111 protein-coding genes, 5 tRNA genes and 1 pseudogene (1 of these 117 cut by a window edge) are annotated in these 114139 nt (G+C 71.9%); 52 read left to right on the top strand and 65 right to left on the bottom strand.

Annotation, left to right across the window (positions count from 1 at the left end; all coding sequences use genetic code 11):
* Positions 1-351 precede the first annotated feature (351 nt).
* Entirely contained in the window at positions 352-1407 is a 1056-nt protein-coding gene (gene trpD / locus KK087_RS10150) for an anthranilate phosphoribosyltransferase (RefSeq protein WP_110891652.1), read from the bottom strand.
* Between the two features lie 70 nt (positions 1408-1477).
* Between trpD and ctaE the strand changes: the two genes are divergently transcribed.
* From ctaE to KK087_RS10175, 5 genes are all read left to right on the top strand, one after another.
* On the top strand, positions 1478-2116 hold the full coding sequence (gene ctaE / locus KK087_RS10155) for an aa3-type cytochrome oxidase subunit III (RefSeq protein WP_214530312.1): 639 nt from the start codon (positions 1478-1480) through the stop codon (positions 2114-2116).
* A gap of 21 nt (positions 2117-2137) precedes the next feature.
* Positions 2138-2947: a cytochrome bc1 complex diheme cytochrome c subunit gene (qcrC, locus tag KK087_RS10160; RefSeq protein WP_214530313.1), complete on the top strand. Its 810-nt coding sequence runs from the start codon at positions 2138-2140 to the stop codon at positions 2945-2947.
* Positions 2948-2980: 33 nt separating this feature from the next.
* On the top strand, positions 2981-4045 hold the full coding sequence (qcrA, locus tag KK087_RS10165; RefSeq protein WP_214530314.1) for a cytochrome bc1 complex Rieske iron-sulfur subunit: 1065 nt from the start codon (positions 2981-2983) through the stop codon (positions 4043-4045).
* Positions 4045-5733 (top strand): cytochrome bc1 complex cytochrome b subunit, encoded by a 1689-nt coding sequence (qcrB, locus tag KK087_RS10170; protein WP_214565023.1) that lies wholly within the window; start codon positions 4045-4047, stop codon positions 5731-5733. Before qcrA ends, qcrB begins: the two co-directional genes overlap by 1 nt.
* 184 nt (positions 5734-5917) lie before the next feature.
* Positions 5918-6877, top strand: a complete 960-nt coding sequence (locus KK087_RS10175; protein ID WP_214565024.1) for a phosphodiesterase — start codon at positions 5918-5920, stop codon at positions 6875-6877.
* Between the two features lie 427 nt (positions 6878-7304).
* On the opposite strand, the gene KK087_RS10180 is transcribed toward KK087_RS10175, so the two are convergent.
* The 4 genes from KK087_RS10180 to KK087_RS10195 all read right to left on the bottom strand — a co-directional run bounded on the left by KK087_RS10180 (position 7305) and on the right by KK087_RS10195 (position 11533).
* The gene (locus tag KK087_RS10180; protein WP_214565025.1) at positions 7305-8858 is read right to left on the bottom strand and encodes a stealth family protein; all 1554 of its coding nucleotides are present in this window, start codon (positions 8856-8858) and stop codon (positions 7305-7307) included.
* Positions 8859-8976: 118 nt separating this feature from the next.
* Complete coding sequence (locus KK087_RS10185) at positions 8977-9420, bottom strand: DUF6804 family protein (protein WP_214565026.1); 444 nt, start codon at positions 9418-9420, stop codon at positions 8977-8979.
* Positions 9420-10004 carry a GDSL-type esterase/lipase family protein gene (locus tag KK087_RS10190; protein WP_214565027.1) on the bottom strand — a complete coding sequence of 195 codons (585 nt, stop codon included), beginning with the start codon at positions 10002-10004 and terminating at the stop codon, positions 9420-9422. Before KK087_RS10190 ends, KK087_RS10185 begins: the two co-directional genes overlap by 1 nt.
* Positions 10001-11533 carry an SDR family oxidoreductase gene (locus KK087_RS10195; protein WP_250900998.1) on the bottom strand — a complete coding sequence of 511 codons (1533 nt, stop codon included), beginning with the start codon at positions 11531-11533 and terminating at the stop codon, positions 10001-10003. Before KK087_RS10195 ends, KK087_RS10190 begins: the two co-directional genes overlap by 4 nt.
* Before the next feature lie 43 nt (positions 11534-11576).
* On the opposite strand from KK087_RS10195, the gene deoC reads away from it, so the two are divergent.
* The 3 genes from deoC to KK087_RS10210 all read left to right on the top strand — a co-directional run bounded on the left by deoC (position 11577) and on the right by KK087_RS10210 (position 14261).
* Complete coding sequence (gene deoC, locus KK087_RS10200) at positions 11577-12308, top strand: deoxyribose-phosphate aldolase (protein ID WP_214530320.1); 732 nt, start codon at positions 11577-11579, stop codon at positions 12306-12308.
* 197 nt (positions 12309-12505) lie between these two features.
* Complete coding sequence (locus KK087_RS10205) at positions 12506-13459, top strand: ROK family protein (protein ID WP_214565028.1); 954 nt, start codon at positions 12506-12508, stop codon at positions 13457-13459.
* A gap of 202 nt (positions 13460-13661) precedes the next feature.
* On the top strand, positions 13662-14261 hold the full coding sequence (locus tag KK087_RS10210; protein ID WP_214530322.1) for a type IV toxin-antitoxin system AbiEi family antitoxin: 600 nt from the start codon (positions 13662-13664) through the stop codon (positions 14259-14261).
* Positions 14262-14568: 307 nt separating this feature from the next.
* Here KK087_RS10210 and KK087_RS10215 read toward each other — a convergent pair whose 3' ends face one another.
* The 17 genes from KK087_RS10215 to ybaK all read right to left on the bottom strand — a co-directional run bounded on the left by KK087_RS10215 (position 14569) and on the right by ybaK (position 33280).
* Positions 14569-16893 carry a RelA/SpoT family protein gene (locus KK087_RS10215; protein ID WP_228513657.1) on the bottom strand — a complete coding sequence of 775 codons (2325 nt, stop codon included), beginning with the start codon at positions 16891-16893 and terminating at the stop codon, positions 14569-14571.
* Positions 16894-16962: 69 nt separating this feature from the next.
* Positions 16963-17310 (bottom strand): rhodanese-like domain-containing protein, encoded by a 348-nt coding sequence (locus KK087_RS10220; protein WP_214565029.1) that lies wholly within the window; start codon positions 17308-17310, stop codon positions 16963-16965.
* Complete coding sequence (gene secF / locus KK087_RS10225; protein ID WP_214530324.1) at positions 17310-18314, bottom strand: protein translocase subunit SecF; 1005 nt, start codon at positions 18312-18314, stop codon at positions 17310-17312. The genes KK087_RS10220 and secF overlap by 1 nt, the downstream gene beginning before the upstream one ends.
* Positions 18314-20065, bottom strand: coding sequence for a protein translocase subunit SecD (gene secD, locus KK087_RS10230; RefSeq protein WP_214565030.1), 1752 nt, complete (start codon positions 20063-20065; stop codon positions 18314-18316). Before secD ends, secF begins: the two co-directional genes overlap by 1 nt.
* Positions 20066-20156: 91 nt before the next feature.
* Positions 20157-20558, bottom strand: a complete 402-nt coding sequence (locus KK087_RS10235) for a preprotein translocase subunit YajC (protein ID WP_214565031.1) — start codon at positions 20556-20558, stop codon at positions 20157-20159.
* Positions 20559-20647: 89 nt separating this feature from the next.
* The gene (ruvB, locus tag KK087_RS10240; protein ID WP_214530326.1) at positions 20648-21691 is read right to left on the bottom strand and encodes a Holliday junction branch migration DNA helicase RuvB; all 1044 of its coding nucleotides are present in this window, start codon (positions 21689-21691) and stop codon (positions 20648-20650) included.
* On the bottom strand, positions 21688-22308 hold the full coding sequence (gene ruvA / locus KK087_RS10245) for a Holliday junction branch migration protein RuvA (protein ID WP_214530327.1): 621 nt from the start codon (positions 22306-22308) through the stop codon (positions 21688-21690). The genes ruvB and ruvA overlap by 4 nt, the downstream gene beginning before the upstream one ends.
* Complete coding sequence (gene ruvC / locus KK087_RS10250; RefSeq protein WP_214544295.1) at positions 22305-22952, bottom strand: crossover junction endodeoxyribonuclease RuvC; 648 nt, start codon at positions 22950-22952, stop codon at positions 22305-22307. Before ruvC ends, ruvA begins: the two co-directional genes overlap by 4 nt.
* A 2-nt stretch (positions 22953-22954) precedes the next feature.
* Complete coding sequence (locus KK087_RS10255; protein ID WP_214544296.1) at positions 22955-23722, bottom strand: YebC/PmpR family DNA-binding transcriptional regulator; 768 nt, start codon at positions 23720-23722, stop codon at positions 22955-22957.
* Positions 23723-23841: 119 nt separating this feature from the next.
* Positions 23842-24453, bottom strand: coding sequence for a pyridoxal 5'-phosphate synthase glutaminase subunit PdxT (gene pdxT, locus KK087_RS10260; protein WP_214565032.1), 612 nt, complete (start codon positions 24451-24453; stop codon positions 23842-23844).
* Positions 24443-25363: a pyridoxal 5'-phosphate synthase lyase subunit PdxS gene (pdxS, locus tag KK087_RS10265; RefSeq protein ID WP_214530331.1), complete on the bottom strand. Its 921-nt coding sequence runs from the start codon at positions 25361-25363 to the stop codon at positions 24443-24445. Before pdxS ends, pdxT begins: the two co-directional genes overlap by 11 nt.
* 13 nt (positions 25364-25376) lie before the next feature.
* The gene (locus KK087_RS10270) at positions 25377-26090 is read right to left on the bottom strand and encodes an HIT family protein (RefSeq protein WP_439647692.1); all 714 of its coding nucleotides are present in this window, start codon (positions 26088-26090) and stop codon (positions 25377-25379) included.
* Positions 26090-28111 carry a threonine--tRNA ligase gene (thrS, locus tag KK087_RS10275; protein ID WP_214565033.1) on the bottom strand — a complete coding sequence of 674 codons (2022 nt, stop codon included), beginning with the start codon at positions 28109-28111 and terminating at the stop codon, positions 26090-26092. Before thrS ends, KK087_RS10270 begins: the two co-directional genes overlap by 1 nt.
* Positions 28112-28235: 124 nt before the next feature.
* Positions 28236-28778: an adenine phosphoribosyltransferase gene (locus tag KK087_RS10280; protein ID WP_017887364.1), complete on the bottom strand. Its 543-nt coding sequence runs from the start codon at positions 28776-28778 to the stop codon at positions 28236-28238.
* 253 nt (positions 28779-29031) lie between these two features.
* Positions 29032-29265 carry a hypothetical protein gene (locus tag KK087_RS10285; RefSeq protein ID WP_214565034.1) on the bottom strand — a complete coding sequence of 78 codons (234 nt, stop codon included), beginning with the start codon at positions 29263-29265 and terminating at the stop codon, positions 29032-29034.
* An 823-nt stretch (positions 29266-30088) separates the two neighbouring features.
* Positions 30089-32698, bottom strand: coding sequence for an ATP-dependent Clp protease ATP-binding subunit (locus KK087_RS10290; protein ID WP_214565035.1), 2610 nt, complete (start codon positions 32696-32698; stop codon positions 30089-30091).
* Positions 32699-32794: 96 nt separating this feature from the next.
* Complete coding sequence (ybaK, locus tag KK087_RS10295; RefSeq protein ID WP_214530334.1) at positions 32795-33280, bottom strand: Cys-tRNA(Pro) deacylase; 486 nt, start codon at positions 33278-33280, stop codon at positions 32795-32797.
* Positions 33281-33346: 66 nt separating this feature from the next.
* On the opposite strand from ybaK, the gene KK087_RS10300 reads away from it, so the two are divergent.
* Together KK087_RS10300 and KK087_RS10305 are read left to right on the top strand one after the other, a co-directional pair.
* Positions 33347-33640, top strand: coding sequence for a DUF6412 domain-containing protein (locus KK087_RS10300; RefSeq protein ID WP_214565036.1), 294 nt, complete (start codon positions 33347-33349; stop codon positions 33638-33640).
* A 61-nt stretch (positions 33641-33701) separates the two neighbouring features.
* Positions 33702-34439, top strand: coding sequence for a YidC/Oxa1 family membrane protein insertase (locus KK087_RS10305; protein ID WP_214565038.1), 738 nt, complete (start codon positions 33702-33704; stop codon positions 34437-34439).
* On the opposite strand, the gene KK087_RS10310 is transcribed toward KK087_RS10305, so the two are convergent.
* A complete protein-coding gene (locus tag KK087_RS10310; protein ID WP_214530337.1) occupies positions 34436-34651 on the bottom strand; it encodes a hypothetical protein in 216 nt (71 codons plus the stop codon). The two genes, KK087_RS10305 and KK087_RS10310, sit on opposite strands and share 4 nt — an antisense overlap.
* A 447-nt stretch (positions 34652-35098) precedes the next feature.
* Between KK087_RS10310 and KK087_RS10315 the strand changes: the two genes are divergently transcribed.
* The gene (locus KK087_RS10315) at positions 35099-35668 is read left to right on the top strand and encodes a hypothetical protein (protein WP_214565040.1); all 570 of its coding nucleotides are present in this window, start codon (positions 35099-35101) and stop codon (positions 35666-35668) included.
* Positions 35669-35897: 229 nt separating this feature from the next.
* Positions 35898-37259: an MFS transporter gene (locus tag KK087_RS10320; RefSeq protein ID WP_214565042.1), complete on the top strand. Its 1362-nt coding sequence runs from the start codon at positions 35898-35900 to the stop codon at positions 37257-37259.
* Positions 37260-37406: 147 nt separating this feature from the next.
* Here the strand turns inward: KK087_RS10320 and KK087_RS10325 are convergent, their stop codons facing one another.
* Positions 37407-37886, bottom strand: coding sequence for an NUDIX hydrolase (locus KK087_RS10325; RefSeq protein WP_307858355.1), 480 nt, complete (start codon positions 37884-37886; stop codon positions 37407-37409).
* A gap of 176 nt (positions 37887-38062) precedes the next feature.
* On the opposite strand from KK087_RS10325, the gene KK087_RS10330 reads away from it, so the two are divergent.
* The gene (locus KK087_RS10330; RefSeq protein ID WP_214565043.1) at positions 38063-38932 is read left to right on the top strand and encodes a universal stress protein; all 870 of its coding nucleotides are present in this window, start codon (positions 38063-38065) and stop codon (positions 38930-38932) included.
* On the opposite strand, the gene KK087_RS10335 is transcribed toward KK087_RS10330, so the two are convergent.
* From KK087_RS10335 to KK087_RS10345, 3 genes are all read right to left on the bottom strand, one after another.
* The gene (locus tag KK087_RS10335; RefSeq protein WP_214565045.1) at positions 38889-39845 is read right to left on the bottom strand and encodes an SGNH/GDSL hydrolase family protein; all 957 of its coding nucleotides are present in this window, start codon (positions 39843-39845) and stop codon (positions 38889-38891) included. The genes KK087_RS10330 and KK087_RS10335 overlap by 44 nt on opposite strands.
* Positions 39846-40020: 175 nt before the next feature.
* A complete protein-coding gene (locus KK087_RS10340) occupies positions 40021-40377 on the bottom strand; it encodes a PRC-barrel domain-containing protein (RefSeq protein ID WP_214565047.1) in 357 nt (118 codons plus the stop codon).
* Positions 40378-40427: 50 nt separating this feature from the next.
* A complete protein-coding gene (locus tag KK087_RS10345; protein WP_214565049.1) occupies positions 40428-41411 on the bottom strand; it encodes a glycosyltransferase family 9 protein in 984 nt (327 codons plus the stop codon).
* A gap of 100 nt (positions 41412-41511) precedes the next feature.
* Between KK087_RS10345 and KK087_RS10350 the strand changes: the two genes are divergently transcribed.
* From KK087_RS10350 to KK087_RS10380, 7 genes are all read left to right on the top strand, one after another.
* Complete coding sequence (locus tag KK087_RS10350; protein ID WP_214565052.1) at positions 41512-42069, top strand: D-glycero-alpha-D-manno-heptose-1,7-bisphosphate 7-phosphatase; 558 nt, start codon at positions 41512-41514, stop codon at positions 42067-42069.
* Positions 42066-43145, top strand: a complete 1080-nt coding sequence (locus tag KK087_RS10355; RefSeq protein ID WP_214565054.1) for a glycosyltransferase family 9 protein — start codon at positions 42066-42068, stop codon at positions 43143-43145. The genes KK087_RS10350 and KK087_RS10355 overlap by 4 nt, the downstream gene beginning before the upstream one ends.
* Positions 43146-43232: 87 nt before the next feature.
* Positions 43233-44234, top strand: coding sequence for a glycosyltransferase (locus KK087_RS10360; RefSeq protein ID WP_214544311.1), 1002 nt, complete (start codon positions 43233-43235; stop codon positions 44232-44234).
* Positions 44231-45559, top strand: a complete 1329-nt coding sequence (locus KK087_RS10365; protein WP_214565056.1) for a glycosyltransferase — start codon at positions 44231-44233, stop codon at positions 45557-45559. The genes KK087_RS10360 and KK087_RS10365 overlap by 4 nt, the downstream gene beginning before the upstream one ends.
* Positions 45556-46179 carry a D-sedoheptulose-7-phosphate isomerase gene (locus KK087_RS10370; RefSeq protein ID WP_214565058.1) on the top strand — a complete coding sequence of 208 codons (624 nt, stop codon included), beginning with the start codon at positions 45556-45558 and terminating at the stop codon, positions 46177-46179. Before KK087_RS10365 ends, KK087_RS10370 begins: the two co-directional genes overlap by 4 nt.
* A complete protein-coding gene (locus KK087_RS10375; protein WP_250900999.1) occupies positions 46176-47630 on the top strand; it encodes a PfkB family carbohydrate kinase in 1455 nt (484 codons plus the stop codon). Before KK087_RS10370 ends, KK087_RS10375 begins: the two co-directional genes overlap by 4 nt.
* Positions 47631-47692: 62 nt before the next feature.
* Positions 47693-48397 (top strand): SDR family oxidoreductase, encoded by a 705-nt coding sequence (locus tag KK087_RS10380; protein ID WP_214565060.1) that lies wholly within the window; start codon positions 47693-47695, stop codon positions 48395-48397.
* Between the two features lie 203 nt (positions 48398-48600).
* On the opposite strand, the gene KK087_RS10385 is transcribed toward KK087_RS10380, so the two are convergent.
* Positions 48601-49605, bottom strand: a complete 1005-nt coding sequence (locus tag KK087_RS10385; RefSeq protein ID WP_250901000.1) for a glycosyltransferase family 9 protein — start codon at positions 49603-49605, stop codon at positions 48601-48603.
* Between the two features lie 218 nt (positions 49606-49823).
* On the opposite strand from KK087_RS10385, the gene KK087_RS10390 reads away from it, so the two are divergent.
* From KK087_RS10390 to KK087_RS10415, 6 genes are all read left to right on the top strand, one after another.
* On the top strand, positions 49824-51353 hold the full coding sequence (locus KK087_RS10390) for an aldehyde dehydrogenase family protein (RefSeq protein WP_214565064.1): 1530 nt from the start codon (positions 49824-49826) through the stop codon (positions 51351-51353).
* On the top strand, positions 51350-52843 hold the full coding sequence (rfaE2, locus tag KK087_RS10395) for a D-glycero-beta-D-manno-heptose 1-phosphate adenylyltransferase (protein ID WP_214565072.1): 1494 nt from the start codon (positions 51350-51352) through the stop codon (positions 52841-52843). Before KK087_RS10390 ends, rfaE2 begins: the two co-directional genes overlap by 4 nt.
* On the top strand, positions 52840-53724 hold the full coding sequence (locus tag KK087_RS10400) for a glycosyltransferase family 2 protein (RefSeq protein WP_214565083.1): 885 nt from the start codon (positions 52840-52842) through the stop codon (positions 53722-53724). The genes rfaE2 and KK087_RS10400 overlap by 4 nt, the downstream gene beginning before the upstream one ends.
* Positions 53725-53817: 93 nt before the next feature.
* Positions 53818-54522, top strand: a complete 705-nt coding sequence (locus KK087_RS10405; protein WP_214565085.1) for a DedA family protein — start codon at positions 53818-53820, stop codon at positions 54520-54522.
* Complete coding sequence (locus tag KK087_RS17660; RefSeq protein ID WP_214565087.1) at positions 54519-55766, top strand: sensor histidine kinase; 1248 nt, start codon at positions 54519-54521, stop codon at positions 55764-55766. Before KK087_RS10405 ends, KK087_RS17660 begins: the two co-directional genes overlap by 4 nt.
* Positions 55763-56425 carry a response regulator gene (locus KK087_RS10415; protein WP_111057143.1) on the top strand — a complete coding sequence of 221 codons (663 nt, stop codon included), beginning with the start codon at positions 55763-55765 and terminating at the stop codon, positions 56423-56425. The genes KK087_RS17660 and KK087_RS10415 overlap by 4 nt, the downstream gene beginning before the upstream one ends.
* A gap of 90 nt (positions 56426-56515) precedes the next feature.
* Here KK087_RS10415 and KK087_RS10420 read toward each other — a convergent pair whose 3' ends face one another.
* From KK087_RS10420 to KK087_RS10455, 8 genes are all read right to left on the bottom strand, one after another.
* The gene (locus KK087_RS10420; protein ID WP_214530356.1) at positions 56516-57016 is read right to left on the bottom strand and encodes a Dps family protein; all 501 of its coding nucleotides are present in this window, start codon (positions 57014-57016) and stop codon (positions 56516-56518) included.
* A 121-nt stretch (positions 57017-57137) separates the two neighbouring features.
* Positions 57138-57560: an SIP domain-containing protein gene (locus tag KK087_RS10425; protein ID WP_214530357.1), complete on the bottom strand. Its 423-nt coding sequence runs from the start codon at positions 57558-57560 to the stop codon at positions 57138-57140.
* 29 nt (positions 57561-57589) lie between these two features.
* The gene (locus tag KK087_RS10430) at positions 57590-58237 is read right to left on the bottom strand and encodes a TetR/AcrR family transcriptional regulator (RefSeq protein ID WP_214530358.1); all 648 of its coding nucleotides are present in this window, start codon (positions 58235-58237) and stop codon (positions 57590-57592) included.
* Positions 58234-60330, bottom strand: a complete 2097-nt coding sequence (locus KK087_RS10435; protein WP_214565089.1) for a CocE/NonD family hydrolase — start codon at positions 60328-60330, stop codon at positions 58234-58236. The genes KK087_RS10430 and KK087_RS10435 overlap by 4 nt, the downstream gene beginning before the upstream one ends.
* Positions 60327-62114 carry a dipeptide ABC transporter ATP-binding protein gene (locus tag KK087_RS10440; RefSeq protein WP_214565091.1) on the bottom strand — a complete coding sequence of 596 codons (1788 nt, stop codon included), beginning with the start codon at positions 62112-62114 and terminating at the stop codon, positions 60327-60329. The genes KK087_RS10435 and KK087_RS10440 overlap by 4 nt, the downstream gene beginning before the upstream one ends.
* On the bottom strand, positions 62111-62995 hold the full coding sequence (locus tag KK087_RS10445) for an ABC transporter permease (RefSeq protein ID WP_214565093.1): 885 nt from the start codon (positions 62993-62995) through the stop codon (positions 62111-62113). The genes KK087_RS10440 and KK087_RS10445 overlap by 4 nt, the downstream gene beginning before the upstream one ends.
* Complete coding sequence (locus KK087_RS10450; protein ID WP_214565095.1) at positions 62992-64020, bottom strand: ABC transporter permease; 1029 nt, start codon at positions 64018-64020, stop codon at positions 62992-62994. The genes KK087_RS10445 and KK087_RS10450 overlap by 4 nt, the downstream gene beginning before the upstream one ends.
* The gene (locus KK087_RS10455; RefSeq protein WP_214565097.1) at positions 64017-65618 is read right to left on the bottom strand and encodes an ABC transporter substrate-binding protein; all 1602 of its coding nucleotides are present in this window, start codon (positions 65616-65618) and stop codon (positions 64017-64019) included. The genes KK087_RS10450 and KK087_RS10455 overlap by 4 nt, the downstream gene beginning before the upstream one ends.
* Before the next feature lie 235 nt (positions 65619-65853).
* Between KK087_RS10455 and KK087_RS10460 the strand changes: the two genes are divergently transcribed.
* From KK087_RS10460 to KK087_RS10470, 3 genes are read left to right on the top strand one after another with little or no spacing between them, the layout of a single operon-like run.
* Positions 65854-66447: a molybdopterin-dependent oxidoreductase gene (locus tag KK087_RS10460; RefSeq protein WP_214565099.1), complete on the top strand. Its 594-nt coding sequence runs from the start codon at positions 65854-65856 to the stop codon at positions 66445-66447.
* Positions 66444-67235, top strand: a complete 792-nt coding sequence (locus KK087_RS10465; RefSeq protein ID WP_214565101.1) for a ferredoxin reductase — start codon at positions 66444-66446, stop codon at positions 67233-67235. The genes KK087_RS10460 and KK087_RS10465 overlap by 4 nt, the downstream gene beginning before the upstream one ends.
* Positions 67235-67504 (top strand): DUF6510 family protein, encoded by a 270-nt coding sequence (locus KK087_RS10470; RefSeq protein ID WP_214565103.1) that lies wholly within the window; start codon positions 67235-67237, stop codon positions 67502-67504. The genes KK087_RS10465 and KK087_RS10470 overlap by 1 nt, the downstream gene beginning before the upstream one ends.
* A gap of 285 nt (positions 67505-67789) precedes the next feature.
* Here KK087_RS10470 and KK087_RS10475 read toward each other — a convergent pair.
* A tRNA-Gly gene (locus tag KK087_RS10475) sits at positions 67790-67861 on the bottom strand.
* Positions 67862-67994: 133 nt separating this feature from the next.
* Here KK087_RS10475 and KK087_RS10480 point away from each other — a divergent pair.
* Entirely contained in the window at positions 67995-68201 is a 207-nt protein-coding gene (locus KK087_RS10480) for a hypothetical protein (RefSeq protein WP_214565105.1), read from the top strand.
* 21 nt (positions 68202-68222) lie between these two features.
* Here the strand turns inward: KK087_RS10480 and KK087_RS10485 are convergent, their stop codons facing one another.
* Complete coding sequence (locus KK087_RS10485; RefSeq protein WP_214565107.1) at positions 68223-69602, bottom strand: hypothetical protein; 1380 nt, start codon at positions 69600-69602, stop codon at positions 68223-68225.
* Between the two features lie 137 nt (positions 69603-69739).
* Between KK087_RS10485 and KK087_RS10490 the strand changes: the two genes are divergently transcribed.
* On the top strand, positions 69740-70144 hold the full coding sequence (locus KK087_RS10490; RefSeq protein WP_214565109.1) for a hypothetical protein: 405 nt from the start codon (positions 69740-69742) through the stop codon (positions 70142-70144).
* Between the two features lie 52 nt (positions 70145-70196).
* On the opposite strand, the gene KK087_RS10495 is transcribed toward KK087_RS10490, so the two are convergent.
* A complete protein-coding gene (locus KK087_RS10495) occupies positions 70197-70487 on the bottom strand; it encodes a hypothetical protein (protein ID WP_214565111.1) in 291 nt (96 codons plus the stop codon).
* 292 nt (positions 70488-70779) lie between these two features.
* Here KK087_RS10495 and KK087_RS10500 point away from each other — a divergent pair, with 292 nt between their 5' ends.
* Both KK087_RS10500 and KK087_RS10505 read left to right on the top strand, forming a co-directional pair.
* Positions 70780-71532: an HpcH/HpaI aldolase family protein gene (locus tag KK087_RS10500; protein WP_214565119.1), complete on the top strand. Its 753-nt coding sequence runs from the start codon at positions 70780-70782 to the stop codon at positions 71530-71532.
* Between the two features lie 161 nt (positions 71533-71693).
* Positions 71694-73349, top strand: a complete 1656-nt coding sequence (locus tag KK087_RS10505; RefSeq protein WP_214565121.1) for a catalase — start codon at positions 71694-71696, stop codon at positions 73347-73349.
* Positions 73350-73588: 239 nt separating this feature from the next.
* Here the strand turns inward: KK087_RS10505 and KK087_RS10510 are convergent, their stop codons facing one another.
* Positions 73589-74506 (bottom strand): NAD(P)-dependent alcohol dehydrogenase, encoded by a 918-nt coding sequence (locus KK087_RS10510; protein WP_250901002.1) that lies wholly within the window; start codon positions 74504-74506, stop codon positions 73589-73591.
* 46 nt (positions 74507-74552) lie between these two features.
* On the opposite strand from KK087_RS10510, the gene KK087_RS10515 reads away from it, so the two are divergent.
* Positions 74553-75128, top strand: coding sequence for a TetR/AcrR family transcriptional regulator (locus KK087_RS10515; RefSeq protein ID WP_307860037.1), 576 nt, complete (start codon positions 74553-74555; stop codon positions 75126-75128).
* Positions 75129-75166: 38 nt separating this feature from the next.
* Here the strand turns inward: KK087_RS10515 and KK087_RS10520 are convergent, their stop codons facing one another.
* Positions 75167-76309 (bottom strand): epoxide hydrolase family protein, encoded by a 1143-nt coding sequence (locus KK087_RS10520; RefSeq protein WP_214544330.1) that lies wholly within the window; start codon positions 76307-76309, stop codon positions 75167-75169.
* A gap of 152 nt (positions 76310-76461) precedes the next feature.
* Here KK087_RS10520 and KK087_RS10525 point away from each other — a divergent pair, with 152 nt between their 5' ends.
* Complete coding sequence (locus KK087_RS10525; protein WP_214565122.1) at positions 76462-76752, top strand: hypothetical protein; 291 nt, start codon at positions 76462-76464, stop codon at positions 76750-76752.
* A 30-nt stretch (positions 76753-76782) separates the two neighbouring features.
* Entirely contained in the window at positions 76783-77283 is a 501-nt protein-coding gene (locus KK087_RS10530; protein ID WP_214565125.1) for a GNAT family N-acetyltransferase, read from the top strand.
* A 4-nt stretch (positions 77284-77287) separates the two neighbouring features.
* Here KK087_RS10530 and KK087_RS10535 read toward each other — a convergent pair whose 3' ends face one another.
* The 7 genes from KK087_RS10535 to KK087_RS10560 all read right to left on the bottom strand — a co-directional run bounded on the left by KK087_RS10535 (position 77288) and on the right by KK087_RS10560 (position 83027).
* A complete protein-coding gene (locus KK087_RS10535) occupies positions 77288-78340 on the bottom strand; it encodes a BLUF domain-containing protein (RefSeq protein ID WP_214565127.1) in 1053 nt (350 codons plus the stop codon).
* A gap of 246 nt (positions 78341-78586) precedes the next feature.
* On the bottom strand, positions 78587-79081 hold the full coding sequence (locus KK087_RS10540) for a hypothetical protein (RefSeq protein ID WP_214530377.1): 495 nt from the start codon (positions 79079-79081) through the stop codon (positions 78587-78589).
* A 41-nt stretch (positions 79082-79122) separates the two neighbouring features.
* On the bottom strand, positions 79123-79386 hold the full coding sequence (locus KK087_RS10545; protein ID WP_214530378.1) for a hypothetical protein: 264 nt from the start codon (positions 79384-79386) through the stop codon (positions 79123-79125).
* A 34-nt stretch (positions 79387-79420) separates the two neighbouring features.
* The gene (locus tag KK087_RS17665) at positions 79421-79549 is read right to left on the bottom strand and encodes a hypothetical protein (protein WP_284732968.1); all 129 of its coding nucleotides are present in this window, start codon (positions 79547-79549) and stop codon (positions 79421-79423) included.
* A 96-nt stretch (positions 79550-79645) separates the two neighbouring features.
* On the bottom strand, positions 79646-80830 hold the full coding sequence (locus KK087_RS10550; protein ID WP_214565129.1) for an MFS transporter: 1185 nt from the start codon (positions 80828-80830) through the stop codon (positions 79646-79648).
* 41 nt (positions 80831-80871) lie between these two features.
* A complete protein-coding gene (locus KK087_RS10555; protein WP_214565131.1) occupies positions 80872-81345 on the bottom strand; it encodes a hypothetical protein in 474 nt (157 codons plus the stop codon).
* A 344-nt stretch (positions 81346-81689) separates the two neighbouring features.
* Complete coding sequence (locus tag KK087_RS10560; protein WP_214565133.1) at positions 81690-83027, bottom strand: DUF2254 domain-containing protein; 1338 nt, start codon at positions 83025-83027, stop codon at positions 81690-81692.
* A gap of 174 nt (positions 83028-83201) precedes the next feature.
* Here KK087_RS10560 and KK087_RS10565 point away from each other — a divergent pair.
* Both KK087_RS10565 and KK087_RS10570 read left to right on the top strand, forming a co-directional pair.
* A pseudogene (locus KK087_RS10565) lies at positions 83202-83632 on the top strand (DUF6098 family protein).
* A gap of 76 nt (positions 83633-83708) precedes the next feature.
* On the top strand, positions 83709-83930 hold the full coding sequence (locus KK087_RS10570; protein WP_214565135.1) for a DUF2188 domain-containing protein: 222 nt from the start codon (positions 83709-83711) through the stop codon (positions 83928-83930).
* A gap of 47 nt (positions 83931-83977) precedes the next feature.
* Here the strand turns inward: KK087_RS10570 and KK087_RS10575 are convergent.
* The 3 genes from KK087_RS10575 to KK087_RS10585 form a co-directional block, all read right to left on the bottom strand.
* A tRNA-Val gene (locus KK087_RS10575) sits at positions 83978-84052 on the bottom strand.
* Positions 84053-84099: 47 nt separating this feature from the next.
* Positions 84100-84173 (bottom strand) — tRNA-Cys (locus KK087_RS10580).
* 82 nt (positions 84174-84255) lie between these two features.
* Positions 84256-84327: transfer RNA gene (locus KK087_RS10585), tRNA-Gly, on the bottom strand.
* A gap of 215 nt (positions 84328-84542) precedes the next feature.
* Between KK087_RS10585 and KK087_RS10590 the strand changes: the two genes are divergently transcribed.
* From KK087_RS10590 to KK087_RS10610, 5 genes are all read left to right on the top strand, one after another.
* Positions 84543-84615 (top strand) — tRNA-Val (locus KK087_RS10590).
* A 115-nt stretch (positions 84616-84730) separates the two neighbouring features.
* Positions 84731-86257: a DUF3375 family protein gene (locus tag KK087_RS10595; protein WP_214565137.1), complete on the top strand. Its 1527-nt coding sequence runs from the start codon at positions 84731-84733 to the stop codon at positions 86255-86257.
* Complete coding sequence (locus tag KK087_RS10600) at positions 86254-87033, top strand: DUF4194 domain-containing protein (protein ID WP_214565140.1); 780 nt, start codon at positions 86254-86256, stop codon at positions 87031-87033. Before KK087_RS10595 ends, KK087_RS10600 begins: the two co-directional genes overlap by 4 nt.
* Complete coding sequence (locus KK087_RS10605) at positions 87030-90401, top strand: ATP-binding protein (RefSeq protein ID WP_214565141.1); 3372 nt, start codon at positions 87030-87032, stop codon at positions 90399-90401. The genes KK087_RS10600 and KK087_RS10605 overlap by 4 nt, the downstream gene beginning before the upstream one ends.
* Positions 90402-90782: 381 nt before the next feature.
* On the top strand, positions 90783-91097 hold the full coding sequence (locus KK087_RS10610; protein WP_214565143.1) for a hypothetical protein: 315 nt from the start codon (positions 90783-90785) through the stop codon (positions 91095-91097).
* 167 nt (positions 91098-91264) lie between these two features.
* Here the strand turns inward: KK087_RS10610 and KK087_RS10615 are convergent, their stop codons facing one another.
* Entirely contained in the window at positions 91265-92731 is a 1467-nt protein-coding gene (locus tag KK087_RS10615; protein ID WP_214565150.1) for a peptide MFS transporter, read from the bottom strand.
* 198 nt (positions 92732-92929) lie between these two features.
* On the opposite strand from KK087_RS10615, the gene KK087_RS10620 reads away from it, so the two are divergent.
* The gene (locus KK087_RS10620) at positions 92930-95056 is read left to right on the top strand and encodes an acyl-CoA dehydrogenase family protein (protein WP_214565152.1); all 2127 of its coding nucleotides are present in this window, start codon (positions 92930-92932) and stop codon (positions 95054-95056) included.
* A gap of 68 nt (positions 95057-95124) precedes the next feature.
* Here the strand turns inward: KK087_RS10620 and csrA are convergent, their stop codons facing one another.
* The 13 genes from csrA to KK087_RS10685 form a co-directional block, all read right to left on the bottom strand.
* Entirely contained in the window at positions 95125-95400 is a 276-nt protein-coding gene (gene csrA, locus KK087_RS10625; protein ID WP_214531331.1) for a carbon storage regulator CsrA, read from the bottom strand.
* Between the two features lie 4 nt (positions 95401-95404).
* On the bottom strand, positions 95405-96352 hold the full coding sequence (locus KK087_RS10630; RefSeq protein ID WP_214565154.1) for a hypothetical protein: 948 nt from the start codon (positions 96350-96352) through the stop codon (positions 95405-95407).
* On the bottom strand, positions 96327-98381 hold the full coding sequence (locus KK087_RS10635; RefSeq protein ID WP_214531333.1) for a flagellar biosynthesis protein FlhA: 2055 nt from the start codon (positions 98379-98381) through the stop codon (positions 96327-96329). The genes KK087_RS10630 and KK087_RS10635 overlap by 26 nt, the downstream gene beginning before the upstream one ends.
* Positions 98378-99571 (bottom strand): EscU/YscU/HrcU family type III secretion system export apparatus switch protein, encoded by a 1194-nt coding sequence (locus KK087_RS10640; RefSeq protein WP_214565156.1) that lies wholly within the window; start codon positions 99569-99571, stop codon positions 98378-98380. Before KK087_RS10640 ends, KK087_RS10635 begins: the two co-directional genes overlap by 4 nt.
* Positions 99572-99575: 4 nt before the next feature.
* On the bottom strand, positions 99576-100334 hold the full coding sequence (locus KK087_RS10645; RefSeq protein WP_214531335.1) for a flagellar biosynthetic protein FliR: 759 nt from the start codon (positions 100332-100334) through the stop codon (positions 99576-99578).
* Positions 100334-100609, bottom strand: coding sequence for a flagellar biosynthesis protein FliQ (gene fliQ / locus KK087_RS10650; RefSeq protein ID WP_214531336.1), 276 nt, complete (start codon positions 100607-100609; stop codon positions 100334-100336). The genes KK087_RS10645 and fliQ overlap by 1 nt, the downstream gene beginning before the upstream one ends.
* A gap of 9 nt (positions 100610-100618) precedes the next feature.
* Complete coding sequence (gene fliP / locus KK087_RS10655) at positions 100619-101455, bottom strand: flagellar type III secretion system pore protein FliP (protein ID WP_214565159.1); 837 nt, start codon at positions 101453-101455, stop codon at positions 100619-100621.
* Positions 101452-102003 (bottom strand): FliO/MopB family protein, encoded by a 552-nt coding sequence (locus KK087_RS10660; RefSeq protein WP_214565163.1) that lies wholly within the window; start codon positions 102001-102003, stop codon positions 101452-101454. Before KK087_RS10660 ends, fliP begins: the two co-directional genes overlap by 4 nt.
* Positions 102004-102010: 7 nt before the next feature.
* A complete protein-coding gene (fliN, locus tag KK087_RS10665; RefSeq protein ID WP_214531339.1) occupies positions 102011-102715 on the bottom strand; it encodes a flagellar motor switch protein FliN in 705 nt (234 codons plus the stop codon).
* Positions 102715-103593, bottom strand: coding sequence for a flagellar motor switch protein FliM (locus KK087_RS10670; protein WP_214531340.1), 879 nt, complete (start codon positions 103591-103593; stop codon positions 102715-102717). The genes fliN and KK087_RS10670 overlap by 1 nt, the downstream gene beginning before the upstream one ends.
* Before the next feature lie 141 nt (positions 103594-103734).
* Complete coding sequence (locus KK087_RS10675) at positions 103735-104664, bottom strand: OmpA/MotB family protein (RefSeq protein WP_214565165.1); 930 nt, start codon at positions 104662-104664, stop codon at positions 103735-103737.
* Between the two features lie 2 nt (positions 104665-104666).
* Positions 104667-105512, bottom strand: a complete 846-nt coding sequence (locus KK087_RS10680) for a motility protein A (RefSeq protein ID WP_214531342.1) — start codon at positions 105510-105512, stop codon at positions 104667-104669.
* A gap of 1 nt (position 105513) precedes the next feature.
* Positions 105514-105816: a flagellar FlbD family protein gene (locus tag KK087_RS10685; protein WP_214544345.1), complete on the bottom strand. Its 303-nt coding sequence runs from the start codon at positions 105814-105816 to the stop codon at positions 105514-105516.
* 128 nt (positions 105817-105944) lie between these two features.
* Between KK087_RS10685 and KK087_RS10690 the strand changes: the two genes are divergently transcribed.
* From KK087_RS10690 to KK087_RS10725, 8 genes are all read left to right on the top strand, one after another.
* Positions 105945-107024 carry a hypothetical protein gene (locus KK087_RS10690; RefSeq protein WP_214531344.1) on the top strand — a complete coding sequence of 360 codons (1080 nt, stop codon included), beginning with the start codon at positions 105945-105947 and terminating at the stop codon, positions 107022-107024.
* Between the two features lie 109 nt (positions 107025-107133).
* Positions 107134-107973: a DUF4397 domain-containing protein gene (locus KK087_RS10695; protein WP_214531345.1), complete on the top strand. Its 840-nt coding sequence runs from the start codon at positions 107134-107136 to the stop codon at positions 107971-107973.
* Positions 107974-107987: 14 nt separating this feature from the next.
* On the top strand, positions 107988-108626 hold the full coding sequence (locus KK087_RS10700; RefSeq protein ID WP_214565174.1) for a class F sortase: 639 nt from the start codon (positions 107988-107990) through the stop codon (positions 108624-108626).
* Positions 108627-108694: 68 nt separating this feature from the next.
* A complete protein-coding gene (locus tag KK087_RS10705) occupies positions 108695-109240 on the top strand; it encodes an RNA polymerase sigma factor (RefSeq protein WP_214565176.1) in 546 nt (181 codons plus the stop codon).
* Positions 109237-110076 carry an anti-sigma factor gene (locus KK087_RS10710; RefSeq protein WP_214565178.1) on the top strand — a complete coding sequence of 280 codons (840 nt, stop codon included), beginning with the start codon at positions 109237-109239 and terminating at the stop codon, positions 110074-110076. Before KK087_RS10705 ends, KK087_RS10710 begins: the two co-directional genes overlap by 4 nt.
* Before the next feature lie 110 nt (positions 110077-110186).
* The gene (locus tag KK087_RS10715; RefSeq protein WP_214531349.1) at positions 110187-111755 is read left to right on the top strand and encodes a type II toxin-antitoxin system RelB family anti-toxin; all 1569 of its coding nucleotides are present in this window, start codon (positions 110187-110189) and stop codon (positions 111753-111755) included.
* Positions 111756-111959: 204 nt separating this feature from the next.
* A complete protein-coding gene (locus KK087_RS10720; RefSeq protein WP_214531350.1) occupies positions 111960-113093 on the top strand; it encodes a DUF475 domain-containing protein in 1134 nt (377 codons plus the stop codon).
* 116 nt (positions 113094-113209) lie between these two features.
* Positions 113210-114139 carry the 5' portion of a Na+/H+ antiporter gene (locus tag KK087_RS10725; RefSeq protein WP_307858353.1) on the top strand. The gene runs 672 nt beyond the window's last position, so 930 of the gene's 1602 nt are visible here — the first part of the coding sequence; it begins with the start codon at positions 113210-113212; its stop codon lies beyond the right edge, outside the window.

A 114139-nucleotide genomic window follows, 5' to 3' on the forward strand; every position in this document is an offset into this window, starting at 1 on the left:
GCCTCCAGTCGGGCACGGGGTTGCGGGTACGGCACGGTGCGGTGTTGGTCACCGGGTGCAGCGGTGACCGCCGGGTGCGCACTCGCATCGCAGCACCAGGCCGCCAGGCTCGCACCGAGTGGCGCACCGCGCACGGTGCGGGATCGCACAGACCGCGCACGGTGCGGACTGGAGGCGCGGCGCGGGGCCTGCCACGGGCCTCCAGTCGGGCACGGGGTTGCGGGTACGGCACGGTGCGGTGTTGGTCACCGGGTGCAGCGGTGACCGCCGGGTGAGCGCTCGCAGCGCAGCACCGGGCCGCCAGGCTCGCACCGAGTGACGCACCGCGCGCGGTGCGCGGGGCCGCGTGGACTACGCGGCGGGAGCTGCGCCGACCCAATCAGCCAGTTTGCGCGCACCGGCGCCCGAGTCGATCGCCTCGGCGGCGACGACGAGCTGTTCGCGGAAGCGCTGCAGGATGGGCCGGTCGGACTCGTTCGGGTCCTGCGCGAGCCGGAACGAGACGAGGCCGGCCGCGGCGTTCAGCAGGACGATGTCGCGGACGGGTCCGGTCTCCCCCGCGAGCACCCGGTGCACGACGGCGGCGTTGTGCTCGGGGTCGCCGCCGAGCAGGTCCTCGGTCCGCGCTCGGGCGATGCCGAGGTCCCGCGGGTCGAGGTCGTGTTCGGTCACGCGCCCCCCGGTGACCTCCCAGATGTGGCTGTGCCCGGTGGTGGTCAGCTCGTCCAGGCCGTCGTCCCCGCGGAACACGAGCGCCGTCGCGCCGCGCGTCTGGAACACGCCCGTGATGATCGGCACGAGGTCGAGCTGGGCGACGCCGACAGCGTTGGCCTCGCACCGTGCGGGGTTGACCAGCGGCCCGAGGAAGTTGAACACCGTCGGCACCCCGATCTCCCGGCGGACCGGGCCTGCGTGGGCGAAACCGGGGTGGAACGCGTTGGCGAACGCGAAGGTCAGCCCGACACGCCGGAAGGTGTCCGCGACACGCGCGGCGTCCATCGTGAGATCGAGTCCGAGGGCGGCGAGCACGTCGCTCGACCCGGACTTCGACGAGCTGGCCTTGTTGCCGTGCTTGACGACGGGGACCCCGGCTGCGGCGATCACGATGGCCGCCATCGTGGAGACGTTCACCGTGCCGACCACGTCGCCGCCCGTCCCGACGATGTCGAGCGCCATCGGGTCGACGTCGAGCGGGACGGCGGCGTCCAGGATCGCGTCGCGGAAGCCGACGACCTCGTCGACGGTCTCGCCCTTCGCGCGGAGGGTCACGGCGAAGGCGGCGATCTGCGCCTGGGTGGCTCGCCCGTGGACGATCTCCTCCATGGCCCATGTGGATTGCCTGATCGTCAGGTCCTCGCGCGCCATGAGCGCGCTGATCACCGCTGGCCAAGAAAGTGCATCAGGCATGGCTCGATCGTAGTGAATTCGAGAGACCCGCCAGTCTCCTGCGAAAACACTGTCGGGGGTTTCGGCCATAATGGTGGACGTGACTAGCACCTCTCTCTCCAGATCAGCCAGCGGTCCGGCCCTCAACAGGCCGAACGCCGTGGCCGTGGGGACGATCGTGTGGCTGGGCAGCGAGGTCATGTTCTTCGCCGGCCTGTTCGCGATCTACTTCACGCTCCGCAGCACGTCCCCTGAGCTCTGGGCGACCGAGACCGCGAAGCTCGAGGTGCCCTTCGCCTCCGTGAACACGATCATCCTGGTGCTGTCCAGCTTCGCCTGCCAGTTCGCGGTGTTCGCAGCGGAGCGCTTCCAGGTGCACCGGACGAGCTGGAACCCGCGCCACTGGGGCATGACGGAGTGGTTCTTCGTCACCTACGCGATGGGCGCGATCTTCGTGTGCGGCCAGATCTTCGAGTACGCCAACCTCTGGCACGAGGGCGTGACGCTCTCCTCCAGCGCGTACGGCTCGGCGTTCTACATGACCACCGGGTTCCACGGCCTGCACGTGACCGGCGGCCTCATCGCCTTCCTGCTGACGCTCGGCCGCGGTTTCGCCGCCAAGAACTTCGGCCACAAGGAAGCGACCACCGCCATCGTCGTGTCGTACTACTGGCACTTCGTCGACGTCGTGTGGATCTTCCTCTTCGCCGTCATCTACCTTCTCAAGTAGGAACTGGACACCCCCCAGCACATGTTCAACAGAACCAAGTCCAAGAAGGGCCGCCGTTCACCGATGGCGACCGTGTCGCTCATCGTCGTGGGTCTCATGACCACCGGTGGCGCGTACGCACTGTTCAGCTCCACGGCGAACGCCGACGACAGCACGAGCACCGTCGCCGCCTCGAGCCAGTCGCAGGTGAACGAGGGCGAGAAGCTCTTCGCATCGAACTGCGCCACCTGCCACGGTCTCTCCGCGCAGGGCACGAGCGAGGGCCCGTCCCTCATCGGTGTCGGCGCCGCGTCGGTCGACTTCCAGGTCGGCACCGGCCGCATGCCGATGGCGGCGCAGGGCCCGCAGGCCGAAGAGAAGCCCGCGCAGTTCACGGACGAGCAGGTCGACGCCCTGGCCCAGTACGTCGCCTCCCTCGGCCCCGGCCCGTCGGTCCCGTCCGCCGAGCTCACCAACGGTGAAGAAGGCGACGCCGCCGAAGGCGCCGAACTGTTCCGCATCAACTGCGCCATGTGCCACAACGTGGCCGGCGCTGGCGGTGCGCTGACGGAGGGCAAGTACGCCCCGAACCTCGAGACGGTCTCCGGCAAGCACATCTACGAGGCCATGCTCACCGGCCCGCAGAACATGCCGGTCTTCAACGACCTGAACCTGACGCCGGAGCAGAAGGCCGACATCATCACGTACCTGAAGTACGTGCAGGACAACAAGTCCCCCGGCGGCTTCGCACTCGGCTCCCTGGGGCCGGTCGCCGAGGGTCTGTTCATCTGGATCTTCGGACTCGGCGCGGTCGTCGCGATGACCGTCTGGCTGACCGCGAAGTCCAACTGATCGTCCGTGTCGAACGACACTGAAGGGAACACCATGGCAGAGCACGACGACGAGACGCTGAACTCGTCCTCGGCTGTCGAGAAGCACGGCACGACCACCTCCCCCGGGATCGCGGTCCTCCCCGCCGACCCGTTCGAGAACCCGGGCGAGCCGCCGCACCGCCCGCGTCGCACCGACGTCGACCCCAAGAAGCAGCGTCTGGCCGAGCGCCAGGTCGCCGCCTACTTCTACCTGTCGATCGTCGGCAGCGTCCTGTCGATCGCGGCGTACGTCGCCTTCCCGATCGACCCGAGCGACTTCGGGACGGTCCGCACCGCGAACCTCTTCCTGGGCCTGTCGATCGCCCTCGCGCTCCTCGCCCTCGGCCTCGGCGCCGTCTACTGGTCGAAGTCGCTCGTCGTCGATCGTGAGATCACCGAGCTCCGTCACGGCACCCGCGGCACCGACGAGACCCGCGCCAAGGCGGTCGAGGCGTTCCAGCTCGCCGACAAGGAGTCCGGCTTCAGCCGTCGCAAGCTGATCCGCAACTCGATGATCGGTGCCCTGGCCGCGTTCCCGCTCCCCGGCATCGTCCTGGTCCGTGACCTCGCTCCGGCCGAGGACCCCAACGAGCTGCTCCGTCACACCTTCTGGAAGCAGGGCCTGCGCCTGACGAAGGACCCGACGGGTCTGCCGATCAAGGCCTCCGACGTCACCATCGGGTCGGTGTTCCACGTCATCCCCGAGGGCATGCTCGAGTCCGAGCACATGCTGGAAGAGAAGGCGAAGGCCTCCGTCCTCCTGATGCGCCTGGACCCGAAGGACCTCAACCCGTCCAAGGGCCACGAGAACTGGGGCTACGACGGCATCGTCGCGTACTCCAAGATCTGCACCCACGTCGGCTGCCCCGTCGCGCTCTACGAACAGCAGACGCACCACCTGCTGTGCCCGTGCCACCAGTCCACCTTCGATGTCTCGAACAACTGCGAGGTCATCTTCGGTCCGGCAGCACGCCCCCTCCCCCAACTTCCGATCGCGATCGACGACGACGGCTACCTGGTTGCCCAGAGCGACTTCCACGAGCCGGTCGGACCGTCCTTCTGGGAGCGTGAACGCTGATGAGCAGCACCACCACCACCGCACCGAACACGTCGACGAACAAGCCGGCGCCGGAGCGCGGATCCCGCATCATCGGCGGGGTCGCCAACTACATCGACGAGCGCACCAGCATCTCGGGTCTCGTCAAGGAAGTCGGCCGCAAGATCTTCCCGGACCACTGGAGCTTCATGCTCGGCGAGGTGGCGCTGTACAGCTTCGTCGTCGTGCTGCTCTCCGGGACCTTCCTGACGTTCTTCTTCCAGGCGTCGATGACCGAGGTCGTCTACAACGGCTCGTACGTGCCACTCAAGGGCGTCGCGATGTCGACGGCCCTGCAGTCCACGCTCGACATCTCGTTCGACATCCGTGGCGGGCTCTTCGTCCGACAGATCCACCACTGGGCAGCCCTGCTGTTCGTGGCGTCGGTGATGCTGCACATGGCCCGCGTGTTCTTCACCGGTGCCTTCCGCAAGCCGCGTGAGCTCAACTGGGTCTTCGGATTCCTGCTCTGGGTCCTCGCCATGGCCGAGGGCTTCACCGGCTACTCGCTCCCCGACGACCTGCTCTCCGGCAACGGTCTCCGGATCATCGTCGGCATGATCGAGGGCGTCCCGGTCATCGGCGTCTGGATCGCCTACCTGCTCTTCGGTGGCGAGTTCCCCGGTACCGACATCGTCGGCCGCCTGTACACGCTGCACATCCTGCTGCTGCCGGCGATCCTCGTCGCTGTTCTGGGTGTCCACCTCGTCCTCGTCGTGATCAACAAGCACACGCAGTTCGCGGGTCCGGGCAAGACGAACGAGAACGTGGTCGGTGTCCCGATCCTCCCGGCGTTCGCCGCGAAGGCCGGTGGCTTCTTCTTCATCGTCGCGGGCATCCTCGCCCTCATCGCGTCGCTGTTCACGATCAACCCGATCTGGAACTACGGCCCGTACGACCCGTCCCCGGTGTCCGCCGGTACCCAGCCCGACTGGTACATCGGCTTCGCCGACGGTGCGCTCCGTCTGGTGCCGCCGCACTGGGAGGTCGTGTGGTTCGGCTACACGGTGTCGTTCAACATCCTCGTGCCGATCGCCGTCCTGGTCGCTCTCATCGTCGCCATCCTCATGTACCCGTTCCTCGAGTCGTGGGTGACCGGAGACAAGCGTGAGCACCACATCCTCGACCGCCCGCGCAACGCTCCGACGCGCACCGCGATCGGCGCCGCCGGCATCACGCTCTACCTGAGCCTGATGTTCGCCGCCTCGTCCGACATCATCGCGACGCACTTCATGGTGTCGATCGAACACGTGATCCACGTGATCCAGGCGACGACGGTCCTCGGCCCGTTCATCGCCTTCTGGATCACGAAGCGTGTCTGCCTCGCCCTCCAGAAGAAGGACCGCGAGATCGTCCTGCACGGCTACGAGTCGGGCCGTATCGTCCGACTCCCCCACGGCGAGTACATCGAGGTGCACGAGCAGCTCGACGAGTACGAGCGGTGGAAGCTGCTGCAGTTCAACGAGTACAAGCCGCTGATGATCCGCCCGAACGCCAAGGGCAAGATCACCGGTCTGCAGAAGGTCCGCGCTGGCGTCTCCCGCTTCTTCTTCGAGGACCGCATCGAGCCGGTCTCGAAGGCCGAGCTCGAGGCAGCGCACGCCGCGCACCACGGCCCGGACCTCGAGGGTAGCCACCAGGCACCCCAGGTCGGCCCCGGCGATCACTGACACTGCGACATTCCTCGGCAAGAAACAGGGAAACCCCTCGTCCACTTCGTGGGCGGGGGGTTTCCCCGTCTCGCCTCAACACGCCGCCCCCAGTTCACGGCTGGTTCACTCCGGCGTGCTGGACTCGTCCAGGACGGTGTGGCAACGTGTTGCACCACGCATCCGCCAACGGAATGAGACCCCGATGGACAGCCGGACGGCCGAACACCCCAGGCCGAACCACTTCCTGCTCCACCTCAGCGACACCCACCTCGTCTCCGGGGGTGGGAACCTGTACGGCGACGTCGACTCCGCCGCTCGCCTGACCGAGATCGTCGCCGACATCGAAGCTTCGGGCACGCGCCCGGAAGCGATCGTCGTCACCGGCGACGTCGCCGACAAGGGCGAGCCGGGTGCGTACGCCCGGGTGCGCGAGATCCTCGAGCCGGCCGCCGAGCGCATCGGTGCGCAGGTGATCTGGGCGATGGGGAACCACGACGAGCGCGGCGCCTTCCGCCAGGAGCTCTTCGGCCTGCAGCCCACCGATCGCCCGGTGGACTTCGTCTACGACGTCAACGGCCTGCGCGTGATCACCCTGGACACCAGCGTGCCCGGCCACCACCACGGTGAGGTCTCCCCCGAGCAGCTCGACTGGCTCGCCGAGGTCCTGTCCGAGGCGGCCCCGCACGGCACGATCCTCGCGATGCACCACCCGCCCGTGCCGAGCGTGCAGGACCTCACCGTCCTCGTCGAACTGCGCGACCAGCAGGCCCTGGCCGAGGTCGTCGAGGGCAGCGACGTCCTCGCCATCATCGCCGGGCACCTGCACTACTCGACCAGTGCGGTGTTCGCCGGCGTCCCGGTGTCCGTCGCCAGCGCCACCTGCTACACCCAGGACCTCACGGAGTACCAGGGCGGAACGCGTGGGCGGGACGGCGCGCAGTCGTTCAACCTCGTGCACGTCTACGGCCGCAACGTCGTCCACTCGGTGGTGCCGATCGGGCACTACGCGACCGTCGGGCAGCCGGTCTCGGCCGCCGAGACCGAGGCGAAGCTCGCGGCGCACGGTGTGACGATCCCCGCGGCGGTCGAGCCTGCTCCGGTCACCTCGAGCATCCCCGTGTTCACGCTGGACTCGGTGCCCGTCTCCCCCATCCACCGCTAGCGCCGCGCACTTCGAGTGCAGAAGAGGTCGGGTCCGTCATCCGGACCCGACCTCTTCTGCGCACCAAGCGGGACGGGTGTGTCCGGGGCGCGCACCGGGGCGGTGGACTACCCGCCGGACGGTCGGGAGGCCCGTGGCGGGGCCGACTCGCGCCTCCCGGCCGTCGAGGTGGTCGCGACACACCGCGGGTGCTGCGTCGCGTGGTCACGTTGTGTTGGTCGCGGGAGGCGGAGTCGGCGGTTTGCGACCGCTCGGCGTGGGGGTGGCGGTGTGTCGTGACCGGTGGAGCGGGCGGTGGAGCGTGCGGGTGCGTCTGAACCTCGTGGCTGGGTTCCGGCGCCGGGCTCGCAGGCTCGCCCGGAGCGCCCCAGCAGGCCGCTGGCGCGTCCTGAGCGCTGGGACGCTCCCAGCAGGCCGCTGGCGCGTCCTAGACGGTGGGGCGCTCCCACGGCGCGGGGAACGGGAAGTAGCGCTCGAGGAAGTCGGTAACGCGCTGCGTACGTTCCTCGTCGCTGACCTCCGGGAAGCTGCCGTCGTTGAGGCAGAAGAAGTCGGCGTTCCGCTTCTTCAGCAGCTCGTCGAGGGAGCGGAGCCCGGACTGCATCGTGGTGTCGATGTAGCGGACGTCGGCGGTCTCCTGCACGATCGCCCGACCGGTGAGGAGCGAGTAGTAGTGGTACAGCGAGTTCGTCACCGAGATGTTGTCCGCAGCACGGAAGCGCGAGGCTGCCGTCGACGCGAACTCGGCGGCGAACTCGTGCTCCATCTCGGTCATGATCGAGGCACGCAGTGGGGTCGGAGCGTGCTCGAGGTGCCGCGTCGTCACCGCGCCGAAGCGCTGCTGCAGCAGGCGACGGTTGACCCGGGCGGAGTTCTCGAAACCGCTGCGCGCCGGGTTGTTCGAACCGAGCCCGATGCGGGTGGTGGCGAGGATGAACTTCGTCACCGACCCCGGGCTGAAGAACATCGACGGGTCGGTCAGGCGCCCGAAGAACATGTCGTCGTTCGAGTAGATGAAGTGCTCGCTGATGCCCGGGATGTGGTGCAGCTGCGACTCGACGGCCTGCGAGTTGTGCGTCGGCAGGACGGACGGGTCGGCGAAGAACTCTTCGCTGCGGACGATCCGGACCTTCGGGTGCTCGGCGAGCCAGTGCGGCGCCGGGGAGTCCGTTGCGATGTAGATCTGACGGATCCACGGCGCGAAGGTGTGCACCGAACGGAGCGCGTACTTCAGTTCGTCGATCTGCCGGAACCGGGCGGGAGCGTCGTCGCCCTCACCCAGGACGGCGTTCGACTGCGCAGCCTGACGGGCCCGCTGGTACTCGACGGCGTTGCCGTCGACCCACGAGAAGACGATGTCGATCGGGAAGCGGATGTCCGAGACGTGGTCGTCGAACATGTGCTCGACGGTGCGCCAGGTTCGGCCGTACCGTTCGATGTCGACGAGCACGAACTCGTCGATCGGCAGGCTGCGGCGCATGAGGGCGTTCTCGACGGGAGCGAGGACCTCGGTGTCGGTGACCCGCCAGAACTCGAGCTGGACGCTCGTCTCAGCGCCGTAGCGCAGGCGTCCGAGGGGCTCGAGGCGGGGACGGAACACGCGCAGCACGGGTTCTTCGACGGAGCCGAGCCCGTCGTCCTGCACGAGCACGGCCGGCTTGCCCGGCGGCTTCGCGTAGAACGGCTCGTTGACGGCCGCGGACATCACGGCGCTCTCCGCACGCTGGCGGTCGCGCTCGTCGAGGGCGATCACCGGACGCTGGTCGTTGCCCCGGATGAGCAGGTGGTCGACATCAGCCGCGGTGAGCGCGTCGTCGAGGAACAGCAGGTCCTCGATCATCGACTGCTGCGGCGTGAGGTGTCCGTTGATCAGGGTCAGCCGCCCCTTGCGGACGACGACGTCGGATCGGTCGAGACCGCCGGAGGACGGTCGAGGGTTCAGCAGAGGACTCTCGGTCACCGGCTCGGTCTCGTCGTTCATCCATGCCCTTCGGGTCGTGCGGCCGGGTCCTGTACCCGACCTCCCGATCCTACCGTCCGCCCGCGCCCGACGGTGCTCGCAGGCGCGACGGCCGTGCGGGAGCGCTGCAGCAGGCCGGTCAGGAGGCCCGGGGTGCGTCCGTCTCGCGGGGCACCTTCACGACGATGCCCACCACGATGAACAGCGCGGCGGCCACCAGCTGCAGTCCCGCCCACACCTGGCCCGGGATCGGGACGGTGACGAGGGGATTCCAGCAGACCGCCACGGCCGCCATCAGGAGTGCGGCCCACCAGGTCCGGCCGCGGATCGCGAACACGAGCACGATCAGCGCGAGCACGGTGACACCCCAGCGCGCGAAGACGAAGCCCGACGAGTCGACGATGGCGACGCACGACAGCAGCACGATCGCCGCGATCAGCGACGGCGCCAGTGCCGGACGGGTGAACGGCGGTGTCTCGCGGGCACGGTCGGCCGGTGCGGCGGCGGCGGCCGGTCGTGGCGACCCCGCGGGCACGCCGTGCTGGGACGACCCCACCGGGGGCCGTCCCTTGCGAGCGGCCATCAGTTTGCGGAGCCGTCGAGGTCGATCGCCTGGATCGACCGCGACATCGGCGGCAGGTCGCGGACACGCTCGAGCGCCGGGACCAGTTCACCGACCAGTGCGCGGTAGCCCTCTTCGGTCAGGTGCAGGCCGTCCTCGGTGAAGCGGTCGTCCAGGTGGTCGCCGTCGGCCAGGGCGGGCCAGGCGTCGAGGTACTGCGCGTGGCAGGTGGCGACGAACTGGCGGAGGTGCCGGTTGGCCTGCTCGATCTTCGCGGCGTACTCGGCCTGCCGCGGCAGGATCGAGACGAGCAGGAGGCGGACGCCCGGCAGCTCACGGCGGAGCGTGACCAGGATGGTCTCCACGTTCCGGACGACGTGCTCGGCGCTCGCCCGGTGGTTGCCGAAGTCGTTCGTGCCGATGAGCAACACGATCACCTCGGGCTGCTCGGCGACCACGGCGTCGAGGCGCGTCAGCACGCCGTCGGTCGTGTCGCCGCCGATGCCCTGGTTCAGGGTCTGCTCGTCGGGGAGCCAGGTGTCCCAGTCGCCCTGTTCGGTGATGCTGTCCCCCAGGAAGAGGACGGGGCTGCGGTCGTCGGTCATGCTGCCTCCTCGTGCGCCGGCTCGGGGGTCCCGGTCTGCTGCGTGCGGTTGCGCTGCGTGGACTCGGTGTGGTCGGACTCCCGCTCGGCGGCGGCGGTGATGCGCTCGACCATACCGGGGAAGATGATCCCGTGGAACGGCAGGATGCCGTACCAGTACAGCCGACCGGCGAGTCCCTGCGGGAAGTAGATCGCCCGCTGGTGGTAGTCGCTGCCGCCGTCGGGGTTCGGTGTGACCGTCATCTCGAGCCAGGCGCGACCGGGTGACTTGAACTCGGCGCGGAGCCGCAGGTAGCGACCGCGCTCCAGGCGTTCGACGCGCCACCAGTCGAGGGCGTCGCCCTGCTCGAGCCGCTGCTGGTCACGGCGACCGCGGTTCAGGCCGACACCGCCGGCGATCTTGTCCATCCAGCCGCGGGCGACCCAGGCGAGCGGGAACGAGTACCAGCCGTTCTCGCCGCCGATCGACTCGATGACACGCCAGACGTCCTCGGCGGAGGCGTTGGAGTGCCGCTTCCGGTCGTCGACGTACACGGTGTGGCCCGCCCAGTCCGGATCGTTCGGCATCGGGTCCGCCGAGGCGCTCGAGAGCGTCGCGCTGCGCCAGCTCGTCTGCACCTGCCCGCTCCGCATCTTGTTCAGGGCGAGCCGGACGGCCCGGCGGTACGAGGTGAGCCCGCCCTCGGGCTGCGGCACCACGTCGTCGATGTCGTGCTCGCGCTGGACGCACTCGAACTGCAGCGACTCGATGATCGGGGTCGCGAGCTTGCGCGGGATCGGCGTGACGGCGTTGAACCAGTGCGCGGCGAGGCGCGGGGTGAGCACGGGCAGGACCGTGATCGGGCGCTGCGGGAGCTTCGCCTCGACCGCGTACCCGTTCAGCATCTGGCCGTAGCGCAGGACGTCGGGGCCGCCGATGTCGAAGGTGCGGTTGACGTCGGTGGGGACGTCGAGCGCGGCCACCAGGTAGTACAGGACGTCGCGGACCGCGATCGGCTGGATGCGGTTGCGGACCCAGCGGGGAGCGGGCATCCACGGCAGGACGTCGGTGAGGTGCCGGATCATCTCGAAGGAGGTGCTGCCCGAGCCGATGACGACCCCGGCCTGGTACGCCACGGTCGGCACACCGGAACCGATCAGGATGTCCCCCACCTCCTTGCGGCTGCGGAGGTGCTTGGAGAGGTCGCCGTCCGGGTGCAGCCCGCCCAGGTAGACGAACCGGCCCACACCCGCCGCCTTCGCCTCGCGTGCGATGGTCTGCGCGGCCTCGCGCTCGGCCGACTCGAAGTCGCCGTCGGCGCCCATCGCGTGCGCCAGGTAGTAGACCGCCTCGACCCCGTCGACGGCGCCGCGCACCGCATCGGCGTCCTGGAGGTCGCCTTCCGCGACGTCGACGTCGCTGCTCCAGGGGACGTCCTGGAGCTTCCGGGGGTTGCGGACGAACACGCGCACTGAGTGGCCGGCTTCGAGGAGACGAGGGACGAGACGACCACCGATGTAGCCGGTGGCGCCGGTGACGAGGACCTGCATGCCCTGCACGCTACGCGGCACGCCTGACGGGTAGGCTTGCCGGGTGGACAACGCAGCCTTCCCCGTCACCGCCGATGCCGTCCGCGGCCTCATCGACCACGCGATCCTGAAGCCCGAACTCACCCGCGCGGACGTCGACGCCCAGCTCGACGAAGCCGCCGCGTACCGCGTCTTCAGCGTCTGCGTCCGTCCGAGTGACGTCGCCCACGCCGTCGAGCGTCTCCACGGCACCGGCGTCGGCGTCGGGACCGTGATCGGCTTCCCGCACGGCACCACCTCGACCGCGGCCAAGGTCGCCGAGTCGCTGCAGGCCCTGGCCGACGGTGCGTTCGAGCTCGACATGGTGCAGAACATCGGCGCCGCGAAGTCCGGCGACTGGGAGCGCGTCGAGCAGGACGTCCGTGCGGTCGTCGACGCCGCCGGCGACACCGTCGTCAAGGTGATCCTCGAGACCGCGTTCCTGACCGACGACGAGATCGTCGCCGCATCGCGCGCGGCACAGACCGCCGGTGCCGCGTTCGTGAAGACCTCGACCGGGTTCGCCGGCGGCGGTGCGACGGCCGAGCACATCGCCCTGATGCGTCGCACGGTCGGCGCCGACACCGGCGTGAAGGCCTCCGGCGGCGTCCGCGGCCTCGACACCCTGCTCGAGATGGTCGAGGCGGGCGCGGACCGCATCGGCACGAGTGCCTCGGCTCGCATCCTCGACGACGTCGCGCACCGCGCCGAGACCGGCGCCGCGTCGACGCTCGGTGACGACACCTCGTCCTACTGAACCGACGCGACCGGGCCGACTCGGCCGGTCGAGACGACCGGACGACCGGGCCGAACCGGTCCGGCGAACCCGACCCGGCTGCACCACAGCCACCAGCCCACCCAGCAGCACCCACCACGACCAGGCCGGCGCCCACCGGACGCGACGACGCGTCGGTGACCCGCACCGGGCCTCCAGACCGCCGCATCGGAGCGCGCATGTCCAGCACCGCACCCCAGTCCCCCGCCCTCGCCCTGGCCGTCGACCTCGGCGGCACGAAGGTCGAGGCCGCACTCGTCACCGACCAGGGTGCCGTGCTCCCCGCGACCCGTTTCCGCAGTCCCACCGGACCGCAGCGCACGTCGGACGAGTTGCAGGCCGCCGTCGACGAGGTCGTCACGGCCGCGCTCGGCGCGCTGCCGGCCGACGCGACGCTCGTCGGTGTCGGGATCGGCTCGGCCGGACCGGTCGACGAGGAGCACGGCCTGGTCTCCCCGCTCAACATGCCGGTGTGGCGCGGCCACCCGCTGCGCGATCGGGTCGCGGCACTCGTGCCCGAGGGTGTCCCGGTGACGCTCCGCATGGACGGCCTGGCGATCACGCTCGCCGAGCACTGGGTCGGCGCGGCCCAGGGGTACGACCACGTGATGGGCATGATCGTCTCGACCGGTGTCGGTGGCGGGCTCATCCTGCACGGCCGCACCGTCAGCGGACCGACGGGCAACGCCGGGCACATCGGCCACGTCGAGTGCGGTGGCTACGACGACCCCTGCGCCTGCGGCGGCACCGGTTGCCTCGAGGCGATCGCCAGCGGCCCGAAGACCGTGGCCTGGGCGCGTCGCCAGGGCTTCGCGGGCACCACCGGCGAGGAGCTGTCCGCCGCGTACGCCGCCGGGGACGAGATCGCCGTCGCCGCTGTCCAGCGGAGCGGTCGGGCGCTCGGACAGGCGATCGCCGCCGCGACGAGCCTGGTCGACCTCGAGATCGTCGCCATCGGCGGCGGGTTCTCGCACGTCACCCCGGACCTGTTCGAGTACGCCCGGCAGGCCGTGGCGGAGCGCGTCGAGTTCGGGTTCGTCACGAAGGTGCAGATCGTCCCGACCGGGCTGTCGCAGGACGGTCCGCTCATCGGTGCCGCGGCGCTCGTGCACCGCGCTGACGTCCTGCGCTGAGCTTCCTGCGCTGAGCGCGCTGCGCTCCGTCTGGTCATCCGCCCCGCCCGCGGGTCCGTGCGTTGTCGACGCGGCCCATGCCGTGGTGGCGACCGGTTGACGGCCTGGAGGCGCGGTGCGGGCCCGCCACGAGCCTCCCGGCCCGTCCGTGGCTTGTCCACAGGCCTGTCGATGGCGTCCGCAGGTCGGGCAGGATGTGCGGGTGCCCCGCCCGCGACTGCTGACCAGTGACGACTGGCCGGAGCCCGAGTTGCGTGCGGCGGCCCTGGCCGGCGAGCTGGTCGCGGTCGGTCCCTGCTGGGCCTCCCCTGCCGAACCGCAGACGCCGTCGTTGCGCGCCGCCGCTGCCGCGTGGGTCCTCCGGGACGCGCGCCTGATCGCCTGCACGCTGACCGCCGCGTGGATCTGGGGTGCGGTGTCCCGGCCGCCCGCGCCGCTCGAGGCGTGCATCCCGCCGCAGGTCCGGGTCCACGTCGGGCCGGACGTCCGCCTGCGGGAGGTCCGGATCGACGCCGACGACGCCGTCGAGCTCTCGCGGCTGCGGGTCACACTGCCGGCGCGGACCGCGGTCGACCTGCTGCGGACGCCGGGCCCCTCGGCCGGTGCGTTCGGGGAGGCCGAGGCGACGGCCGTACACGGGCTGCTCGCGATCGGGGCGGTCACGGCTGCCGAGCTGCAGGCGCGCCTGACGTCCCTCGGGACGATCCCCATGGTGCGGCAGGCCGAGCGGCGGTTGTGGGGGCTGTCGGGGCTGCAGGGGCTGCAGGGGCTGCAGAACGGGGCTGGGGGCGCTGCCCGCTAGTGCGTCGAGCGGGCGTTCGCCGAGTGGTCACAACACCCCGCTCACGTTCGCCGAGTGGTCGCGGACCGTCGGTTCGCAGGGCCGCAGCCGACGGTCCGTGACCGGTCGACGGTGCCCGTGCGACGTGTCGTGACCGGTCGACGGGCGGGAGGCACGGGGCGGGGCTGCCACGGGCCTCCGGTCCGGCGCGTGCGCGCGGTCAGGACACCCCGCTCGCGTCCGCCGAGTGGTCACGGACTGTCGGTTGGCAGGGCCGCGGCCGACGGTTCCTGACCGGTCGACGGACGGGCCGCGCGGGGCCCTGCCGCTAGCCGGCGCTGACGCGGTAGACGTCGTAGACGGCGTCGATGCGTCGCACCGCGTTCAGCACGCGGTCGAGGTGGATGGTGTCGCCCATCTCGAACACGAACCGGCTGAGCGCGAGACGGTCGGACGAGGTCGACACCGTCGCGGACAGGATGTTCACGTGGTGATCGGTCAGCACCCGGGTGACGTCGCTGAGCAGGCCCGACCGATCGAGCGCCTCGATCTGGATCTGCACCAGGAACACCGACTTCGACGACGGGGCCCACTCGACCTCGATCATCCGGTCGGGCTCGTTCATGAGCGACTTCACGTTGGTGCACGACGACTGGTGCACCGAGACGCCCTGGCCGCGGGTGATGAAGCCCACGATCTGGTCGCCAGGCACCGGCGTGCAGCACTTCGCGAGCTTCACGAGGATGTCGGGCGCACCGCGGACCAGCACGCCGCTGTCGCTCGTGCGCAGCTGACGACTGGTGACCTGGCGCGGGAACGCGAGCTCGGGCTCGTCCGTCTCGGTCTCGGTCTGGACGTTGCCGAGGACCTTCTCGATCACGGACTGCGTCGAGACGTGACCCTCGCCGATCGCGGCGTACAGGGCGGAGACGTCCTCGTACCGCATCGAGGAGGCGACCTCGGCGATGCTGTCCTGGCTCATGATGCGCTGGAGCGGCAGGTTCTGCTTGCGCATCGCGCGGGCGATGGCGTCACGGCCCTGCTCGATCGCCTCTTCGCGGCGCTCCTTGGTGAACCACTGCTTGATCTTGTTGCGGGCGCGGGGACTGCGGACGAACTGCAGCCAGTCCTGCGAGGGGCCGGAGTCGGGGTTCTTCGACGTGAAGATCTCGACGACGTCGCCGCTGGACAGCTGGCTCTCGAGCGGGACCAGGCGACCGTTGACCTTCGCACCCATCGTGCGGTGCCCGATCTCGGTGTGCACGGCGTAGGCGAAGTCGACCGGGGTGGCGCCGGCGGGGAGACCGATGACCTTGCCCTGCGGCGTGAAGACGTAGGTCTCCTTGGCGCCGATCTCGTAGCGCAGGGAGTCGAGGAACTCACCAGGGTCGCTGGTCTCGGCCTGCCAGTCGGTGATGTGGGCGAGCCACGCCATGTCCTGGTCGTCCGTGGTCGACGAGGTGCCGGCGTCACGACCGGCAGCGCGCTGCTTGTACTTCCAGTGCGCCGCAACACCGAACTCGGCGCGCTGGTGCATCTCGTGCGTGCGGATCTGGATCTCGACCGCACGGCCCTGCGGCCCGAGCACGGTGGTGTGCAGCGACTGGTACAGGTTGAACTTCGGGGTCGCGATGTAGTCCTTGAAGCGACCGGGCAGCGGCGTCCACCGGGCGTGCACCGAGCCGAGCATGGCGTAGCAGTCGCGCACGGTCGGCACGAGCACGCGGATGCCGACGAGGTCGTAGATCTCGTCGAACTCGCGGCCTCGCACGATCATCTTCTGGTAGATCGAGTAGTACTGCTTCGGCCGCCCCATGACGTCGCCCCGGACCTTGGCGGCCTTGAGGTCCTTCTTCAGGGTGCCGATAACGTTCTGCACGAACTGCTCGCGCTTCGGCTGCCGTTCCTTGACGAGGCTGTCGATCTCGACGTAGAGCTTCGGGTGCAGGACCGCGAAGGACAGGTCCTCGAGCTCGAGCTTGATCATCTGGATGCCGAGCCGGTGCGCGAGGGGCGCGTAGATCTCGAGCGTCTCCTTCGCCTTGCGCGTGGCGGAGGTGGACTCCACGAAGCCCCAGGTGCGGGCGTTGTGCAGACGGTCGGCGAGCTTGATGACGAGGACGCGGATGTCCTTCGACATCGCGATGACCATCTTGCGGACCGTCTCGGCCTGCGCGCTGTCGCCGTACTTGACCTTGTCGAGCTTGGTGACGCCGTCGACGAGCATCGCGATCTCGTCGCCGAAGTCGGCCCGCAGCTGGTCGAGCTGGTAGTCGGTGTCCTCCACCGTGTCGTGCAGCAGCGCCGCCGCGATGGTGATCGTGCCGATGCCGAGGTCGGCGAGGATCTGTGCGACCGCCACCGGGTGCGTGATGTACGGCTCACCGGACTTGCGCTTCTGGCCGTCGTGCGCCCGCTCGGCGACCGAGTACGCGCGCTCGATGAGCGTCACGTCGGCCTTGGGGTGGTGCGAACGGACCGTGCGGATCAGCGTGTCCACCGCGCCGGCCGGCTGTGCGCGCGAGAACAGCCGCGGCAGCAGGGAGCGGAGGGAACCGAGGTTGCCGGTGGTGTTCGGACCGATCGGGCTCGAGGGCCGCGGGGCGGAGCCCGGGCGGCTCGGCGCGGACGGCTCTTCGCGGGTGTCCGTCATCGTGCGCCTCCCAGGACTCGGTCCGAGAGCTCGATCCGAGCTCGATCCGACAAGACTACGCGTCCGCGGTCAGTGCCCGTGACGCGGTTCGCCCTGGGCGTCGCGCTCCACCGGTGCCCCCGCCTGCTCCCAGGCGAGCATCCCGCCGGAGAGGTTGACGGCCGGGACACCCGACTGCTCGAGGGCTGCGACGATGCGCGAGGACCGGCCGCCGGAGTGGCAGACGATGATGGCCGGCTGGTCGCCGCCGTCGATCTCCTGCCAGCGGTCGACGAACTCGGACATCGGCACGAGCGTGGCCTGCGGAGCGTGGACCTCGTCCCACTCCCCCTGCTCGCGGACGTCGAACAGGCGGGCTCCGGCGTCGATGCGGCGCCGGGCCTCGGCGACGTCGATCTCCTGGATGTCGATGGGCATCAGACGCTCGCCTCTGCTGCGTCGACCTCACGCCGGCGCTTCTCGGCCGCCTGGGTCTTCTTGGCGTCCGACTCCTTGATCTTCGGCTCGCTCTCGCGCAGGTGTGCGTACATCGGCGATGCGATGAAGATCGTCGAGTAGGTGCCGACGATGATGCCGATGAACAGGGCGAGGGAGATGTCGCGCAGCGTGCCGGCACCGAGCACGTACGACCCGATGAAGAGGATCGCCGCGACCGGCAGCAGGGCCACGACCGAGGTGTTGATCGAACGGACGAGCGTCTGGTTGACCGCGAGGTTGACCGACTGCTTGAACGTGCGGATCGATTCCTGCGCGGTGTTCTCACGCACCTTGTCGAAGACCACCACGGTGTCGTAGAGCGAGTACCCGAGGATCGTCAGGAAGCCGATGACCGCCGCCGGCGTGACCTCGAGCCCGACGATGCCGTACACACCGGCGGTGATGAGCAGGTCGTGCAGCAGCGCGGCCATCGCGGACAGCGACATCTTCCAGGTGCGGAAGTACAGCGTCATGAAGACCGCGGCGAGGGCGAGGAAGATCACCAGACCGCGGATGGCCTGCGCGAGGACGTCGGCGCCCCACGTGGCCCCGATGAAGGTGCCGGCGACCTGGCTCTCGGGGACGTCGTAGGCCTTCGCCAGGGCGTCCTGCACCTCGCTCGTCTGCCGGTCGGTCAGCTGGCCGGTCTGCACCCGGATGCCGTGCGTGCCGAGCTGCGAGACGCGCGGGAACGACTCCGGGACGACGCCCTCGACGGTCTCGGTCGCGATGTTCTGGTCGAGCGTCTTGACGTCGGAGATCGTGAACTCCGAGCCGCCGGTGAACTCGATGCCGAGCTGGTACCCGCCGCGGAGCCACGGCGTGACGAGTGAGATCACGATCATCACGAGCGCGATGAGGTACCAGGTCTTCCGGCGCCCGATGATGTCGTACGACCGCTTCCCCGTGTAGAGGTCGCTGCCGAACTGGCTGAAGCTGGCCATCAGTCGTCCTTCCCGTCCGGCGTCGAGCCGTTGTCGCCGGAGGCCTGCTGGGCCTTCCGCTCCGCGATCGTCTGTCGGCGCTGCGCCTCACCGGCACTGCGCTGGCGCTTGCCGTCCACCACGGGTGCGCGGAACTGCGCACGCCCCCGGTAGACGGCGCCGAGTGCTGCCGGGTCGAGACCGCTGAATCGGTGCCCCTCGCCGAAGAACCGGCTGCGGGCGATGAGCTGCATCATCGGGTGGGTGAAGAGCGCGACCACCACGATGTCGATGAGGGTCGTGAGGAGCAGCGTGAACGCGAAGCCCTTCACGTCGGCGACCGCGAGCACGTACAGCGTGACGGCGGCGAGGAAGTTCACCGCGTCGGACGCCAGGATCGTGCGGAGGGCACGCTTCCAGCCGGACTCGACCGCGCTCTCGAGGGCACGGCCGTCACGGAGTTCGTCACGGATGCGCTCGAAGTAGACGATGAACGAGTCCGCCGTGATGCCGATGGCGACGATCAGACCCGCCACACCGGCCAACGAGAGACGGTAGTCGACGCGCCACGACATGATCGCGATCACCAGGTAGGTCAGGATCGCGGCGATCCCGAGCGACAGCACCGTGACGAACGCCAGGGCCCGGTACTGGATGACCGAGTAGATGATCACCAGGATCAGGCCGATCAGACCAGCGACGAGACCGCCGATGAGCTGCGCGGTGCCGAGCGTCGCCGAGATGTTCTCGTTCGACTGCACCTGGAAGTTGATCGGCAGCGCACCGTACTTGAGCTGGTCGGCGAGGGTCTTCGACGACTCGGCGGTGAAGTTGCCGGTGATCTGCGCCTTGCCGTTCGTGATCGCCGAGTTCGTGGTCGGCGCGGTGATGACCGATCCGTCGAGCACGATGGCGAACTGGTTCTGCGGCTGCTGGAGCGAGACGAGACGGTTCGTGACGGAGCGGAAGTCCTTCGAGCCCTCGCCGTTGAACGTCAGGTTGACGGCCCACTGACCGGTCGAGGTGCCCTGCGAGTCGGTGGCGAGACCCGAGGTGGCGTTGCTGATGTCGGCACCGGAGACCTCCACGGGGCCGAGGATGTACTTCCCCGCGCCGTCCTGGTCACAGGTGACCAGGGGCTCGTCGTCCGGCGCCGTCGTGACGTCGTCCGGAGCCGCGCAGTTGTAGTTCGTGTACAGGTCCTGCAGCTTCGGCGTGACCCAGTTCAGGTCGCTCGCGTTCGAGGGCTTCGCGCTGGGCGTCGCCTCGAGCGAGGCCGGCGGCGAGTACGGCGTGGCCGATGCGGTTCCCTTGCCGTCGTCACCGACGGCGGAGTTCGTCGCGGCCTCGGTGAAGAGCACCGGCCGGAAGGTCAGCTTGGCCGCGGCCTCGATGCGGTCGATCGTGGCCTTGTCGGGGCGGCCCGGGATCGAGACGACGATGTTGTTCGCGCCCTGCGTGTTGATCTCCGACTCGGAGACACCGGTGGCGTCGATGCGCTGGCGGATGATGTTCACCGCCTGCTGCAGCTGCTGCGAGGTGACCGAGTCACCCTCGGTGTTCTGCGCCGCGAGGGTCAGCTGCGTGCCGCCCTGCAGGTCCAGAGCCAGCTCCGGCACCCAGCTCGCGCCCTGGTACCACTTGTCGGTGTCGTCCTTCGAAGAGCCGGCGAGGATCGACGCGGCGGTGTTCAGGCCGGCGAGGATCGCCATCAGGATCACCAACCAGGTGAGCGAGCGCAGCGCCTTCTTGACGGGTGTCGATCGTGCCACCGGTCGTCTCGTCTTTCTGTTCAGGACCGTCGGCACACCGTGCGACGGCAGAGGGAAGCCGCCGGGTCAGACGACCCGGCGGCCGAGGGCGTCAGTCGTCGGACTTGCGCTTCATGGCGTCGGTCTCGTCGACGCGGTCGGTGTCGACCCGCTCGCCGTAGACCGGCTCGCCGTTGAGCTCGGCCACCGGCTTCGGCTCGTCCTCGGTGGTCGTGGTGGTCTCGACGTCGGACGCGTTGTCGTCGACGACTCGCGAGAGGGTCTGACGGTGCACGGTGACGATGGTCCCCGGTGCGATCTCGACGTCAGCGGTGACCTTCTCCTCGTTCACGGAGAGGAGCGTGCCGTAGAGGCCGAAGGACAGCATGACCTTGGCGCCCGGGACCATCTTGTCCACGAGTTCGGCCTGCTGCTTCTTGCGCTTGCGGCTGTTGTAGAACATGAAGGCCGCGAACGCCACGACGATGACGATGAGGATGACTTCTTGACCCATGATGCGTTGCCTTCTCTGGTTGCTCGGTTTCGGGCCGTAGCAGTCTAGGGCACGCCGGTGTCCGTGGCATGTCACCCGACTGATCGGCTTCAGTCTGTGGTCTCGGTGTCGTCGAAGAGCCCGGGCTGCCCGCCGTCGCCCTGCCCCGGGGTGAGGCCGAGGTGCCGCCAGGCCCGAGGTGTCGCGATGCGCCCGCGCGGGGTGCGGGTGACGAGCCCGACGCGGACGAGGAAGGGTTCGACGACGGACTCGATCGTCTCGGACTCTTCGCCGACGGACACCGCGAGGGTGTTCAGGCCCACCGGTCCGCCGTCGAAGCGGGTCAGCATGGTCTCGACGACGGCGCGGTCGAGTCGGTCGAGCCCGAGTTCGTCGACGTCGTACAGGTCGAGCGCACCCTGGACGGCGGCCATGCCGTCGGTGGTGCGGTGCACGAGCGCGTAGTCGCGCACCCGGCGCAGCAGGCGGTTCGCGATGCGCGGGGTGCCCCGCGAGCGGCCGGCGATCTCGCGCAGCGCGGTCCGGTCGATGTCGAGTTCGAGCAGGTGCGCCGCACGGATCAGGACCTGCTCGAGCTCGTCCTTCTCGTAGAACTCGAGGTGGGCGGTGAACCCGAAGCGGTCGCGCAGCGGGTTCGGCAGCAGCCCGGCCCGGGTGGTGGCACCGACGAGCGTGAACGGCGCGAGGTCGAGCGGGATGCTCGTGGCACCGGCGCCCTTGCCCACCATCACGTCGATGCGGAAGTCCTCCATCGCCAGGTAGAGCATCTCTTCCGCCGAGCGGGCCATCCGGTGGATCTCGTCGATGAACAGGACTTCACCGGGGACCAGGGACGAGAGCACGGCGGCGAGGTCGCCGGCGTGCTGGATCGCCGGACCGCTCGACATGCGCAGCGGTCGACCGGTCTCGTGCGCGACGATCATCGCCAGCGTGGTCTTGCCGAGGCCGGGAGGACCCGCCATCAGGATGTGGTCGGGCGTCCGGTCCTGCATGCCGGCGGCCTTGAGGAGCAGGTCCAGCTGCCCGCGCACCTTGCGCTGGCCGACGAACTCGTCGAGCGAGCGGGGACGGAGCGCGCCTTCGAACGCGAGTTCCTCCGGCGACTCGGCGCCGGCGGACGTGATACCGCTCACCGGCCGGCAGCCGCGGGTCGGAGCGCGCCGAGGGCAGCGCGCAGCAGGGCCTGGGTGCCCATCGCCGCAGCGCCCGGCTCGTTCGCGACGGCGTCGTCGACGGCGGTCTGTGCCGCGTCCTCACGCCAACCGAGACCGATGAGCGCCGAGACGACGTCGACCGCTGCGGGGTGCGCTGCGGTCCCCCGTGCGGCGGCGACCACGGCGGCCTGTTCGAACGCGACGAGCTTGCCGGAGAGCGCGACGATGATGAGCTTGGCGGTCTTCGGGCCGATGCCGGAGACCTTGCGGAACGCGCCGTCGTCCTCGTGCGCGACGGCGTTCGCGATCTGGGCCGGGTCCATGTGGGCGAGCACGCCCATCGCGGACTTCGGGCCGACGCCGGAGACCCCGCGGAGCAGGTCGAACACCTGCAGCGCGTCGGTCGACTCGAAGCCGAAGAGCAGGTGCTCGTCCTCGCGCACGATCATCGCGGTCCGCACGAACACCTCGGACCCGTGACGCATCGTCAGCGCGTGCGCGGGTGTGACGGTGACGGCGTAGCCGACTCCCCCGACCTCGATCACCACGGCCGAGCCGGCGATGTCGATGCAGGTGCCCCGGAGACTCGCGATCATGCTCCGAGCCTAGGGCCGGCCACCGACGGCGCCGACCTGCCACGCTGCGGGCGGGCCGCCGCGGCGGCCGCGCGCGCCAGCGGCGAGTCGACGGTGCCGCCCTGGGCGTCCCGCCATGCGCGCTGTGCCGGGGTGAGGTTCGTGGCACGTGAGCCGGCGGCGTCGGGTGATCCGAGCCTCCAGGCATGGCACACGGCCAACGCGAGCGCGTCGGCGGCGTCGGCCGGTTTCGGGGCCTCGTCGAGACCGAGCACGCGCGCGATCATCGTCTGCACCTGGCGCTTGTCGGCGTTGCCGTAGCCGGTGACGGCGGCCTTGACCTCGGACGGGGTGTGCAGCCCGACGGGCAGGCCGCGCGCCGCCGCCGCGTGCAACGCGAGGCCGGCCGCCTGGGCCGTGCCCATCACGGTGCGGACGTTCGCCTGCGCGAACACGCGCTCGACGGCGACCGCGTCCGGGTGGTGCTCGTCGATCTCGGCGGCGATGCCGTCGGCGATGCGGAGCAGCCGCTGTTCGAGCGGCATGTCCGGCGGGGTGCGCACGACCGTCACGTGGACGAGCCGTGCGCGCCGGTTCGGTGCGACCTCGACGACGCCGACGCCGCACCGGGTGAGCCCGGGGTCCACCCCGAGCACACGGAGCACGGCTACTCGCCCTCGTCCTCGTCGAGCTCGGCCTGGACGTCCGCGGGGACCTCGAAGTTCGAGTAGACGTTCTGCACGTCGTCCGAGTCCTCGAGCGCGTCGATCAGGCGGAACACCTTGCGGGCGGTCTCGGCGTCGACCGGGACCTTGAGGCCGGGGACGAACTCGGCGTCGGCCGAGTCGTAGTCGATGCCGGCCTCCTGCAGGGCCGTGCGGGCGGCGACCAGGTCGCTCGCCTCGGTGATGATCTCGAAGCCGCCGCCCTGGTCGATGACGTCCTCGACGCCGGCGTCCAGCACCGCGGTCATCACGGTGTCCTCGTCGAGGCCGTCGGTCTTCGTGACCGAGATGACGCCCTTGCGCGAGAAGTTGTAGGCGACGCTGCCCGGGTCGGCCATGGTGCCGCCGTTGCGCGACATCGCGGTCCGGACCTCGGCCGCCGCACGGTTCTTGTTGTCCGTGAGGCACTCGATGAGCATCGCGACGCCGTTGGGGCCGTAGCCCTCGTACATGATCGTCGTGTACTCGATGGTCTCGCCCGTGAGACCCGCACCGCGCTTGACGGCGCGGTCGATGTTGTCGTTGGGGACCGAGGTCTTCTTCGCCTTCTGCACGGCGTCGACCAGGGTCGGGTTGCCGGACATGTCGGCACCGCCCATCTTCGCGGCGACCTCGATGTTCTTGATCAGCTTGGCGAACGACTTGGCACGGCGCTGGTCGATGACCGCCTTCTTGTGCTTGGTCGTTGCCCACTTGGAATGCCCGGACACGGTTCTCCTTGCGTATTGCGGAAAGTCCCGCTCAGTTTAGCGGCCCCGTGGGCCGAACACCGGCCTGGAGGCGCGGCGCGGCTTCCGTCCCGCCGGTGCGGCGGGTGGGCGGTCACGCCTCAGGCGTTGCGCACCAGGTCGAGGAACCGGCGGTGGAAGCGGTCCTCCCCCGCGACCTCGGGGTGGAACGCGCTGGCGATGACGTTGCCCTGCTGCACCGCCACGACCTGGCCGTCGGGCAGGGCGCCGAGGACGTGGACGTCGTCGCCTCGCTGCTCCACGACGGGGGCGCGGATGAACACCGCGTGCACCGGGGCCTCGCCGAGGTCGGGCATCGGGATGTCGATCTCGAACGAGTCGTTCTGCGCGCCGAACGCGTTGCGGCGCACGGTGGTGTCGAGCACGTCGAGGGTCTGCTGGCCGCTGATGCCGTCGGTGATGCGCGACGACAGCATGATCATCCCGGCGCACGTGCCGTAGGTGGGCAGGCCACCGCGGATCGCGTCGGCGAGGGGCTCGGCGACGCCGAACGCGCGGGACAGCTTGTCCATCACGCTCGACTCGCCGCCCGGGATCACGACACCGTCGAGGGTCTCGATCTCCTCCGGGCGACGGAGCGGCACCACGTCCGCGCCGAGCTCGGTCAGCGAGGCGATGTGCTCGCGGAAGTCTCCCTGCAGCGCCAGGACCCCGATGCGGGGCCGGGCGCCGCTCGTCGGACTACCAGCCACGCTCGGCGAGGCGGTGCGGTGCGGGGACGTCGGCGACGTTGATGCCGACCATCGCCTCGCCCAGACCACGCGAGACCTCGGCGATGACCTTGGGGTCGTCGTGGAAGGTCGTCGCCTTGACGATCGCGGCGGCGCGCTTGGCCGGGTCGCCGGACTTGAAGATGCCGGAACCGACGAAGACACCGTCGGCGCCGAGCTGCATCATCATCGCGGCGTCGGCCGGGGTGGCGACACCGCCCGCGGTGAAGAGGACGACCGGGAGCTTGCCGGTGCGGGCGACTTCCTGCACGACGTCGATCGGGGCCTGGAGCTCCTTGGCGGCGACGTAGAGCTCGTCGTCGCGCAGGTTCCGGAGTGCCGCGATCTCCTGGCTGATGGTGCGGATGTGCTTGGTGGCCTCGGACACGTCACCCGTACCGGCTTCACCCTTGGAACGGATCATCGCCGCGCCCTCGGTGATGCGACGGAGCGCCTCGCCCAGGTTCGTGGCACCGCAGACGAATGGGGTGGTGAACTTCCACTTGTCGATGTGGTTGACGTAGTCGGCGGGCGACAGCACTTCGGACTCGTCGATGTAGTCGACGCCGAGCTCCTGCAGCACCTGCGCCTCGACGAAGTGGCCGATGCGGGCCTTCGCCATGACCGGGATCGACACCGCGGCGATGATCTCCTCGATCATCGAGGGGTCGGACATGCGGGCGACGCCGCCCTGGGCACGGATGTCGGCGGGGACGCGCTCGAGGGCCATGACGGCGGTCGCGCCGGCTTCTTCCGCGATGCGGGCCTGCTCGGCGTCGACGACGTCCATGATCACGCCGCCCTTGAGCATCTCGGCGAGGCCGCGCTTGACGCGGTCGGAGCCGGTGATCGAGGTGCCAGGGGTGCCGGAGGTGCTGGTGCTGTCGCTCATGATGCCGACCAGTCTAGTCCGCCTGGGGCCACCCGTCGGCGACGAGTCGACGCGTCTCGCCGAGCAGCTGCGACATGGACTTGGTCCGGGCGATGATCGGGAAGAAGTTCGCGTCGGACTGCCACCGCGGCACGATGTGCTGGTGCAGGTGCGCTGCCACCCCGGCGCCGGCGACCTCGCCCTGGTTCATGCCGATGTTGAATCCGTCGCAGTGCGAGACCTCGCGGAGCACCCGCATCGCCGTCTGGGTCAGCTCACCGATCTCACGCAGTTCGTCCGCTGTGGCCTCGTCGTAGAGCGGGACGTGCCGGTACGGGCAGACGAGCAGGTGCCCGTTGTTGTACGGGAACAGGTTGAGCAGCACGTAGGCGTGCTCACCCCGGGCCACGATCAGACCGTCCTCGTCGGACATCCCGGGTGCCGCGCAGAACGGGCAGTCGTCGTCGTGCCCGCGACCCCGGCCTTCGCGGCCGGCGTCGATGTAGGCCATCCGGTGCGGGTTCCAGAGTCGCTGGAACGCGTCCGGGACGGCTGCGCCCGTGGCCGCGTCGCGGATCACCAGCGGGTCGGTGTCCGCGCCTTCGGAGACCGCGGCGGCGGTGGGACCGGCCACGTCGTCGACGTCACCGGTCCCCGGGGCCTGCTCCGGGCCTCTCCCCACCGGCACGGCCGTCCCGCCGCTGGCGCGTCGGCCCGGAACCGGCGGCATGGGCCCCGACTGTGCCATCAGACCTGCGCGCGCTCGCGGATCGCGGTGAGGATGCGGTCCACGGCCTCGTCGACGGGCACCGCATTGTCCTGGCGGCCGTCGCGGAAGCGGAAGCTGACCGCACCGGCGTCGCGGTCGTCGCCACCGGCGATGAGCTGGAACGGCACCTTCGCCTTGGTGTGCGTGCGGATCTTCTTCTGCATGCGGTCGTCGGAGTGGTCGACCTCGGCGCGGACGCCGTGGGTGCGGAGCTTCGCGATGACCTCGTCGAGGTAGTCGCCGTACTCGGCCGCGACCGGGATGCCGACGACCTGCACCGGCGACAGCCACGCCGGGAAGGCACCCGCGTAGTGCTCGGTGAGGACACCGAAGAAGCGCTCGATCGAGCCGAACAGCGCGCGGTGGATCATCACCGGACGCTGGCGCGAGCCGTCGGCCGCGGTGTAGTCGATGCCGAAGCGCTCGGGCAGGTTGAAGTCGAGCTGCACGGTCGACATCTGCCAGGTGCGGCCGATCGCGTCGCGGGCCTGCACCGAGATCTTCGGGCCGTAGAACGCCGCACCGGCCGGGTCCGGCACCAGCTCGAGACCCGATTCCTCGGCGACCTGGCGCAGGGTCTCCGTCGCGACGTCCCAGATCTCGTCGTCGCCGACGTACTTCTCCGGGTCCTTCGTCGACAGCTCGAGGTAGAAGTCGTCGAGGCCGTAGTCGCGCAGGAGCGAGAGCACGAACGCGAGGGTCGTGGTCAGCTCCTCCTTCATCTTCTCCTGCGTGGTGAAGATGTGCGCGTCGTCCTGGGTCAGGCCGCGCACGCGGGTCAGGCCGTGGATGACTCCGGACTTCTCGTTGCGGTACACCGTGCCGAACTCGAACATCCGGAGCGGCAGGTCGCGGTAGGAGCGGGGCTGCGATCGGTACGCCAGGATGTGCATCGGGCAGTTCATCGGCTTGAGGTAGTAGTCGGCACCCTGCCGCGTGACGTTGCCGTCCTCGTCCTTCGCCTCGTCCATGTGCATGGCCGGGAACATGCCGTCCTTGTACCAGCCGAGGTGCCCGGAGGTCTCGAACAGGTCGCCCTTGGTGATGTGGGGCGTGTAGACGAACGAGTAGCCGTTCTCCTCGTGCCGACGGCGGGAGTAGTCCTCCATCTCACGGCGGATGATGCCGCCCTTCGGGTGGAAGATCGCCAGACCGGAACCGATCTCGTCGGGGAACGAGAACAGGTCGAGTTCGGCGCCGAGCTTGCGGTGGTCGCGCTTGGCGGCTTCCTCGAGGCGCACCAGGTACGCCTTGAGCTGGTCCTTGTCGGGCCAGGCGGTGCCGTAGATGCGCTGCAGCTGCGGGTTCTTCTCGGAGCCGCGCCAGTACGCAGCGGCGACGCGCATGAGCTTCGCGGCGTTGCCGATCCAGCGGGTGTGCGGGACGTGCGGGCCCCGGCAGAGGTCCTGCCAGAGCACCTCGCCCGACTTCGGGTCGACGTTCTCGTACACGGTCAGTTCGCCGGCACCGACCTCGACGCTCTCGCCGGAGTCGCCGTCGGTCGCCGCACCCTTGAGGCCGATGAGTTCCTGCTTGTAGGGCTCCCCCGCCATCAGCTCGCGTGCCTGCTCGTCGGTGACGACCACGCGACGGAAGCGCTGGGCCTGCTTGACGATGCGGTCCATGCCCTTCTCGATCGCCTTGAGGTCTTCGGGGGTGAAGGGCTCGGCGACGTCGAAGTCGTAGTAGAAGCCGTCGGTGACGGGCGGCCCGATGCCGAGCTTGGCGTCCGGGTTGATCTGCTGCACGGCCTGCGCCAGCACGTGGGCGGCCGAGTGGCGGAGGATGTCGAGGCCGTCCTGTTCCTGCAGGGTGACCGCCTCGGCGGTCTCGCCGGCCTGCACGTCCGCCGCGAGGTCCTTCAGGACGCCGTCGACGCGGATGGCGACGACGCCGCGCTCTCCGTCGAAGAGCTCGGTGCCCGTCGTGGTCGTCGTCGCGGTCCGGGGCTCGGGTGCCTGGGGAAGCTCGGCGGGCGCGGGTGCGACTGACTCGGTCACGATGATGGGACTCCTCGATCGAAATGGTGCGTCAAGACTAGTGCGAGACGTGCTCGCGCGCGGACGCCGGGAAGGTGCCTGTGGAGAGGACGGATGCGCGGCGCGACAGCGCGGTTGCCCGTGCTCAGGCCGGGACGGCGCCGAGCGTCGCGACGGGCAGCCGCGGCTCGAGTCGCTCGCGCCCGTTCAGCCCGTCGAGCTCGAGCAGCGCGGCGAACCCGATCGCCTGGTAGCCGGCTCGTTCGAGCAGCGTGATCGTGGCGGCGCCGGTGCCCCCGGTGGCGAGGACGTCGTCGACGACGAGGACACGGGTCCCGGCGGGCAGCTGGCCCGGGCGGAGCTCGAGCTCGGCCTCGCCGTACTCGAGCGCGTACTGCTCGCTGAGCACCTCGCCGGGGAGCTTGCCGGCCTTGCGGACGGTGAGCACGCCGACCTGGTGCTGCGCGGCGATGCCACCGGCCAGCGCGAAGCCCCGGGCTTCGATGCCGGCGACGGCGTCGAACCCGGCCCCGACCGCGAACGGCGCGGCGAGTGCTTCGCACACGCGGCCGAACGCGACGGCGTCGGAGAACACCGGCGTCACGTCACGGAACAGCACCCCCGGCTTCGGGAAGTCCGGCACGAGGGCGGTGAGGCGTTCGACGAGTGCAGCTGCGGTTTCGGTCACCCGCCAACGGTACGGGAGGCCCGGGGTGCGTCCGACACGTCGGCGCACGGTGCGAGGGTGGTCGCCTCGTGCGGGGTCGGCCGTTCGCTGCACGGTGCGGGTTACGTCGGCCGGTCTGCCGAAGGTGGCTCGGTGCGAGGTTGTTTCCTCGCACCGAGCCGTTCAGGGCGCACGGGCTTCTGAACGACGCACCGTGCGTGCGCCGCCGACGCGCAGTGCCGACGCGCAGTGCCGGAGCGCCGGAGCGTGCGGATCAGCGCCACATCCGCATGGCGGCCCCCTGGGAGATCCAGTCGAGCTCGCGCTGCTGGCGCTCCCGCTCGAGGCGGGCCACCGTGGCGAGGTCGATCTCGGGCCGCTCCTTGCGGGTGCGTCGGCTCCAGATGATGAGCGACATCCCGACACGGAGTGCGATGCGGTCGGCGAGGGAGACCCGGCGGCGCACCGCGCGGGTATCGGGTGGACGGGTGGTGGTCTTCGTGGACACGGTGTTCCCCTTCAGGGCACGGCAGAGCTGCCCGGGTGTCGGGCAGGGCGAATCCGCCCGGGTTGCGGGCAGCGGGAATTGAATGCGTGAGAATGCACTCCGGGACGGTCCGGAAATGTTCGGACAACGATCGCGGAATGCTCGTCGACACCGAGAACGTCGCACTGTCCACCGACATTCTTCCGGCGTCGTCCGCGCAGATCGGACGGCACGCATCAACGAGCCGTCGAGCCGTTCAGCAGACGAACGAACCGGTGCTGCGCGAGCCTGGTCGGCTCAGCGCACGGTGCCCGGAGGCACAGGTGTCAGGAGAGTGGGACGCCCCGGGTCAGCGGACGCGGAACGGGGTACCGACGAGTCCACGGATTCCACGGAACGGAGTGGTTGCGGAGATGATCATGGTCGGCCCCCTTTCGGTCTCGAGCTGGCGGAGTCGTCCGGGCCGATTGTTCGACCGTTCGCGACGAGTGAACACTATCGGCACCGCAATTCGGAGCGCAACCCCTTTCTCGCAAAAGGTTCGGAATTGCATTCCCGAACAGGGTGATCACGGTGCGACGTTCGTGGTCTCGCGTCGACGTGCCGGCTGCGTGCCGAGTTCCCGTCGTGCACCGGCGTCGGGCTTCCCGGCTGCACCGTGCGCCGTTCGCGAACCGGTGGCAGCTTGCGCGCTCGGTGCGGGGCGGCAGGCGTACACGGTGCGGGCAACCTCGCACCGGGTGACGGAACACGCACCGGGTGACGGAGCACGCACCCTGCGCCGCGCACGGCGAAGGCCCGGTACCGAATCGGTACCGGGCCTTCGTGTGTGCGTGCGACCGGACTAGACCGCCGCGTGCTCCGCGACGGTCGCCGTCAGGGAGTCACCCTCGACGTCGATCCGCACGGTGTCCCCCGCGCCGACCCCGCCCTCGACCACCAGGGTCGCGATGCGGTCGTCGACCTCGCTCTGGATGAGCCGACGGAGCGGGCGTGCGCCGTACTCCGGCTCGTACCCGTGCTCGGCGAGCCAGTCGACCGCCGCGTCGGACACCGACAGGAGCATGTCCTGCGCGACGAGCCGGAGCGCCGTGTCCTGCAGCAGCAGCGAGACGATCGCGTGCAGCTGCGCGGGCTCGAGCTTGCGGAACAGCACGATCTCGTCGATGCGGTTGATGAACTCGGGCCGCATCGCCTCGCGCAGCTTGCCCATCACGCGGGCCCGCAGGTCGTCCTCGGCGTACCCACCGGCGGCACCGACGGGCGCGAACCCGAGCGCTCCCGAGCGGGAGGCCAGGAACTCCGAGCCGATGTTCGACGTCATGATGACGACCGTGTTCCGGAAGTCGACCGTGCGTCCCTGCCCATCGGTGAGCCGGCCGTCGTCGAGCACCTGCAGCAGCAGGTTGAAGACGTCCGGGTGGGCCTTCTCGACCTCGTCGAGCAGGATCACCGAGTACGGGTTGCGACGGACACGCTCGGTGAGCTGGCCGGCCTCGTCGTAGCCGACGTACCCGGGAGGGGCACCGACCAGGCGGGACACGGTGTGGCGTTCGCCGAACTCGCTCATGTCGAAGCGGAGCATGGCGGACTCGTCACCGAACAGTGACGACGCCAGGGCCTTCGCGAGCTCGGTCTTGCCGACGCCCGTCGGGCCGAGGAACAGGAAGCTGCCCACCGGACGACGCGGGTCGCCCATGCCGGTCCGGCTGCGTCGCACCGCCTTCGCGATCGCCCGCACGGCGTCGTCCTGGCCGACGACTCGGTCGTGCAGCTCGGACTCGAGCGCGGCGAGCCGCGTCTTGTCGGCCGAGCCGAGGCGGGTCACCGGGATCCCGGTGGCACGCGACACGACGGCGGCGATGTCGGCTTCCGTGATCGACGTGTCCGCGGACTCCGGACGGGAGGTGCGGGTCGCGTCCGCCGACGAGGCGGCGGTGATCCGGGCCTCCAGTCCGACGATCTCGTCGCGCAGGTCGGACGCTTCCTCGTAGTGCTCCTCGGCGACCGCGCGGTCCTTGCGGGCCGTCAGGTCGGTGACCTGGGCACGCAGTGCCTCGACGTCGACGTCGCCCGACAGGGCGAGACGACGGCGTGCGCCGGCCTGGTCGATGAGGTCGATGGCCTTGTCCGGCAGGTGCCGGTCGGTCACGTAGCGGTGCGAGAGCTCGACGGCGGCGCGGAGCGCCTCGGACGTGTACTCGACGCCGTGGTGCTCGGCGTAGCGCGGGGCGAGGCCGGTCAGGATCGCGACGGCGTCCTCGACGTTGGGCTCCCCCACCGTGACGGGCTGGAAACGGCGCTCGAGCGCGGCGTCCTTCTCGATCCGGCGGTACTCGTTGAGCGTCGTCGCGCCGACCAGGTGCAGGTCGCCGCGGGCCAGTCGGGGCTTGAGGATGTTGCCGGCGTCCATCGAGCCGCCCTCGCCGCCGCCACCGGCGCCGACGACGGTGTGGAGCTCGTCGACGAAGACGATGAGCTCGTCGGCGTGCGCCGCGATCTCGTCCATCGCCTTGGTGAGGCGCTCCTCGAAGTCACCGCGGTAGCGGGTGCCGGAGAGCATGCCGGGCAGGTCGAGCGCGACGACCCGCTTGCCCTGCAGCAGGGCGGGGACGTCACCGTCGACGATGCGCTGGGCGAGGCCCTCGACGATCGCGGTCTTGCCGACGCCGGGCTCACCGATCAGCACCGGGTTGTTCTTGGTGCGGCGGAGCAGGATCTCGACGGTCTGCTCGATCTCGTCGGCGCGGCCGATCACCGGGTCGACGTGCCCGTCACGGGCGCGCTCGGTCAGGTCGGTGCCGAACTGGTCGAGCGTCGGGGTGTCGCTGTCGGAACCGGACTCGGCCGTTCCGGTCGTCGCACCGGTTCCTGGCATGGGGCGCCCCTCTCGTGCTGCTGCCGCGGCCTGCTGGGCGTAGTCCTGCATGACCTGCGGGGTGATGCCGGCGCTGGCGAGCAGCTGGCCGGTCACGGTCTCCTGGTCCATCACGAGCGCGAAGAAGACGTGCTCGGGGTCGGTGTAGGTGCTGCCGAAGCCCCGCGCGGCCTGCGTCGCCTCGACGAGGATGCGCTGAGCGGTGCCCGTCAGTGCGGGACGGCCGGTCGGCTCGCTCTGCGGCTCGTGCGCCATCGGCAGGCGCTGCTCGATCTCCTCGGCGAGGCGCTCGGGGTCGACCCCCGCGGATCGCACGACGGCGTCGAACGGTTCGGTGCGGACGAGCACGTGCAGGATGTGCAGTGCGTCGATCTCGCGCTGCCCCTGCGCGACCGCGTACTCGGCGGTGTGCTGGAGCAGCTCGTGGGTCCGGCGGCTGAGCAGCCGGGTGATGTCGACCGGTCGACCGAACGCGCGGACGCGCTGCTGGTCACCGGTGCGCTGTGCCGCGAGCAGGCGGGCGAGGAACTCGTCGAACGAGTCGTTGCTGCCGGTCGGGCCGAACGTCTCTGGCAAAGGGACCTCCTGGGGAACTTGAGTGCCTTCGACTCAATGCAACGCAGGAGGGCCCGGGTCATTCCCGGGTGCCGAAAAAACTTGCGGCGACTCGACTCAGGTCCGCGCGATCGGCGCCGCGACCGCCTCGGTGATCCGGGCCAGGTCCGTCGGTGCCACCTCGACGTCGAAGCCGCGACGCCCGCCGGACACGAAGATGCTCGCGTACGACAGTGCCGACTCGTCGAGCACGGTGCGGAGCCGGGTCTTCTGACCGACCGGGCTGATGCCGCCGACGACGTACCCGGTCCGCTTCTCGGCGAGGGTCGGGTCCGCCAGGGTCGCCTTCTTGCCCCCGACCGCGGCGGCGATGGCCTTGAGGTCGAGCCGGTTCGCCACCGGCACGATGGCCACGGCGAGGGCACCGTCCACGGACACGACGAGGGTCTTGAAGACCTGCTCCTCGCGCAGCCCGAGGGCGGCGGCGGCCTCTTCTCCGAAGTTGGTGGCGCTCTCGTGGTGCTCGTACACGTGCGGCGTGTACGCAACCCCGGCCGCCTCGAGCGCGACGGTCGCTGGGGTGCTCGGCGAACCTGCGGTCATGCGGCGATCCTCCCCCGTCGCACCTTCCGGTCCTCGACGGCACGCGGGCGTTACGCTGAACGGACCATGACCGCCGTCCTGCTCGTGCTCCGCGCCACCGCCGCGCTGGTGCTCGGCGACCCCGGCGCCGGCGTGCTGCCCCTGCTGGCCATGGCGGCGCTCGGGCTGACCGCGGTCGCCGTGACCGTCGTCGTCGCCCGGCTGCTCGTCGCCGTGCTGGCGGCCGTCCTCGGGGTCGGCTCGGCATCCGTGTCGGAGCGGTCGGCGGTGCCCGACCTGGTCACCCGGATCGGGTGGAGCCACCCCGACGCCGACGGACACGTCCGCTCACGGGCACCGGGGGTCGCGACCCCGGCCTGACCACCGACCGGTGGCCGGGCCGCTCGCGCACCCCGCTGGCCCACCACCGATCGGAACCGTCATGGACCTGTCCACCCTGCCCCTCGTCGGCCCGCTGCTGCACGGCGGCGCGGACCTCGTCGCCGCCCTCACCGCGGCGCTCTCCCCCGTCGCCGGCTCGTTCGCCGCGGCGATCGCCGTCGTGCTCCTCACCCTGGCTGTCCGCCTGGTGCTCGTCCCGCTGTCCGTGCTGCAGGTGCGGGCCGAGCGCGACCGTCGGCGCCTCGCACCACAGCTCGCGGCGCTGCGGAAGCGGTACGGCCGCGACACCCAGCGCCTGCAGCGGGCGATGCAGCAGCTCTACACCGACGAGAAGGTCTCGCCGCTGGCCGGCTGCCTGCCCGTCCTCGCGCAGGCACCCGTCGTGTCGCTCGTCTACGCCCTGTTCACGCAGGCCTCGATCGGCGGCACCGCGAACGCGCTGCTCGAGGCGACGCTCGTCGGCGTGCCGCTCGGCCACTCGCTGTTCGTCACGCTCACGTCGCCGCTGTGGGCCCACGCCTGGGTGGTGCTGCTCCTGCTGGCGGTGCTCGCCGTCGTCGTCGAGCTCAGCCGCCGGTCGAACGCGCGCTGGAACCCGGTGCCGTCCCCGGAGCCGGGCGTTCCCGGGGCCGCCGCGACCGCGGCGATCGGTCGGTACGTGCCGTTCGTCACGGTCGTGTTCGCGGCGATCGCGCCGCTCGCCGCCGCACTGTACGTCGTGACGAGTGCGGCCTGGACGTACGGCGAACGCGCCGTGCTGCGCCGCGTGGTCCGCTAGCCGCCCTGGCCCTCCTGCTGCGGGCCCTGGTCGACCGGGTCGTACTCGGTGCCGCGACCCTGCTCTTCGTCGGCGGTCGGCACGTGGCGTTCGGTCCCGGCGCCGCCGGGGCTCGTCGCGACGTAGTCGGCCTCGCCGGACTGGGTGTCGTGGCTCAGCGGCTCGAGGGTGTCGGCGTCGGGGTCGTGCTGCGGCATGGGGTCGGTGCTCATGCACCACGCCTACTCCCCCGTTCTGGGTGCGCGCGCACGGGTGCGCCGGTGCACGATGGACGGGTCCACGCGACCGGCAGAGCGGGAGTGCGCATGGCCCACGACGACGTGGCAGCGGAACGGGACCGGCTCGAGGCCGTCGCCTGGGGAGCAGGATCGAGCCCGGCGGACGCGGCGCGCGCCCGGATCGCGCTGCAGGACCTGGAACGCGGGCGGCGGTCGCGCGTGCGTGCGGTCGTGACGGCGCGGGATCCACTGCCGGGAGGCCCGGGTCCGGTCCGCACGTCCGTCCCGTCCGCGACGCGATCGGGTCCAGAGCCGGTGCCGGTGTCGGTGCCCGTGTCCTCGCCGGCTGACGCGGCGGTCCTGTCCTTGCCCGCCAGCGCGGCGGCGGTGCCTGCCGAAGCCGACGTGCCGGAGGGGACCGACGGCGGTGGGGGCGACCACGTGGACGACGCGCGCGGCGACGGCGGGGATGCGCCGGGCCTCCAGGCCGTGCCGACCGGACGGTCCCGGTGGCGACAGTGGCTGTGGACGGAGCGGCCACGCGCCTGGATCGCCGGCGGTGCCGCCGCAGCGGTGGGTGTGGCGTTCGCGGCCGGGACGCTCGTCGGCACCGCGCAGCCCGACGTCGCCGCAGCGCCGAGTGTCACGCCGACGGCGGGGACCGTGACGCTCGAGCAGCTGCTCGACGTCCCGCAGACGTACGCCGACCAGCTGCCGGGGCCGGTCGCGGCACCGGTGAGCCTGCACACGACGCGACTGGTCTTCACGAACCGGGCACTCGACGGTGGGACCGCCGAGACGCCGTGGAACGTCTGGGCCGGCGTCGGGACGGACCGGTCGACGATCTGCCTGGTGGCGACGGCGGACCGGATCGAGTCGTCGACGGCGTGCTTCCCGCGGCAGGACGCGCTGCACGGATCGGTGTCGATGTCGGCGCAGTCCAGGAGCGGCACGCTCACGATCGAGCTGCGAGGCGGCGGGGTACAGGGCCGGGTGACGAACGAGTACTGAGTGGCGGTCCGGCACCTGAGTGTTTCGTTGGAGCGCTCCGATGTATCTGCCGGATGCCCTCGCGAGAGTCGTTCCATCGTGCAACACTGGATGAGCGCACTCGTCGTGGAGTCGTACCCACATCATCCACATCCGCCAGCGAGCGCGCCCCGCAGACCCTCCCGGTCACCGCCGTCAGAACGAACGGCATCGTCGCGCGCTCCACCGTGCCTCGGAGGAGGTCAGCAGCGTGTCCACCAACACCACCACCTCGGCCGTGTCGACCCACACGCGGCCGATCACCGTCACCAGTCAGTCCATCGTCGGCATCGCCGTGCTCGGGCTGGCCACGTTCTTCGCCATCACCACCGAGCTCATGCCCGTCGGGCTGCTCGGCACGATGAGCGCCGACCTCGGCGTGACCGAGGCCACCATGGGCATCGTCATCACCGTGTACGCCGCGGCCGTCGCGCTCCTCGCGCTGCCGCTCACCGCGTTCACCGCGAAGCTGCCCCGCAAGACCGTGCTCGTCGCCACGCTCGTCGGCTACACCGTGTCGAACCTGATGGTCGCGCTCGCGCCGTCGTTCGCCGTGGTCTGCGCCGGACGCGTCGTCGGCGGCATCGCGCACGCACTGTTCTTCTCGGTCGCCTCGGCGTACGCCACCCGGATCGTGCCACCGCGGCTGGCGGGACGGGCGATCGCGTTCGTGTACTCGGGCAGCTCGCTCGGGTTCGTGCTCGGCGTGCCCGTCGCGACCTGGGTGGCGCAGCACATCGGCTGGCGCCAGGCGGTCTTCTCCGTCGGGATCGCCGCAGCAGCACTCGCGGTCGTCGCCCTGCTGTTCCTGCCCGCCGTCCGCGGAGCCTCGTCGCCGCACATCGGGTCGCCGAAGGCCTGGGCGCGCACCGGACTGCTGTCCGTCGTGATCGCCGACATGCTCCTGTTCGGCGGCCACTACGTCGTCTACACCTACATCGGGCCGTACTCCATCGACGCCGGGCTCGACGCCGGCATGGTGAGCGGGGCGCTGCTCGTGCTCGGCGGCACCGGCGTCGTCGGGCTCTGGCTCGCCGGCATGTTCGTCGACCGAGCACCCCGGCAGACCCTGATCGCCTCGGTCGCGGTGATGGCCGTGGCCTTCGCGACGATGCCGTTCGTGCACGGCTCGCTGATGGGCACGATGGTCGTCGCAGGCGTCTGGATGGCGGCGAACGGCACCACCGGCACGCTCTTCATGGCCGCGGCGATCCGGGCCGGGGGCGTCTCCCCCGACATCGCCGGTGCGCTCGTCAACGGGGCGTCGAACATCGGCATCGCCGGTGGTGCGGCGTTCGGCGGGCAGGCGCTCGGGATCGTCGGGCTGCAGTACCTGCCGTTCGCCGGGGCCGCGGTGCTCGTCGGGGCGCTCGGGGTCGTCGTGATGGCGCGTCGTGGGTTCCCGGTGCACTCGCACACGCAGGAGCACCTGTCGACCTCGTCGATCGAGGCGATCACGTCGTCGCTCGCCGTCGTCACCACGTCGGTGCCGGTGGTCGGGCGGGCGATCCAGACGATGACCGGGTCGATCGGCGTCGTGACCGGTTCGGTGCGGCGGCCGCGGACGCGGTAGGGGCGGGCGCGGGCGCGCGCTTCGGCCCGGGCTCGGTCGCCGAGCGGTCACGACATGCCGTTGGCGTGGTGTCGGGGTCGCACGAAGTGTCGGCTGGAGGCCCGTCGGACGACAGTTCGTGCCCCCTCGACGAACACGAGCGGCGCGTCAGGACCCGCCAGCACCGCAGCCGAGCGCGACGAGGGCGTCGATCGCCGCGACCTGCCCGGCCACCACGAGCTCCCGCGCCTCGTCGAGGCCGAACCACCGTGCGTCGTCCACCTCGGGCACCTCGACGAACCGCGCCGACCCACGCGGCAGCTCGAGGCGAACGGTGTTGCTCCGCACCGTGTCGACCGAGAACCCTGACGCCTCGGCCGCGAAGACCCGCACGCGCTTGCCTGACGCCTGACGGAATTCCCCCAGGTCGGTCAGGTCCGCGGCGGTCACCGGGGCGGGCACGCCGATCTCCTCGGCGAACTCGCGCAGCGCGGTGCCGAGCGGCTCCTCGCCCGCCTCGACCAGCCCCTTCGGGATCGACCAGGCACGCGGTCTGTTCCGCCAGAACGGTCCGCCCATGTGCGCGAGGAAGACCTCCGGCCCGGACGGACCGGCCCGGTGCAGCAACAGTCCGGCGCTCACGACCACGTCCCGAGACTACGCAGGACCGGCCGGGAGGCCCGGATCACCACAGACGCACCGCGCACCACCCGACGGGCCCGGTTCCACCGCCGGTTCCCCACACCCACCCCGGGAGTACCGTGTGGCGCACGGAGCGCCGTGTGACGCCCCCGGAGGACCTGCGATGGAGGAGGCCGATCGGGATGGACGAACGATGGACGACGGTGACGCTTGCCGCGGACGCCGCGATGCCGCACGACGAGGCGCTGCGGTGGATCGCTGCCCGCGCGGGCAGCGGGATCGAGCGGATCCGGATCATCGGTGCCGACCCGGCGATCGAGGGTCCCGGGCCGGTGGCCGACCGCCTGGCCGAAGCCGCTCGCGCCGCCCTGCCCGCAGCCACCGTCGAGGTGCACCGGCATGCCGGGCCGTTCGCCAGCGCCCTGGTCGAGGAGTCGGACGGCGGTGACGTCCTGGTCATCGGGACCTTCCGCAGCCGACGGGGCTCCACCGCCGGTGGGGATCCCGCACGGGTGGCGGTCCGCGCCGCCGTGCCGACCGTGATCGTGCCGGAGGGACCGCACCCGATCGACGGCGACGTCGTGCTGGCCGTCGAGGAGCCGGTCGACGAACGGGCCGTGTCGATCGCCGTCGCCGAGGCTGTCCGGATGCGCCGACGTCTCACGCTCCTCCGGGCCTGGGAGATGCCGGTGCTGACCCGGACCGGGCTCACCGACTTCGCCGAGGACCCCCTGCGGTGGCGTACCCGGAACGCCGAGCTGCTCCAGCGCGTCACCGACGACTTGACGGCGCGGTACCCGACGCTGCGGATCCGGCCGCTGCTCGTCGAGGGGCACCCCGGGCACGCCATCGCGTCGCGCACCCGTCGGGCCTCGCTCGTCGTGCTCGGGCGCGGGCACGTGCGGGTGCTGTCCGGCGCACTGCTGCACGACGTCGTGCGGGAGACCGCGGCGCCGGTCTGCGTCGTCCCGCCGGCGGCCCACACGGACAGCGCGGGGTCCGAACGGGTCAGCCGGCGAGTTCCCGGATCGCGTCGGCCATCTGGTCGGTGAGGTACGCGACGCCGCGGCCGTTCGGGTGCAGGGCGCCGGCCTCCAGGTCGATGCGTCGCAGGTCTCTCGAGCCGGAGAGACTCACCCCGGCGACGTAGCGCTCGTCGGCATCGGCGCAGGCGGAGTGGGCCTCGGTGCGTTCGAGCACGTCGACGAACCGCACCCCGGCGGCGTCCGCGGCGGAGGCGGACACGGCGTCGAGCTCCTCCTGCACACCGTGCAGGTACTCGACGTCGTCGTCGGTGAAGGGGAAGGTGTCCTCCGGGAACGAGCCGGCGAGCGTGCCGAGGTCGAGCGCCGAGCGGAAGCAGCCCTCCGCCGGCGTGTGGTCGGCGTCCGGGAAGATCGCCGGGTACCCGAGGAACACCACGACGGCGTTCGGTGCGGCGCGCTGCACGGCTGCGAGGGTGTCGGCGATCCCGAGCGCGACCCGCGACTGGATCTTCGCGCTGAGCTGATCTTCACCGTCCTGCACGAGTGTGCTCTCGCACGACGGCGCGTCACGGCCCGAGAACACCGGACCGTCCGCCGAGATCGCGAGGCACGAGGCGGCCGTGCCGAACAGGTCCGCGTCGTTGCCACCGATCGTCAGGGTCACGAGCCGGGTGCGCGAGGACAGCGACTGGATCTGCGGTGGGACGCCCGTGAACTGGTGTCCGGTCGTGACGTCCGCGCTGGTGGCGCCCGCGCACGTGACGTCGGTCAGGTCGAGGCCGAACCGGGCGGCGAGGCGGTGCGGGTAGTCGCGGGCCGACTGCACGCACGCGCTCGTGGGCAGCCGGGTCCGGTCGCCGAGGCCGTAGCCGGCGGAGTAGGAGTCGCCGAGGGCGACGTACTCGCTGCCCGGCGGGACGTCGGCGAGTGACTCGATCGGTTCGTCCGGCACCGGGTAGGGCTGCGGGACGGGCCACATCGGAGCAGCCGAAGCGGACGGCACCGGACCGGGGACCGCGACACCCGCCACCACCAGCCCGGCGACGGCGACCGCTGCCAGGGCGGCGAGCAGCGTCGTACGTGCGGTGCGGAGCAGTTGCGGCCTCCGGGCTGGTGTGGCGGGTCTGTCGGGTCGTTCGATGTGTCGGACGGGCTCAGCGGCGCCCGAGTCGGCGTTCGCCGCCGCTGCCGGTGCGGTACTCCAGGCCGTAGTGCTGGAACAGCACCGGCTCGGTGGCGGCGTCGAGCTCGCCGTCGGTGGAGATCGAGGGGGCGTCCTTCACGAGCTTCTTCGGGAACGCCACACGGAGGTGCTTCGGGGCCACGGTCGCGCCGAACAGCGGCACGAAGACGAGCTTCTGGAACCCGACCATCCCGGTCGTGAGGGCACCGAAGGCGGGCTCGGACGTGGCGGTGTCGTAGTAGATGCTCTCGAGCGTGCCGACCTTGTCGTCGGCCTCGTCGACGACCGGCAGACCGATCCAGTCACGGATGTTCGCGGCTTCGAACACGAAGGACTCCCTCCGAGCGTCCGGCAGGTCCGGGTGGCTCTCGGTCGACGCTACCGCCCGGCCGCCTGAGCGGTCACCCGGAGCTGGTCCACCGCGCCGAGCACGTCGTCCGCGGTCACGGCCAGGATCGCCGGGTCCGGGTCCTCGGCGAACACGTCGCCGCGACGGACCGAGGCGTCGGTGAGCACGATGTGCGGGCCGGTCGCCGGCGGGCCCCACGCCTCGGGCGGTGCCGGGCCGAACAGCACGACCGAGGGCACCCCGTAGGCGGTCGCCAGGTGCGCAGCGCCGGTGTCGACGGTGACGACGAGCCGCGCGGCGGCGATCACCGCGGCGAACGCCTGCAGGTCCAGGGTGCCGGCCAGCACCGCCTCCGGCGCCAGGCCGGCCGCGTCGGCGACGGCACGGGCGCGCACGACGTCGTCCGCGCCTCCCGTCAGGACCACGTGGGCACCGCGCGCTCGGAGTCCGCGCACCACGTCGGCGAAGCGGTCCGTCGGCCAGTGCCGCGCCCCGTGGAAGGCCCCCACGTGCACGACGGCCGCGTCGGCGACGACGGGCGGTGCCGCGGGTCGGTCGATGTGCACCTCGGTCGCGTCCGCCTCGATCCCGTGCCAGGTGAGCAGGTCGGCCCAGCGGTCCCGTTCGTGCACGTCGTCCGGCCACTCCGGACCCGCGTAGTCGTGCGTCGGGTCGGCGTGGCCGATCACCCGGCGGGGTGCGAGCGCGGCGACGAGGTCGGAGGACTCCGGACCGGCGCCGTGCAGGTTGACGGCGACGTCGACCGCTCCGTGCGGTGCCGCGATCGGGTGGTCGAGGCCGTGCTGGGCCAGGTGCACGTCCACCGACGGCACGAGCTCCACGACCGGCGCCAGCCACGCCGTGGTGGCGAGCGTGATCCGGTGGTCGGGGAACGCGCGGCGCAGCGCGTGCAGTGCGGGGACGGCGACGAGCAGGTCGCCGAGCTTGATGGCTCGGAGGACGAGCAGTTCCGGGCGTCCGTCGGCGTCGGGCAGGTTCTCGAGGGCGGTCACCGCCGCGACGGTAGACCCGACACGCTGGTGGCCCTGTCGGGACCGCGCTCCGCGGCTCTTCCTGGGGCGGTGCCCGGCGGCCGACCGGTAGTCACGGAGCATGGCCCTCGCTCCGGACCGCGTCATCCGCGGCCTGCTCCTCGACCGCGACGACACCCTCGTGGTGGACGTCCCCTACAACGCCGACCCGCACCTGGTCGTCCCCGTCCCCGGCGCCCGCCGCGCCGTGGAGCGTGCGCGGGCCGCCGGGCTCCGGCTCGGCGTCGTGACGAACCAGTCGGTGATCGCGAAGGGCATGGCCACACGGGAGCAGGTCGACGCCACGAACGCCCGGGTCGACGAGCTCGTCGGCCCGTTCGACGTCTGGTGCGTCTGCCCGCACGACGCGGGCGACGCCTGCGCCTGCCGGAAGCCGCGGCCCGGGATGGTGCTCGACGCCGCCGAGCGGCTCGGCATCCCGCCGGAGTCGATCGTCGTCGTCGGCGACATCGGGGCCGACGTGCAGGCCGCACGGAACGCCGGCGCCCAGGGCATCCTGGTGCCCACACCCCGCACGCGCACCGAGGAGGTCGACGCCGCGGAGACCGTCGCCGCCGACCTCGACGAGGCCGTCGCCCTCGTGCTCGAGCACGTCGGCAGCGCGGCGGACCGGGCGTGAGCGCCGGACGCCGCGTCCTCGTCGCCCGGCTCGACTCGTTCGGCGACGTCCTGGTCGCCGGACCCGCCGTGCGCGCGGTCGCCGCCGGCGCCGCGCACGTCACGATGCTGTGCGGGCCGCAGGGCGCGCCGGCTGCCGACCTGCTGCCCGGCATCGACCGGGTCCGGGTGTGGGCGGCGCCCTGGGTCACCGAGACCGCTCGCCCGATCGACGACGCCCTGCTCGCCGAGTTCCGTGCCCTGGTCGCCGAGGAGCGCCCCGACGAGGCCGTCGTCCTGACCTCCTTCCACCAGTCCCCCCTCCCCCTCGCGCTGCTCCTGCGCCTGGCCGGCGTCGCCCGCGTCTCCGGTGCCTCCGTCGACCACCCCGGGTCCCTGCTCGACGTGCGCCTGCGCCCCGGCGAGGACCTGCCGGAGGACCTCCCCGAGCCCGAGCGGGCGCTGCGGATCGCCGAGGCGGCCGGGTTCCGGCTGCCGCCGGACGACGACGGGAGGCTCGTGGTGCGCCACGACGCCGCCCTGCCCCCGTCCGTGGCCGCGCTCGACCGCTACGTGGTCGTGCACCCCGGAGCCAGCGTCCCGGCACGCTCGTGGCCGGAGTCGCACCACCGCGCGCTCGTCGCCGCCTACGCCGGACGCGGCGTCCCCGTCGTCGTCACGGGCTCCCCTGGCGAACGCACGCTCACCGCCGCCGTCGCCGGCGACACCGGCATCGACCTCGGCGGCCGGACCAGCCCCGCCGAGCTCGCCGCGGTGCTCGCCGGGGCCGAGGTCGTCGTGGTCGGCAACACCGGCCCGGCACACCTCGCCGCCGCCGTCGGGGCACCCGTCGTCAGCCTGTTCTCGCCCGTCGTCCCCGCCGTCAAGTGGGCGCCGTACGCCCCGCTCGTCGAACTGCTCGGCGACCAGTCCGCCCCGTGCCGTCTGAGCCGCGCCAGGGAGTGCCCCGTGCCCGGCCACCCGTGCCTGTCCGGAGTGCGCATCGAGGACGTCCTGGCCGCCCACGAACGGCTCCTCGACCGCGTTTCGCGGATGGACCAGAGAAGTCTGCGGGGAGGCCCAGAAGGCGCTGCGTAGCGTGCGCCACTGCTTCTCCTGCTCCTTCTCCTGCTGCTCCGGCAGCGGCGGGGAGCGACCCCATCGACACCGACCGGAAGGCCCTGCATGCGGATCCTCGTGTGGCACGTGCACGGCGGCTGGATGGACGCCTTCGTCCGCGGCCCGCACGAGTACCTCATCCCGACCACCCCGGCGCGCGACGCCTGGGGACTCGGCCGCGGCGGGCGCGACTGGCCCGACCGAGCGATCGAGATCGACCCGGCGGACGTCGCCGAGGCCGAGGTCGACGTGGTCGTCCTGCAGCGCACCGAGGAGCTCGAGGAAGCCCGCAGACTGCTCGGCGGCCGAGACGTCCCGATCGTCTTCGTCGAGCACAACGCACCCCGGGTCGACGTGCCGAACAGCCTGCACCCGATGCGCGACCGCGACGACCTGACGATCGCGCACGTGACGCACTGGAACGCCCTCATGTGGGACTGCGGCACCACCCGCACCACCGTCGTCGAACACGGCGTCGTCGACCCCGGCCCGCTGTACACGGGTGCGCTCGAGCGCCTCGGCGTCGTCATCAACGAACCCGTCCGACGGAACCGCGTCGTCGGCACCGACCTGCTCCCCCGCTTCGCCGAGGTCGCCCCGGTCGACGTCTGGGGCATCGGCACCGAACGCCTGCCGGAGCTCGGGTTCGGCGACCGCGTCGTCGCCCAGGGTGACGTCAAGGCCGACCCGATGCACGCGGCGCTCGCCGAACGGCGGGCCTACGTGCACCCGAACCGCTGGACCTCGCTCGGGCTGTCGCTCATCGAGTCGATGCACATGGCCATGCCGGTGCTCGTGCTCGCGACGACGGACGCGGCCCGCACGGTGCCCGGTGAGGCCGGCGCCATCGCGACCGACGTCGAGGACCTGGTCCGGGCCTCCAGGACCCTGATCGAGGACCCGGAGGAGGCGCGCCGACGGGGCCTCGTGGCACGCGAAGCCGTGCTCGCACGGCACGCGCTCGGCCGGTTCCTCGCCGACTGGGACGACCTGCTCGACGACGCCGTCGCGCGCGGTGCGCGACGGAACCGTGCGGCGGGAGCCGCGCTCGAAGGGAGCCTGCGATGAAGATCGCCATGGTGTCCGAACACGCGAGCCCGCTCGCGGTGCTCGGCGGGGTCGACGCCGGTGGACAGAACGTCCACGTCGCCGAACTGTCCGGTGCGTTGGCCGACCGCGGCCACCACGTGACCGTCTACACGCGGCGCGACGACGCGTCGCAGCCGGTGCGGGTGCCCCTGCGACCCGGTGTGGACGTCGTGCACGTCGACGCCGGTCCCGCACGCTCCGTGCCGAAGGACGAACTGTTCCCGTTCATGGGGACGTTCGCCTCGGTGCTCGCCGCCGAGTGGTTCCTCGACCGCCCCGACGTGGTGCACGCGCACTTCTGGATGTCCGGCCACGCCGCGCTCGACGCCGTGAGCCAGGTGCAGGCCCGGACCGGTGGCGTCCGGATCCCGGTCGTGCAGACCTTCCACGCCCTCGGCGTCGTGAAGCGCCGGCACCAGGGGGCCGCGGACACCAGCCCGGCCGAGCGCGAGTGGGTCGAACCCGCCGCCGGTCGGAGCGTCGACCAGGTCGTCGCCACGTGCTCCGACGAGGCGTTCGAGCTCAAGGCGCTGGGCGTCCCGCTGCACCGCATCTCCGTGGTGCCGTGCGGTGTCGACGTCTCGCTCTTCCGACCGGACGGCCCCGTCGAACAGCGCGACCGCCCGCTCCGGGTGCTCACCGCGTCGCGCCTCGTGCAGCGGAAGGGCGTCGGGACGACGATCGCGGCGCTCGCGGCCCTGGTCGGACAGGGCCGCGACGTCGAGCTCGTCGTGGTGGGCGGTGCTGGTGTCGCCGGTGCCGACCTGGTGGACGACCCCGAGTACCAGCGGCTCGACGCCCTGGCGCGGTCCCTCGGGGTGCGCGACCACGTGACCTTCCGCGGGCAGCTCGGCCAGCACGACATGCCGGCGGTCTACCGCAGCGCCGACGTCGTCGTCTGCGCCCCCTGGTACGAGCCGTTCGGCATCGTGCCGCTCGAGGCGATGGCGTGCGGTCGACCGGTGGTCGCGTCGAGTGTCGGCGGGCTCATCGACACCGTCGTCGAGGACGCCACCGGCCTGCACGTGCCGCCGCGCGACGAGACCGCGGTCGCCGATGCCGTCGGCGCCCTGCTCGACGACCCGGAGCGCCGCGAGGCGTACGGCCGGGCCGGGCGGAAGCGCGCCGAGTCCCGCTACACGTGGCAGAAGGTCGCCGCCGACAGCGAGCGCGTCTACGAGCGGCTGCTCGCCGGCGCGACGTCGTCCGCCAGCACGACCGGGCCCGCCGCCGGCCGCTCGCGCACCACCCACGCCGGCCGGGTCGCCCGCGCCGCACAGTCGACGGAGAGGACCGCACGATGACCATCGACCAGCAGACCGGACTCGAGGAACGCGCCGTCACCGACAGTGCCCGCATCGTCGTCGACCACGTCGCGGCGTCGGTCCCCGTGATCGCATCCCTCGTCGACCACCGGGACCACATCGCCGCGTGGGCGGACGACATCGCGGCGCGGCTCGTCGCGGGGCGCCGTCTGCTCGCCGCGGGCAACGGCGGATCGGCTGCTGAGGCCCAGCACCTGACGTCGGAGCTCACCGGGCGCTTCGAGGGCGACCGCCCCGCGTACTCGGCGATCGCGCTGCACGCGGAGACCTCGGCCGTGACCGCGATCGGGAACGACTACGGCTACGACCAGGTGTTCGCGCGCCAGGTCTCGGCACACGCCCGCGCCGGGGACGTCGTCGTGCTGCTGTCGACGAGCGGCAAGAGCCCGAACCTGCTCCGTGCAGCCGAGGCCGCGCGGGCCGTCGGTGCCCGTTCGCTCGCCTTGACCGGATCCGGCCCGAACCCGCTCGCCGACCTGGTCGACGACGCGATCTGCATCGAGGGGCCGTCCGCCAACGTGCAGGAGGCGCAGCTCGTCCTGGTGCACGCCCTGTGCAAGGCGATGGAGCCGACGCTGCGTCGCGGAGGGCGTCGATGAGCGGGGCCGCCGCGGGTCCGCGTCCCGGCGCCGCTACCGCTCCGCGTTCCGGTGCTGCCGCCGGCCGCGTCACTGCTCCGCGCTTCCGCATCGCCGTCGTCGGGGACACCCTGCTCGACGTCGACGTCTCCGGCACGAGCGAGCGCCTGAGCCCGGACGCACCCGTGCCCGTGGTCGACGTGGCCACCGACGACCGCCGTGCCGGCGGTGCTGGTCTCGTCGCGACGATGCTCTCCCGTGACGGTCACGACGTCACCCTGGTCACCGTCCTGAGCGACGACGGCCGTGCGCAGGAGATCCGCGACCTGCTCCCCGGCGTCACGGTCGTCGCCGGGCCCTCGGGCGTGCCCACCCCCGTGAAGACCCGGGTGCGCGTCGTCGACCACGCCCTCGTCCGCATCGACGAGGGCTGCGCGACCCCACCCGTGCCCGATGCCACCGAGGCGATGACCGCTGCTCTCGACGAGGTCGACGCGATCGTCGTCGCCGACTACGGCCGCGGGGTCGCCGCAGCCCCCGCCCTCCGCGACGCGATCGCGCGCGCTGCCGAGCGCCTGCCGGTCGTGTGGGACCCGCACCCCAAGGGCGCCGCCCCGGTGCCGGGCATCACCGTCGCCACCCCGAACGCGGCCGAGGCCCGGCGCTTCACCGACGTCGAGGGCCACGGTGTGCCCTTCGCCACCGTCGCCGCAGCGCAGCTCGTCGAGCAGTGGCAGGCCGGCGCGGTCGCCGTGACCATGGGTGACCGCGGAGCGCTCCTCGCCGACGCGCAGGGCGACAGCCGCTTCGTGCCGGCACCGTCCGTCAGCGCCGGGGACCCCTGCGGAGCCGGCGACCGGCTCGCAGCCGGAGTCGCCGTGGCGCTGGCCTCGGGGGCGGACGTCCCGGACGCCGTCTCCGCCGGGGTGGTCGCCGCGTCCGAGTACCTGGCCGCCGGTGGCGTCACCGCGCTCTTCGCCGACGACGGTCCCGCGCCGCTCGCCGTGCCCGGGGCCGACCGCGACGCCATGCGCCTGGTGCACGACGTCCGGAGCGCCGGCGGCACCGTCGTCGCGACCGGAGGCTGCTTCGACCTGCTGCACGCCGGGCACGCCCGCACCCTGTCGGCCGCCCGTGCCCTCGGCGACTGCCTGGTCGTTTGCCTCAACTCGGACTCGTCCGTCCGCGGGCTCAAGGGCCCCGACCGGCCGATCATGACCCAGGACGACCGGGTCGAGCTGCTGCTCGCCCTGGACTGCGTCGACGCCGTCGTGGTGTTCGACGAGTCCACCCCCGACGAGGCCCTGCGCCGCTTCCGCCCGGACGTCTGGGCCAAGGGCGGCGACTACACCGCGAGCGAGCTGCCCGAGACGGCGACGCTCGCCGAGTGGGGTGGCCGCGTCGTCACCGTGCCGTTCCACCCGGGTCGGTCCACCACCCGGCTCGCCGCCGCGATCGCACGCGTCGGCTGAGCGTCCGCTCGCCTGCCCACACCTGCTCGACCACTTCCCGCACCACTACGCAAAGGACATCCATGCCCGTCCCCACCACCCCCATCGGCCGCGTCCTCGTCACCGGCGGCGCCTCCGGACTCGGCGCAGCCGTCGTCGCTGCCGTCACCGAGGCCGGCGGTACCCCGATCGTCCTCGACCTGCGGATCGACGCCGTCCCCGAGGGCGTCGACGCCGTCGCCGTGGACGTCTCGGACACCGACGCCGTCGAGCAGGCTGTCCGTGACGCCGCCGAGCGTCACGGTGGCCTCGACGCCGTCGTCACCGCCGCGGGCATCGACACCCCCGCCCCCATCGACGCGATCTCCTCCGGCAAGTGGGAGCAGATCGTCGGCGTCAACCTGATCGGCACCGCCTCGACCGTGCGCGCCGCCCTGCCCGCCCTCGAGGCCACGCACGGCCGCGTCGTCACCATCTCCTCGTCGCTCGCCCTGCGCGGCGTCGGCGACGGCACCGCGTACTCCGCGTCGAAGTTCGGGGTCCGCGGGTTCTCGCAGGCGCTGGCCGCCGAGACCGCCGGTCGCATCGGGGTCACGAACATCATCCCCGCCGGCATGCGCACCAACTTCTTCGCGGACCGCACCGAGCAGTACAAGCCGGGCCCGGACGCCCAGCTGATCGAGCCGGAGTACGTCGCGAACTCGATCATCTTCGCGCTCTCGCAGCCGTCCGGCTGCGAGATCCGCGAGCTGTCGATCATGCCGGCGACGGAGCCGAGCTGGCCGTAGCCGCTCGCCGCTGACGGACGGGAGGCGCGGTGCCGGCTGGCACCGCGCCTCCCGTGTGTGCGTGTGCCGTGCACGGTGCGCGGTGCGTCGCCTGGTGCAGCGTTGACGGCTGGGTGCGCGCTTCCAGCGCCGCACGCAGCGGGCAACCGCGCACGGGGTGACGGCGTGCGCACGAGACCGAAGCTCGCACGGTGCGAGGCTCGTCAGGTCGTGCGGAGCAGGTCCTCGACGTCGGCGAGGACGGCCTCGGGCTCGACCTGGTCCACGTAGGAGGGGTCGTGCTCGCAGCGCTGGGCGGTCCAGCCGACCTGGGTGACGTCCGCACCGCAGACCGGGCACCGCGTCACGAAGGACAGGTGCACCCGGTGCCGGCCGCGGTCGAAGGGGCCGGCGTTGATGACGTTGCCGAACCAGAACACGCCCACGGTCGGGGTGCCGACGGCCACGGCGAGGTGCCGCGGGCCGGAGTCGTCGCCGACCATGACGTCGGCCGCGGCGAGGACCTCGGGGAGTTCGCGGAGCGGCAGCGCCGCGGTCAGGTCGTGGACCCGGTCGCGCAGCGCCGTCGGCAGCGCCGCGACGATGGCGGATGATGCCGGGACGTCCGTCGCGTCCCCCACGAGCACGACGTCGTCGCCGGCCTCGAGCCGGGCACGGGCGACCTCGGCGAAGCGCGAGGGGCTCCAGCGTCGACGGGGGTCGGTGGCGCCGGGGTGGATCGCGACGAGTCGACCCTCGACACCGAGGCGCTGTCGGACCCCGGCCCGAGCGGCCTCGGACACGTGCAGTCGGGGGTCGAGGGTGACCGGTTCGGCGCCGGCGAGCGAGGCCACCTCGAGCGCCCGGACGACCTCGTGCTGGTAGTAGACGTAGCGGACCCAGCGCTCCAGGACCTCGGCGTCCTCGGTCGCGGTCCCGACGGTGTGGCGGGCGCCGAGCCGGAGCAGGAAGGGGTTGGAGTTCCGGCCGCCGCCGTGCACCTGCACCGCGAGGTCGAAGCGGCCGTGCAGCCGCTCGAAGAAGTCGTGTTCGCTCGGTGCACCGTCGCCCGACTCCCGAACGCCGGGCACGACGGGGAGCTCCTCGAAGGCGTGGACGGCATCGGTCCGGCCCTCGAGCACCGGGCGTGCCGACGGTGGGCCGAGCAGCGTGATCCGGGCGTCGGGGTACGCGGCGGCGAGGGCCTCGAACGCCGGGAGGGCGAACATCAGGTCGCCCAGTCCTCCGCCGCGGAGCACCGCGATCTCTCGGACATCGTCGAACCGTTCTCCGCCCACACCGATCTGTTGCACAGCTCCACGTCTACCGGTCGTACCCGGTCGGACGCCCAGCAGCGGCCCCGGATGGACGAGAAGCGCGATGCCGTGATCGCACACAGCGAAGGTCGAGCACCGTGTGAGGCCCCGCCCGCCTCCGGAAGGACCCCATGACGATCGCACCCCCCGCCGCCGACGACCTCGTGGTGACCGACCCGGTCAACGGATCGATCGCGTCGACCGTGCAGCGCTCGACCGAGGACGACGTGCGCAACGCCGTCGCCCGTGCTCGTGCCGCTGCCGGAGCCTGGGCCCGGACGGCACCCGCCGAGCGCGGCGCCCTGCTGCACGCCGCGGCCGAGCACCTCCGTGCACACGCGCAGGAGCTGGCGGACCTGAACACCCGCGAGACCGGCAAGGTGCCCGGCGACGCGCTCGGTGGGGTCGAAGCCGGCATCGGGACGCTCGTGCAATACGCCGAGCTCGGCCCGGTGCACCGCGGTGAGGCGCTCCGTGGGCAGTTCGGTGCCGCCGACTGGTCGGTGCCGCACCCCCGCGGCGTGGTGCTCGCCCTGACGCCGTGGAACGACCCGGTCGCCGTGGCCTGCGGGATCCTCGGTGCCGCGATCGTCACCGGCAACACCGTCGTGCACAAGGGCAGCGAGCGGTGCCCCGCGACGTTCGCCCGACTGAACGCCCTGCTCGCCGAGGTCCTGCCCGACGGCGTCCTGATCGGCGTCGACGGCGACGCGACCACGGGCGAGCAGCTCCTGGCCCAGGAGGGCATCGACGTCTACGCCCACGTCGGCTCCACCGCGACCGGTGACCGGCTGAGCGAGGTGGCCGCGACCACCCGTGCCCACGTCATCCGCGAGAACGGCGGCAACGACCCCGTCATCGTCGACGCCGACGTCGACCCCGAGTGGGCCGCCGCACAGGTCGCCCTCGGTGCCTTCGCCAACACCGGCCAGATCTGCACCAGCGTGGAGCGGGTCTACGTGCACCAGGACGTCGCCGAGTCCTTCGTCGCCGCGCTCGTCGCCGAGGCGGAGCGCCGCACCGCAGCACCCGCCGCCGAGTTCGGCCCGCTGGTCGACGACCGTCTGCGCGACCTCGTGCAGGCCCACGTCGACGACGCGATCGCCCGCGGTGCCTCCGCCCGGACCGGCGGCGTCACGCCGGGCGGTCTCGGGTCGTTCTACCCCGCCACCGTCCTGACCGGCTGCACCGACGACATGCTCGTGCTGACCGAGGAGACCTTCGGCCCCGTCGCCCCGGTCCGCGTCGTGTCGGACTTCGAGGAGGGCCTCCGGCTCGCCGCTGCCGACCGCTACGGCCTCGCCGCCACCGTGTTGACGAACGACACCGCACACGCCCTGCGTGCGGCGGCCGAGCTGCCCGTCGGCACCGTCAAGGTGAACGCGGTGTTCGGCGGTGCCCCGGGTGGCAGCGCCCAGCCCCGCGGTGCCTCGGGCGCCGGCTTCGGGTACGGCCCGCACCTGCTCGACGAGATGACGACGACGACCGTGGTGCACCTCGAGGCAGCCCCGCCGCGCCGCACCGCCGAGCCGTCGACCGCAGCAGCCAGCAGCACCGCAGCAGCCAGCAGCACCGCGGCAGCCAGCAGCCCCGCCACCAGCCCCGCTGCCGCTGCCGGTGCCGCCGCTGGCAGCGCCGACACCGTGGGAGGCACCCGATGACCGCCGACGTCCGACTGGTCCGCGACCTCGTCGCGACCGTCGACGACCGCGAGCCGCTCGTCGTCGTCATCGGCGACTGCATCCTCGACCGCTGGACGGTCGGCGAGGCCGAGCGGGTCTCCCGCGAGGCCCCGGCCCCCGTCGTCCGCGTCACCGAGACGATCGCGGTGCCCGGCGGCGCCGCCAACACCGCCGTGAACGCCCGTGCTCTCGGCGCCCGGGTCCGCATGGTCGGGCTCATCGGCGACGACGAGGCCGGCGACGTGCTGCGCCAGCGACTCGAGGCAGCCGGCGTCGACACGTCGTTCCTGGTCGAGATCCCCGGCGCCCGCACCACCACGAAGTCCCGTGTGGTCGGCGGTGACCGCGTCGTCGTCCGGGTCGACGAGCTCGCCGCGACCCCGACCGCCGAGCACGGCGAACGCCTCGCCCGCTCGGTCGCCCGCGCCGTCCGGTGCGCCGACGCCGCCGTCGTGTGCGACTACGGCCTGGGTGTCCGCGCCGAGGACGTCGTGCCCATGCTCGACCGTGACCGCCCCGGCGCCGTCGTGGTCGACGCCCACGACCTGACCCGCTGGGCAGCACTGCACCCCGACCTCGTCACGCCGAACGCCGGTGAGACCGCCGCGCTGCTCGGCACGGAACTCGGCACCGGTTCGGACCGTGTCACCACCGTCGTCGCTGCCCGTGCCGAGGTGCTCGCCCGCAGCGGTGCCCGCGCCGCGGTGGTCACGCTCGACCGCGACGGCACGGTGCTGCTCGAGCCCGGTTCCGACCAGGGCTACCGCACACGTGCGACGCCCGCCTCGGAGCAGCAGGCCTCCGGTGCCGGTGACACCTTCTGCGCCGCGGCGACCGTCGCCCTCGCCGTGCAGGCGCCCCTGCGCGACGCCGTCTCGGTCGCCCAGGCGGCCGCCGACGTCGTCGTCCGCGAGGCCGGCACCTCGGTCTGCACCGCCGCTGCCCTGCTCGGCTCGGTCACCGCACCGGCCGCCACCGTGGTCGACCACGACGAACTCGCCACCGCGGTCGAGGCGGCACGGCAGGCCGGTCGTCGCGTGGTCTTCACGAACGGCTGCTTCGACGTCGTGCACCGCGGCCACACCACGTACCTGCGGCAGGCCCGCGACCTCGGTGACCTGCTCGTCGTCGCCCTGAACGACGACGACTCGGTGCGCCGGTTGAAGGGTCCGGAACGGCCGATCAACCCCGCCGAGGACCGCGCCGGCGTGCTCGCGGCGCTCGCCTGTGTCGACCTGGTCACGGTGTTCGCCACGGACACCCCGATCCCGCTCATCGAACGGCTGCGGCCCGAGGTCTACGTCAAGGGCGGCGACTACTCCCCCGAGATGCTGACCGAGACCGAGGTCGTCCGCGGCTACGGCGGCGAGGTCGTCATGGTCGACTACGTGCCCGAGCACTCCACGAGCGCCGTCGTCCGCCGCATCCGCGAGGCCGCCGCCCGCACCGAACCGGACCCGGCACCGTGACCGCCCGCTGGTCCGGGTCCTGGGCGAAGGCCCCCGATCCAGCGGACACGAGCACGGTCGACGTCGACGTGCTCATCCCCACCGTCGGCAGGCCGGCCGAGCTCGCCACGACGCTCGCCGGCCTCGCCGCCCAGACCGACGTCGACCTGCGCGTCGTGCTGAGCGACCAGTCGGCGGACGGAGACGCCGCCAGCGCGCCGGCGGTCGCCGCCATGCTCCGCGTCCTGGAGGCCCAGGGCCGGCCCGTCGTGCTCCTCACGCACCGGGAACGGCGTGGCCTGGCAGAGCACCGGCAGTTCCTGCTCGACCACGCCGAGGCAGCCGCGGTGCTGTTCCTCGACGACGACGTCTGGCTCGAGCCGGGGTCGATCGCGCGGATGCTCGACGCGCTGCGCACCCTGGGCTGCGGGTTCGTCGGCAGCGCGGTGCAGGGGTTGTCGTACCTGCAGGACCGCCGCCCCCACGAGACCTCGGTGTTCGAGCGGTGGGACGGCCCCGTCGTGCCCGAGGTGGTGCGCCGCGGCACCCCCGGCTTCGACCGCTGGTCGCTGCACAACGCCGCGAACCCGACGCACGTCGCCGCCGACCTCGACCTGCGCCCCGGCGAGTGGGTGCCCTACCGCGTCGCGTGGGTCGGTGCCTGCGCGCTGTACGACCGTCGTGCGCTCGAGGAGGTCGGGGGCTTCCGGTTCTGGGACACCCTGCCGCCCGAGCACGCCGGTGAGGACGTCGTCGCGCAGTGGCGGGTGATGGAACGATTCGGCGGTGCGGGCATCATGCCCTCGGGTGCCGTGCACCTGGAGGCCCCGACCACCGTCGTCGACCGCCGTGTGGACGCACCCGACGTGGTGTTCGCGGACGGGAACGTCATACCGCGGTAGGGGGTGGTCGAGACCACCGCGGGATGGCCAGCGCGCGCCGGCTCCGTAGCGTCGTCCTCGTCGACGAGTTCCGTCGGCGGGAGGGAGCACCCCGTGTTCGACCAGATCACCCCGCTCGTCGTCGAGCTGGCCGCGAGTCCGCTCGTCTACGTCGTCCTCTTCGCCCTGTGCCTGGTGGACGGCTTCTTCCCGCCGGTGCCGAGCGAGTCCGCCCTCGTCGCGATCGCCGCCATCGCCGCGACGTCCGGACAACCCGTCCTCGCCGTGGTGCTCGTCGCCGCCGCCCTCGGAGCGATCGCCGGCGACTCGATCGCGTACTGGATCGGGCGCCGGATCGGGTTCGCCCGGCTGGCCCGGTCGAAGCGACCACGGATCGCGGCGGCCTTCGCGTTCGCGGAGCGGCAGATGCAGCGCCGCTCCGCCAGCCTCATCCTGACCGGGCGCTTCATCCCGGTCGGCCGGGTCGCGGTCAACATGACCGCCGGCGCGACCGGCCTGCCCTACCGCCGGTTCCTCGCGATCAGTGCGATCGCGGGGCTGGCGTGGTCGGCGGTGTCGATCGGCATCGCCCTGGCCGCGTCGAGCGTGCTGCACGAACCGATCGTCGCGGCCCTGGTGTCGATGGTGGTCGCCGCCGGGCTCGGGATCGCGGTCGACCGGGTGCTCGGTACCATCAGCCGCAGGCGCGAAGCCCGCGAGGCCCGCGCTGCTGCCGCTGCCGCTGCCGCTGCCACACCCGCCCCCGCCACCGCCCCCGAACCCTGCCTCGTCCGAACCGGAGAGACCGCCCGCCCGTGACCGTCGTCCCGAAGCCCCGACCCACCTGGGTCCGGCCTGCCGTGCAGATCGGCTTCGTCGTCGTCGTGGTGTCCCTGTTCGCCGTCGCCGCACCCGTCACCGCCGTGTTCTACGGTGTCCCCGTGCCGCTCGCGATGCTCGCGACCGCCGTGCTGTCGGCGAGCATCGGGCTCGCACCGCTCGTCCCCCGCACGGCGTCGGTCGCGCACCTCGTCGCCCTCGCCGGCCTCGGGGTCCTGACGGCACCCGGCACCGTCGGGCCCTGGCCGGTCTCGGTCACGAGCATCATCGGCCTGAGCGTGCTGCTCGTCGTGCTGGGCGTCCGCACCACCTGGCGGCTCACCGCGGTGGTCTGGGTCGCGGCGACGCTGCTCACCCTGCTGCTCATCGGCGTGACCCCCGACCGGTGGGGGCAGGTCGACGTCTGGGCGACGAGCTTCGTGGTGAGCGCCGGCGACACCCTCGTCGTGGCCACCGCGGCGGTCGTGATCGGGCAGCGCCGGAGCGTGCGCGAGGAGCTCGCCGCCGCCCGCCGCGACACCGAGCTCGAGCAGGCCCGACGCCGGACGGTCGAGGAGCGCTCCCGGATCGCCCGTGAGCTCCACGACGTCGTCGCCCACAGCATGTCCGTCGTGCACATGCAGGCCGAGTCCGCCCCGTACCGCGTCTCGGACCTGCCGCCGGAGGCCCGCACCGAGTTCGCCGCGATCGCCGAGACCTCGCGCACGGCCCTGCGGGAGATGCGGCAGCTGCTCGGCACCCTGCGTGGTGACGCCGACGCCGAGCGCGCACCGCAGCCGCGGCTCGCCGACCTGCACGCGCTCGTGCAGGCCACCCGCGCGGCCGGGATCCCCGTCGAGCTCCGGCTCGACGAGGGGCTCGACCCAGACCTCGACGACGTCGACCGGCTGGCACAGCTCACCGTGTACCGGGTCGTGCAGGAAGCGCTCGGCAACGTGGCCCGGCACGCGCCCGGTGCGACCACCGTCGTGACGGTCGGGAGGCACGGCTCGGCCCTCACAGTCGAGGTCGCGAACACAGCGCCACCGGTCGGCAGCGTGCCCGGTGCGCCGCCGGACGACGGCGGCTTCGGCCTGGCGGGGATGCGCGAGCGCGTCGCCGCGCTCCGCGGCACGATCGACCACGGGCCGGACCCGGACGGCGGCTTCCGCGTCGCCGTGCGCCTGCCCACCCGGCCCGCCGCGACCACGTCGCAGCCGACGGCCGACGGGGCAAGCCGATGACGCGGGTGATGGTGGTCGACGACCAGCAGATGTTCCGTGTCGGACTGCGGGCGATCCTCCAGGCCCAGGACGACGTCGAGGTCGTCGGCGAGGCCGCGAACGGGGCCGAGGCGGTCGTGATGGCGATCCGGCTCCGGCCGGACGTGATCCTGATGGACGTCCGGATGCCGGAGCTCGACGGGATCGAGGCGACCCGGCGGATCACCGCGGCGCCCGCGGAGTCGCCCGTCCGCGTGGTGATGCTCACGACGTTCGACATCGACGACTACGTGTTCGACGCGCTCCGTGCCGGGGCGAGCGGGTTCCTGCTCAAGGACGCGAGCGCCGAGGAGCTCGTGCAGGCCGTGCGGACCGTCGCAGCCGGCGACTCCCTGCTCGCACCGAGGGTGACCCGGCACCTCGTCGAGGCCTTCGTCGCCGGTCCGCAGCCGACGGCCCCGCGGACCGAGGTGCTCGACGTGCTGACCGACCGGGAGCGTGACGTGTTCCTGCTGATGGCGCGGGGCCGGTCGAACGGCGAGATCGCGGCGGAGCTGTTCATCGCCGAGCAGACCGTGAAGACCCACGTCGGCCGGGTCCTGGCGAAGCTGCAGCTGCGGGACCGGGTGCACGCCGTCGTGCTGGCCTACGAGAGCGGGCTGGTCACGCCGTCCGCGTGAGGTGCGGGCCCGAGACGTGACCGCAGACGGACGGGAGGCCCGGTGCCAGCTGGCACCGGGCCTCCCGTCCGTCTGCGGGGTGGTCGCGACTCAGGCGGCGAGGTGCGCCTGCAGGAACCAGCGGTCCTTCGTCAGCGCGCGCTCGATCTCGATCGCGACGTCCTGGCTGTTGAGGTCGACCTCGTCGAGGCCGTCGACCGCGCGGCGGACCTGCAGCAGGACGGCGTCGATCTGGGCGATCACCTCGGTGATGGTGACGTCGGAGTTCTGGAAGCCCTGCGACAGCGGCGGCAGCGTGGTGTTCGCGGCGACCGTTGCGATGCGGGAGTCGACGGGCAGCCCGAGGGCGACGATGCGCTCCGCGGCGTTGTCCGCGTAGTCCTGCGCGTGCTCGACGATCTCGTCGAGGAGCTCGTGCACGCCGACGAAGTTGCGGCCACGGACGTGCCAGTGCGCCTGCTTGCCGTTGACGACGAGCGCCTCGAGGTCGATGACGACGGGGGCGAGGAACTGGGCGACCCCGGCTGCGAGCTCCGGCGTGGTCGAGAACGGGGACGTGGTGCTGGTGGTGGTGGTGCTCTGCGTGGTCATGGCGTTTCCTCCTCCTTCGTGGCTCCTCCGCGTCCTGGCCCGGTCCGGACCGGCGCGGTGCTGCCGTTGGTCACAACCATGCCCGCTGCTCGTGTGTGCCACAAGGAAGAGCAGGCTCCCCTTACCCGCCGTACTCGACCTGGACCTGCTGGCCGGCGTCGGTGAGTTCGAGCTGCACCATCGACCGCGCGCGCTCGATCCAGGGGCTGTCGGCACACCCGATCCAGACCGAGGTGCGGGGTTCGCAGTCCGTCACACACCACTCGGCGGCCCACCCGGTCAGGGCGTGCGCCAGGGCCTCACCGTGGTCGGCGAAGACGAGCGGTGCGACGGCCGAGCTGCGGGCGCTCCGGACCAGCCAGGTCACGGTGACGCGTGGCGGTGCCGGGAGGACGCGGATCTGCTCGTCGAGGGCGATCTCGACGAAGACCTGCCCGTAGGCGTTCTCCGGGAGGTCCTCGAGCTGGCGGTGGATCTCGACGAGGTCCTCGGCACCGCCCGCGATGAGGATGCGTTCGCTGGGCTGTCGCCGGGTCCGTGCCATGTGCCCACGGTAAGGGAAGCCTTACCTCATCACAAGGGGGAACGACCGGTTCCGGCGATGTCCACAGCGGGCACGCCGAGTTCGTGCGACAGGAAGCGCCACATCCACGACAGGGCGACCGTGTTCGTCAGACCCGGGACGCCCTGGGCGATCTGGGTGGCCACGCCGTCGCTGTACGCGGCGAGCTGCAGCGCGACGGTGTCGGGCTCGACCGCGTGGCGGAACACCCCGCTGTGCACCCCGCGCCGGATGACCCGCACCAGGCAGGCCTCCCACACGCGGATCCGTTCCGCGTACTCGGCCGCGACCTCCGGCCGCCGCACCACGGCCGTCCAGTAGTCCGACCAGATCCGCCAGTGCTGCCGGACCTGCTCGGTGTCGCCGAACAGCGGGGCCACGAGCATCCGGAGCCCCGCCAGCACGTCCGGCTCGGCATCGACGGCAGCCACGATCGCGCCGTAGAACCGCTCCGTCTCGAGCACCACGACCTCGTTGAGGATCTCCGCGACGCTGCCGAAGTGGTAGGTGACGGTGCCGACGGAGACGCCGGCCTCGGCCGCGATGTCCCGCAGTCCGGTGGCGCCGACGCCGTTCCGGACGATCACCGCGCGGGCCGCCTCGACGATCATCGCGCGCCGCACCTCCGGACGCTGCCGGACCCGAGCCGCCGCGGTCACGCCGAGGTCCTCGGCACGTCGTCGACGAAGGTCCGCTCGGTGACGAGCACCTCGGGTTCGTCGGGTCCGCCGTCGCGGGCCCAGGCACGCACGGTGTTGACGACGTGGAAGGCCTCGGCGTCGGCGGTGATGTCGGACGCGGTCTCCAGACGAGCGGCCCACTCCGGCTTGGTCAGACCGATCGACCATCGGGACGTCGCCCGCGCGCTCGTCGGGTCGTCGGAACGGATCCGGTACGTCTCGCGGGCGTCCTCGGTGAACACCAGGCCGTCCGGGTAGACCCGCCCGCCGCCGTACCCGGGGTCGACGTCGAGCGTCCACTCCCCCGTCTCGACGTCGTGCGTCACGGTGCGCTGCGGCAGGGGCTCGGCCGGGGCGACGCGCTCGATCACGAGGGGCTCGGACCGCTCGGGCTCGCCGAAGGCCACCCCGTCGTCGGTCGACCGGGTCCAGGTGGGCAGGGTCACGCTCGACCCCGCGGGGTCGATCGTCACCGTGGCCTCGGTGCCGTGCGGCCACACCCACGGCCAGTACGACGACGAGACCGCGATGCGCAGGCGGTGTCCGGCCTCGAACCGGTGGCCCGTCGACACCAGACGCACGGGCAGCTCGGCCGGTGTGCCCGGGACCAGCGGCTCGTCGCGGTCCATGCCGTCGCGCTTCGCCGCGTTGAGCACCCCGCGGGTCACGAGCGTCGACGCCCCGTCCGGCGCGACGTCGCACAGGCGGACGGTCAGCGTGGCGCGGGGCTGGTCGCTCGTGACCGACAACCGGACGAGCACGTTGCCGAGCAGGTCGAACGCCTTGCCGACGGGCAGGTCGAACGTGACCGACCGGCCGTCCTCGGCGCGCTGGTCCGGCGGCAGGTCGGTCGCGTTGCCGAACGGGAAGAACCTGCCGGCGTCCACGCCGGTGTGCTGCGGCGACCGCACGACGACCGGCCCGAGGTCGCCGCCGCGCAGTGCGGCGAGTGGCAGCACGCGCTCGTGGGTCGCGGCGGACGGCCACGCCTCGGCACCGACCCAGCGGCCACGGCGGCCGGCGTAGTACGGCGCGGGGGCTTCGCCCTCGTTGATCCAGGCGCGCAGTGCGGGGTCGTCCTCGACGCCCGTGTCGACCCCGCGCAGCCAGCGGTCCCACCACCGCAGGGTCTCCTGCAGGAACCCGATCGACGGTCCCGGCGCGAGCCCCCGGTCCGGGTACTGGTGCGACCACGGCCCGACGATGCCCTTCACCGGGGCGTCGACGTTGGCCACGAGGCGGAGCACGGCGTCACGGTAGGGGTCCGCCCAGCCGCCGACCGCGAGCACCGCCGCGCGGATGCCGTCGTAGTCCTCGGCGGCGCTGCCGTGCCGCCAGTAGTCGTCGCGCTCCTGGTGTGCCAACCAGACCGGCGTCATCGGGCGGTTCGCCTCGAGGCGCTCCCGCCACCGGTCGACCCAGTCCGCGCCGACGACCTCGGGCCGGGGCGGGCGGGAGTTGAAGGCGAACATCGTCGCGCCCCACGCGGCCATGTCGATGCCGAGCACCGCGCCGCCGACGTAGTGCACGTCGTTGTCGTACCGGTCGTCCGTCGAGCAGACCGTCACGATCGCCTTGAGCGCAGCGGGTGCCCGGGCCGCGAGCTGCAGTGCGTTGAAGCCGCCCCAGGAGATGCCGAACATGCCGACGGCGCCCGTCGACCAGGGCTGCTCGGCGAGCCAGGCGATCACGGCCTCACCGTCGCGGAGCTCCTGCTCGCTGTACTCGTCGTCGAAGAACCCGTCCGACGACCCGGTGCCCCGGATGTCCACCCGCACCGAGGTGTACCCGTGCTGGGCGTACCAGGGGTGCCGCTCGGAGTCACGCGGCGCCGTCCAGTCGTCGAGCCGGTACGGCAGGTACTCGAGCAGCACCGGCGTCGGACCGATCGGCTCACCCGGCTGCGTCGGCGACTGCGACGGCGCCCAGATCCGGGCGTGCAGCCGGACGCCGTCGGGCATCGGGATCCACTCGTCGCGGACGGTCACGCCCGCCGGCACCGAGCCGGGGTCTCCGATGGCGGTGAAGGTGGCGGCGGCGGTGCCGTGGTCGGTGCCGTCGTCGGTCGTCATGCGTCCTCCCAGTTGCGGGTGCGGTGTCCGTCGCCGTGGTCCGTCCAGCCGTCGGTGTGCCGCCAGCGCGGCACCCCGTCGCCGACGTCGGGCAGGGTCGTGCTGCCGGGTTCGAGCGTCGCGGCGAGCAGCGTCGAGGTGTACGGGTGGTTCGGGCCGGTGAACACGCGCTCGGTCGGCCCGATCTCGACGATCCGGCCGCCGGTCATCACCGCCACCCGGTCGGCCACGCCCCGCACCACGGCGAGGTCGTGGCTGATGAAGAGGCAGGCGAGCCCCCGCTCGCGCTGCAGGTCGGCCAGCAGCGCGAGGATCCCGGCCTGCACCTGCACGTCGAGCGCGGTGGTGATCTCGTCCGCGATGACGAGCGATGGTTCGGCCGCCAGCGCCCGTGCGATCCCGACGCGCTGCCGCTGCCCGCCGGACAGCTGCGCGGGCAGTCGGTCGGCGAACTCCGGGCCGAGCCCGACCTGCGTCAGGAGGGCCGCGACGCGTTCTCGGGAGGACGAGCCGCTGAACAGCCGGAGCGGCCGTGCGATCGCGGCTCCGACGGTGCGCCGCGGGTTGAGCGAGGTGTCCGCGTTCTGGAACACGAGCTGCACGGCGCGGCGCAGGTCCGCCGACCGCGCGGCGATCGGCTCGCGCAGGTCGCCACGGGTCGCGCCGTCGTCGTAGGTGAACGTCCCCGACTCGGCCGGCACCAGGCCGGCCAGCGCCGTGGCGAGCGTCGACTTGCCGCTGCCGGACTCGCCGACGACGGCGAGCGTCTCGTGCGCGGCGATCGTGAACGAGACGCCGTCGACGGCGGCCGGCAGGCCGCGGCCGTAGCGGATCACGAGGTCGTCCGCGGTCACCACGGGGCGGGCTGCGCGCTCGGGAGGCGCGGTGCGGGTGGCCGTGGAGCTGACCGTCCCGGGGACGGTCACGTCGTCGGGCGCGGCTCGCGTTCCTCCCGGCCGTCGCCCGTCCGGCACCGCGGCCAGCAGGGCGCGCGTGTACTCGTGCTGCGGAGCGGCGAAGAGCGCCGCCGTGGCGGCGTGCTCGACGACCTCGCCGTCGCGCATCACGGCGATCTCGTCCGCCATGGCGGACACCACCCCGAGGTCGTGGCTGACGAGCAGGACGGCCATGCCGAGCTGCCGACCGAGGGCGGCGACCAGGTCGAGGACCGCGGCCTGGGTGACCACGTCGAGGGCGGTGGTCGGTTCGTCGAGGACGAGCACGCGCGGCCGGGCGGCGACGGCCATCGCGATGGCGATGCGCTGCTGCTGTCCGCCGGACAGCTGGTGCGGGTACCGGCGGACGATCGCGTCGGGGTCCGGCAGCCGGACCAACCGGACCAGCTCGGCGACGCGTTCGGGGCCGTCGGGCTCGCCGTGGGCGCGGAGGGCCTCGCGGATCTGCTCGCCCACACGCATCGACGGGGTCAGGGCCTGCCCGGCGTTCTGGGCGACGACCGAGGCGGTACCGCCACGGAGTTCCCGACGGCCGGCCGGTGACAGCGCGAAGACGTCGGCGCCGTCGACCCGGACCGTGCCGTTGTCGATCGACGATCCGGCGCGGAGGTGCGCGAGCAGGGTCCGCGCGACGGTGGACTTGCCGCTGCCGGACTCGCCGACCAGGCCGAGCGTGCGACCGGCCTCGATCGCGAACGAGACACCCCGGACGACGGGGACGCGCCGCTTGCCGGCGGCGTACGAGATGGACAGGTCGTCGACGCGCACGATCGCGTCGGGCGTGGTCGTCGTCGCTGCGGACGTGGTGGCGGTGTCGGTGCGGGTCATGCGCTGACTCCCTGCTTGGCACGGTCGACGCCGAGCGACTTGCTCAGGCCGTCGGCCGCGAGGTTCAGTCCGATCACCAGCGTGGCGAGCGCCACGATCGGGGCGAGCGTGCCGAGCGGCACCACGGTGAGCGCGGTGCGGTTCTCCTGCACCATGAGGCCCCAGTCCGGCGTCGGCGGGTTCGCGCCGAAGCCCAGGAAGGACAGCGACGCGACGAGCAGGACGATCCACGAGGCCCGCATCGCGTACTCGACGAGCACGACGTCGAGCACGTTCGGCAGGATCTCGCGGAACACGATCGACAGCGGCCGCTCGCCCTGGGCGCGGGCGGCGGTGACGTAGTCCTGGGTGATCACGGTGCGGGCGGCACCCCGGACGACCCGGGTCACCGCGGGCGCGTAGACGACCGTGACGGCGAGGACGATGACCCAGAGGCCGGCGTCGAAGACCGTCACGACGACCAGGAGCGCCAGGATCGAGGGCACGCTGAGCAGGGCGTCGACGACGCGCATGACGACCTCGTCGAACCAGTTGTCGGCGTAGGCCGTGACGCAGCCGAGCACGGTGCCGACCGCGACCGCGATCGTGGTCGCGAGGAACGTCACGGACAGGGCGTACCGGCCGCCGTTCAGGGTGCGGGACAGCACGTCACGCCCGTACTGGTCGGTGCCGAGCCAGTGCGTCCACGTCGGACCGGCGAGCACGTCACCGGCGTTCGTGGCCACCGGGTCGTGCCCGGCGATGACGGGCGCGAGCAGGGCGAGGACGACGTGCACGGCGATGAGGCCGAGGCCGATGCTCAGTGCCGTCGATCCGCGGAGCGGTGCGACGGCTCCGGCGAGCACGGCGCGTCCCCGGCGGCTGGGTGCGGTGGCAGTCATGCTGCGGCCTTCCTGGTGCTGCGCGTGCTGCGGATGCGCGTGCGGGGTCGTCGCTGACGGGTCCGGAGCTTCGGGTCGAGTGCGAGCGCGACGAGGTCGGCGGCGAGGTTGCAGACGACGTAGATCAGTGCGCTCAGCAGTGCGATCGCCTCGATCGTGGGCAGGTCGCGGTTGAACACCGACTCGAGCATGAGCTTGCCCATGCCCGGGTAGTTGAAGACGTTCTCGACCACCACGACGCCGCCGAGCAGCCACGCGACGTTGAGCGCGACGACGTTGAGCGTCGGCAGCAGGGCGCTCGGCACCGCGTGCTTCCAGACCACCCGGCGCATCGTCAGGCCCTTGAGCTCGGCCGTCGTGACGAACTCCGACGCCATCACGTCGATCGTCGAGGAGCGAGCCGTCCGCACGATGTAGGCGGCCATCGCGAGGGTCAGCACGATGATCGGCAGCCAGATGGTGGGCAGCAGCTCGGCGACGGTGGCGTCGCTCCCCCGCAGCACGACGGCGGGGAAGACCGGCAGGCCGATGGCGAACAGCAGGACCAGGACGGTGGCGACCATGAACTCCGGCACGCTCATCACGACGAGGCTGACGATCGAGATGACCTTGTCGGTCGGGCGGCCGCGGCGGACACCGGCGACCACGCCGAGCGTCAGGGACACGGTGACGCCGACGAGCATCGCGGGCACGGCGATGAGCATGCTGTTCCGGAAGGCCGTGAACAGCGTCGGGGCGACCGGTTCGCCGCTGACGAGCGAGGTGCCGAAGTCGCCGTGCACCGCGCCGCCGAGCCACTGCAGGTAGCGGAGCCAGACGTTCTGGTCGAGACCGAGGGTCTCGCGCAGCTGCTTGACGGCGTCGGGGGTGGCGTTCTGCCCGAGCAGCTGCTGGGCGACGTCACCGGGGAGCGCCTGCACCGCGAGGAACACGAAGAGCGAGGCGAGCACCACCGTGAGCACGGCGATGCCGACCCGGCGGAGGACGGGGACGAGGACGTCCGACGGTGTGTTCGTGGTCGTCATCGGCGCAGTCCGATCCGCAGGTAGTCGAACTCGAAGCCGTACTCCGAGTAGTTCACGACGTCGCGGGACAGTCCCACGAGCCGGTCGCCGAACATGGGCGTCATGTCTGCGCCGTCCTCGACGACGAGCCGCTGCGCGTCCTGGTACAGGGTCAGGCGCTTGGCGTCGTCCATCTCGGCACGGGCGTCGTCGAGCAGCCCGTCGAAGGTCTCGTTCGACCACGCGCTCTCGTTGTACGACGACCCGGAGCGGAAGATCTGGTTGAGCAGCTGGTCGATCGGCCGTCCGGTGAACCAGTAGCTCACCATGAGCGGCTTCTGCATCCAGATCTGCGTGTAGTACGAGTCGGAGCTCGCGTTGCGGACGGTCAGCCGGATGCCCGCGTCGGCGACGGCGTCCCGGTAGGCCACGGCCATCGGGGTGAACACCGACTCGTAGGACGACGTGTAGATCGCGGCGCGGAAGTCCTCGCGCCCGGCCTGCTTGAGCAGCGCCCGGGCCTTGTCCGGGTCGTACTCGCGGTGGTCGTCCACGAAGGCGGCGAGCTGCGGCGGCACGGGGTTGTCCCACCCGGCCGACCCGGTGCCCTGCAGCGCGGTGTCGACGATCTTCCGGGGGTCGTAGGCGAGCTTCATCGCCTGGCGCACCCGCGGGTCGCTGAACTCGTCGCTCGTGGCGAGCATCGGGATCGTGTACCACTGGGCGTTCTTCGACCGGGCGACGGTGGCGCGGTCGGACGCCGACACCACGCGGGCGGTCGCGAAGTCCAGGTTCGTCTGCGAGATGAGGTCGATCTGCCCGGCGAGCAGGGCGTTCACCCGCGCGGTCGTGTCCTGGATCGAGTAGAAGTCGATGCCGTCGAGCGCCGGGCGGCCGGCGAAGTGGTCCGGGAACGCCTCGACGCTGCCGGCACCTGCAGGGGTGAACGACGACAGCCGGAACGGCCCCGTCCCGATCCCGGTGCGGCCGATGTCGGCGATGGCGTCGGCCGGCACGATGTAGCACTGGTAGGCGGTGAGCAGCGACGGGAACTCGGCGTTCGGCTTCGTCAGCGAGAAGCGCAGCGTGTACGGGTCGACGGCGCGCATCGAGTCGGCGTCCATGACCTCGCCGAGCACCCCGGCCTGCGGGCTGCCGGTCTTCTCGTCGAGGATGTGCCGGATGCTCGCGATGGCGTCGTCGGCGGTGAACCGGGAGCCGTCGTGGAAGACCACACCTCGACGGAGCGAGAAGGTCCACTCGGTGCCGTCGGCGTTCGCGGACCAGTCCTCGGCCAGGTCCGGCACCGGGGTGCCCTGCTGGTCGAGCTTGACGAGCCGGTTGTAGAGCGCGCCGAGGTACTCGTAGGCCGACAGTGAGCTGGCGGAGTCGAGGGTCTCGGCGGCCGACGCCGCGGGTCGGGCGATGCGGAGGCGTCCGCCACGACGGGCGACGCCGGTGACCGCGGCCTCGGGGATGGTGGGGGTGCCTGCGGAGGATCCGGAGCTGCACCCGGCCAGCGTGAGCAGGCCGAGACCGGCGAGACCGGCGGCACCGGTGATGAGCGCGCGACGGCTCGGACCGTGCGTGTTCCGGGGTTCGGGGACGATGGGCTGCATTCGGGGTGACCCCTCCTGTAATCGTTCCGGTGAACGATAGAGGTCCGGAGCCGATCCCCCAAGCCCGACCCCCGCGCCCGGATCGGCACCGAGAGCGACGGGATCCCCAAACCCGTGCCGATCCGTCGCCGCGCACGAGGGTTCCGTCCCCGGGTGGAACGTTTACCAACCCGTTACACGACACCACCCGGTACACGGCATGATCGGGAACGCACCGACGTCCACGAGGAGGACCATGGCCACGTTCACCCGCGGGTTCGGCGGTCGACGCGACGACCGCGACGACACCCGCATCCCGCCCGGTCAGACCCTGGTCCGCGACTGGCCCGTCCTGTCCGCCGGAGCGACGCCGGACATCGAACCGACCGACTGGGCCTTCTCGATCCGCACCGAGTCCGGCCTGCACCAGTGGACCTGGGACGAGGTGCACGCGCTCGGCGTCGAGGACGTCACCGTTGACATCCACTGCGTCACGCACTGGACCAAGCTCGACATGCCGTGGCGGGGCGTCCCGCTCGACCGCCTGTTCGAGGACGTCGAGACCGAACTCGACTACTGCACGGTGCACAGCTACGGCGGGTACACGACGAACGTCCCGCTCGACGAGCTGCTCGACGGCAAGTCATGGATAGCCTTCGAAGCGGACGGCGAGCCCCTGACGCCCGAGCACGGCGGTCCGGCCCGCCTGCTGGTACCCCACCTGTACTTCTGGAAGAGCGCCAAGTGGGTGCGCGGCATCGTCATGCAGTCCGACGACGAACCCGGCTTCTGGGAGAACGCGGGCTACAACCTGCACGGCGACCCGTGGAAGGAAGAGCGGTACTGGTGACGCTCCCCGACACCGGCCTGGAGGCACGGATCACCCCCGTCGTTCGTCCCGCTCCGCGCCGGCGGCCGGCCTGGCACCCCGCGACCGTCGCCTCCGTCGGCCGCGAGACGACGAACGCGCGCCGGATCGTCCTCGACGTCCCGACCTGGCCGGGCAACGACCCCGGGCAGCACCTGGACCTGCGACTGACCGCCGAGGACGGCTACCAAGCGCAGCGCTCGTACTCCATCGCGTCGGCCGGCGACGCGACCGACGTCGTGCTCGCCGTCGACCGGGTGGACGGCGGCGAGGTCTCCCCGTTCCTCGTCGACGCCGTCGAGGTCGGTGACGCGCTCGAGGTCCACGGGCCCCTCGGCGGCTGGTTCGTCTGGCGGCCGGGCGAGTCCGACCGCCCCGTGCAGCTCATCGCCGGCGGCTCCGGCATCGTGCCGCTCGTCGCGATGGTGACGGCCCACGCCGAAGTGGCCGACCCCGCTCCGTTCCGGCTCCTCGCCGCCGTCCGCACGCCCGAAGACGTCTTCTTCCGCGCGGAGGTCGAGCAGGCGCTCGCGAGCCGGGCACCGCTCGAGGTGACCCACGTGTACAGCCGCACCGCGCCTCCAGGCTCGTCCGTGCCGGCCGGACGGCTGACGCGGGACGCGCTCGCTGCCGCGGTGTTCCCGCCGGACGCGGGCGCCCTGGTCTACGTGTGCGGGTCGACGCCGTTCGTCGAGCAGGTGCTGCGCTGGCTCACCGAGCTCGGACACGACACGAGTGACGTGCGCGCCGAACGGTTCGGGGGCAACTGATGGTCGTCGTGGACGGCAACGCGCTGGCGGGGACGCTGGCCGACAGTCTGGGACCCGAGCCGACCGTGGTCGCCCTGCGCTGCGCCGGGTGCGGTTCGCTCGGGGTGCTCGGGCAGACCACCGTCTACCGCACCGCGATGGGCGCCGTCGCCCGCTGCCGCGGGTGCGACACGGTGCTCGTCACGGTCGTCGAGTCCGGAGCCCGGCGCTGGGTCGGGCTGCCGGGAGCACGCGCGATGGCGACCTCGATACCGGACGGAATCAATTAGCACAAGGCTCGATCGGCGGGTCGTTCGACATTCTTGCGGGTTCCCGCATCGTCGAATCCGAGGCCCACCCGAACGGGGGACGGCTCCGGATACATCCTCGGAACTGCGCCGGGCCACCCACCCGGCGCGTACCAGTGGGGGCACGGTCGCCCTCGCGCCGGTGGGCGCGGGAACCCGAACCCTGCGCCCGCCGGGTCCCCGAACGACGAAACCCCCGTCGCTCTGGTGAGCGATCGGGGGTTCCGGTGGTGCTTCGTTCGTGTGTGCTCGGTCGTGATCGACCCGAGCGGATGACGAGATTCGAACTCGCGACCCTCACCTTGGCAAGGTGATGCGCTACCACTGCGCCACATCCGCATTCCACACGCCGTGCTGGCCGTGCGGACATGACTCTACCTGATCATGGACGTCCGCACCGGTTCCGCGCTGGTTCCGGGCGTGTCCGGCGCGGCGCGGGCCGTCCGCCAGGCGGACGGAGTTCGATCAGTCCATGAGCTACGTGCACGACAATCCCGGCGGGACCGATGCCCACGGCGTCGACCTGGTCGACGGCGACGCCCCCGCGATCCGGATCCTGGTGCACGGCGACCTGCCGACCACCATCGAGCACGAGGGCCGCACCTGGCTCGCGACGGGCGACGCACACGACGCGGGCGACGACGACACCCCGCCGATCGCGATCTACCGCCCGGTCTGAACCGGCGCCGGGGCGACCCGGTCAGTGTCCGCGGACGTCACCTGTCAGGATCGCGTGCTCGACGCCCGCCGACAGCTCGTCGTGCAGGGCGTCCGCGAAGAACTCCCCCGCACCCAGGCTGATGAGGTGCGCGACCGCGGCCTCCGCGGCCGGGAACCCGGGCTCCCACTCGTCGTGCAGGAACGCGCGGACGTGTCCGGACTCGTGCACGACGACCACGCCGATGTGCTCGTGCCGGGTGCCGTCCTCGAGCACGGCGTCGAAGACGATGGGCTCGGTGTCCTCGCCGAGTTCCTCGAGCAGGACGGTGCCGGTGCCCGGCCACTCCGTCCGGTACGGCGGCAGGTCGGGTGCGTGCAGGTGCCCGGCGAGCTCGTCCGACGCCGACTCGATGTGTCCGGTGGACAGGTACTCGTCGACGACGTCGTGGATGCGGGCGTGCAGGTCCGGCTCGTACTGCCACCAGCGCTGGTGCACGGTGCGGAGCCACTCCTGGGTCGCCGCGTCGGCCGAGGCCGAGATCCCCACGAGCTGCGGGGCGGTCCCCGGCGAGCCGACGACCTCGAGCTGTTCGTCGTGCGTCTCGACCGTGATCGACCCGGTCGTCTCGTCCGGGTGCACGCCGTGGACGTCCTCGGGCGCCGCGGCCCAGATGCTGGCGGGGAGCTTCGGCGGCAGGTCGAACGGCACCGCGATCGCGGGCTGGGTCATCGCGTGGTCGATCGCGTCGCCGAGGTGCACCTCGTCCGAGCGCGACCCCATCACGATGCCACCGGCCGGCGGCACGAGGGACAGGCGTTCCAGGTCGTCGGGTGCAGCGTTCATCGAGGTGACCACCGCGGTGTCGGCCCACTGCACGAAGCCACCGGCTGACCGGTCGCCCTCGCCGAACGGCACGTCCCACACCGTCGGGTCGGCGAGGACCCACGATGCGGTGCGCCCGGCCGGTCCGTGGCGGACGGCATCGACGAGCGCCGGCACCAGGCCGGGCAGCCCCCGGTACGCCGGACGGACCGTGAGCCGGTCGACCGCGAGCAGGTCGGGCTTGCCGAGCATCTCGGCGGCGTGGGACTGCAACGAGAAGAACGTCTCCCCCGTCGCGTCCTGCGCGGCGACGGCCGACGCGAAGGACCCGGCGACGTCGGACACCTGGTACCCGAGCACCAGGGCCTCGAGCGACTCGGGCGCACGGCTCGTGAACGCCGTGACCTCGGCGACGGAGACCGCTTCGGTCTCGTCGTCGGTGATGGGGACGCGCACGTCGATCACCCACCGGTCGACGTCCTGCCCGGGGTAGGCGTCCCCGTCCTCGTCCGAGATGGTGATGTGGACGAGGCGCAGGGAACCGTCCCAGGCGTCGTGGACGTGCTGGGCGATGGCGGCATCGGAGTCGTCGGTCACGGACGCAACGGTACCGGTGTGCGCACCGGGACACCGCGCCACCGGGAGGCGCCGTACCCCCGGACGTGGTGGACTGTCCCTGACGGGGTTCCCCACGCCGGGCGGCGTGTCGCCCGGCTCATCGAGAGGACGTTGACGTGGACACGGACGCAGGGCGCGTTGCGGTGGTCGGCGGCGTGGTCGCGGCGATCGCGTTCGGCACGTCCCTGGCGCTCTACGGCTTCGGCCCGTTCGGGAACCTCCTGCTGGCGGCGTTCGCTGGCGCCCTCCTGGCGCTCATCGCCTTCATCGCCGCGCTCGTCGCCGGGGTGCTCACCCTCGCCGGTCTGCGGTGGGGACGACGGCCCGCCCGGTGGTGGGCCTCCCTGCTCGGAGCCGCGGGAGCCGGGGCGGTGACGGCGGTGCTCGCCGACGCAGCAGCCCTGGTCGACCCGTGGCTGATCACCCTCATCGCGACGCTGGTGATCGGCGTGCCGAACTGGTTCGTCGTGGCCCGCCGTGCACGCCGTCAGCCGTCCGGAGCCAGCCCGTCAGGACGCTGAGGAACTGAGCACGAACAGCGCGCCGGTGCGCCTTCCGGCGGACGATCGCCGCTCAGATCAGGGCGCGGGCGGCGAGCACGACGGCCGCTCCCCCGACGGTCAGTGCCGCGAGCACCGACAGCACCACCGCGACGGTGTCCCGACGGGCCGGGGCACTCGAGCGGACGGCACCGGCGACGAGCTGCTGAGCCGCCGCCAGGGACGCTGCGCTCCCGAGCGGCCGGTCGTCCTGGTCGAACGCCACGAACCGCTCACGGACGTGCAGCACGAGCCCGACGCAGGACCCGTGGTCGCGCGCCACCCACGACTTCGGCCCCTGCTGCTCCCACCGGACGGCGAGCATCAGGGGCCCGTGACCGGGACGCCGACCACCCGGACCGTCCTGAACCGGCTGACGTCACCTTCGTCACGCATGTCCGCCCGACCTTCCTGCAGGTCTCAACTGGTGCTGTGGTGCTGTGGTGCTGGCTGGTGCTGGCGGCCCGGGACCGCCCGTGCAGTGCGTCCTCGGCACAGGACTACACCCGAAGGTGAGCACTTGTCCACGTCCGATGCATGCGCATGAGGACGGTAGCGTGACCCGCCGGACGCCGAACCATCGGCGCTCGCGATCGCAGACCAGACGGAGGACCACGGTGCCAGCACTCGGAGACGGCCGCGCCGACGGTGTGTGGTGCACCCTCGGCGAATCCCGCACCACCGCGCAGATCGCGCAGAACGGGTTCGCCTGGCTCGGCCTCGACGCCCAGCACGGCGCCTTCGGCGACGCCACGCTCCTTGCGACGATGCCGGCCCTCGCCGCGGTCGCACCGCAGGTCCCCGTCGCCATCCGGGTCGCCGAGGGCTCGGACGCCGCGATCGGCAGGGCGCTCGACCTCGGCGCCGACATCGTGATCGTCCCGATGATCGAGACCGTCGAGCAGGCCGAGCACGCCGTCCGCGCCGCGCACTACCCACCGCGGGGTCGACGGAGCTGGGGGCCGATGGCGGGACTCTGGGGCGGCGCGGCACCGTCCGCCGCCGCTGCCGACCCCGAGGTGTGGGTGATGCTCGAGACACTCGAGGGGCTCCGTGCCGCCGAGCAGATCCTGGCGGTCCCGGGCGTCTCGGCGGTGTTCGTCGGTCCCTTCGACCTGTCGATCGGGCTCGGCATGGAACTGCCCGAGCTGCTCGAGGCCGACCGCGCCACGGACCCCCTCCCCGCGATCGTCGCCGCAGCCCGCCGCGCCGGCAAGCACACCGGTGCCTTCGCCGGCGACCTGGCCCGCGCCGAACGGCTCCGCGCACTCGGGTTCGACCGCGTCGCCGTCGTCACCGACGGGACCCTGCTCGCCCACGGTGCGGCCGCGGTGCTCGGTGCCGCAGCCACGGGTCGCACCTCGTACTGACCGGTCGTCAGCGGCGAAGTACTGACGGGCCGTCAGCGGCGACCGCACCAGCGAGCGGTTCACGTCCGCGTCCTCGACGCCGCTGAGAGGGCGTGCCCGCGCCCCGGTCCAGACTCGGTCGGGAACCCGAGCCGACCGCGACCGCAGAGAGGACGAGACACATGACCGACGTCTCCAGCCAACCGCCCGCCGAGGGCGACGACCGCCGCATCCTGACGAACCGCCAGGGCCACCCCGTCTACGACAACCAGAACCAGCGCACCGTCGGGGCGCGTGGCCCGGCGACGCTCGAGAACTACCAGTTCCTCGAGAAGATCAGCCACTTCGACCGCGAGCGCATCCCGGAACGGGTCGTGCACGCCCGCGGTGCCGTCGCCTTCGGGTACTTCGAGGCCACCGGCACGTGGGGTGACGAGCCCATCGCGCAGTACACCCGCGCGAAGCTGTTCCAGGAGCCTGGCAAGCGCACCGACCTGGCGATCCGGTTCTCCACCGTGATCGGCGGCCGTGATTCCTCGGAGGCTGCCCGCGACCCGCGCGGCTTCGCCGTGAAGTTCTACACCGAGGACGGCAACTGGGACCTCGTCGGCAACAACCTCGGCGTCTTCTTCATCCGCGACGCCATCAAGTTCCCCGACGTCATCCACTCCCTCAAGCCCGACCCCGTGACCTTCCGACAGGAACCGGCGCGCATCTTCGACTTCATGTCGCAGACCCCCGAGTCGATGCACATGCTGATGAACCTCTTCAGCCCTCGCGGGATCCCGGCGAACTACCGGACACAGCAGGGCTTCGGCGTGAACACCTACAAGTGGGTGAACGCCGACGGGGACACCAAGCTCGTCAAGTACCACTGGATCCCGTCGGTGGGCGTGTCCTCGATGACGGAGGCCGACGCCGCCGCGGTGCAGGCCGGTGACCTCGGGCACGCGTCGAAGGACCTGTACGAGGCGATCGAGCGCGGCGAGTACCCCGAGTGGGAGCTCCGCGTGCAGCTCATGGACGACCACGACCACCCGGAGCTCGACTTCGACCCGCTCGACGACACGAAGGTCTGGCCGGAGAACGAGTTCCCGCCGAAGCCCGTCGGCAAGATGGTCCTGAACCGCAACGTCACGAACCACTTCGCCGAGAACGAGCAGCTCTCGTTCGGCACCGGCGTGCTCGTCGACGGACTGGACTTCTCCGACGACAAGATGCTCGTCGGCCGCACGTTCTCGTACTCGGACACGCAGCGGTACCGCGTCGGGCCGAACTACCTGCAGCTGCCGGTGAACGCCCCGAAGAACGGCAACGTCGCGACGAACCAGCGCGACGGGCAGATGGCGTACCACCAGGACCACGGCGGCGAGAACCCGCACGTCAACTACGAGCCGTCGATCACCGGCGGCCTGCGCGAGGCGGAGTACCCCACCCACGACGACCAGGGGCCGGAGATCGTCGGACGCCTCACCCGCAAGCGCATCCCCCGGACGAACGACTACACGCAAGCGGGTCAGCGGTACCTGCTGCTGGAGGACTGGGAGCGCGACGACCTGGTCGCGAACTTCGTCGACCTCATCTCGCAGGCCGCCCGCCCCGTGCAGGAGCGCATGCTCTGGCACTTCTACATGGTCGAGGACGACCTGGGTCGTCGCGTCGGCGAGGGCCTCGGCATCACCCTCGAAGCGGTCAAGGACCTGCCACCGCTGCAGTCCCAGACACTCAGTGACGACGAACTCGCCCGCCTGGCGAACCTCGGGAACAACGGTCCCCGTGACGTCGAGGGGCTGATGATGACGCACTGTGTCCCCGACGAGCGCGCCGTGCGCGTCTGAGACGCGACCCCGTGACGGACGGGAGGCCCGGTGCCAGCTGGCACCGGGCCTCCCGTCCGTCTCCTCCGCACGCCCGAGCGCCGGGCGCGACGCGTGGATCAGGCCGGCTCGGGCGCGTCGAGGTCGCGCACGTCGAGGACGAAGCGGTAGCGCACGTCTCCGCGCGCGAGGCGCGCGAGTGCCGTGTCGGCCTGGGTGGCGGGCAGGACCTCGACGTCCGCGACGATGCCGTGCTCGCCTCAGAAGTCGAGCAGGTCCTGCGTCCAGCGGTGGCCGCCGCTGCCCGCCGACGCGAGGCGCTTGCGCCCGATCAGCAGGTCGGTCGTCGGGATCGTGACGGGGCCGAGGTACCCGATGCTGAAGAGCGTGCCGTCGAGGTCGAGCACGCCGAGGTACGGCGCCAGGTCGTGCTCCACGGCGACGGTGTCGAGCACGACGTCGAGGGAGCCGCGGGCCGCCTGCATCGCCGCCGGGTCGGTCGAGACGACGACGTGGTCGGCCCCGAGTCGCTCGGCGTCCGCCGCCTTCGCCGGGGTGGTCGTGAACGCGGTGACCTCGGCCCCGAGCGCTCGTCCGAGCCGGACGGCGAGGTGCCCCAGGCCCCCGATCCCGACCACACCGAGTCGCGTGCCGGCACCGACCCCTGCGGACCGCAGCGGTTCCCAGACCGTGATGCCGGCGCACATGAGCGGGGCCACCGCGGCGGGGTCCAGCCCGGCCGGACGGTGGTACACGAACCGGTCCCGCACGACGTACCGGCCGGCCCAGGCGCCGGCGGTGACGGAGCCGTCGACGCGGTCCCGGCCGGCGTAGGTCAGGGTGGGGAACTCGGCGCAGAAGTTCTCCTGTCCGCGTCGGCACATCGTGCAGGTGCCGCACGAGTCGACGATGTTCCCGACCGCGACCGGGTCACCCGGCCGGAAGTCCGTGACCGCTACTCCGACGGCCACGACCTCGCCCACGAACTCGTGCCCGGGGACGACCGGGAACGTCCCACCGTGGTCGGCTGGCGTGGCGAGGGCGTGCAGGTCGCTGTGGCACACCCCGCAGAACGTCACGCGCACGTCGACGTCGTCCGGGCGGAGGTCGCGTCGGCGGATCTGGGTGGGGTGGAGCGGATCACGGAGCGCGTCCGAGACGAGTGCGGTGGTGAGCATGGGACTGATACTACCTACTAGTTGGTAGCCCGCTACGCTGGATCTCGTGAGCACCGCCGACGACACCCGAGCACGCATCCTCGACGCGGCCACCACGGAGTTCGCCGCGCACGGCATCGCCGGGGCGCGCGTTGACCGGATCGCCGAGCGTTCCGGCATGAGCAAGCCGATGATCTACACGTACTTCGGCGGCAAGAGTGCGCTCTTCGACGCCGTCTTCCGCGCCCACGTCCTCGGCAACGGGGACCGGGTGCCGTTCGACGCCGCCGACCTGCCCGGGTACGCGGCACGGCTGTACGACGACTACCTGGCCGATCCGGCGCTCGTCCGCCTGCTCATGTGGAAGCGTCTCGAGCAGGACGGAGCGGGGTACCTGTACCCGGGGTTCGAAGAGCACGACGAGCAGCACCTCCGCGACATCGCAGCGGAGCAGGGCGCCGGACGGGTCCGTGACGACCTCGAGCCCGCGGACGTCTGGGCGCTGCTCGTCGCCAGCGCGGCGACCTGGGCCCAGGGGTCCATCACCGTGGTCGCGACGGCGGAGGACTCCCCCGCCGAGCACGACCGTCGGCGGCACGCGCTCGTGCGGTACGTCGAGGGCGCGCTGCGGCCACCCGGCTGAGCAGGGGCGATCTGACGCGTCGGAGTCGATCCGGACCGTCAGAGCTCGGTCGGCGCGTCCGCGTCGATCACGACGGCGAAGGCGGCGATCTCGTCGGCGACCGTGCCGGGTGCCTGCCACGCGGTGAAGTGCCCGCCGCGGTCGAGGTCGTGCCAGCTCCGGATGTCCCGGTACGTCCGTGCGCCGTACGACCGGGGCAGCCCGCGTTCACCGGTCTGCACGGCCACCGCGACCGGCACGTCGACGACCGGGAGCTCCGGTTGCCGGGGATGGTCGAGGTACGGGCGGAACGACGAGCCGATGCTCCGCGTGAACCAGTAGAGCGAGACCGTGCGCAGGAGCTCGTCGTCGGTCCACCACGACCCTTCGCCCGTCCAGGCCAGCAGCTTCTCGGTGATCCACGCGGCCAGCCCGAGCGGCGAGTCCGTGAGGGCCGCCGCCAGGATCTCGGGGCGGGTCGCCTGCACCTTCGCGTAGCCGAGACCACGCGCCCACTCGGCGTCGTGCTGACGGAGCCAAGCGGCCTCCTCGTCCGTGAGGTCCTGCGCGCGGGAGGGCGGCGGGAACGCGGCGTGCGTGGCGAACAACCCGAGGGTCGACTCCGGGTGCAGCGCCGCGAGCCAGTCGCTCGTCGTCGAGCCGACGTCCTCGCCGTACGTCAGGAAACGGTCGTAGCCGAGGGCCTCGGTCATGAGCCCGTGCATCAACTCGGCGACCACGGGCCCCGTGAAGGGACGGTCAGCCAGCGGTGCCGAGGCGCCGAAACCGGGCAGTGACGGGACGACGACGTCGAACCCCGCGGTCCGGCCTTCGGCGAGGTCGACCGTGCGTCCGGCGAGCTCACGGGCGAACGGGAGCATCTCGACGAAGGAGTACGGCCACCCGTGGATCGCGATGACGGGGATGCGCACCGTCGGACTCCCCGTCGCGGTCAGCCGGGCGAAGTGCAGTCGTTGGCCGTCGACCTCGGCCTGGAACTGCGGCACCGCGCCGAGCTCGTCCTCGACGCGGCGCCAGTCGAACGCGGACCGCCAGTGGTCGAGCAGGCCGTCCAGCCGTTCCATCGACAGCGCGCTGCCGGCGGCCGCGTCGCCGATGGGTTCGGGGACGCGCGCCCGCCGCAGACGGGACCGCAGGTCGGCGAGGTCGTCGTCGGACACCTGGAGGCGGATCGAACGCATGCGTCGGACGCTAGCGGTGTCGACCGACACTGCCGGGAACGCCACCAGAACGCGGGTGCTGCCCGTCGGTTGTTCGCCCCCTACGCTGGGCTGCGGCCACCCAGCCACCCCGGCCTCTGGCCTTCCTCGTTTCTGGCGAACGGACGATCGACGTGACCGACACCGCACCAGCCGCAGCGCGCATGATCGCACCGGCGGCCCCTGCACCCGTCCCGCCCCTGAGCCTGCTCGCGGTGGCGGCGATCGTCCTCGCGTTCCTCGCGCCGATCGGCGGCGTCGTCGTCGGGTTCATCGCCCGGCGCGACGTGCGGCTGACCGGCGACCGGGGCGACGGGATCGCGTTCGCAGCGATCCTGATCGGGGCGACGCTGACCTTGTTCGGGATCATCGTGCCGCTGTTCCTCGGCGGCGCCGGCCTCCTCGACCTGGATCTCCAGCTCTGAAGACTCGCCGCCGATCGCTACCCTGACGGGGTGGGGAACGAGGATGACGTCTCGACGCTGATCCGGCCGGCGACGCTCGCCGACGCGGACGCGATCGCCCACGTGCACACGACGTCGTGGCGGGAGACCTACGGGCGGTTCGTCGACGACCCGGACACGAACCCGTGGTTCGACACGGTACGGCGGGTCGGCATGTGGCGGTCGACGCTCGCGAGCCCGGATGTCCGAGGGGTTGTCCGGGTCGCCCTGGACAGCACGGGGATCGTCGGGTTCGCTGCGGTGCAGCCGACTCCCGAGCCGGACGCCGTCCGTCCCGAGGAACTGACGACGCTCTACGTCCTGGCGCGTGCGCACGGGACCGGAACCGGCCAGGCACTCTTCGACACCGTGCTCGCCGATCGCCCGGCGTCGCTGTGGGTGGCTGCGGACAACCCACGGGCGCACGCCTTCTACCGGCGGAACGGGTTCACACCCGACGGTGCGGAGTCGGCGTTCGGGCCCGTCCCGCGGACCGTCCGGCTGGTGCGCTGACGCGTCAGTCCGCCACGGGCGCGGAGATGTCCCAGACGGTGGTCTCCTCGTACTGCTCGGACCAGCCGCGGCGCATCCGGGCGACCGCACGGTCGAACGCGTCGACGACGTCGGTGTCCGGGGTCAGGAGCGCCTGCAGACGGATGCCGTCGTAGAGGGCGAGGAGCTGCTGCGCCCCGCGGATCGGGTCCATCGTCGCGGGCTCCCGGCCGGCCCGGACGTCCTCCTGCAGCGCGGTGCGGACGGTCTCGCGGAACTGCAGGTACGCCGACCGGTAGTAGTCGGCACCGTCCGTCGACGGGTCGGTCGAGATCGCGAGCGTCGCGGCGATCAGCCGCATGAGGGACGGGTCCTCGGCGTGGGCGGAGAGCAGCGCGTGCAGGAACGCCACCGTGCCCTTCTCGCCGGCGAGCGGCAGCAGCGGTGCCGACACCGCGCGGGTCCACCGCATCACGGCGGCGGCCAGCAGCGCGTGTTCGGAGGGGAACAGCTCGAGGATCTCGGCAGGGCGCATCCCCGACCGCGACGCGACACCGTCGAGTGAGAAGCGCGACAGGCCCCCGTCGTGGATGACCGCGATCGCACCGTTGATCGCCCGGGTGCGCGGGACCTCCTCGTCCGCGGCGTTCTGGTTCGTCAGCGGGGCCAGCGGGTGTTTCCGGAACCAGTCCAGCAGTGCGCGGGCCCGGGATGCGCCGAACGCCGAATCGGTCGGGCGACCTGCGCTGAACAGGTCGCTGAACCCCGGCACGTCGTGCATCAGCGGGTCGAGCGACTGGAACGCCATCGACCAGTCCGGGAACGAGCGCTGGGTGATCGGTTCGTCGAGCAACACCCGCACGTTCGTGTGCCGCGGATCGGCCCGGACCTGCTCGAAGCGCTGCCGGACGACGTCGTCCTCACCCTCGATGATCCCGATGCAGTTGTCGTCGCGGTGCGCGAGCATGCCCGTGACGCCGAGTCGTGTGTTCTTCTCGCGGCCGACCGCCAGGATCTGGGCGAGCTCGGAATCCGTGATCGGACGGGTCTGGGTACTGGTGTAGACGAGCGATCGCATCGTTCTGCTTCCTGGTCGGACGGTCCACCGGTGGGAGGGAGGTGCCGCCGTGTCGAACCCGAATCGACGCGACGGCACCTCGTGATCACCGTAACCAGCGGCGACCACCTTCACTGCGACGCGAGACGGTCCGTGGCTGCTCGGCACCCGGAGGATGCCGACCTCTGAATGGAACCATCCCGGGCATGATCAGCGGTACCCCCACAACGGGGAACGCACGTTCTCCGGATGGGTACCGCGGTGGCGTCAGTTCGCGCGGTCGCCCTGTGCTGGAGTCTCGACGATGCGCTCGCCCGTCGTCGGGTCCCATCCGATCGTGCGCGGTTCCGCCGCCCGTGCGCGTCGCTCCTCACGCGGGAAGAACGGTCGAGCGCTCGGCAGGTAGCTGAGCACCGCCGCGACGATGACGCACACGGCGGGGAGGAGACGCCAGTCCACCCCGACGGCAGGGACGTCGGCCCCCGAGTTGCAGGCGGCGATGCCGGCCACGATCGCGAGCCACAGTCGTGCCGTCCCGGATCCACGGCCCATCCGCGACGCCAGCCACACGAGCAGGGCCGACCAGGCGAGGACGACGACGAGTCCGACGGACGCCCCGAGGATCGCGCCGCCGGCACTGCGCACGGACTCGACGATGCCGGGGGCGGCGACCACGAGACTGACGGCCACGGACACCCACCAGAGCGTGACGGCGATCGTGACGACCCTCGGACGTGTGCGCTGCGTCGTGTCGTGTTCCATCCGTGTTCCCCCGTCGTCCCGCCGGTTGCGGCCCGACGATCCTACGGTGACCGACGCGGTGCTCCGGTGCCGCGGGACCGACGGAGGATCACCAGTCCGACGGTCAGCCCGACTGCCGCCAGCGCAGGGGTTGCGAACCACCCGAGGAGGATCGGGATCACGCGGTCGGTCGGAGCCTCGATGCCGAGGAGCAGGCGGAGCACCAGGAGCGGGAGCACGACGGTCGCCACCCAGGAGACGGTCACCAGGACGGTGAGCAGGATGACGGCTCCCCGATGCGGAGCCGTCCCGGGAGCGTTGACCATGCAGCCATCCAACCAGTGGGCCGGTGCCGACGGACTACGGCCGGTAGTCCTCGGGGCGGGGCCGGTGCTCCGCTGCGTGGGAGTCGGTGAACGGCTTCGCGCCCCGCATCCCGCCGATCGTCCACGCGACCGTCGTGAGCAACGCGCCCAGCCCTCGTGCCACTGCGCCCAGGATCCTCATGGTGCCCCCTCGTGGAACGGACCCGGTGGTCCGTCCCGTAGCGGAGAGCGTACGCGTTCTGGCCGGTCGGCCCACGGGCTACTCGTCCTGGTGGTCGGCAGCCTTCGACGGCAGCCGCGACGCCACGAGCGTCCCGACCAGCGCCACCACCGCGAACGCCGCGAACCCGAACGGCAGCCCGATCGCGCTGCCGACACCGCCGACGACGAGCGGCCCGACGGCGTCCCCGGTCTCACGGCCGAGCTCCGCTGAGCCCATCGTGCGTCCGAGCCGTTCCGGCGACGTCGTCCCGGCGAGGTGGGCGAACGCGACCGGCGTCAACGTGGCGACGCCAGCACCGGCCAGCAGCGCCGCGATGAAGACCGCGACCGCGGACGGTGCCACGGCGACGACCAGGAACGCTGTGGCGACCGCGGCCGTCCCGGCGACACCAGCCACCCCGGTGCCGAGGCGCCCGGCGTCGTGCAGTCGACCGGCGACGGGCTGCACGAGCGACGACGTCACCGCGAGGACCGCGACGGCGAGCGTCGCCACGAGGAGCGGGATGCCGACCTCGCTGCCGAGCGCCGGGAGCATGCCGGTCAGGGCGCCGATCGCCGCGCTGCCCACGGCCAGGACCACGACCGGGACGAGGAACTGCCGGTCGGTGGCTGCCCGGACCATCACCGCGAACGTGGCCCGCTGACGAGGCAGCGGCACGATCGGCTCGACGGCGACCAGCACCGCGACCGCCGTCACGAGGGCCATCACCACCAGGATCCCGAACAGCCACTGGGTGCTGCCGACCTGCACCACGAGGGCCCCGATGACCGGTCCGCCGGCGTACCCGAGTCCCTTCCAGGAGCCGTACCGGCCGAAGTAGGTCCCCCGGCGGTGCACCGGCACGAGCCGAGCGACCGCTGCGGACGACGCCGGCGAGAACGCGGAGGCACCGGCACCCTGCAGCAGACGCGCGAGCCCGAGCCAGAACGGTCCGGCGCCGAAGACCCCGATGAGCGAGGCCGCGGCGAAGACGACCAGACCGCCGACGATCACCGGGCGCGGCCCGATCCGGTCGGACAGTGCGCCGAAGACCGGCTTCAGGACGAGTTCGGCGACGTCGTACAGCGCGAGGAACACCCCGAGCCAGGCCAACGTCAGACCGAGCTCGAGGTGCTCGCCACCGACGGCCGCGGCGATGCCGTTCGCCCCGAAGGCGGTCACGAACCCGGCGGCGTACAGCGGCGCGAGGCGCGGGGTCGAGGTCGTCGTCTCGGCGGTCACGTGACCACCATGGCCGACCGCGCGCCGGACCACCAGCGAGGTCAGTGCGTGTCGGTCACCCCGCCGCGCACGAAGGTCGAGTGCACCGTGTCGTCCGTGAGCGTGCACGTGTAGATCGCCCACTCGTCAGTGTGCCCGTCGACGAACCGTGCGATCGGGTAGACCAGCTGGTAGTCATCGGCGGCCGCGTACCCCGAGGGCTCGGCCGTGAACTCCAGGACGACCCCGGCATCGGCGGCCCCCTTGTTGCACTCGTCGAAGATGTGCTGCGCGAGCGCGGAACGTGTCGGCGTGGCAGTCGGCTGCTCGGTCGGCGCGGTCGTCGGTGCGGTCGTGGGTGCCGGCGCGCTGGTCGTCGTCGGGGCCGTCGTCGGCGCAGCGGCGGTGGTGGTGGCCGCCTGCGTCGGGCTCGGCGATCCCGACCCTTCCGCCGGGGAGGCCGTGCATCCGGCGAGGGCCGCGAGGACGGTGCCGGCCGCGGCGGCAGCGATGACGAAACGGGTGCTGTTGCGCATGATGGGACTCCTTCGGGGTGGTGGTGCTCTCCCTGAGGAGTGTCGTGAACAGCCCCGATCCTGACGGCCCGGGTACTCATCGTCGCCGAGCACGCGCAGCGTGAGCAGCGGCAGCACCAGGGCGGCCGTCCAGGCGACGATCACCGGGACGGTCAGCAGGACCACGGCGCCACGGTGCTCCGCCGTCCCGGGAGCGTTCGACATGCAGCCGTCCGACCAGCCGAGCGGTCCGGTCCGCGCTGGGAACGGTGGTCCGCACGACGTGGTGGGAGCGCCGCTGGGTGGGAGTCGGTGAACGGCTTTGCATCCGCCTGGAGGGTCGTTCCGCGTGACGTGGAGAGGGGTCAGGCCGACCTCGTCTCGCCGGCCCGGTCGTCGTAGGCCGCGTCCAGATCACCCTGCGCCGCGGCGCGGACCCGCCCATGCAGGTCCACGAGTGCGTCGAGGTCGACGGTGGCGAGGTCCGTCGAGGCCTGTTCGAGCACCAGGTCTGCCTGGCGGAGGAGTTCCTTGCCCTGCTCCGCGTGCTCCTGCGCCGCCGCACAGTCGCGGAGCATGCGGAGCAGCCCGCCCAGCACGATCGGTTCAGAGGACCCGTAGCGGCGAACCGGGCCGCAGACGAGGTCGAGCCAGTACCGCAGGTCGCGGTCCAGCACCACGACACGCAGGGCTTCGGTACGGTCACCCAGTGCGCGTGAGCCCTCGACGACGCGCTCCAGCCGCACGAGGAGATCCGCGCAGTACCCGATGGCGTGCACGGCGGTCACCGGGTCGTTGATGGCCGGTGAGACGGCCTTCACGGCGATGTCGGTCAGCTGGCGGAAACCGTACGCGATGTCCTGCTCCATGGTCCGCTCGTACCCGACCTCGACCGCCCGTTGCACCGCATCCGGTGCGACAACGGGGGCGTCGGCCCCCCAGACGCGGGCGATCGGCGACCCCACGGTCACGTGGTCTCCGGGCATCACCCGGAGTTGCACGACGAGGCCCTCCCGCTGGGCGGTACGAGCGAGTTCCTCGGCGTGCACCCGCCGGACGAAGCCCGTGTGCGCGGCACGGACGTCGCAGTCCGGTGCCCGGCCCGGAACGGTGGGGTCGGCCTCCGGGTGGCCCCGTTCCCGTCCCGACGCACGCCCGGACCCGTACGTCGACGCGATCATCGCCGCGGTCTCGACGTGGACGGCCCGCATGAGCGAATCGATCCGGAGGGAACGCACGATGTGCCCGACGAAGGCGATGAGTGCCCCGGCGGAGGCGATCCCGAGGACGAAGACCAGCGCGAGGGCGAGCGCCGGCAGCGACCGGTCCCCGATGCCGAGCACGCACGTGACGGCCGACACGAACGTGGACAGCAGGATCGCGAGCACCACCTGGGTCACACGATCGCGAGCGAACTCCCTGAGTAGTCGCGGCGAGAACTGCTGCGATGACAGCTGCAGCGCGACGATGGTCAGCGAGAAGGTCACCGTCACCGCGGCCATCACGCTGGACGCGACGACCTGCAGCAGCACGGCCGCGGAGTCCTGACCACCCGGCCAGTGCCAGCCCGTCCACGTCGGCGGCACGGCGAGCAGGAGCAGGGTCGTGACGAGGGCCGCCGCCGCCCAGACGGAGGGCCAGAACCACAGCGCCGCACGGGCGCTCTCCCGGGTGACGTGGCGGACGGCGATATGACCGGACATGCGTTCCACAGTGCGGACGACCGCCTCAGGGTGCGTGCAGGAGCCGCGCGGAGTGGCTGCCGATCCGCGCGACATCCGCCCGTGGTCCGCCCGCGATCCGCCCGCGATCCGGGAAGCGAACCACGCGCACGTTCTCCGAAGGCGCCCTCATCATCGGGGTGGTCTCGTGGACCGATGAGCACCATCGAGCAGACCCCGCCGCCCCTGGAGGCACTGGACGATGTCGAGCAGTTGATCCGGACGAGCACCGAGCCGCTGTACGTGCGCGTCTCCGAGGGGCCGGCCGCGGATGCGAGCGAATCGAGCCGCGACCACGAGAGCGGCCTCGAGCTGCCGGGCCTGTCCGTGAACCCGCTCTCGCCCGAGCCGTGGTGGACCCGTCCGCTCCGCGACTGGATCAGTCGACAGCTGCGGCAGTACGAGCACCTCCGACACCACGGCGGGGGACGACGCGCCTGGGTCCCGCTGGGCGGGTGGTCGGACACGGCCCCGACTGCGAGCCGCTCGTCCGGAGCGTGCGGCCGGTCGCCATCGTGTCCGACCGGGCGGTCGACGAGGCTGGCGTCGTGTACCGGTCCCGGTTCTCGGTCGCGGACGACGGCTGACCGTCCGCCGTGCACGAGGCCCGGCACCAGGAGCACCTCGATGCCCGTTCGGCCGATGCGTGGCAACGTCGGAGGCATGCGAGGCGACATCGAGACGTACCACCAGAACGGGCAGTGGCAGAGCAAGGTCGAGGGCACCGACGACGTGTTCGGCGTGGCGCGCACGAAGCGCGACGCCGTGGTGCTCGGTCGGGACCGGGCGCGGGCGCAGAAGGTCGAACACATCATCCGCAACGAGGACGGCACCATCCACGAGCGCTCCACGTACGGCCACGATCCGCGGAACATCCCCGGCTGATCACAGCGCGAACGACGAAACCCCCGGCCGAGGCCGGGGGTTCCAGGTGGTGGGCGATACTGGGATCGAACCAGTGACCTCTTCCGTGTCAGGGAAGCGCGCTACCGCTGCGCCAATCGCCCAAGTCCCTGCGTGGACCGGAGTCCATCAAGGTCTTGGAGGGTGGATCTGGAGGTGGGGACGGGATTCGAACCCGCGTGGACGGCTTTGCAGGCCGCTGCCTAGCCTCTCGGCCACCCCACCATCGAGGTTCACGTCTCCGTGAGTACCCGAACGGTGGGATACCCTCTGGTGAGTCGCGGGCCTTCGAGAAGACCCACACTCGAGCGGATGACGAGATTCGAACTCGCGACCCTCACCTTGGCAAGGTGATGCGCTACCACTGCGCCACATCCGCACTTGTCGTTCCGCTGTCGCGGCGACGACGTAAACTCTATACGCACCGGGGTGCTTCCACCAAAATCCTCCCCGTTCACCGGGCGTGTCCCCCGAGTTCATGCGGATCGGGGCGGTTCGACACCCCCTGCGGACAGCTCGCCACACCCGGGCAGCGCGACGTGTTCGATGCACCGCCGGACTTCCGCTAGTATCGATCCGCACGAACAGTGCAGGGGGCGATTGGCGCAGTTGGTAGCGCGCTTCGTTCACACCGAAGAGGTCATCAGTTCGAGTCTGGTATCGCCCACACAGCAACACGAACACCACCGACAAGAGCCCGACGCAGCAGCGTCGGGCTCTTGTCATCTCATCAGGCCGCACCACGCGGGCCACACCACGAGCACGATCGGACGAAGGGGCGCATGACCGACGTCGACCTCGAGTTCGCCCGGGTCCGAGCGGTCCTCGACCGTCCGACCCTGCGGCTCATGTCCCGGCCGACCAGCGCCACGGTCCTCGCCGTGTTCCGCACGGTCTTCGACCGCGACGTGCAGTACGTCCCCGCCGACCGCATGCACCTGCAGGTCGAGGAGCACGTCGCGCGCCTGCAGGCCGCCGGCGCACGCGTCCCCGCGAGTGAGCAGACCGACGGCGACCAGGACGCCCGACCGAACGGCCGCGCCCTGTGCCGCGAGTGGGTCGGCGCCCAGTGGCTCGTCCGCTCGAACTCCCCCGACGGCGACGAGCAGTACTCCCTGACCAGCCACGCCCTCGAGGCGCTGAGCCTCGTCGACGCCCTGTCGGCCGACCGCGCCCTGATCAGCGAGAGCCGGCTGGCGATGATCGTGGACGCCGTGCACCGGTGGGCGGCCCGCGCCGAGCCCGACCCCGACGTGCAGATCCGCCGGATCGACGCCCAGATCGCCGAGCTGCAGGCCGAGCGGGACCGCCTGGAGCACGGCGACGACGTCGTGGCCGTCGACGACGACCGGATGCGCGACGGGTACACGAACATCTCCGACCTGATCCGACAGCTGCCGAGCGACTTCAAGCGGGTGGAAGAAGCGGTCGCGACGATGCACCGCTCGATCGTCGAGGACTTCCGGCAGGAGGTCCGCCCCATCGGCGAGATCCTCGACGACTACCTCGCGCGCACGGACAACCTGATGGAGGCAACGCCCGAGGGCCGTGCCTTCGAGGGCGCCTTCGAGCTCCTCCGTGACGACGCCCTGCTCCTCCGGCTCCGTGACGACATCGCCACGATCCTGACGCACCCGTTCGCACAGGGCCTCGGCGCCGGCGAACGTCGGGCGTTCCGCAACACCGTGACGATCCTGCGCCAGGGCATCGAGGACGTCCTCGCCCAGCGCCGCCAGCTCACCGCCACGCTCCGCGACCAGATCGTCGCGCACGACGTCGTCCGCGACCGCGAGCTCGATGCCGTGCTCCGGTCGATCAACCGTGGCCTCGCCACCCTGATGGACCAGGGCGGTGCACGCGACCGGATCCCGCTGCCGCTCCTGCCGGCGGCGGCCGAGGTCGGCACCCTGCGCGAGCGCTTCTACGACCCGGACGCCGAGTCCGTGCCGCCGCCCATCGAAGAACCCGACGACGACGTCTTCGAGGACCTCGACGTCGAGATGCTCCGCAAGCACGGCGGACCGCTCCTGACCGAGCTGCGGGCGGCGCTCCGGTTCGCCGAGGCCGACTCCAGCGTCGACGCGTTCCACGGGCTGCCGCCCGAGCAGCGCCGACCGGTCGAGCTCTTCGGGCTCGCGCACCTGTTGACCGGGCGCGACGACTTCGAGTCCGCCGCCCGCGTCGCCGAGCACCGCACGGTCCGGCCCGACGGCACCCCCATCACCTTCCACATGCCCACCGCTGCGCTCGACGACGAGCGCGCACCGGTCGGCGACGCACACGACGAGAACGCACAGGAGGCACGGTGAGCGACACGACGCCGGCACCGGTCGACGACACGGTCCCCTACGACGACCCCGCATCCGTGATGCAGGACGACGAGCGCGACGAGTCCAGCTTCGCCCTCTTCGAGGGCGACGAGGGCCGACTCGACGAGCACCAGCGACGCGCCCTGGTGGCGCTGCTGCGGCACTCGTACGTCAGCTCCCGCACGCACCCCGACGAGTGGCGTGCCGTCCTCGACGCCGAGCACCAGCTGCGCTCGCGCCTGAACGACCTGTTCCTCGAACTGCACGTCGACCGTGACCGCGAGGTCGCCTGGAAGCGCCAGGCCCGTTCGGAGAGCCAGCGCCGCACGTTCCCGACGCTGCTCCGCGACCTGCCGTACACGCGCGAGGAGACGATCGTCCTCGTCTACCTGCGGATGCGTCTGCGCGCCGACGCCCGACCGGGCCCGGACCAGGTCGTCGTCGACCGGTCCGAGATCCTCGGGCACGTGGCGGGCTTCCGTCCGGCGACCGCGACCGACCGCACCCGCGACGAGGGCCGGGTGGCGAAGGCCATCGAGCGCCTGGTGACCGCGCGCATCCTGATCCGCACCTCCGACCCGGACCGCTTCCGGGTGGCGAGCGTCGTCGAGGTGCTGCTCCCCCTGGAGCGCCTGCTCGAACTGGACGCCTGGTTGCGGACCACCACCGCGCAGGGTGACGCGACCGCCCCGGGCGGCGAGCCGACCGACGGGGACGACCCGCGCCTCCCGACTGACGACACCGACACCGACGACGAAGGCGAGACGGAAGCGTGACCGACACGTTCGAGATCCCGGCGCTCTTCGACACGGTCGCGCAGTGGCGCGCCGAGTCGATGCAGGTCGTCAACTGGGGTGGTTTCCACGGCCACCGGCAGGTCGAGCTCTCCGGCACGGCGACGCTCATCTCGGGCGCCTCGGGCACGGGCAAGTCCACGCTGATGGACGCCTACCTGGCCGTGATGATGCCGTCCGACGTGCCGTTCAACGGCGCCTCGAACGACGCCACCACCGGCCGCGCCCGCAGTGCCGACCAGCGCAACCTGCTGACGTACCTGCGCGGCAAGGTCGACACCCGGCGCGACCCCGAGACCGGCAGCCTGCGCGACGTGAACCTGCGCGGCGACGACCAGACCACGTGGGGTGCGGCGGCGGTCACGTTCCGGAACGACGACGAGCGGCGCTTCACGGTGCTGCGCGCGTACATCGTGCCGAAGCGAGCCCGCGGTGTCGGCGACATCCAGATGACCATGGCGACGGTCGACGACACCTTCGACCTGCGCCGGCTCGAGGAGTTCGTGCCGTCGCGGTTCCACCACCTCGAGCTGACCGGCCGCGTGCCGGGGCTCGTGATCCGCGACACGTACCAGGAGCTCGCGTACACGCTGCAGACGCGGCTCGGGATCGGTGACTCCGGCGGCGGCAACCGCGCGATGCGCCTGCTCGCCCGGATCCAGGCCGGCCAGCACCTGCCCACCGTCGACGCGCTGTACAAGTCGCTCGTGCTCGAGACCCCGGGCACGTACGAGGCGGCCGACCGGGCGCTCGCGCACTTCTCCGCCCTCGACGAGGCGTACGAGGCGATGGACACCGAGGAGCGCAAGGTCCGCATCCTCTCCCCCATCACCGACCTGCACACCGAGATCGCGCGCGCCACCGAGGCCGCAGCGGCCCTGGACGGCATCGCGACCGGCGCCGAGGTCTCCCCGTTCGCGCACTGGACGGCCTCGCGGAAGCGTGACCTGCTCGACGCCGAGGTGTCCCGCAACGCCCGGGAGCGCACGGCATCGCGCGCCGAGGTCGCCGCGGCCGAGGCCCGGCACGCCGCCGTCGAGATCGAGCTGCGGGACGCCGAGGCCCGGCTCCGCGACCAGGGCGGCAACGCGCTCGCCCAGCTCGAGGACCGCATCGAGCGGCTGACCCGCGAGCGCGACGGGGTCGTCCGCACCCGCGCCACGTTCGACGAGCGCACCGCGGTGCTCGGGACGTCCGTCACGACCGAGGCCGACTTCACCGCGGCGCAGCGCAGCTCGCACGAGTTCCTCGGGTCGTACGCCGACGCGCGCACCGCCCTCGACGAGCGCCGCGACGCGCTGACCCGCGAGGAGTACCCGCTCCTCGACCGTGAGCGGACCCTGCGCCAGGAACGCCAGTCGCTCGAGCACCGGCAGGGCGCCATGCCGCTGCCGATGCACGAAGCCCGCCTCGCGATGGCCCGCGCCGCCGGCATCGACCCGGCCGAAGTGCCCTTCGTGGCCGAGCTCCTCGACGTGCTGCCCGGTGAGGAGCGCTGGCGCACGGCCATCGAGTCGGTCCTGGCACCCGTCGCCCGCACGCTGCTCGTCGACCAGGACCGCCTGGCCGACTTCAGCGAGGCGATCGACGCACTCCGCCTGCCGGTCCGCGTGCAGTTCGAGGGTGTGCCGACCGGCCCGCACCTGGACCTCGACGGCGACCCGGCGATGGTGTCCGGCAAGCTCGCGATCAAGCCGTCGCCCTTCAGCACCTGGGTGCGCGAGCGGATCGAGTCCGACCGCACCGACGCACGCTGTGTCGCCTCGGCATCGGACCTCGGCGGTGGTGGCCGCCGGGTCACCGAGTCCGGGCAGCTGCGCGACGGTCGTCGTGGCGCGCACGGCGACCGCCGCCAGTCGAACGTCATCGGCTTCACGAACGAGGCCCGCGTCGCCGCGGTCGAGCAGGAGCTCGCCTCGATCGCGCAGGACCTCGCCACGCTCGAGGCCCGCCGCACCGACGTCGCGCAGGACCTCACCGCGCTCGACGTCCTCCGCGCCGCGCACCAGCACGTGGTCGACGTCACGTGGGCCGCGATCGACGTCGACGGGCTGGGGACGTCCCTCGCCCGGCTCGACGAGGAACGGCAGGCACTGCTCGCCGCCGATGACGGGCTCCGGACGCTCCGGGCCTCGGTCGCCCGGCTGCGGAAGTCCCTCGACGAGGCCGCCGACCGCCGGTCCGCCGCACGGCTCTCCGTCCAGCGGCTCGAGGAACGCCACGCGGTGCTCGTCGACGGCCAGGACGCCGCCGCCGAGATCCTGGAGCGCTTCGAGTCCTCGCCCGGTTCGCTGCCGGACGACCAGCAGGCCCGCCTGCTCGAGGAGACCTTCGAGGAGATCGGTGCCCCGGACGGCGTCGACGGGTTCGACGATGCCACCCGACGGCTCAAGCGCCGGCTCGAAGAACGCCTCTCGCAGGCGCTCGACGGTGCGGCCGCAGCCTCGACCTCGTTGACGCTGACGTTCCAGCGGTACCAGGACGCCTGGCCCGACCCGAACCTCGGCACCGGGGTCGCGTCGTACCCGGACTACTTTCGCGTCCTCGACCAGATCGTGGCGACCGGCCTGCACGCGCGCCGCACCGAGTGGCGTCGACGGCTGTCCCAGTGGAGCGGCGAGGACCTCGTGCCGCTCGCGGGGGCCTTCGACCGTGCCGTCGTCGAGATCGAGGAGCGCCTCGAACCGGTCAACGAGATCCTGCGGGAGCTGCCCTTCGGCGCGAACCGGGACCGCCTGAAGATCCAGATCCGCCGGGTCACCCGCGAGGACGTCACCGCGTTCCGCCGCGAACTCCGCGCCCTGTCCGCCTCGGTCGACACCGAGCTGACCGACGACGTGCTCGAGACCCGGTTCCGTCGACTCCGACGGTTCATGGCGGTCATCCGGCCCGACCCTTCCGTTCCGCGTGGCGGCCGCACCACCCAGCGGGACGCGGTGCTCGACGTCCGCCGGCACATGGAGATCACGGCCGTCCGGTACGACACGTCCGGCAACGACCTCGGCGTGTACTCGTCGCTCGGCGACAAGTCCGGCGGTGAGACGCAGGAACTCGTGGCGTTCATCGTCGGCGCCGCACTGCGCTACCAGCTCGGAGACGAGACCCGTCCGCGGCCCCGGTTCGCGCCGGTGTTCCTCGACGAGGCGTTCATCAAGGCGGACTCGGAGTTCGCCGGCCGTGCCGTGACCGCGTGGCTCCGGCTCGGGTTCCAGCTCGTCGTGAGTGCGCCGCTCGACAAGGTCACGGCGCTCGAACCCTCGATGGAGCGGCTGCTCTCGATGCGCAAGCACCCCGAGACCGGGCACTCGTCGATCACCGAGATCGCCCGGGTCGAGCCGGGGGCCGTCTGACGCGGGCGGGGTGGCGGTCACGAGGTGGTCGCAACACCCCGCTCAGGTTCGCCGAGGGGTCACGCACCGTCGGATGGCGGCCGCGCCGCCGACAGTTCGGGACCACTCGACGCGCTGGCAGCGGGGTGTCCTGACCACCCGGCCCGCGCTCTGGACGCGACCGACAGCGGCCTGGAGGCGCGGTGCGGGCCCGCCACGGGCCTCCCGGCCGCCCTTCCTCCGGTCGCAACACCCCGCTCAGGTTCGCCGAGCGGTCACGAACCGTCGGATGGCGGCGCCGCCGCCGACAGTTCGGGACCACTCGACGCGCTGCAGGTGGGGTGTCCCGACCACCCGGCGGCCTGGCCGTCAGCGTGTCGGCAGGTGCCGCACAGACGTTCCATGACCACGCGCCGCTACGGTGAGGGCGTGTTCGGACGCCGCCGCTCCCCCAGCCCCCGCCCCGACGACGCCCCCGGTCTCGGCATCGGCGCCCTCGTGCAGGTCGTCGACACCGATCGGGGTGGCGAGCAGTGGGCCGACGAGCCGATCGGGGTGATCGTGGCTCCCGGCGGGAGTCAGATCGGCGGGACACAGCGCACGTGGACCGTCGCGTTCGAGGAGCCCGTGTACACGAAGGACGGCCGCGGCCCCTTCGAGCGCGCGACCGTCCTGAGTCGTCAGCTGGTGCCGGTCACGACCGACAGCGGCGAGTAGTCCGGGTCAGGGACTCAGTACTCTTCGGAGCCGCTCTTCATCATGGCGGCCACGGCCATGCAGCACCCCACGCCACCGAGGACGCCGACGCCGATGATGATGCCTGCGATGAGTTCGAGCATGGGTGGTGACTCCTTGGTTGCGTCGGCCGTGTGGCTCCGCTCAGGTTACCGGATGCCGCGCATGAGCCGCAGCACCGGCTTGGCCAGGAACAGCAGGACCACGCCCACCGCGACGGCGACCAGGCCGAGGATCGTGAAGTACGGGGCCTCGTCCGCCGGGTCGTAGTAGCGGGACAGCACCCCGGTGACGGCGGTGCCGAGCGACACCGACAGGAAGAACAGCGCGACCATCTGCGTCTGGAACTTCGGCGGTGCGAGCTTCGTGGCGACGGACTGCCCGACCGGCGAGAGCAGCAGCTCGGCGAGCGTGAACACCAGCAGAATGGCGACGAGGGCGAGCAGCGGTGTGCCGTTCTCGCCCGAGCCGGTGAACGGCAGGAAGAGCAGGAACGCGAGCCCCATGATCCCGGTGCCGAGGGCGAACTTCGTCGGGGTGGACGGCTGGCGGTCGCCGAGCTTGGTCCACAGCGCCGCGAAGACGCCGGACAGCACGATGATGAAGACCGGGTTGATCGACTGCACCCACGACACCGGCATCTCCCAGCCGAACAGCGAGCGGTCGAGGCGTTCGTCGGAGTAGACGGTCACGACGGTGAACTGCTGCTGGTACAACGACCAGAACACGGCGCTGCCGATGAACAGCGGGATGAACGCGAACACCCGCGACCGTTCGTCACGGGTGAGGCCGCTCGACAGGATGACGACGAAGTACCCGATGGTGGCCAGCACGACGACCGCGACCACGACGGTGGGCAGGTTGCCCACGTTGAGCAGACCGGTCAGCACGGCGACGACGATGACGACCAGTGCGACGACGACGCCGGCGCCGATGAGCGGCAGGCGGCGGCGGTCGACGGGGTTGGCGACGTGGCGGACCACCTCGGGCAGCTTCTTCCGACGGATCGCGTACTGCACGAGGCCGGCGGCCATGCCCACGGCGGCCAGGCCGAAGCCCCAGTGGAAGCCGAGCGAGCTCTGCAGCAGCCCGGTGAGCAGCGGCCCGAAGAACGCCCCGAGGTTCACGCCGAGGTAGTAGAGCGAGAAGCCGGCGTCGCGGCGCGGGTCCTCGCGGCTGTAGAGGCCGCCGACGATCGTGGTGGCGGTGGCCTTGAGCCCACCGGAGCCGAGCGCGATGAGCACGAGGCCGACCCCGACGCCGGCCACACCGGGGATGAGCGCGAGGGCGATGTGCCCGAGCATCACGACGATCGCGCTGCCGAACAGGGTCCGGTCCGCACCGATCAGCCGATCGGCGATCCACGCCCCGATGATCGTGAACAGGTACACCGCACCGCCGTAGGCGCCCATGATGCCGGCCGCGATGCCCTTGTCGATCCCCAGGCCGCCCTGCGAGAGGGTGTAGTACATGTAGATGAGGACGATGCCCTGCATCCCGTAGAACGAGAACCGCTCCCAGAGCTCCACCGCGAACGGGGTCGAGAGCTCGAACGGTTGCCCGAAGAAGGTGCGTCCGGGACGGGCTTCGCGGTCCGCGGGGGTGGTACGTGACATGGCGGCAAGTCTGCCCCGGGCCGGGTGGACGCGCCCAATCGTCGAAGGTCGCTCATCTCTTTGGAGGGTTTCCACGACCTCGTGACGGTACCGGCGACACGAGGTTGTGCGGCCCGCACGGCGTTCCCGCCACTGTCGGCACCGGTGTCTAGCGTGGACGGTGCAACACGGACACCGCAGTTCAGGAGGACTCCGCCCATGGTCGACACCGCACCCGCCCAGCGCACCACCCCCGCCGGCGGCACCAGGCCCGCCCCGGACGTCGACGCGCCGAACGCCGACGCCACCGGCGACCCGGCAGCGGGCACACCGACCGCCGGCACGGACACCGACGTCCGGATCGACGTCGAGCTGGTGCAGGAGCTCCTGCTCGGACGCTGGGCCGAGGACCGCCGGATCTCCCGCCGGCTCGCACTGGACCCCGCGATGCAGAAGATCGAGGGCCAGCCGATCCCCGAGCACCGGGCACGGGTGCTCGAGCAGCTCCGGGTCCTCGTCGACGCCGGGGCCATCCAGCGCCCCTACCCCACGGAGTTCGGCGGCCAGGACAACCACGGCGGCAACCTCGCGGCGTTCGAGGAACTCGTCACCGCCGACCCGTCGATGCAGATCAAGGCCGGCGTGCAGTGGGGCCTGTTCGGGTCCGCCGTGCACCACCTGGGCACCGAGGCCAACCACCGCGAGTTCCTGCCGGGCATCGTCTCGTTCGAGGTCCCCGGCTGCTTCGCGATGACCGAGACCGGCCACGGCTCGGACGTGCAGAGCATCGCCACGACGGCCACGTACGACCCCGCGACCGAGGAGTTCGAGATCCACACACCCTTCCGCGGTGCGTGGAAGGACTACATCGGCAACGCTGCCCTGCACGGACACGCCGCCGTCGTGTTCGCGAAGCTCGTGACCGCCGGCGTCGACCACGGCGTGCACGCCTTCTACGTGCCACTGCGGAACGCCGAGGGGGCCTTCCTGCCCGGCGTCAGCGGCGAGGACGACGGGCCGAAGGGCGGCCTGAACGGCATCGACAACGGCCGGCTCGCGTTCGACCACGTCCGAGTCCCCCGCACCAACCTGCTGAACCGGTACGGCGACGTCGCCGCGGACGGCACGTACTCGTCGCCGATCGCCTCGCCCGGTCGCCGGTTCTTCACGATGCTCGGCACCCTGGTGCAGGGCCGGGTGTCGCTCGACGGCGCCGCGGTCGTCGCCCAGAAGATCGCGCTGCAGATCGCGCTGACCTACGCGATGCAGCGCCGCCAGTTCCCCACCGGCGACGGCACCGAGGGTGTGCTGCTCGACTACGGCCGGCACCAGCGCCGTCTCATCCCGCGCCTGGCGACGGTGTTCGCCCAGTCGTTCGCGCACGAGAAGCTCCTGCGCACCTTCGACGACGTCTTCAGCGGGCGCGAGGACACCCCGGAGCGCCGGGAGGACCTGGAGACCCAGGCCGCTGCCTTCAAGTCGATGTCGACCTGGTCGGCGCTCGACACCCTGCAGGAGGCCCGTGAGGCCTGCGGCGGTGCCGGGTTCCTCGCCGAGAACCGTCTGACCGGGCTCCGTGCCGACCTCGATGTCTACGTGACGTTCGAGGGCGACAACACCGTGCTGCTGCAGCTCGTCGGCAAGCGCCTGCTCACCGAGTTCCGCGCGAAGGCCCCGAAGGATGCTGCCGCCACCGCGAAGTTCGTCGCGGCCGTCGCGGCGTCGAAGCTCGCCGACGCGTCCGGCATCCGTCGCCTCGGCCAGACCGTGGCCGACCGGGGCTCCCTGGCCGCCAGCGTCGCCGACCTGCAGGACCCCCGGACGCAGCGTGACCTGCTCGCCGGTCGGGTGGACACCATGGTCGCCGAGATCGGCATGCGCCTGGCATCGGCCGGCAAGGACCGCGCCCGCGCCGCCCGCCTGCTGAACCGCTCGCAGCACGAGCTCATCGAGGCGTCGAAGGCGCACGCCGAACTCATGCAGTGGGACGCCTTCACCGAGGCGCTCGACGAGGTCACCGAGGGCGACACCCGCCGCGTGCTCGTCTGGCTGCGCGACCTGTTCGCACTCGGCCTGCTCGAGCAGCACCTGGACTGGTACCTGCTGCACGGCCGGCTGTCGGCGCAGCGTGCCCGCGCCGTGTCGGCGTACATCGACCGGCTCGTCGCCCGCGTCCGGCCGATCGTCCCGCAGCTGATCGAGACCTTCGGGTACGAACCCGGTCACGTCCGGGCGCCGATCGCGCTCGGTGCCGAGCAGGCCCGACAGGACGAGGCACGCGCCTGGTTCGCCGCCGAGGCCGCTGCCGGCCGCCTGCCCGAGCAGGAGAAGAAACCCCGTCCCTGACGGACGGGGAACCACGTTCGCGACGGACGAGCAGCCGCGCCCCCGACGGGCGTGGCTGCTCCGGGCCGCTAGGAGTCGGTCGGCTCGGGCGCCGCCCGGCCAGCGGCAGCCCCGCCCCGCGCACCGAGCGCCGCGCGCAACTGCGCCTCGGCGTCGTCGCCGGCCGCAGCGGCCTCGGCGTTCGCCTCGGCGACCGCACGCACGACCTCTTCGCGCTGGATCTTCACGCCCCGGGGGGCGTCGATGCCGATCCGGACGCCGTCGCCCCGGGAGTCGAGCACCGTGATGACGATGTCGTCGCCGACGAGGATCCGCTCGCCGACCTTCCGCGTGAGTACCAGCACCCGTTCAGCCTAGCGACACGACGGGAAGCCCCAGCAGGTCCACCGACCCGGGCGTGGCGGTCTCCCCCGCGCCGATCGCGACGACGCCGGCCACCGGCAGGCGGGACCCCACCGCCGACACCATCGCCGCCGAGTCCTCGGGCTTCCGTCCGACGTCGACGACGACCCACACCTGGTCGGCCTGCAGCGCGTCCCCCGTCACCCGGTCGTCCCACGCGGCCACCGCGAGCACGGCGTGACCGTCGCGGACGCCGTCCGCCCGCGCCAGGATCGCGGCCCGCCGGTCGGCCGCATCGGTCGGTCGGAGGGCGTGCCGGACCGCGAACAGTCCGGCCGCCGCGTCGACGTCGTTCGGCCGACCGACCAGGAGCACCAGGTCGCCGTCCGCGGACCGCACGGCCGGGGCGGTGGGCCGGGGAACCGGTCCGGGTGAGGGCGCGTCGAGGACGCGGGACGGGCCTCCCGACCGGGTTTCGACGACCGTCTGCGCGTCGACCACGGTCTGCGCGTCGACGGCGGCCTGGAGGCGCGGGTCGACCCCCGCGGGCACGTCTCGCTCGGTCGGCGCGCGAGTCGGGCGCGGGGCGCTTCCGGTGATCCCGTCCGCCTGGAAGCCGTCGAGCACCGACGCGAACGCGTCCGCCCGCGTGGACGCGGTGCCGTCGGTGCCGGCGATGCGCGCCTCGGCCGCCTCGGCGTCGGCCAGCAGCGCCGCGATCCCGACGCGTTGCACGGGCGAGTCGGCGATGACGACCCGGGCGGTGGGCTGGTCCCCCGGTTCCGGCACCTCGACGGTGGCCTCGACGTGCGCCTTGCGGAACAGCCCGCCGAAGCCCGGCGTGGTCACGCGCTCGGCGGCGACGATCCGGGCGCCCGCGCCGAACTCGGTCCGGACGGCGTCGCGGACCGACTCGAGCGTCGCGCCGCTACGCTGCAATCGGGTCGGCGGCACGGACCACTCCCACGGTCTCGATGGTGGATCCAGCGGCGGTGGCCTCCTGGTACGACAGCACCGGGAGCCCGTTCGACTGGGCGGCGACCATGCGGTGCACGGCCGGGCGGAGCTGCGGGGCGCACACCAGGACGGCGGAGAGCCCCTGGTCCTCCACGGAGCGGACCGCGTCGCGGACGGAGCCGAGGACCTGCTCGATCCGGTGTGCGTCGAGCACGATCTGGCTGCCCTGCTCGGACGGCCGGAGTCCCTCGAGCATCGACTGCTCGAGCATCGGGTCGATCATGATGACCCGCAGCGTGCCGGCCTCGGTGTACCGGGCGGCGAGGGCCGGACCGAGCGCGGCGCGGGCGGACTCGACGAGCCCCTCGGGGTCGGTCGACACCTTCGCCCGCAGGGTGAGGGCCTCGCAGATGCGGCCGAGGTCGTTGATCGGCACGCGCTCGGCGAGCAGGCCCTGCAGCACGCGCTGCAGCTCCGCCATCGAGAGCATGCCGGGGACGAGTTCCTCGACGGCGGCGGGGTTGACCTGCTTGACGCCCTCGGTCAGGACCTTGACGTCCTCGCGGGTGAGCAGGCGCGCGGCGTTGTCGCCGATCACTGCCTGCAGGTGGGTGACGAGTACGGAGACGCGGTCGATCACGGTCGCGCCGGTCATCTCGGCGGCGTGCCGGAGTTCGGCGGGCACCCACTTGCCGGTCAGGCCGAACACCGGTTCGACGGTCGACGTGCCCGGCAGGCCGTCCAGGTGGTCGCCCAGCGCCAGGACGCTCCGGGCGGGCGCGGTGCCCCGACCGGCCTCGACGCCGGCGATCCGGATGGCGTAGGTCGACGGCGGCAGGTCGATCGAGTCGCGGGTGCGGACCGGGGGCACGACGATGCCCATGTCGATCGCGATCTTGCGGCGGAGCGCCCGCACCCGGCCGAGCAGGTCGTCCGAGGCGCCGGACACCATGTCGACGAGGTCGGGGGCCAGCTGGATCTCGAGGGCGTGCACGCGCATCTGCTCGAGCAGGTCCTCCGGGGTGTCACCGACCGGTGCGGCGGCCTCGAGTGCCTGCTGGCGGGCGGCGTCCGCCTCGGCGCGGGCGGCGTTCCGACCGATGCGCCAGCCGGTGAACAGCAGGGTGGCGCCGACGAGCAGGAACGGCAGGATCGGCATGCCGGGGATGAACCCCATCGCGATCGCGGCGACGCCGGCGATCATCAGGGCGTTCCGCGACTGCGACAGCTGCGTGGCGGCCGAGGAACCCATCTCCGACTCGGCGCCGGACCGGGTGACGATCATGCCCGTGGACACCGCCATCAGCAGCGCGGGGATCTGCGTGACCAGGCCGTCACCGATGGTCAGGATGCCGTACTTCGACAGCGCGTCGGTCGCGGAGAGGCCGTTCTGCAGCATGCCGATCGCGATGCCGCCGATCAGGTTGATGATGATGATCAGGATGCCGGCGATCGCGTCGCCCTTGACGAACTTCGACGCACCGTCCATTGCGCCGTAGAAGTCGGCCTCGGCGGACACCGCGGCCCGGCGCTCCTTCGCTTCCTGGTCGGTGATGAGCCCGGCGTTCAGGTCGGCGTCGATCGCCATCTGCTTGCCCGGCATCGCGTCGAGCGTGAAGCGCGCACCGACCTCGGCGACGCGCTCGGCACCCTTCGTCACCACGACGAACTGGATGACGATGAGGATCAGGAAGATGACCGCGCCGATGATGATCGACCCGGAGACGGCGACGTGGCCGAACGCCTGGATGACGTCACCCGCGAACCCCTCGCCGAGCACCAGCCGGGTGGACGCCACGTTGAGGCCGAGCCGGAACAGCGTCGCGACGAGGAGGAGCGACGGGAACACCGAGAAGTCGAGCGGCTTCTTCACGAACAGCGTCGTGAGCAGGATCACCAGCGCCAGCAGGATGTTGATGATGATCAGGAAGTCGAGCAGGAACGACGGCACCGGCAGGATCAGCAGCAGGATGATGCCGACGATGAACACCGGGACGACGAGCTTCGGCAGGTCCTTGCGGTTCATGCGGGGAGTCCTTCGGTCTGGTTCTCTGCGAGTCGCGGTGGACGGAGCTTGCGGGGGCGGAGGTCCCCGGTCAGGGTGGCCGGGTCGATGACGCTCGCGACCTCGTCCGGGGTGGTCGGCCGCGGCGGCGCGTGCGTGCCGGCCGCCGTGCCGCGGGCCTTCAGCACCATCACGAAGGACAGGACGCGGGCCACCGGCGTGTACAGGTCGACGGGGATCTCGTGGCCGAGCTCGCACGCGGCGTGCAGGGCACGGGTGAGCGGGACGTCGCGGACGATCGGCACGCGCTCATCTTCGGCACGGGCACGGATGACGTCGGCGACCGGGCCGGCGCCCTTCGCGACCACCCGGGGCGCGGACTTGCCGGGCTCGTACTTGATCGCGACGGCGTAGTGGGTCGGGTTCGTCATCACGACGTCCGCGGTGCCGATGGCCTGGATCATCCGGTTGCGGCTCATCGCGAGCTGGCGGGACCGGCGCTGCGACTTCACCAGCGGGTCGCCGTCGCTCCGCTTGTTCTCGTCCTTGACCTCGCGCTTGGTCATCATCGTGCGCTTCCGGTTGCGGCGGATGACCACGAACACGTCGAGGGCGGCCAGGACCAGCCCGGCGACGATCGCGGCGCGCAGCAGCGTGCCCGACCCGGCGGCTGCCGCCTCGAGCACGGCGGACAGCGGCAGCGAACCGCTCGTCATCAGGACCGGCATGAGTCCCTGCACCGCGAACCAGAGCACGAGCCCGACCACGGCGGTCTTCAGCAGCGCCTTCGCGCCGTTCCAGAGCGCCTGGGTGCCGAACACCCGCTTCAGGCCGGCGATCGGATCGAAGTGCTCGGGCTGCGGCGCCATCTTGCGGAAGTGCACCCCGCCCTGGGTCACTGCGGCGGCGAGCACGGCGACGGCGACCACCGCGAGCATCGGACCGAGGGTCGCACCCATCGAGCCCAGCGCGTCGGCGAGCAGCGCCTGCACGGCACCGAGTTCGGGGTCCTCGATGACGCGCTGCACGGCGAGCAGCTGGTCCTGCCCGGCCGCTGCGGCGTTGCCGATGGCGGCCGGGATCATGAGCGCCGCGACCGCGATGCCGATCCACGCGCCGAGGTCCTGGGAGCGGCCGACCTGGCCCTTCTCGTGGACCTCGCGCATCCGCTGCTGCGTCGCCTGTTCGGAGCGTTCTCCGCTGTCGGACACGTCGTCACCCCCGTCCCGTGATCGCCTCGACGGCGTCGCCGGTCAGCGACGACACCACCGAGGGCAGGGCCATGAAGAGCGCGCCGGCGAACAGGACGGTCAGGCCGATCTTGATCGGGAAGCCCATCTGGAACGCGTTGAGCGCCGGGGCCACACGGGTGAGCAGGCCGAGGCCGACGTCCGCCAGGAACAGCACCACCACGAGCGGTCCGGCGATCTGCAGCGTCGCGAGGAACATCTGCGACATCGCCGTCACGAGCATCGACGCGAGCCCGTCGACCGCGAACGTGCCGGTGAGCGGCACGGCGTCGAACGACCGCACGAGGCCGCCGACGATGAGCTGGTACCCGCCGGAGGTGAAGAGCAGCGCGAGCGCGGTCATCTGGAACAGGCGGGTGAACTGCGCGCCGTTGACCTGGGACTGCGGGTCGAAGGCCTGCGCCAGCGTGAACCCGCCGAACAGGTCGATGAGCGCGCCGGCGGACTGCACGGCCGCGAACACCAGGAACACCAGGAACCCGAGGGACAGCCCGACGACGAGCTGGGTGAGCAGGGCGAGCAGGAACGGCCCCGTCTCGAGCGACTCGTAGCCGACGGCGACGCGCGGGGCGACGCCGATGGCGAGACCCAGCCCGAGGATCACCTTCACGGTGCCCGGGAACGCACGGTACGAGAACGGCGGCGCGATCACGAAGAACGCGACGAGCCGGACGCCGGCGAGCATCGTGGCCTCGAGCCGGTCGGCGTTGACGGCGAGCTCCATCAGCCGTGCCCGAGCAGCTTCGGGATCATGTCGAAGGCGACGTGCGTGAACGCGATCATCTCCGAGATCATCCAGTTGCCGCAGATCACCAGGGCGATCGCGACGGCGACGGCCTTCGGCACGAACGAGAGCGTGACCTCCTGGATCTGCGTGACCGACTGGAACAGCGAGATCGCGAAGCCGACGACGAGCGAGGTCACCAGGACCGGCGCGGCGAGCTTCCCCGACACCAGGAGTGCCTGCAGCACGAGGTCGATGACGGCCTGCTGGTTCATGCGCGCCCCCTAGACAACGTGGTAGCTCTCGATGAGCGAGGTGATGATGAGGCCCCAGCCGTCGACCAGCACGAAGAGCAGGATCTTGAACGGCAGCGAGATCATGACCGGCGGGAGCATCATCATGCCCATCGACATGAGCGCCGCGGAGACGACGAGGTCGATCACCAGGAACGGGATGAAGATGACGAACCCGATGATGAACGCGCTGCGGAGCTCGGAGATGATGAACGCCGGGATGACCGTCGTCATCGGCACGTCGGCCATCGACCCGGGGTTGTCGAGCCCGGCGGCGCGGGTGATCAGGGCGACGTCCTCGTCGCGGGTCTGGTGGAGCATGAACGTCCGCAGCGGCTTCGTGCCGATCTCGACGGCCTGGTTGAAGTCGAGCTTCCCCGCCAGGTAGGGCTGCAGGGCGTCGTCGTTGATGTGCCCGAGCACCGGCGCCATCACGAACAACGACAGGAACAGCGCGAGCCCAGCGATCACCTGGTTCGGCGGGATCGACTGCAGCCCGAGTGCGTTCCGGGTCATGGCGAGCACGACGAAGATCTTCGTGAACGACGTCATCATGAGCATCAGCGCCGGTGCAACGCTCAGCAGCGTGATGCCGATGAGCGTCACGACGGCGGACGACGGCGTGCCGTCCGGGCCGTTCACGCTGACGCTGAAGTCGCCGGTCGCGGGTGCGGTCGGCGTGGCCGGAGCCGTGGGCTCGACGACACCGGCGGCGTGCGCACTGGTCGTGGTGAGCATGAGGAACCCGGCGACGACCGCCAGCCCGAGCAGGACGAGGGCGACGAGTCGACCCGACCGTGCCAGCCGGTGCGGCCCTGCCGCCCTCACCCGGCCCGCCGGTTCCGGAGCGCCGCGGCGGCCTGCCGCCAGGTGTCGACCGACAGGATCGAGCCCTGCAGCTGCTGGACGCTCGGCACGGTGCGCTGCGGACGGCGGTTGCGCGGGCGCATCGGCAACGGCGCGGCCACGCCGGGTGCGTCGGTCACGTTCGGCGCGTCGTCCTGGAGGCCCGTGGTGACGTCCGTCTGCTGCGCGAGTTCCCGACCGAACGCGTCGGCCGACGGGGCGGGACGCACCGGCAGCGCAACCGGTCCGGTCACGATGGTGAGTTCGGGCGCGGGCGCCTGCCCGCTGGTGAGCAGCGTGACCCCGTGCTCGGACACGCCGAGCACGAGCCGCTCCCCCTCGACGTCGACCACGACGACGCTCGCCTTGCCGCCGATGCCCTGCCGTCCGACGACCTCGACGGTCGCGGCCCGACGGCCGGACGGCTTGCCCGAGAAGCGCTTGCGGCTCGCGCGGTGCAGCACCCACATGAGGGCGAGCACGACGCCGAGCGAGAGCGCGACGCGGAGGGTGACGACGAGGGTGTCCACGTGCGGGTCAGACGATCTCGGCGACGTCGAGGATGCGCGTGATCCGGACCGCGTAGTCCTGGTCGACGACCACGACCTCGCCGTGCGCGATGAGACGGCCGTTCAGCAGGACGTCGGCGGGGGCGCCGGCGCTGCGGTCGAGCTCCACGACGGCACCGGGCTCCATGCCGAGCACGTCGCGCACGGACATGCGGGTGCGACCGATCTCCACCGTGAGGGTCATCTCGACGTTGTTGATCCGGCCGAGGTTGCCGGCGGGCAGGTTCGCGACGACGGGGGCGGACACCGTGCCGTTCTCGCGGACACGGATACCGAACCAACCTGCGGGCAGCCCGCCGGCGGTCAACTCGAACACGACCGTGTCGGGGTCCGCCAGGAGCGACGCCGCCGACGCGCGGCTCGCCTCGCCGAGCACCCCGACGCCGAGCACGCCGGCAGCGGCCTCGAGCGACGGACGCAGCACGTCGGTGACCGCGACGATGCCGTGGTCGGTGCCTCCGGCGGCCGTGATCGCCTCGAGGTCGGTGAGCACGAGCGCCAGGTCGGCCGACAGGCCGCCGACGAACGACGCGACCACGGCGTCGGTCGCCGCGTCGAGCACGACCGGTGTCGCGCCTCCAGGCAGGAGCACCGCGCGCAACGGGGCGGCCGTCGGGAGCTGCGCCGCGAGCGACTCGGCCGCTGCGGTGTGGAGGGTGGTCGTTTCGGTCATCAGTGCTGCTCCGTGCTCGTGGTGGTGACGACGATGCCGGCGAGGCGCGAGCCGTTCGCGCCGACCGCGGCGGTGCCGACGGGTTCCCCGTCGACCGCGATGGTGAGGGGGCGGTGCTGCGGGTGCGGCAGCGGCAGCACGTCGCCGACGGCGAGCCGGAGGACCTGCGTCGGGAGCACGGTCGCCGGGGCGAAGCGCAGGCTGACACCGACGGGGACACTCTCGAGCTGCGCGTCGAGCAGGGCGCGGGCGTCGGCGGTCGAAACGTGCGCGGCGGCCTCGCCGAGCTGCGGCAGGACGGCCTCGGCCGGCAGGGCCAGCGTGCCGGGGGCGATGCGGTCGCCCACCCGGATCGAGAACGAGGCGACGATCATCAGGTCACCCTTCTGGGCGGCCTGGGCGAACTGGCTGTTGAACTGGAACCCGCCGACCGTGACGTCCTGCGCGAGCAGGCCGCCGAACGAGTAGCGCAGGTCGTCGAGGGCGTCCTCGACGATCTTGCGGACCAGGGCCTGCTCGATGGGCGTGAAGGTGCGGTCCGGGGTCGGCAGCGGCTTCGAGGCGCCGAGCGCGTGCGACACCCAGGTCAGCGCGCCGTCGAGCGGGACCTGCAGCACGCCCTTCGGGGTCACGCCGGTGATCGGGAGCAGCACCATGCCGGTGAGGGCGGGCAGCGACGCGGCGTACTCGTCGTACGTCGTCATCTGCACCTGCTCGCAGGTGACCTGGCTGACCGCACGGACCTTCGCCGTGAGCTGCGTGCCCCACTGGCGCGCGAAGGTCTCGAAGGCGAGCTCGAGGACACGGGCGTGCTCACGGGCCAGCGTCGACGGGCGCGCGAAGTCGTACACCTCGGGCGCTGGCAGGGTCTCGGTCACGGGTGCGTCTATCGGTCACCTGTGGGGCACCCGTCAGTGCTGTACCCCGTAGTGGGGCGGTGGCCTCGTTCTGGTGTGCCGCCCTGTCGCGCTCCCTCCTGCTCGTCTCTCGACCCTGTCGTGCTGCGTCCTGCTCGTCTCTCAGCCCGCTCGTGCTGCGTCCTGCGCCTTCGCCAGGGCCGGCATCAGGGCGCTGACGTCCTGGTCGGCGTTCGACAGGACCACGATGTCGACCCGGCGGTTCAGCGCGAGGTCCTGGTCGGTGCCACCCTTCGCCAGCGGCCGGCTCGACCCGAAGCCGACGCTCTGCACGTGGTCGCCGGGCATCCCGCCCCGCTCGACCAGGTCACGCAGCACCCCGGTGGCCCGCGCCGCGCTGAGTTCCCAGTTCGTCGCGTACGGGGCGGTCGAGTTCCGCTGGTCGGCGTGGCCCTCGACGCTGACGTCGTGGTCGGACGTCCGCAGCACCGGGGCGATCGCGTCCATGATCGACCGCGCCTGGTCGGACAGGTCGGCGCTGTTCGTGCCGAAGTACGTCTCGCTGCCGATGAGCCGGACGATGAGGCCCCTGGCGTCGACGGTGAACTGGACGTTCTCGGTCTGTCCGGCCTTCGCCAGGTTGCGCTGGATCGCACGCTCCAGGCGCGTCAGGTCGTCGAGCTCGCGCTTCGCGGCAGCGAGGTCCTGCTTCGTCGCGCTGGTCGGCACCACGGTCGATGCCGGGTCGACGTCGGTGTCCGCCGTGCCCGACGACGCGGTGGAGTGGTCGGCCTGGGACTTGTCCGTCGAGTAGCCGGAGCCGTCCTCGACCTGGTCCTTCGTGACGACCGTGCCGCTCGCCGTGTCGACCTTCTGCGACGTCACCTCGCCGAAGCCGGTGGCGAGCGAGTTCTTCAGCTGGACGTACTTCTGCTGGTCGACGGTGGACATCGCAAAGAGCACGAGGAACATGCACATCAGCACCGTGATCATGTCCATGTAGGACGCCATCCAGCGCTCGTCGGGGTGCTCGGCCTCGTCGTGCGACTTCTTGGCGCGACCGCGGCCTCGGCCCCGGGGGTTGGCGCTCATCGTCAGGCCGCCAGCTGCTGCTCGTCGGCGTCGCCGGCGGTGCCGCCCTTGCCCTTGCCGCTCTTCGCCTTGGCCTTGGCCTTGGCCGACGTGTCGGCGCGGGCCTCGGGCGGCACCATGGCCTTCAGGCGCTCGCCGAGCAGACGGGGCTGGCTGCCGGCCTGGACCGCGAGCAGGCCCTCCATCAGGAGCGTCTGCCGGTCCGACTCGAGCTGCGCGAGCTTGCGGAGCTTCCCGCCGATCGGCAGCCACATGAAGTTCGCGGTCAGCAGGCCCCACAGGGTGGCGACGAACGCACTCGCGATGAGCGGGCCGAGCTCGTCCGGCTTGCCGAGGTTCGCGAGCACGTGGGTGAGCGACACCACGGTGCCGATGATGCCGACGGTCGGGGCGAACCCGCCGAGGCCCATGAAGAACGCGCTCGCGCTCCGCATCGGTGCAGCGTTGGACTCGATCTCGTCCTCGAGCAGGATCCGCAGCTCGTCCCCGTCGGTGCCGTCGGCGATGTTCTGCAGCGCCTTCTTCATGAACGGGTCGTCGTGCTTGTCGGCCTCCTGCTCGAGGGCGAGCAGGCCGTTCGCCCGCGCGGTCTCGGCGAGCCCGACGACGTCGTCGATGACCGACGCCGGCGGAGTGACCTTGCCGGTGAACGCCTTCGGAACGGCCTTGAAGCTGGCGATGGCGTCCTTGAGGGTCGTGCTGGCGATGCCGCAGCCGATGGTGGCCCCGAACACGAGCAGCATCGGGGCGGGCAGGAAGAGTCCGCCGAGCTCGACGTGCTCCATCTGGACCATGCCGAACAGTGCGCCGAAGGCGAGCAGGATGCCGACGATCGTTGCGATGTCCACGTCAACGACCCCCGTCCAGCGCGCGGCCGTGCAGCGGGGTGCGGAGGGCGGCGACCGGGGCGAGCGTCGGCTGCGGGCCCGTGTTCGTGCCCGCGCGCGGGGCTGCGTCGGTGCCGTAGGCCATGCCGACGATGCGGGCGCGGTACGCGGCGATCAGGTCGATGACGTCGGCCATCGACTCCCGCACGATGTACTTCGCGCCGTCGACCATGATGAGCGTCGTGTCCGGCGTCTCCTGGATGCGCTCCACGAGATCGGGGTTCACAGCGAATCCGCTGCCGTTCAGTCGTGTGACGACGATCATGGCCCGTCCTGGTTCTCGATCGTCCCGCCGCCGTCCGTGGGGCGGGATGCGGGCCCGTCCGTGGGCCTGCACGGAGGACTATCGGCGGCTGCGGCGGGTGCGTTAGTGGCCGTCAGTAGCCTGGTGCGGTGATCGATGCCTCGGACCTGCTCGCCCACCCGCGTGGCCGGCGCTTCTGTCTGGAGCTCGTCCGCGTGGTGCAGGACCCCGACGATCCGGCCACGGCACACCTCGGCGCCCTGCTCTTCTGGGCTGAGCACCACCTCGGCGTCGAACTCGGCGACGGCCGCACGCTCTTCGGCATCGGCGGTGCGGTCGAACCGGAGCCGGCTCCGCACCTGGGAACCGTGGCGAGCGCACTCGCGGCGGTGTCCCTGCCGTCCGTGGGCGAGGACGACGTGGTGGTCGCACTCGAGTCCACTGCGGAGAGCGCGCTGTGGTGGCAGCAGCCCGACGCGCTGGACGTGCTCCTCGGCCGACCGGAGTTGCTGCCCGCGCTCCGGCGGATCGCTCGGTGGGCTGCCGACAGCCCGGTCGTGCGCCGGCTCTTCGACCCGCAGGGCGGAGCATGGAGCGTCGAGTTCGACGAGGACGACCAGCCCCGACGTCCGGGAGCGGCAGAGGCGCTCGCCGACTGGTCCCGGGAGCTGCGCCGCGAGGACGCCGAGGGGAACCCGGGGGTGGCCAGCGGGGTTTGGTGGACGACTCCGCCGTGGCCGCTCGCGCAGCACACGCGAGCGCCGTTCCCGTCCGCCGGGCCGCTGGCGCTGTGGGCGGTCGAGGACTCCTTCGGGCAGGAACGCGCCGTGGTCTCGGCCGTGCCCGCCGATGCCACGGCGCGCGTGTGCACCGTCGACGGTCCCGCCGACTGGGCTGCGCTGTGCCGACGCTGGCCGCTCGACGTGACGCAGACCACCCGACGGAACGACTGGGCCGTGGCGACCGGACGGCAGGGTGACTGGGTGCTGCCGGACTGGTCCGCGGTGGCCACCGAGTACGACGTCGTGCACCTGACCGTCGCGGGCTGGTTCCGCACCTCCGGACTCGCCGTGCCGGTCGACGGCAGCCGGGCGAGCGTCGTCGCAGGGTGGACGCCGGACTCCGCCTACCGGCTCACCGACTGGGGAGCCGAGGTCAGTGCAGTCCCTGCCGAGCCGGAGACGTGGTCGCGTCCCGGCAACTCCGGGGTCTGGCGTCGTCTCAGCTGATCCCCAGCAAACCGCTGCATCCGATCGGGGTGCTCCGGCGGTAGTGGGGGTACGACGTCGAGGACGACGCCGTCCGCACTGGCCCGGACAGGCCCGAAGGAGACACGTCATGCGCAAGACACTCGCCACCGGCCTGAGCGCCGGTGTCCTGTTCGCCGCCGCCGCGGCCGTACTGCCCGCGACCGCTGCGACCGCCGCCACCGGTGAGGCGACGCTCTCGGTCCTGCACGCCGTCCCGGACGTCACCGTCGACGTCTACCTCGACGGCGAACGTGCCATCGACGACTTCACCCCCGGCACCCTCGCCGGCCCGATGATGGTGCCGGCCGGTGCCCACCAGCTCGCCGTCACCGCCGCGGACGCCACCGACGCGTCCGAGCCGATCATCGGCCCGGCGGACGTCTCGTTCGACGCGGGTGGCAACTACACCGCCGTCGCGCACGACGCCACCGACGGTTCGCCGACCGCCACGGTGTTCACCAACGACACTTCGGCCGTCGCGGCCGGGCAGGGACGCCTCGTCGTCCGGCACGTCGCCGCCGCCCCTGCTGTCGACGTCCTCGCCGGTGGTGAGGCTGTCGTCTCGAACCTGTCGAACCCCGACGAGCAGGCACTCGAACTGCCGGCCGGCACCGTCTCGGCGAGCGTCGCCGCGGCCGGGACCACAGACCCGGTCATCGGCCCGGCGGACGTCGAGATCGCCGCCGGCTCGTCCACCATCGTCTACGCCTGGGGCAGCCTGGACGACTCGAACCTCGCACTCGCCACGCAGACCATCTCGGACCTGGGTGGTGCGCCGAACGGTGTCCCTGCCGGGAACGCGGGTCTCGTGGCCACGAACGACCAGGGCCCCCTGCCCCTGGTCGGCGCAGCGGCGGCCGCCCTGGCCGCCGCTGCCGCAGTCGGGGCCGTCGTGCTCCGTCGCCGGAACGCAGCGACCCAGCGCTGACCGTGCAACGCCCCGTGCGGTCCGCCACGGTGACGCTCGTCGTCGCCGTGGCGGCCGCCGCCCTGACCGGGTGCTCGTCGGCCGGGACCACCCCCGGCGGGCAACCGTCCGTCCTGACGACCAGCGCACCGCGCCCGACCCCGGTCCCGTCGGCGTTCTCGACCGAGGTGCCGCAGCAGACCGCCACGATCCCCCCGGTCCGGCGGGCCGCCGCTCCGACCACGATCACCGTCGACCACGCCGGGATCACCGCGCCCGTCCGTCCCGAGGGGGTCGACGAGGACGGTGCCATGGCGCTCCCGCCGGACCCGGCGACCGCCGGCTGGTACCGCTTCGGTGCCGCGCCGTCGTCCGACGAGGGAACCGTCGTCATCGCGGCGCACGTCGACGCCGTCGGGTACGGCGTCGGTCCGTTCGCTCGGCTCCGTGGCGCACCGTCCGGCACCCGGGTCACCATCACCGACACGGCCGGCGCCGAGACCACGTGGCGGATCGACTCCGTCAGCATGCTCGAGAAGCAGGGCCTCGCCTGGGGCGACGTGTTCCGTGCCGACGGACCTCGGCGGCTCGTCCTGGTCACCTGCGGCGGGACGTTCGACGCAGCCACCGGACACTACGAGAGCAACCTCGTCGTCACCGCGGTCCCGGTCTGACGGTGGCGACGATCCGCCCCCTACGATCGGATCGTGGTCGACGACGACCGCACCAGCGACAGGAAGACGTGACGATCAGCCTCCCGGACGACGGCGAACTCGCGGACGCGTTCCGCGAGGGGAGCGAGCACGCCCTGCGCGCCGTCTACGAACGGTGGTCGTCGCTCGTGTACTCCCTGGCGCTCCGGGCACTGGCCGACCCGGCCGCCGCCGAGGACGTCACGCAGCAGGTGTTCGTGAAGGCCTGGCAGCGGAGCACGAGCTACGACCCGACCAGGGCACCACTCGGCGCCTGGTTGGTCGGCATCACCCGGAACTGCATCGCCGACGCGCGGAACGAGCGACGCCGGCACGCCAGCGCCGCGGACCCGGAGGTCGTGGAGGAGACCACGCCGGCGCCCGAACCGGCCTTCGACCTGGCCGAACGGGCACTCGTGGCGGGTGAACTCGACCGGCTCGACGAGGTCCCGCGTCGGGTGATGCGACTGGCGTTCTACGACGACCTCAGCCATCGTGAGATCGCCGAACGGCTCGAACTGCCGCTGGGCACCGTCAAGAGCCACATCCACCGAAGTCTGGCTCGGCTCCGAACACGTCTGGAGGTGATCGAATGAAGCACGTCGACGACGAGACACTGGCGATGCTCGCGGTCTCCGACGAGGTGGCCGAGGACGCCGTCGCCGAGCACCTGGCGTCCTGCGCCCGGTGCCGCGACGAGGTGGCCGTGCTGCAGCGGGTCGCCGCGGTCACCCGGGCGTCCGAGGACGTCGAGCTGGCCGCACCGCCGGAGCACGTGTGGGAGCGGATCGCGGCCGAGATCGCCCGGACGCCCCAGCACGCTGCGGCACCGGCACCGGCACCGGCACCGGCACCGGCCACCGAACCCGAGCGCGCGCCCGGCCGCGAACCCGGACAGGCACCCGCGCCCGCCGCCACGTCGTCCGAGCTGCGGCACCACGCCGCGTCCCGCCGACCCCGGTCGCGTCCGCGTCGACGCCGTGCCCTCGCGGCGGCCATCGCCGGTGTCGGCGTCCTCGCCGTCGTCCTCGGCATCGGCGTCGCGTCCGGGGTCGTGCCCGGACTCCCCCGCGGCGACACCGAGACCGTCCTCGCGAACACCGAGCTCGATGCCCTGCCCGGCTGGTCCGGCACCACCGGCACGGCCGAACTGGAACGCGACCAGGACGGTCGGGTCACGCTCGTGGTCGACCTGCACGGTGAGCGCGGTCGCTCCGGCACCGGTCCGCTGCGCGAGGTCTGGATGATGCGCGCGGACCTCGCCGGCCTGGTGAGCGTCGGGTACCTCGACGGCGACCGTGGCCGCTTCACGGTGCCGGCGGGTCTCGACACCGAGCGGTTCCCGGTCGTGGACGTCTCCGCCGAGGCCGACGACGGGGATCCGGCACACTCCGGCGACTCGATCGTCCGGGGCACCCTGACCGATCCCTGAGCGTGTTCGTCCCCCGAAATTGCCAGCTGTGACGTATTCGAGACCTCCAGACGCGCAACGGGGGTCGATCCTCCACCGCTTTATCTCATGAGCGTGTTAGCGTGGCGCGCATGTCCGACACCACCACCGTCGTCTCGCCGGCATCTCCGGCGACCGCAGCACCTCTCCGTGAGGTCGGCGCCCTGATCCGGGGCGCCCGCAAGGGCCGCAGCATGACCCAGGCCCAGCTCGCCGAACGCGTCGGCACCAGCCAGAGCGCGATCAACCGCATCGAGCAGGGCGGTCAGAACCTGTCCCTCGAGATGCTCACCCGCATCAGCGACGCCCTCGACCAGCAGATCGTCTCGATCGGCGGCGCCCCGCAGCGTGCCCACCTGCGCGTGCAGGGCGGCCGGAAGCTCAGCGGCTCCATCGCGGTGAACTCGAGCAAGAACGCCGCCGTGGCGCTGCTCTGCGCCTCGCTGCTCAACCGCGGTGTGACCCGTCTGCACAAGGTCGCCCGGATCGTCGAGGTCGACCGCATCATCGACGTGCTCCGCAGCCTCGGCGCGAGCGTCACGTGGTCCGAGGACGGCGAGACCCTCGAGATCGTCGCCCCCGACGACCTGCGCCTCGACGCGATCGACGCCGACGCCGCCCGCCGCACCCGCAGCGTGCTCATGTTCCTCGGCCCGCTCAGTGGCCGGTACGAGTCGTTCCGCCTGCCCTACGCCGGCGGCTGTGACCTCGGCACCCGCACGGTCGAGCCACACCTCATCGCACTGCGGCCGTTCGGCGTCGACGTCGAGGCGACCTCCGGCTGGTACGAGGTCGACGTCGCGAACCAGGCCGTCCCCACGAAGTCCGTCGTCCTCACCGAGCGCGGCGACACCGTGACCGAGAACGCGATCCTCGCCGCTGCCGCCCGCGACGGCGAGACCGTCATCCGGAACGCCAGCCCCAACTACATGGTGCAGGACCTCTGCTTCTTCCTCGAGCTGCTCGGCGTGCAGATCGAGGGCATCGGCACCACGACGCTCCGCATCACCGGCAAGAGCCGCATCGACGAGGTCGTGGACTACTGGCCCAGCGAGGACCCGGTCGAGGCGATGAGCCTGCTGACCGCGGGCATCGTCACCGCGTCCACCCTCACCGTGACCCGTGCGCCGATCGAGTTCCTCGAGATCGAGCTCGCCACCCTGGCCGAGATGGGCCTGCTGTTCGACGTCAGCGAGGAGTACGCCGCCGCCAACGGCCGCACCCGCCTCGTCGACATCACGGTGCACCCGTCCGACCTGCACGCCCCGATCGACAAGATCCACGCGATGCCGTTCCCCGGGCTGAACATCGACAACCTGCCGTTCTTCGTCGTCATCGCGGCCATGGCCGAGGGCACCACGCTCGTGCACGACTGGGTCTACGAGGGCCGGGCGATCCACCTGCTCGACCTCACCCGTCTCGGCGCGAGCGTCACCCTGCGCGACCCGCACCGCCTCGACGTCACCGGCCCGACGCACTTCTCCGGCGCCGAGATCAGCTGCCCGCCGGCACTCCGGCCCGCCGTGGTCATCCTGCTGGCGATGCTCGCGGCGAAGGGCGAGAGCGTCCTGCGCAACGTCGGCATCATCGCCCGTGGCTACGAGCAGCTGCAGGAGCGCCTCAACTCGCTCGGCGCGTCCATCGAGACGTTCCACGACTGACGCTGGTCCCCCGCTGGACACCGGTGTTCGCCGGTTGAACACGCGCAAACCGCGGTTCAACACGCGAACACCGGTGTTTTGCGTCCCCCCGTCCCCGCAAGTGGGGACGGACCGTCACCTGTTCTGCGGGGTCCCCACGGGCCTCCAGGCCGATGCCCAGGAGCGCTCCATGCGCCGCCCAGCCCGACCGTGCTGGATGGGCAGATGGCCACGAGATCACTCCTGACCGTCCCCCTGCTCATCACGGTCGCCGCAGCGGCCGTGGCGTGGGCCGTGCTCGGCCCCGCCGCCGCGCTCGCCTTCGTCGCGCTCGCGTTCCTCGAGATCGCGATGGCCGCGGACTCGTCCGTGCCGATGGCCGGCATCGCCGGGCGCCTGCACTCACCCGCCCGGCGGCTGTTCCTGTCGCTCGGCATCGTCGCGGGCGTCCTCGCGATGCGCCTGCTGCTGCCGCCGGCGGCGGTCGCGGTCGGTGACGCGACCGACCCGGCGAGCTCCGTCGAACAGGCGGTCTTCGCACCCGGCTCGTTCTCCGCGCACCTGGCCGAGGTTCGCCCGGCCCTCGCCGCCTTCGGCGCCGCGTTCATCTGGCTCGTGTTCGCCGAGTACCTGTTCAACACCGACCGCGCGTCGCGCAGGTCGTGGCTCGGCCGCCTGGAGGCCCGACTCGCCTCCGTCGCGCGCCCGCGCGTCTGGTCGCTGGTCACCGCTCTGACGGGGGTCGTGGTCACCTCGGTCCTCATCGGGTCACGTTCCGGGTGGGCACCCGGCGCACTGCTGCCGATTGCCATCGGCGGGATCGCGGGCATCGCCGCCTACCTCGCGTCGAAGCGCATCGCCGGATGGGCGCTGCGCGGGGGCGGCGGTGCCGGAGGATCGGACACCGCGTCGATCGGGGTCGGCCGCGGTGCCTGGCGCATCCACCTCTACGCGTCGACCGTCGTGTTCGAGCGGGGGCTCGTGGTGTTCATGCTGTTCGAGATCCTCGACGGCGTGTACAGCCTGTCGGGGTCCGGGCCGCTCGGGTCGGACGGGCTCGGGGCGCTCGAGCAGGCCGCGGTCGCCATCGGTGCGATCGGCGTCGGGGCGGTGTTCCTGGCACGGCTGACCTCGCACGTCGACCAGGCTGCGGGACTCAAGCGGCTGCGGTACCTGAAGGCAGGGGCGGCGTACGTGCTCGGCGTGCTGGCGGTGCTGCTGTGGGCGAGCCTGCTCGTGCCGATCCCGGGCATCGTCGTGGGGTGGTTCGGGACCGTCGTGATCGGGTCGGCGCTGGTGACGTCCCTGCCGTGGCGGGCGTGGTGGCGGCGGGTGGTGCGGCGGCCGCGGGCGGTGTGACGCGGCGGGTGGTGTGGCGCGTCGTGCGCTGTGGTGCGGCGCGTCGTTCGGCTGTTCTGGAAGGATCCACCGTGGATCGGCGTTGACTGGCGGGTCGGACGACGATCGGAGTGCACGTGCTGGGACCGGAACTGGTGGTCGTGCTCGGCCTCGCCATCGCACTGACGGCCGCCGTCGCCGACCGCATCCGGGTCGCACCACCCGTGCTGCTCCTGGTGTTCGGCGCGCTGCTCGGGCTCGTGCCGGAGTTCGCGAACGTCGAGCTCCCGGCCGAGGCGGTCCTGCTCCTCTTCCTCCCGGCGCTGCTGTACTGGGAGAGCCTGACGACGTCGCTCCGCGAGATCCGCAAGAACCTGCGCGGCATCGTCCTGATGGGCACCCTGCTCGTCGTGGTCACCGCCGGCGCGGTCGCCGTCCTGCTGCACCTGCTCGGCATGCCGTGGGGCCCGGCCTGGGTGCTCGGTGCCGCGGTCGCCCCGACCGACGCGACCGCGGTCGGCGTGCTCACGAAGATGCTGCCCCGGCGGAACGTCACGGTGCTCCGCGCCGAGAGCCTCGTGAACGACGGCACCACCCTCGTGGTCTACGGCATCGCCGTCGCCGTGACCGTCGGCACGCAGGAGCTCACGTTCTGGGGTGTGTCGGGCATGCTCGTGCTCTCCTACATCGGCGGGGTCGCCGCCGGACTCGCCGCCGCCTGGATCGGCACGATGGTGCTGCGGCGCGTCGACACCGTGGTCCTCGAGAACCTCGTCACCCTGCTCGTCCCGTTCGCCGCGTTCCTCGCCGCCGAGGCGATCGAGGCCTCCGGGGTGCTCGCGGTGGTGGCGGCCGGCATCGTCGTGAGCCAGGTCGGCCCGAAGCTCGACCGCGCCGAGACCCGGCAGCAGGTGCGCGCGTTCTGGTCGTTCCTGACCTTCCTGCTCAACGGCGCACTGTTCGTGCTGGTCGGCATCGAGGCGATGGTCGCCGCACGCGCACTCGACCCCGCCGACCTGCTGCGCGGGACCGGGATCGTCTTCGCGGTCGCCGTGCTGCTCGTCATC

The sequence above is a fragment of the Curtobacterium aurantiacum genome (genome assembly GCF_018598555.1).
Classification (GTDB): domain Bacteria; phylum Actinomycetota; class Actinomycetes; order Actinomycetales; family Microbacteriaceae; genus Curtobacterium; species Curtobacterium aurantiacum.

What these genes read in the sequence shown, in the direction of transcription:
- trpD (WP_110891652.1), bottom strand. Translation starts at nt 1,407, where the DNA reads ATGCCTGATGCACTTTCTTGGCCAGCGGTGATCAGCGCGCTCATGGCG.
- ctaE (WP_214530312.1), top strand. Translation starts at nt 1,478, where the DNA reads ATGGTGGACGTGACTAGCACCTCTCTCTCCAGATCAGCCAGCGGTCCG.
- qcrC (WP_214530313.1), top strand. Translation starts at nt 2,138, where the DNA reads ATGTTCAACAGAACCAAGTCCAAGAAGGGCCGCCGTTCACCGATGGCG.
- qcrA (WP_214530314.1), top strand. Translation starts at nt 2,981, where the DNA reads ATGGCAGAGCACGACGACGAGACGCTGAACTCGTCCTCGGCTGTCGAG.
- qcrB (WP_214565023.1), top strand. Translation starts at nt 4,045, where the DNA reads ATGAGCAGCACCACCACCACCGCACCGAACACGTCGACGAACAAGCCG.
- KK087_RS10175 (WP_214565024.1), top strand. Translation starts at nt 5,918, where the DNA reads ATGGACAGCCGGACGGCCGAACACCCCAGGCCGAACCACTTCCTGCTC.
- KK087_RS10180 (WP_214565025.1), bottom strand. Translation starts at nt 8,858, where the DNA reads ATGAACGACGAGACCGAGCCGGTGACCGAGAGTCCTCTGCTGAACCCT.
- KK087_RS10185 (WP_214565026.1), bottom strand. Translation starts at nt 9,420, where the DNA reads ATGGCCGCTCGCAAGGGACGGCCCCCGGTGGGGTCGTCCCAGCACGGC.
- KK087_RS10190 (WP_214565027.1), bottom strand. Translation starts at nt 10,004, where the DNA reads ATGACCGACGACCGCAGCCCCGTCCTCTTCCTGGGGGACAGCATCACC.
- KK087_RS10195 (WP_250900998.1), bottom strand. Translation starts at nt 11,533, where the DNA reads ATGCAGGTCCTCGTCACCGGCGCCACCGGCTACATCGGTGGTCGTCTC.
- KK087_RS10205 (WP_214565028.1), top strand. Translation starts at nt 12,506, where the DNA reads ATGTCCAGCACCGCACCCCAGTCCCCCGCCCTCGCCCTGGCCGTCGAC.
- KK087_RS10215 (WP_228513657.1), bottom strand. Translation starts at nt 16,893, where the DNA reads ATGACGGACACCCGCGAAGAGCCGTCCGCGCCGAGCCGCCCGGGCTCC.
- KK087_RS10220 (WP_214565029.1), bottom strand. Translation starts at nt 17,310, where the DNA reads ATGCCCATCGACATCCAGGAGATCGACGTCGCCGAGGCCCGGCGCCGC.
- secF (WP_214530324.1), bottom strand. Translation starts at nt 18,314, where the DNA reads ATGGCCAGCTTCAGCCAGTTCGGCAGCGACCTCTACACGGGGAAGCGG.
- KK087_RS10235 (WP_214565031.1), bottom strand. Translation starts at nt 20,558, where the DNA reads ATGGGTCAAGAAGTCATCCTCATCGTCATCGTCGTGGCGTTCGCGGCC.
- ruvA (WP_214530327.1), bottom strand. Translation starts at nt 22,308, where the DNA reads ATGATCGCGAGTCTCCGGGGCACCTGCATCGACATCGCCGGCTCGGCC.
- pdxS (WP_214530331.1), bottom strand. Translation starts at nt 25,363, where the DNA reads ATGAGCGACAGCACCAGCACCTCCGGCACCCCTGGCACCTCGATCACC.
- KK087_RS10270 (WP_439647692.1), bottom strand. Translation starts at nt 26,090, where the DNA reads ATGGCACAGTCGGGGCCCATGCCGCCGGTTCCGGGCCGACGCGCCAGC.
- ybaK (WP_214530334.1), bottom strand. Translation starts at nt 33,280, where the DNA reads ATGACCGCAGGTTCGCCGAGCACCCCAGCGACCGTCGCGCTCGAGGCG.
- KK087_RS10300 (WP_214565036.1), top strand. Translation starts at nt 33,347, where the DNA reads ATGACCGCCGTCCTGCTCGTGCTCCGCGCCACCGCCGCGCTGGTGCTC.
- KK087_RS10305 (WP_214565038.1), top strand. Translation starts at nt 33,702, where the DNA reads ATGGACCTGTCCACCCTGCCCCTCGTCGGCCCGCTGCTGCACGGCGGC.
- KK087_RS10310 (WP_214530337.1), bottom strand. Translation starts at nt 34,651, where the DNA reads ATGAGCACCGACCCCATGCCGCAGCACGACCCCGACGCCGACACCCTC.
- KK087_RS10330 (WP_214565043.1), top strand. Translation starts at nt 38,063, where the DNA reads ATGGACGAACGATGGACGACGGTGACGCTTGCCGCGGACGCCGCGATG.
- KK087_RS10335 (WP_214565045.1), bottom strand. Translation starts at nt 39,845, where the DNA reads ATGTGGCCCGTCCCGCAGCCCTACCCGGTGCCGGACGAACCGATCGAG.
- KK087_RS10350 (WP_214565052.1), top strand. Translation starts at nt 41,512, where the DNA reads ATGGCCCTCGCTCCGGACCGCGTCATCCGCGGCCTGCTCCTCGACCGC.
- KK087_RS10360 (WP_214544311.1), top strand. Translation starts at nt 43,233, where the DNA reads ATGCGGATCCTCGTGTGGCACGTGCACGGCGGCTGGATGGACGCCTTC.
- KK087_RS10365 (WP_214565056.1), top strand. Translation starts at nt 44,231, where the DNA reads ATGAAGATCGCCATGGTGTCCGAACACGCGAGCCCGCTCGCGGTGCTC.
- KK087_RS10370 (WP_214565058.1), top strand. Translation starts at nt 45,556, where the DNA reads ATGACCATCGACCAGCAGACCGGACTCGAGGAACGCGCCGTCACCGAC.
- KK087_RS10375 (WP_250900999.1), top strand. Translation starts at nt 46,176, where the DNA reads ATGAGCGGGGCCGCCGCGGGTCCGCGTCCCGGCGCCGCTACCGCTCCG.
- KK087_RS10380 (WP_214565060.1), top strand. Translation starts at nt 47,693, where the DNA reads ATGCCCGTCCCCACCACCCCCATCGGCCGCGTCCTCGTCACCGGCGGC.
- KK087_RS10385 (WP_250901000.1), bottom strand. Translation starts at nt 49,605, where the DNA reads ATGTTCGCCCTCCCGGCGTTCGAGGCCCTCGCCGCCGCGTACCCCGAC.
- KK087_RS10390 (WP_214565064.1), top strand. Translation starts at nt 49,824, where the DNA reads ATGACGATCGCACCCCCCGCCGCCGACGACCTCGTGGTGACCGACCCG.
- rfaE2 (WP_214565072.1), top strand. Translation starts at nt 51,350, where the DNA reads ATGACCGCCGACGTCCGACTGGTCCGCGACCTCGTCGCGACCGTCGAC.
- KK087_RS10415 (WP_111057143.1), top strand. Translation starts at nt 55,763, where the DNA reads ATGACGCGGGTGATGGTGGTCGACGACCAGCAGATGTTCCGTGTCGGA.
- KK087_RS10420 (WP_214530356.1), bottom strand. Translation starts at nt 57,016, where the DNA reads ATGACCACGCAGAGCACCACCACCACCAGCACCACGTCCCCGTTCTCG.
- KK087_RS10425 (WP_214530357.1), bottom strand. Translation starts at nt 57,560, where the DNA reads ATGGCACGGACCCGGCGACAGCCCAGCGAACGCATCCTCATCGCGGGC.
- KK087_RS10435 (WP_214565089.1), bottom strand. Translation starts at nt 60,330, where the DNA reads ATGACGACCGACGACGGCACCGACCACGGCACCGCCGCCGCCACCTTC.
- KK087_RS10440 (WP_214565091.1), bottom strand. Translation starts at nt 62,114, where the DNA reads ATGACCCGCACCGACACCGCCACCACGTCCGCAGCGACGACGACCACG.
- KK087_RS10445 (WP_214565093.1), bottom strand. Translation starts at nt 62,995, where the DNA reads ATGACTGCCACCGCACCCAGCCGCCGGGGACGCGCCGTGCTCGCCGGA.
- KK087_RS10450 (WP_214565095.1), bottom strand. Translation starts at nt 64,020, where the DNA reads ATGACGACCACGAACACACCGTCGGACGTCCTCGTCCCCGTCCTCCGC.
- KK087_RS10455 (WP_214565097.1), bottom strand. Translation starts at nt 65,618, where the DNA reads ATGCAGCCCATCGTCCCCGAACCCCGGAACACGCACGGTCCGAGCCGT.
- KK087_RS10460 (WP_214565099.1), top strand. Translation starts at nt 65,854, where the DNA reads ATGGCCACGTTCACCCGCGGGTTCGGCGGTCGACGCGACGACCGCGAC.
- KK087_RS10470 (WP_214565103.1), top strand. Translation starts at nt 67,235, where the DNA reads ATGGTCGTCGTGGACGGCAACGCGCTGGCGGGGACGCTGGCCGACAGT.
- KK087_RS10480 (WP_214565105.1), top strand. Translation starts at nt 67,995, where the DNA reads ATGAGCTACGTGCACGACAATCCCGGCGGGACCGATGCCCACGGCGTC.
- KK087_RS10495 (WP_214565111.1), bottom strand. Translation starts at nt 70,487, where the DNA reads ATGCTCGCCGTCCGGTGGGAGCAGCAGGGGCCGAAGTCGTGGGTGGCG.
- KK087_RS10505 (WP_214565121.1), top strand. Translation starts at nt 71,694, where the DNA reads ATGACCGACGTCTCCAGCCAACCGCCCGCCGAGGGCGACGACCGCCGC.
- KK087_RS10510 (WP_250901002.1), bottom strand. Translation starts at nt 74,506, where the DNA reads ATGCTCACCACCGCACTCGTCTCGGACGCGCTCCGTGATCCGCTCCAC.
- KK087_RS10520 (WP_214544330.1), bottom strand. Translation starts at nt 76,309, where the DNA reads ATGCGTTCGATCCGCCTCCAGGTGTCCGACGACGACCTCGCCGACCTG.
- KK087_RS10535 (WP_214565127.1), bottom strand. Translation starts at nt 78,340, where the DNA reads ATGCGATCGCTCGTCTACACCAGTACCCAGACCCGTCCGATCACGGAT.
- KK087_RS10540 (WP_214530377.1), bottom strand. Translation starts at nt 79,081, where the DNA reads ATGGAACACGACACGACGCAGCGCACACGTCCGAGGGTCGTCACGATC.
- KK087_RS10545 (WP_214530378.1), bottom strand. Translation starts at nt 79,386, where the DNA reads ATGGTCAACGCTCCCGGGACGGCTCCGCATCGGGGAGCCGTCATCCTG.
- KK087_RS10555 (WP_214565131.1), bottom strand. Translation starts at nt 81,345, where the DNA reads ATGCGCAACAGCACCCGTTTCGTCATCGCTGCCGCCGCGGCCGGCACC.
- KK087_RS10560 (WP_214565133.1), bottom strand. Translation starts at nt 83,027, where the DNA reads ATGTCCGGTCATATCGCCGTCCGCCACGTCACCCGGGAGAGCGCCCGT.
- KK087_RS10570 (WP_214565135.1), top strand. Translation starts at nt 83,709, where the DNA reads ATGCGAGGCGACATCGAGACGTACCACCAGAACGGGCAGTGGCAGAGC.
- KK087_RS10595 (WP_214565137.1), top strand. Translation starts at nt 84,731, where the DNA reads ATGACCGACGTCGACCTCGAGTTCGCCCGGGTCCGAGCGGTCCTCGAC.
- KK087_RS10610 (WP_214565143.1), top strand. Translation starts at nt 90,783, where the DNA reads ATGACCACGCGCCGCTACGGTGAGGGCGTGTTCGGACGCCGCCGCTCC.
- KK087_RS10615 (WP_214565150.1), bottom strand. Translation starts at nt 92,731, where the DNA reads ATGTCACGTACCACCCCCGCGGACCGCGAAGCCCGTCCCGGACGCACC.
- KK087_RS10620 (WP_214565152.1), top strand. Translation starts at nt 92,930, where the DNA reads ATGGTCGACACCGCACCCGCCCAGCGCACCACCCCCGCCGGCGGCACC.
- KK087_RS10635 (WP_214531333.1), bottom strand. Translation starts at nt 98,381, where the DNA reads ATGAACCGCAAGGACCTGCCGAAGCTCGTCGTCCCGGTGTTCATCGTC.
- KK087_RS10645 (WP_214531335.1), bottom strand. Translation starts at nt 100,334, where the DNA reads ATGGAGCTCGCCGTCAACGCCGACCGGCTCGAGGCCACGATGCTCGCC.
- fliQ (WP_214531336.1), bottom strand. Translation starts at nt 100,609, where the DNA reads ATGAACCAGCAGGCCGTCATCGACCTCGTGCTGCAGGCACTCCTGGTG.
- fliN (WP_214531339.1), bottom strand. Translation starts at nt 102,715, where the DNA reads ATGACCGAAACGACCACCCTCCACACCGCAGCGGCCGAGTCGCTCGCG.
- KK087_RS10675 (WP_214565165.1), bottom strand. Translation starts at nt 104,664, where the DNA reads ATGAGCGCCAACCCCCGGGGCCGAGGCCGCGGTCGCGCCAAGAAGTCG.
- KK087_RS10685 (WP_214544345.1), bottom strand. Translation starts at nt 105,816, where the DNA reads ATGATCGTCGTCACACGACTGAACGGCAGCGGATTCGCTGTGAACCCC.
- KK087_RS10695 (WP_214531345.1), top strand. Translation starts at nt 107,134, where the DNA reads ATGCGCAAGACACTCGCCACCGGCCTGAGCGCCGGTGTCCTGTTCGCC.
- KK087_RS10710 (WP_214565178.1), top strand. Translation starts at nt 109,237, where the DNA reads ATGAAGCACGTCGACGACGAGACACTGGCGATGCTCGCGGTCTCCGAC.
- KK087_RS10715 (WP_214531349.1), top strand. Translation starts at nt 110,187, where the DNA reads ATGTCCGACACCACCACCGTCGTCTCGCCGGCATCTCCGGCGACCGCA.
- KK087_RS10720 (WP_214531350.1), top strand. Translation starts at nt 111,960, where the DNA reads ATGGCCACGAGATCACTCCTGACCGTCCCCCTGCTCATCACGGTCGCC.